Origin of the sequence: Bacillus infantis, assembly GCF_050107595.1 — a bacterium.
Lineage (GTDB): Bacteria > Bacillota > Bacilli > Bacillales > Cytobacillaceae > Bacillus_AB > Bacillus_AB infantis_C.
The window spans coordinates 112588-227930 of sequence record NZ_JBNILH010000005.1; the positions used below are offsets into that span (position 1 = coordinate 112588).

General features: G+C 46.0%; 105 protein-coding genes and 2 pseudogenes (2 of these 107 only partly in view). 38 read left to right on the forward strand and 69 right to left on the reverse strand.

Annotated features, from left to right (window positions below; all coding sequences use genetic code 11):
* From ACQCVH_RS12210 to ACQCVH_RS12225, 4 genes are all read left to right on the forward strand, one after another.
* A protein-coding gene (locus tag ACQCVH_RS12210; RefSeq protein WP_426835945.1) for a helicase-related protein crosses the window boundary here: on the forward strand, positions 1 to 1927 show its 3' portion. 656 nt of this gene lie to the left of the window's left edge; 1927 of the gene's 2583 nt are visible here — the last part of the coding sequence; its start codon lies beyond the left edge, outside the window; it ends in the stop codon at positions 1925 to 1927.
* 276 nt (positions 1928 to 2203) lie between these two features.
* Complete coding sequence (locus ACQCVH_RS12215) at positions 2204 to 2587, forward strand: IDEAL domain-containing protein (RefSeq protein ID WP_426835946.1); 384 nt, start codon at positions 2204 to 2206, stop codon at positions 2585 to 2587.
* A gap of 43 nt (positions 2588 to 2630) precedes the next feature.
* Positions 2631 to 3599: an LLM class flavin-dependent oxidoreductase gene (locus ACQCVH_RS12220; protein WP_426835947.1), complete on the forward strand. Its 969-nt coding sequence runs from the start codon at positions 2631 to 2633 to the stop codon at positions 3597 to 3599.
* 55 nt (positions 3600 to 3654) lie between these two features.
* Complete coding sequence (locus ACQCVH_RS12225) at positions 3655 to 4647, forward strand: LLM class flavin-dependent oxidoreductase (protein ID WP_426835948.1); 993 nt, start codon at positions 3655 to 3657, stop codon at positions 4645 to 4647.
* A 620-nt stretch (positions 4648 to 5267) separates the two neighbouring features.
* On the opposite strand, the gene ACQCVH_RS12230 is transcribed toward ACQCVH_RS12225, so the two are convergent.
* Entirely contained in the window at positions 5268 to 6668 is a 1401-nt protein-coding gene (locus ACQCVH_RS12230) for an aldehyde dehydrogenase (RefSeq protein ID WP_426835949.1), read from the reverse strand.
* Between the two features lie 165 nt (positions 6669 to 6833).
* Between ACQCVH_RS12230 and ACQCVH_RS12235 the strand changes: the two genes are divergently transcribed.
* From ACQCVH_RS12235 to ACQCVH_RS12285, 11 genes are all read left to right on the forward strand, one after another.
* Entirely contained in the window at positions 6834 to 8012 is a 1179-nt protein-coding gene (locus ACQCVH_RS12235; RefSeq protein ID WP_426835950.1) for a M20 family metallopeptidase, read from the forward strand.
* Positions 8013 to 8234: 222 nt separating this feature from the next.
* Positions 8235 to 9050: an adenosylmethionine decarboxylase gene (gene speD, locus ACQCVH_RS12240; RefSeq protein WP_426835951.1), complete on the forward strand. Its 816-nt coding sequence runs from the start codon at positions 8235 to 8237 to the stop codon at positions 9048 to 9050.
* A gap of 297 nt (positions 9051 to 9347) precedes the next feature.
* The gene (locus ACQCVH_RS12245; protein ID WP_426835952.1) at positions 9348 to 10238 is read left to right on the forward strand and encodes a nitrilase-related carbon-nitrogen hydrolase; all 891 of its coding nucleotides are present in this window, start codon (positions 9348 to 9350) and stop codon (positions 10236 to 10238) included.
* Between the two features lie 70 nt (positions 10239 to 10308).
* The gene (locus ACQCVH_RS12250; RefSeq protein WP_426835953.1) at positions 10309 to 11688 is read left to right on the forward strand and encodes an NAD(P)-dependent oxidoreductase; all 1380 of its coding nucleotides are present in this window, start codon (positions 10309 to 10311) and stop codon (positions 11686 to 11688) included.
* A complete protein-coding gene (preA, locus tag ACQCVH_RS12255) occupies positions 11681 to 12952 on the forward strand; it encodes an NAD-dependent dihydropyrimidine dehydrogenase subunit PreA (protein ID WP_426835954.1) in 1272 nt (423 codons plus the stop codon). Before ACQCVH_RS12250 ends, preA begins: the two co-directional genes overlap by 8 nt.
* Before the next feature lie 29 nt (positions 12953 to 12981).
* The gene (hydA, locus tag ACQCVH_RS12260) at positions 12982 to 14394 is read left to right on the forward strand and encodes a dihydropyrimidinase (protein ID WP_426835955.1); all 1413 of its coding nucleotides are present in this window, start codon (positions 12982 to 12984) and stop codon (positions 14392 to 14394) included.
* Between the two features lie 144 nt (positions 14395 to 14538).
* Positions 14539 to 15993, forward strand: coding sequence for an NCS1 family transporter (locus tag ACQCVH_RS12265; RefSeq protein ID WP_426835956.1), 1455 nt, complete (start codon positions 14539 to 14541; stop codon positions 15991 to 15993).
* Between the two features lie 24 nt (positions 15994 to 16017).
* Positions 16018 to 16245, forward strand: a complete 228-nt coding sequence (locus ACQCVH_RS12270) for a hypothetical protein (RefSeq protein WP_224896984.1) — start codon at positions 16018 to 16020, stop codon at positions 16243 to 16245.
* A gap of 128 nt (positions 16246 to 16373) precedes the next feature.
* Complete coding sequence (locus ACQCVH_RS12275) at positions 16374 to 17837, forward strand: CoA-acylating methylmalonate-semialdehyde dehydrogenase (RefSeq protein ID WP_426835957.1); 1464 nt, start codon at positions 16374 to 16376, stop codon at positions 17835 to 17837.
* Between the two features lie 31 nt (positions 17838 to 17868).
* A complete protein-coding gene (locus tag ACQCVH_RS12280; RefSeq protein WP_426835958.1) occupies positions 17869 to 19224 on the forward strand; it encodes an aspartate aminotransferase family protein in 1356 nt (451 codons plus the stop codon).
* A gap of 79 nt (positions 19225 to 19303) precedes the next feature.
* Positions 19304 to 19768 (forward strand): SRPBCC family protein, encoded by a 465-nt coding sequence (locus ACQCVH_RS12285; RefSeq protein ID WP_426835959.1) that lies wholly within the window; start codon positions 19304 to 19306, stop codon positions 19766 to 19768.
* A 5-nt stretch (positions 19769 to 19773) separates the two neighbouring features.
* Here ACQCVH_RS12285 and ACQCVH_RS12290 read toward each other — a convergent pair whose 3' ends face one another.
* Positions 19774 to 20310 (reverse strand): ribonuclease H-like YkuK family protein, encoded by a 537-nt coding sequence (locus ACQCVH_RS12290; protein ID WP_426835960.1) that lies wholly within the window; start codon positions 20308 to 20310, stop codon positions 19774 to 19776.
* Between the two features lie 239 nt (positions 20311 to 20549).
* Between ACQCVH_RS12290 and ACQCVH_RS12295 the strand changes: the two genes are divergently transcribed.
* The 7 genes from ACQCVH_RS12295 (at position 20550) to ACQCVH_RS12325 (ending at position 28364) form a co-directional block, all read left to right on the forward strand.
* Entirely contained in the window at positions 20550 to 21176 is a 627-nt protein-coding gene (locus ACQCVH_RS12295) for a flavodoxin family protein (protein WP_426835961.1), read from the forward strand.
* Between the two features lie 161 nt (positions 21177 to 21337).
* A complete protein-coding gene (locus tag ACQCVH_RS12300) occupies positions 21338 to 22732 on the forward strand; it encodes a flavin monoamine oxidase family protein (protein WP_426835962.1) in 1395 nt (464 codons plus the stop codon).
* 158 nt (positions 22733 to 22890) lie between these two features.
* The gene (locus tag ACQCVH_RS12305; RefSeq protein ID WP_426835963.1) at positions 22891 to 23487 is read left to right on the forward strand and encodes a branched-chain amino acid aminotransferase; all 597 of its coding nucleotides are present in this window, start codon (positions 22891 to 22893) and stop codon (positions 23485 to 23487) included.
* Between the two features lie 187 nt (positions 23488 to 23674).
* A complete protein-coding gene (locus tag ACQCVH_RS12310; RefSeq protein ID WP_426835964.1) occupies positions 23675 to 24769 on the forward strand; it encodes a branched-chain amino acid aminotransferase in 1095 nt (364 codons plus the stop codon).
* 293 nt (positions 24770 to 25062) lie between these two features.
* Complete coding sequence (locus ACQCVH_RS12315; RefSeq protein WP_426835965.1) at positions 25063 to 26487, forward strand: FAD-binding domain-containing protein; 1425 nt, start codon at positions 25063 to 25065, stop codon at positions 26485 to 26487.
* Between the two features lie 217 nt (positions 26488 to 26704).
* The gene (mnmH, locus tag ACQCVH_RS12320) at positions 26705 to 27751 is read left to right on the forward strand and encodes a tRNA 2-selenouridine(34) synthase MnmH (RefSeq protein ID WP_426835966.1); all 1047 of its coding nucleotides are present in this window, start codon (positions 26705 to 26707) and stop codon (positions 27749 to 27751) included.
* A 97-nt stretch (positions 27752 to 27848) separates the two neighbouring features.
* Entirely contained in the window at positions 27849 to 28364 is a 516-nt protein-coding gene (locus tag ACQCVH_RS12325; RefSeq protein WP_426835967.1) for an NUDIX hydrolase, read from the forward strand.
* A gap of 21 nt (positions 28365 to 28385) precedes the next feature.
* Here the strand turns inward: ACQCVH_RS12325 and ACQCVH_RS12330 are convergent, their stop codons facing one another.
* From ACQCVH_RS12330 to ACQCVH_RS12355, 6 genes are all read right to left on the reverse strand, one after another.
* Complete coding sequence (locus ACQCVH_RS12330; RefSeq protein WP_426835968.1) at positions 28386 to 28988, reverse strand: polysaccharide deacetylase family protein; 603 nt, start codon at positions 28986 to 28988, stop codon at positions 28386 to 28388.
* 83 nt (positions 28989 to 29071) lie between these two features.
* Positions 29072 to 29824: a phosphonate ABC transporter ATP-binding protein gene (gene phnC, locus ACQCVH_RS12335; RefSeq protein WP_426835969.1), complete on the reverse strand. Its 753-nt coding sequence runs from the start codon at positions 29822 to 29824 to the stop codon at positions 29072 to 29074.
* A 15-nt stretch (positions 29825 to 29839) separates the two neighbouring features.
* Positions 29840 to 30595 (reverse strand): phosphonate ABC transporter, permease protein PhnE, encoded by a 756-nt coding sequence (phnE, locus tag ACQCVH_RS12340; protein WP_426835970.1) that lies wholly within the window; start codon positions 30593 to 30595, stop codon positions 29840 to 29842.
* Positions 30596 to 30606: 11 nt separating this feature from the next.
* Positions 30607 to 31509: a phosphate/phosphite/phosphonate ABC transporter substrate-binding protein gene (phnD, locus tag ACQCVH_RS12345; RefSeq protein WP_426835971.1), complete on the reverse strand. Its 903-nt coding sequence runs from the start codon at positions 31507 to 31509 to the stop codon at positions 30607 to 30609.
* A 120-nt stretch (positions 31510 to 31629) separates the two neighbouring features.
* A complete protein-coding gene (gene selD / locus ACQCVH_RS12350) occupies positions 31630 to 32679 on the reverse strand; it encodes a selenide, water dikinase SelD (RefSeq protein WP_426835972.1) in 1050 nt (349 codons plus the stop codon).
* 44 nt (positions 32680 to 32723) lie between these two features.
* Positions 32724 to 33719 (reverse strand): glycosyltransferase, encoded by a 996-nt coding sequence (locus ACQCVH_RS12355; RefSeq protein ID WP_426835973.1) that lies wholly within the window; start codon positions 33717 to 33719, stop codon positions 32724 to 32726.
* A 245-nt stretch (positions 33720 to 33964) separates the two neighbouring features.
* Between ACQCVH_RS12355 and htpG the strand changes: the two genes are divergently transcribed.
* The gene (gene htpG, locus ACQCVH_RS12360) at positions 33965 to 35836 is read left to right on the forward strand and encodes a molecular chaperone HtpG (RefSeq protein WP_426835974.1); all 1872 of its coding nucleotides are present in this window, start codon (positions 33965 to 33967) and stop codon (positions 35834 to 35836) included.
* Positions 35837 to 35983: 147 nt separating this feature from the next.
* Here htpG and ade read toward each other — a convergent pair whose 3' ends face one another.
* Positions 35984 to 37726 carry an adenine deaminase gene (gene ade, locus ACQCVH_RS12365; RefSeq protein ID WP_426835975.1) on the reverse strand — a complete coding sequence of 581 codons (1743 nt, stop codon included), beginning with the start codon at positions 37724 to 37726 and terminating at the stop codon, positions 35984 to 35986.
* A 33-nt stretch (positions 37727 to 37759) separates the two neighbouring features.
* Positions 37760 to 38212, reverse strand: a complete 453-nt coding sequence (locus ACQCVH_RS12370; protein WP_426836158.1) for a nucleoside deaminase — start codon at positions 38210 to 38212, stop codon at positions 37760 to 37762.
* A 244-nt stretch (positions 38213 to 38456) separates the two neighbouring features.
* Here ACQCVH_RS12370 and ACQCVH_RS12375 point away from each other — a divergent pair, with 244 nt between their 5' ends.
* The gene (locus ACQCVH_RS12375; RefSeq protein ID WP_426835976.1) at positions 38457 to 38828 is read left to right on the forward strand and encodes an rRNA methyltransferase; all 372 of its coding nucleotides are present in this window, start codon (positions 38457 to 38459) and stop codon (positions 38826 to 38828) included.
* Positions 38829 to 39323: 495 nt separating this feature from the next.
* Here ACQCVH_RS12375 and ACQCVH_RS12380 read toward each other — a convergent pair whose 3' ends face one another.
* From ACQCVH_RS12380 to ACQCVH_RS12430, 11 genes are all read right to left on the reverse strand, one after another.
* The gene (locus ACQCVH_RS12380; RefSeq protein ID WP_426835977.1) at positions 39324 to 39800 is read right to left on the reverse strand and encodes a staygreen family protein; all 477 of its coding nucleotides are present in this window, start codon (positions 39798 to 39800) and stop codon (positions 39324 to 39326) included.
* A 77-nt stretch (positions 39801 to 39877) separates the two neighbouring features.
* A complete protein-coding gene (locus ACQCVH_RS12385) occupies positions 39878 to 40648 on the reverse strand; it encodes a hypothetical protein (RefSeq protein WP_426835978.1) in 771 nt (256 codons plus the stop codon).
* Positions 40649 to 41076: 428 nt separating this feature from the next.
* Complete coding sequence (locus ACQCVH_RS12390) at positions 41077 to 42522, reverse strand: alanine/glycine:cation symporter family protein (protein WP_426835979.1); 1446 nt, start codon at positions 42520 to 42522, stop codon at positions 41077 to 41079.
* Positions 42523 to 42760: 238 nt separating this feature from the next.
* The gene (gene parC, locus ACQCVH_RS12395) at positions 42761 to 45196 is read right to left on the reverse strand and encodes a DNA topoisomerase IV subunit A (RefSeq protein ID WP_426835980.1); all 2436 of its coding nucleotides are present in this window, start codon (positions 45194 to 45196) and stop codon (positions 42761 to 42763) included.
* Positions 45193 to 47172 (reverse strand): DNA topoisomerase IV subunit B, encoded by a 1980-nt coding sequence (gene parE, locus ACQCVH_RS12400; RefSeq protein ID WP_426835981.1) that lies wholly within the window; start codon positions 47170 to 47172, stop codon positions 45193 to 45195. Before parE ends, parC begins: the two co-directional genes overlap by 4 nt.
* A 350-nt stretch (positions 47173 to 47522) precedes the next feature.
* Positions 47523 to 47936, reverse strand: a complete 414-nt coding sequence (locus tag ACQCVH_RS12405) for a CoA-binding protein (RefSeq protein ID WP_426835982.1) — start codon at positions 47934 to 47936, stop codon at positions 47523 to 47525.
* A 209-nt stretch (positions 47937 to 48145) separates the two neighbouring features.
* Positions 48146 to 49009 carry a GNAT family N-acetyltransferase gene (locus ACQCVH_RS12410; protein WP_426835983.1) on the reverse strand — a complete coding sequence of 288 codons (864 nt, stop codon included), beginning with the start codon at positions 49007 to 49009 and terminating at the stop codon, positions 48146 to 48148.
* A gap of 113 nt (positions 49010 to 49122) precedes the next feature.
* Positions 49123 to 50424, reverse strand: coding sequence for a purine/pyrimidine permease (locus ACQCVH_RS12415; RefSeq protein ID WP_426835984.1), 1302 nt, complete (start codon positions 50422 to 50424; stop codon positions 49123 to 49125).
* Positions 50425 to 50520: 96 nt separating this feature from the next.
* Entirely contained in the window at positions 50521 to 52236 is a 1716-nt protein-coding gene (locus tag ACQCVH_RS12420; RefSeq protein ID WP_426835985.1) for a glycosyl hydrolase family 18 protein, read from the reverse strand.
* A 213-nt stretch (positions 52237 to 52449) separates the two neighbouring features.
* The gene (locus ACQCVH_RS12425; protein WP_426835986.1) at positions 52450 to 53883 is read right to left on the reverse strand and encodes a phospholipase D family protein; all 1434 of its coding nucleotides are present in this window, start codon (positions 53881 to 53883) and stop codon (positions 52450 to 52452) included.
* 134 nt (positions 53884 to 54017) lie between these two features.
* Entirely contained in the window at positions 54018 to 54338 is a 321-nt protein-coding gene (locus ACQCVH_RS12430; protein ID WP_148975269.1) for a DUF3243 domain-containing protein, read from the reverse strand.
* A gap of 195 nt (positions 54339 to 54533) precedes the next feature.
* Here ACQCVH_RS12430 and ACQCVH_RS12435 point away from each other — a divergent pair, with 195 nt between their 5' ends.
* Positions 54534 to 55013, forward strand: a complete 480-nt coding sequence (locus ACQCVH_RS12435; protein ID WP_426835987.1) for a DinB family protein — start codon at positions 54534 to 54536, stop codon at positions 55011 to 55013.
* 58 nt (positions 55014 to 55071) lie between these two features.
* Here the strand turns inward: ACQCVH_RS12435 and ACQCVH_RS12440 are convergent, their stop codons facing one another.
* A complete protein-coding gene (locus ACQCVH_RS12440; RefSeq protein WP_101547710.1) occupies positions 55072 to 55329 on the reverse strand; it encodes a type B 50S ribosomal protein L31 in 258 nt (85 codons plus the stop codon).
* Positions 55330 to 55589: 260 nt separating this feature from the next.
* Between ACQCVH_RS12440 and plsY the strand changes: the two genes are divergently transcribed.
* Together plsY and ACQCVH_RS12450 are read left to right on the forward strand one after the other, a co-directional pair.
* A complete protein-coding gene (gene plsY / locus ACQCVH_RS12445) occupies positions 55590 to 56177 on the forward strand; it encodes a glycerol-3-phosphate 1-O-acyltransferase PlsY (protein WP_426835988.1) in 588 nt (195 codons plus the stop codon).
* Positions 56178 to 56494: 317 nt separating this feature from the next.
* Positions 56495 to 57640, forward strand: a complete 1146-nt coding sequence (locus ACQCVH_RS12450) for a two-component system sensor histidine kinase NtrB (RefSeq protein WP_426835989.1) — start codon at positions 56495 to 56497, stop codon at positions 57638 to 57640.
* A gap of 236 nt (positions 57641 to 57876) precedes the next feature.
* On the opposite strand, the gene ACQCVH_RS12455 is transcribed toward ACQCVH_RS12450, so the two are convergent.
* The gene (locus ACQCVH_RS12455; protein ID WP_426835990.1) at positions 57877 to 58467 is read right to left on the reverse strand and encodes a GNAT family N-acetyltransferase; all 591 of its coding nucleotides are present in this window, start codon (positions 58465 to 58467) and stop codon (positions 57877 to 57879) included.
* 743 nt (positions 58468 to 59210) lie between these two features.
* Complete coding sequence (locus ACQCVH_RS12460; protein ID WP_426835991.1) at positions 59211 to 59471, reverse strand: hypothetical protein; 261 nt, start codon at positions 59469 to 59471, stop codon at positions 59211 to 59213.
* A 236-nt stretch (positions 59472 to 59707) separates the two neighbouring features.
* Between ACQCVH_RS12460 and ACQCVH_RS12465 the strand changes: the two genes are divergently transcribed.
* Complete coding sequence (locus ACQCVH_RS12465; RefSeq protein WP_022543829.1) at positions 59708 to 59998, forward strand: HesB/YadR/YfhF family protein; 291 nt, start codon at positions 59708 to 59710, stop codon at positions 59996 to 59998.
* 40 nt (positions 59999 to 60038) lie between these two features.
* On the opposite strand, the gene ACQCVH_RS12470 is transcribed toward ACQCVH_RS12465, so the two are convergent.
* The 10 genes from ACQCVH_RS12470 to acnA all read right to left on the reverse strand — a co-directional run bounded on the left by ACQCVH_RS12470 (position 60039) and on the right by acnA (position 69955).
* Positions 60039 to 60329: a hypothetical protein gene (locus ACQCVH_RS12470; RefSeq protein ID WP_426835992.1), complete on the reverse strand. Its 291-nt coding sequence runs from the start codon at positions 60327 to 60329 to the stop codon at positions 60039 to 60041.
* Positions 60330 to 60337: 8 nt separating this feature from the next.
* Entirely contained in the window at positions 60338 to 60772 is a 435-nt protein-coding gene (locus ACQCVH_RS12475; protein WP_426835993.1) for an acyl-CoA thioesterase, read from the reverse strand.
* Positions 60747 to 63110: an AAA family ATPase gene (locus ACQCVH_RS12480; RefSeq protein ID WP_426835994.1), complete on the reverse strand. Its 2364-nt coding sequence runs from the start codon at positions 63108 to 63110 to the stop codon at positions 60747 to 60749. Before ACQCVH_RS12480 ends, ACQCVH_RS12475 begins: the two co-directional genes overlap by 26 nt.
* Positions 63111 to 63267: 157 nt before the next feature.
* Complete coding sequence (gene tlp, locus ACQCVH_RS12485) at positions 63268 to 63504, reverse strand: small acid-soluble spore protein Tlp (RefSeq protein ID WP_101547701.1); 237 nt, start codon at positions 63502 to 63504, stop codon at positions 63268 to 63270.
* A 173-nt stretch (positions 63505 to 63677) separates the two neighbouring features.
* Positions 63678 to 63821 carry an acid-soluble spore protein N gene (locus ACQCVH_RS12490; protein WP_009790921.1) on the reverse strand — a complete coding sequence of 48 codons (144 nt, stop codon included), beginning with the start codon at positions 63819 to 63821 and terminating at the stop codon, positions 63678 to 63680.
* 56 nt (positions 63822 to 63877) lie between these two features.
* On the reverse strand, positions 63878 to 64009 hold the full coding sequence (locus tag ACQCVH_RS12495; protein ID WP_022543828.1) for an FbpB family small basic protein: 132 nt from the start codon (positions 64007 to 64009) through the stop codon (positions 63878 to 63880).
* 1018 nt (positions 64010 to 65027) lie between these two features.
* Positions 65028 to 65534, reverse strand: a complete 507-nt coding sequence (locus tag ACQCVH_RS12500) for a peroxiredoxin family protein (protein ID WP_426835995.1) — start codon at positions 65532 to 65534, stop codon at positions 65028 to 65030.
* Between the two features lie 24 nt (positions 65535 to 65558).
* Positions 65559 to 65975: a hypothetical protein gene (locus ACQCVH_RS12505; protein WP_426835996.1), complete on the reverse strand. Its 417-nt coding sequence runs from the start codon at positions 65973 to 65975 to the stop codon at positions 65559 to 65561.
* Between the two features lie 84 nt (positions 65976 to 66059).
* Entirely contained in the window at positions 66060 to 67109 is a 1050-nt protein-coding gene (gene mtnA, locus ACQCVH_RS12510) for an S-methyl-5-thioribose-1-phosphate isomerase (RefSeq protein ID WP_426835997.1), read from the reverse strand.
* A 137-nt stretch (positions 67110 to 67246) separates the two neighbouring features.
* Positions 67247 to 69955, reverse strand: coding sequence for an aconitate hydratase AcnA (gene acnA / locus ACQCVH_RS12515; RefSeq protein ID WP_426835998.1), 2709 nt, complete (start codon positions 69953 to 69955; stop codon positions 67247 to 67249).
* Positions 69956 to 70286: 331 nt separating this feature from the next.
* Here acnA and sspO point away from each other — a divergent pair, with 331 nt between their 5' ends.
* The gene (sspO, locus tag ACQCVH_RS12520) at positions 70287 to 70436 is read left to right on the forward strand and encodes a small acid-soluble spore protein O (protein WP_101547696.1); all 150 of its coding nucleotides are present in this window, start codon (positions 70287 to 70289) and stop codon (positions 70434 to 70436) included.
* A gap of 73 nt (positions 70437 to 70509) precedes the next feature.
* On the opposite strand, the gene ACQCVH_RS12525 is transcribed toward sspO, so the two are convergent.
* Positions 70510 to 70770 carry a hypothetical protein gene (locus ACQCVH_RS12525; protein WP_426835999.1) on the reverse strand — a complete coding sequence of 87 codons (261 nt, stop codon included), beginning with the start codon at positions 70768 to 70770 and terminating at the stop codon, positions 70510 to 70512.
* 110 nt (positions 70771 to 70880) lie between these two features.
* On the opposite strand from ACQCVH_RS12525, the gene ACQCVH_RS12530 reads away from it, so the two are divergent.
* On the forward strand, positions 70881 to 71024 hold the full coding sequence (locus ACQCVH_RS12530) for a small acid-soluble spore protein P (RefSeq protein WP_101547694.1): 144 nt from the start codon (positions 70881 to 70883) through the stop codon (positions 71022 to 71024).
* A gap of 22 nt (positions 71025 to 71046) precedes the next feature.
* On the opposite strand, the gene selA is transcribed toward ACQCVH_RS12530, so the two are convergent.
* Positions 71047 to 72471, reverse strand: coding sequence for an L-seryl-tRNA(Sec) selenium transferase (gene selA, locus ACQCVH_RS12535; RefSeq protein ID WP_426836000.1), 1425 nt, complete (start codon positions 72469 to 72471; stop codon positions 71047 to 71049).
* A 96-nt stretch (positions 72472 to 72567) separates the two neighbouring features.
* Between selA and ACQCVH_RS12540 the strand changes: the two genes are divergently transcribed.
* Complete coding sequence (locus ACQCVH_RS12540; protein WP_426836001.1) at positions 72568 to 72939, forward strand: Hsp20/alpha crystallin family protein; 372 nt, start codon at positions 72568 to 72570, stop codon at positions 72937 to 72939.
* Positions 72940 to 73002: 63 nt separating this feature from the next.
* On the opposite strand, the pseudogene ACQCVH_RS12545 reads toward ACQCVH_RS12540, so the two are convergent.
* A pseudogene (locus tag ACQCVH_RS12545) lies at positions 73003 to 73182 on the reverse strand (Rdx family protein); the annotation flags it as partial.
* A gap of 351 nt (positions 73183 to 73533) precedes the next feature.
* On the opposite strand from ACQCVH_RS12545, the gene ACQCVH_RS12550 reads away from it, so the two are divergent.
* Positions 73534 to 74274, forward strand: a complete 741-nt coding sequence (locus ACQCVH_RS12550) for an arylamine N-acetyltransferase family protein (protein WP_426836002.1) — start codon at positions 73534 to 73536, stop codon at positions 74272 to 74274.
* Positions 74275 to 74327: 53 nt separating this feature from the next.
* Here the strand turns inward: ACQCVH_RS12550 and ACQCVH_RS12555 are convergent, their stop codons facing one another.
* The 4 genes from ACQCVH_RS12555 to ACQCVH_RS12570 all read right to left on the reverse strand — a co-directional run bounded on the left by ACQCVH_RS12555 (position 74328) and on the right by ACQCVH_RS12570 (position 78354).
* Positions 74328 to 75278 (reverse strand): L-threonine 3-dehydrogenase, encoded by a 951-nt coding sequence (locus ACQCVH_RS12555; protein WP_426836003.1) that lies wholly within the window; start codon positions 75276 to 75278, stop codon positions 74328 to 74330.
* Between the two features lie 46 nt (positions 75279 to 75324).
* Complete coding sequence (locus tag ACQCVH_RS12560; protein WP_426836004.1) at positions 75325 to 76515, reverse strand: glycine C-acetyltransferase; 1191 nt, start codon at positions 76513 to 76515, stop codon at positions 75325 to 75327.
* A 606-nt stretch (positions 76516 to 77121) separates the two neighbouring features.
* Entirely contained in the window at positions 77122 to 77442 is a 321-nt protein-coding gene (locus ACQCVH_RS12565; protein ID WP_426836005.1) for an 8-amino-7-oxononanoate synthase, read from the reverse strand.
* A gap of 15 nt (positions 77443 to 77457) precedes the next feature.
* The gene (locus ACQCVH_RS12570; RefSeq protein ID WP_426836006.1) at positions 77458 to 78354 is read right to left on the reverse strand and encodes an HD domain-containing phosphohydrolase; all 897 of its coding nucleotides are present in this window, start codon (positions 78352 to 78354) and stop codon (positions 77458 to 77460) included.
* Between the two features lie 389 nt (positions 78355 to 78743).
* Between ACQCVH_RS12570 and arcA the strand changes: the two genes are divergently transcribed.
* Complete coding sequence (arcA, locus tag ACQCVH_RS12575) at positions 78744 to 79973, forward strand: arginine deiminase (RefSeq protein ID WP_426836007.1); 1230 nt, start codon at positions 78744 to 78746, stop codon at positions 79971 to 79973.
* A gap of 31 nt (positions 79974 to 80004) precedes the next feature.
* Here the strand turns inward: arcA and pdxR are convergent, their stop codons facing one another.
* Positions 80005 to 81381, reverse strand: a complete 1377-nt coding sequence (gene pdxR / locus ACQCVH_RS12580) for a MocR-like pyridoxine biosynthesis transcription factor PdxR (protein ID WP_426836008.1) — start codon at positions 81379 to 81381, stop codon at positions 80005 to 80007.
* Positions 81382 to 81487: 106 nt separating this feature from the next.
* On the opposite strand from pdxR, the gene ACQCVH_RS12585 reads away from it, so the two are divergent.
* A complete protein-coding gene (locus ACQCVH_RS12585; protein WP_426836009.1) occupies positions 81488 to 82036 on the forward strand; it encodes a pyridoxamine 5'-phosphate oxidase family protein in 549 nt (182 codons plus the stop codon).
* Positions 82037 to 82114: 78 nt separating this feature from the next.
* On the opposite strand, the gene trhO is transcribed toward ACQCVH_RS12585, so the two are convergent.
* Entirely contained in the window at positions 82115 to 83080 is a 966-nt protein-coding gene (gene trhO / locus ACQCVH_RS12590; protein WP_426836010.1) for an oxygen-dependent tRNA uridine(34) hydroxylase TrhO, read from the reverse strand.
* A 245-nt stretch (positions 83081 to 83325) separates the two neighbouring features.
* Between trhO and ACQCVH_RS12595 the strand changes: the two are divergent.
* Positions 83326 to 84877: pseudogene (locus tag ACQCVH_RS12595) on the forward strand (ABC-F family ATP-binding cassette domain-containing protein).
* A gap of 562 nt (positions 84878 to 85439) precedes the next feature.
* Here the strand turns inward: ACQCVH_RS12595 and ACQCVH_RS12600 are convergent.
* From ACQCVH_RS12600 to ACQCVH_RS12615, 4 genes are read right to left on the reverse strand one after another with little or no spacing between them, the layout of a single operon-like run.
* Positions 85440 to 86999: a fatty acid--CoA ligase gene (locus tag ACQCVH_RS12600; RefSeq protein ID WP_426836011.1), complete on the reverse strand. Its 1560-nt coding sequence runs from the start codon at positions 86997 to 86999 to the stop codon at positions 85440 to 85442.
* A 42-nt stretch (positions 87000 to 87041) separates the two neighbouring features.
* Positions 87042 to 88190, reverse strand: a complete 1149-nt coding sequence (locus ACQCVH_RS12605) for a thiolase family protein (RefSeq protein WP_426836012.1) — start codon at positions 88188 to 88190, stop codon at positions 87042 to 87044.
* 28 nt (positions 88191 to 88218) lie between these two features.
* Positions 88219 to 89370 carry an acyl-CoA dehydrogenase family protein gene (locus tag ACQCVH_RS12610; protein ID WP_426836013.1) on the reverse strand — a complete coding sequence of 384 codons (1152 nt, stop codon included), beginning with the start codon at positions 89368 to 89370 and terminating at the stop codon, positions 88219 to 88221.
* Positions 89371 to 89413: 43 nt separating this feature from the next.
* Positions 89414 to 90175 (reverse strand): 3-hydroxyacyl-CoA dehydrogenase, encoded by a 762-nt coding sequence (locus ACQCVH_RS12615; RefSeq protein ID WP_426836014.1) that lies wholly within the window; start codon positions 90173 to 90175, stop codon positions 89414 to 89416.
* Between the two features lie 214 nt (positions 90176 to 90389).
* On the opposite strand from ACQCVH_RS12615, the gene ACQCVH_RS12620 reads away from it, so the two are divergent.
* Both ACQCVH_RS12620 and ACQCVH_RS12625 read left to right on the forward strand, forming a co-directional pair.
* On the forward strand, positions 90390 to 91241 hold the full coding sequence (locus ACQCVH_RS12620; RefSeq protein WP_426836015.1) for a DegV family protein: 852 nt from the start codon (positions 90390 to 90392) through the stop codon (positions 91239 to 91241).
* Between the two features lie 102 nt (positions 91242 to 91343).
* On the forward strand, positions 91344 to 92090 hold the full coding sequence (locus ACQCVH_RS12625) for a metallophosphoesterase family protein (RefSeq protein ID WP_426836016.1): 747 nt from the start codon (positions 91344 to 91346) through the stop codon (positions 92088 to 92090).
* A gap of 422 nt (positions 92091 to 92512) precedes the next feature.
* On the opposite strand, the gene ACQCVH_RS12630 is transcribed toward ACQCVH_RS12625, so the two are convergent.
* From ACQCVH_RS12630 to ACQCVH_RS12700, 15 genes are all read right to left on the reverse strand, one after another.
* Positions 92513 to 93649, reverse strand: coding sequence for a homogentisate 1,2-dioxygenase (locus ACQCVH_RS12630; RefSeq protein ID WP_426836159.1), 1137 nt, complete (start codon positions 93647 to 93649; stop codon positions 92513 to 92515).
* A 29-nt stretch (positions 93650 to 93678) separates the two neighbouring features.
* Positions 93679 to 94596, reverse strand: a complete 918-nt coding sequence (locus ACQCVH_RS12635; protein WP_426836017.1) for a fumarylacetoacetate hydrolase family protein — start codon at positions 94594 to 94596, stop codon at positions 93679 to 93681.
* A 4-nt stretch (positions 94597 to 94600) separates the two neighbouring features.
* Positions 94601 to 95221, reverse strand: a complete 621-nt coding sequence (locus tag ACQCVH_RS12640; protein ID WP_426836018.1) for a flavin reductase family protein — start codon at positions 95219 to 95221, stop codon at positions 94601 to 94603.
* Positions 95222 to 95223: 2 nt separating this feature from the next.
* Complete coding sequence (gene hisC, locus ACQCVH_RS12645; protein WP_426836019.1) at positions 95224 to 96315, reverse strand: histidinol-phosphate transaminase; 1092 nt, start codon at positions 96313 to 96315, stop codon at positions 95224 to 95226.
* Positions 96316 to 96343: 28 nt separating this feature from the next.
* On the reverse strand, positions 96344 to 97459 hold the full coding sequence (gene hppD, locus ACQCVH_RS12650) for a 4-hydroxyphenylpyruvate dioxygenase (protein ID WP_426836020.1): 1116 nt from the start codon (positions 97457 to 97459) through the stop codon (positions 96344 to 96346).
* A gap of 101 nt (positions 97460 to 97560) precedes the next feature.
* The gene (lpdA, locus tag ACQCVH_RS12655; RefSeq protein ID WP_426836021.1) at positions 97561 to 98991 is read right to left on the reverse strand and encodes a dihydrolipoyl dehydrogenase; all 1431 of its coding nucleotides are present in this window, start codon (positions 98989 to 98991) and stop codon (positions 97561 to 97563) included.
* Positions 98991 to 100175, reverse strand: coding sequence for a dihydrolipoamide acetyltransferase family protein (locus ACQCVH_RS12660; RefSeq protein WP_426836022.1), 1185 nt, complete (start codon positions 100173 to 100175; stop codon positions 98991 to 98993). Before ACQCVH_RS12660 ends, lpdA begins: the two co-directional genes overlap by 1 nt.
* 39 nt (positions 100176 to 100214) lie before the next feature.
* Entirely contained in the window at positions 100215 to 101210 is a 996-nt protein-coding gene (locus tag ACQCVH_RS12665) for an alpha-ketoacid dehydrogenase subunit beta (RefSeq protein ID WP_426836023.1), read from the reverse strand.
* A 2-nt stretch (positions 101211 to 101212) separates the two neighbouring features.
* Entirely contained in the window at positions 101213 to 102277 is a 1065-nt protein-coding gene (gene pdhA / locus ACQCVH_RS12670) for a pyruvate dehydrogenase (acetyl-transferring) E1 component subunit alpha (protein WP_426836024.1), read from the reverse strand.
* Positions 102278 to 102313: 36 nt separating this feature from the next.
* The gene (locus ACQCVH_RS12675) at positions 102314 to 103420 is read right to left on the reverse strand and encodes a Leu/Phe/Val dehydrogenase (protein ID WP_426836025.1); all 1107 of its coding nucleotides are present in this window, start codon (positions 103418 to 103420) and stop codon (positions 102314 to 102316) included.
* A 56-nt stretch (positions 103421 to 103476) separates the two neighbouring features.
* Positions 103477 to 103875, reverse strand: coding sequence for a thioesterase family protein (locus ACQCVH_RS12680; protein WP_426836026.1), 399 nt, complete (start codon positions 103873 to 103875; stop codon positions 103477 to 103479).
* A 160-nt stretch (positions 103876 to 104035) separates the two neighbouring features.
* On the reverse strand, positions 104036 to 104830 hold the full coding sequence (locus ACQCVH_RS12685) for an ABC transporter ATP-binding protein (RefSeq protein ID WP_426836027.1): 795 nt from the start codon (positions 104828 to 104830) through the stop codon (positions 104036 to 104038).
* On the reverse strand, positions 104814 to 105836 hold the full coding sequence (locus ACQCVH_RS12690; RefSeq protein WP_426836028.1) for an ABC transporter permease: 1023 nt from the start codon (positions 105834 to 105836) through the stop codon (positions 104814 to 104816). The genes ACQCVH_RS12685 and ACQCVH_RS12690 overlap by 17 nt, the downstream gene beginning before the upstream one ends.
* A 19-nt stretch (positions 105837 to 105855) precedes the next feature.
* Positions 105856 to 106863, reverse strand: coding sequence for an ABC transporter substrate-binding protein (locus tag ACQCVH_RS12695; RefSeq protein ID WP_426836029.1), 1008 nt, complete (start codon positions 106861 to 106863; stop codon positions 105856 to 105858).
* A 208-nt stretch (positions 106864 to 107071) separates the two neighbouring features.
* On the reverse strand, positions 107072 to 108028 hold the full coding sequence (locus ACQCVH_RS12700; RefSeq protein ID WP_426836030.1) for an NAD(P)H-dependent flavin oxidoreductase: 957 nt from the start codon (positions 108026 to 108028) through the stop codon (positions 107072 to 107074).
* 481 nt (positions 108029 to 108509) lie between these two features.
* On the opposite strand from ACQCVH_RS12700, the gene ACQCVH_RS12705 reads away from it, so the two are divergent.
* Positions 108510 to 110021: a glycine betaine uptake BCCT transporter gene (locus ACQCVH_RS12705; protein ID WP_426836031.1), complete on the forward strand. Its 1512-nt coding sequence runs from the start codon at positions 108510 to 108512 to the stop codon at positions 110019 to 110021.
* Positions 110022 to 110260: 239 nt separating this feature from the next.
* Here ACQCVH_RS12705 and paaX read toward each other — a convergent pair whose 3' ends face one another.
* From paaX to paaC, 7 genes are all read right to left on the reverse strand, one after another.
* Complete coding sequence (gene paaX / locus ACQCVH_RS12710) at positions 110261 to 111136, reverse strand: phenylacetic acid degradation operon negative regulatory protein PaaX (protein WP_426836032.1); 876 nt, start codon at positions 111134 to 111136, stop codon at positions 110261 to 110263.
* Between the two features lie 127 nt (positions 111137 to 111263).
* Positions 111264 to 112463, reverse strand: coding sequence for an acetyl-CoA C-acyltransferase (locus ACQCVH_RS12715; RefSeq protein ID WP_426836033.1), 1200 nt, complete (start codon positions 112461 to 112463; stop codon positions 111264 to 111266).
* Positions 112460 to 113323: a 3-hydroxyacyl-CoA dehydrogenase gene (locus ACQCVH_RS12720; protein ID WP_426836034.1), complete on the reverse strand. Its 864-nt coding sequence runs from the start codon at positions 113321 to 113323 to the stop codon at positions 112460 to 112462. Before ACQCVH_RS12720 ends, ACQCVH_RS12715 begins: the two co-directional genes overlap by 4 nt.
* 71 nt (positions 113324 to 113394) lie before the next feature.
* Positions 113395 to 114168 carry an enoyl-CoA hydratase/isomerase family protein gene (locus tag ACQCVH_RS12725; protein WP_426836035.1) on the reverse strand — a complete coding sequence of 258 codons (774 nt, stop codon included), beginning with the start codon at positions 114166 to 114168 and terminating at the stop codon, positions 113395 to 113397.
* Between the two features lie 13 nt (positions 114169 to 114181).
* Entirely contained in the window at positions 114182 to 114490 is a 309-nt protein-coding gene (locus tag ACQCVH_RS12730; protein ID WP_426836036.1) for an EthD family reductase, read from the reverse strand.
* A 36-nt stretch (positions 114491 to 114526) separates the two neighbouring features.
* Positions 114527 to 115027 (reverse strand): 1,2-phenylacetyl-CoA epoxidase subunit PaaD, encoded by a 501-nt coding sequence (paaD, locus tag ACQCVH_RS12735; protein ID WP_426836037.1) that lies wholly within the window; start codon positions 115025 to 115027, stop codon positions 114527 to 114529.
* 16 nt (positions 115028 to 115043) lie between these two features.
* Positions 115044 to 115343: the end of a 1,2-phenylacetyl-CoA epoxidase subunit PaaC gene (paaC, locus tag ACQCVH_RS12740; RefSeq protein ID WP_426836038.1), read on the reverse strand. 528 nt of this gene lie beyond the right edge of the window; only the last 300 of its 828 coding nucleotides appear in the window; its start codon lies off the right edge, out of view — the gene reads right to left on this strand; it ends in the stop codon at positions 115044 to 115046.

Below are 115343 nucleotides of genomic sequence, written 5' to 3' on the forward strand. Positions count from 1 at the left end.
TACAGGCGGCATCCATTCAACAAACCATTGGGGCAGGCAGTATTTTGAATACGAGACCTATTATTTTAAATATGAAAAGCTTTTAATGGAATGCATGAAGGATATCGTCCCTGAGACTGTAATCGAATTAATGGATCCTGCCATGCTGGAACAATATAAATCGCTCCATCCGGAAAATGACCCGGAAGCAGCCATTCATTCCATGACTGAATGGCCGTCAGAGGAACTCGCAAAAGAATTCCTGGAGGAAATTGAAAATGAATTCCTGGAAGACATGCTCCGCCTCAGTTCATTTCCTTGGGAACCAGCCGTTCATCTTGAAATATTCCGGGCTGATCTCGAGGACCGGGAGAGGAAAGAGGCAGAAGCAAGAGAAGAAGAGGAGCGGAAAAAGCAGGAGGAAGCCAGGATCCTCGATGAGATCTTTGGCCGGGAATACAGCCCTTCTGTCGACAGGAGCGTCAAATATGTCCTTCATATCGGCGATACAAATACGGGCAAGACCTTTCATGCACTTGAAAGCATGAAAAAAGCGGACTCTGGAATATACCTGGCCCCTTTAAGACTTTTGGCACTCGAGGTATACGATAAACTGAACGGTGAAAACATCCCCTGTACACTCAAGACTGGAGAGGAAGAAAAAGTGACTCCCGGGGCAAGCCATATTGCTTCCACTGTCGAAATGTTCAATGAGAAGGAGCGTTTTGATATAGCAGTCATTGATGAAGCGCAGATGATCACTGACAAAGACCGCGGATTCTCATGGTATAAGGCCATAACGAAGGCTAATGCAGGCGAAGTCCATATCATTGGCAGCAAAAGCTCCCAGTCGATCCTCCTTCAGCTTTTGGACGGGACTGATCTGGAGATCCATGAATACCATAGAGATACACCGCTTATCGTCGAACAAAACGAATTCAGGCTGAAGCATAGCAGAAAAGGTGATGCCCTGATCTGCTTTTCAAGGAAAAGAGTACTGGAGACAGCTTCCCGGCTTCAGAATGACGGACGCACAGTAAGCATGATATATGGAAGCATGCCGCCTGAAACAAGGAAAAAACAGGTGCAGCGCTTCATTGACGGCGAGACCAATATGATAGTAAGTACTGATGCAATCGGCATGGGGCTGAACCTTCCTATCCGCAGGGTCGTTTTTCTTGAAAATGAAAAATTCGACGGAGTCAGCAGAAGGCAGCTTACCTCCCAGGAGGTCAAACAGATTGCCGGAAGGGCGGGCAGAAAAGGCCTCTACAATACAGGCCGGGTCGCATTCATGGAAAACATCAAGGAAATGGGTTCACTGCTGGAACAGGAAGACGATCCGGTCCATACCTTCTCAATCGCGCCAACAAGCGGAGTGTTTGACCGCTTTCAAAAATATTATCATGATCTGGGAACTTTCTTTGAACTTTGGGACAAATTCGAAAGTCCCCCTGGAACAGTGAAAGCATCCCTTGCCGAAGAGAAGGAGCTTTATGAGCTCGTACAGGGAACAGAAATGGAAGCCAGGCTCAGCCTTGGGGACCTGTATGGATTCCTGCACCTTCCTTTTTCAGCCAGGGAGCCGGAACTGGTCAGGCAATGGAGAATGTCGGTGATGGCATCGGTGCATAATGAAGACCTTCCTGAGCCTTCAATCCGAAAAAGGACACTTGAGGACCTGGAGCTTACGTATAAATCTGTCGGGCTCCATCTGCTGTTCCTTTACCGGCTTGACCAGAGGACAGAAGCATTATACTGGGAGCGGGTCCGCGATGAACTGGGGACAATGGTCCATGAAAAGCTGAAAACAGATGTACAGAAAATGAGCAAAAAATGCCGCAGGTGCGGCAAGAAGCTTTCATGGGAGCATCCTTATCCCATTTGTGATGAATGCCATGAGGGAGGGTTCAGGACCAGGAGGAAACCTTCTTATTTCAGGAGGTGATTAAAAGGGCAGGCAGCCCGGAGCTGCCTGCCCCTTTCATTGACATATTAAACTGTATCTTTTATTATTACAGTATGAACAGGCAACAGCTTCTTTGTTCAGGCGCATGATGCAATACCTTACTGAGCATCCATGGAGTATGCGTTATCGCACGGGAATTACGGGTATTGATTAAATATACGGCCAGACAAATGGTATGAAAACAAAAATGATATTAGATCTGAATTGAATTGGTTTATTTCCAAATAAATATTCTACCGAAGGCGGTGCTATGAAATGAACAATCAAGACATTATAATGGGCGGATGGATCACAGGGAAATCACGAAATGGGGAGCTTGTTCAGGGCTTCGTGGAAGCCGCAGTGCCTGAGCGGGATTTTGTGACAGTTTTTGTTGTTGACAGCGATAATCCGGACGTTATCGGCAGAAAGGTCCATATTGAAAAGAAGAAGGCCGAGAAGATGAAGAGCCATTATACTCCTTCAGCCGATGGTATTCGCTCCCTTATCGACACAGCTTTGCTTACCAGGGATAAGGAATGGTTTATGGAGCTTTCAGAGGCATTGAAACGTCTTGAACAGGCCGGCATTGGAAATAAAGAAAAAGCAGCCGGCAGCGGATCAATTTCTGTCAGCGAAGGCAGAATGAATAATAGATAATGAAACTAATCCAATATCAAAACAAAAGAAAGAAGGCAGGAAGATGAAGCTCGGTATACTTGATCAATCTCCTGTTCTGGAAGGGAGAACCGCTCAGGAGGCGCTTACAGCCTCACTGGAGCTTGCGCAGGAAGCAGAAAGTCTCGGTTATAGCCGCTATTGGATTGCAGAACACCATAATATGCCGGGGCTTGCCTGCTCTGCCCCTGAAGTGATGCTCCCCTATATCGGTGCCCAGACTGCACATATAAGGATTGGCAGCGGCGCCGTTCTACTTCCTTATTACAAGCCCTACAAAGTGGCTGAAATTTATAATATGCTTGCCACACTTTTTCCCGGAAGAATTGATTTAGGGATCGGAAGGGCTCCAGGCGGATCTGCGGAAACGTCCATGGCTTTATCCGACAATTTCTTGAAGGGTGTCGCTGAAATGCCTGACAAGATTTCCGAGCTATTGAACTTCCTGCACCAAAGCCATCCTCAAAATGAAATGTTTTCAAAAGTAGCACCGGCGCCTGTGCCTAATGCAGCCCCGCTGCCCTGGATATTGGGAACAAGCCGCAAAAGCGCCCTGCAGGCTGCAGAGAAGGGAATAGTCTATTGCTTCGGACATTTTATGAGCGATCAGGAGCCGGAAGAAATTATTTCACTTTATAAGGATTCTTTCATTCCTTCGAAAAATGCGTCTTCCCCATACTGCATAGCCGCTGTCAATGCTATTTGTGCAGAAACGGAAGAACAGGCAGATGAGCTGGCCTTAAAAAGCCGTACATGGAGGAATCGGCTGAGCGGGGAAGAAGGTCTGCAGGAAACGCTAAATTCCTCTAATAAAGAAGAACTCTTAATGGACATGAAGAAAAAAATGATCATTGGGAATCCTGTTCAGGCTGCCGAACAGCTTGAGGGCCTGGCCGGCAGGATAGGGGCAGATGAGCTTATGATCATTACTCTGACAACGGACTATGAAGACAGGCTGCTGTCTTACAGACTAATCGCTGAACAGATGTTATAAAAATCCGCTGTGTATGGCTGCAGCGGATTTTTCTTATAGAAGGGGGTAATTGAATATGAAACTAAGTGTGCTGGATCAAGCTGTCATTCGAAAAGGAGATTCACCCGGAAATGCACTCAAGCAAACCGCCCAATTGGCCCAGATTGCCGATGACTTGGGATATACCCGCTTTTGGACCGCTGAGCATCATAATTCCAATGGTATGGCAGGTTCTTCACCAGATGTCCTGATTTCGCATATTGCGGCAGTCACCAACAGGATACGGGTCGGCTCAGGCGGTGTCCTCCTTCCCCAATACAGCCCGTATAAAGTAGCGGAAAACTTTAAAGTCATGGAAGCTCTGTATCCGGGCAGAATTGACCTCGGTGTCGGCAGGTCACCTGGCGGCGATGCTGACACAAGACTGGCTCTGACAGACGGCATCAGGAGGAGCATGAACGAATTCCCCGGCCAGCTGAGGGACCTCCAGGGTTTTTTAACTAACTCACTGCCGGACAACCATCCTTTTAAGGAGGTAAAAGCGTACCCGGATTTACGTACTCTGCCGGAATTATGGCTATTGGGGATTACCGAACGAGGAGCAAGAATGGCAGCTGAAAACGGCATGCGCTTCACATATGGCCACTTCATTACACCGGCAAACGGTGAAAAAGCATTCCAATACTATTACCGTCACTTCCAGCCCTCTGCCATGCTGAAAGAGCCTTCGACAAATGTCTGTGTATTCGTCGTCTGCGCCCCAACTAACGAAGAAGCCGAATACCTCACAGCCAGCCAGGACCACTGGCTCCTGGACATTGAAAAAGGATCCGACACAAGAATCATCTCACCGGAAGAAGCCCAGCAAAGGACCTTAACAGCTGCACAAAAAGGAAAGATCAAACACAACCGAAGCCGAATGGTCATAGGCAACCCTCAAGAAGTGAGAAATCAGCTCCTCAAGATTAGTGAAAAATACGGCACCGACGAAATCATGGTCATCAATAATACCTTTAGTTTCAAAGACAGAGCAAGGAATCTGGAATTATTGGCTGAATTGTTTTTATAAAGCTTTTTTCGTAAAGATTATTGTTTTTGATTATAATAAGGGACATTTTACATTTAGGTTATGATATATGAGGGGCTTATTCTGTTAACGGGGCACTTTAGTGATGGAAGGCTTTTTGGAGAAAGAAAGTATTTTTCTTATCCGATTGAGGAGCACGCCTCAAAATAAGCGGAGATTCTCCTCTTAGACGGCTGAATATGGCACGGGTGGGTGTAAATAAGCGGAGAATTTCCTGTTATGCGAAGCGAAGTTGGCTATTTTCCTGTTTTTTAAGTTTATAGTAGGAATTTCTCCGTCTATTTGAGCTATTGTTAGAGCATTATTGAAATTAGAGGGAATTTCTCCGCTTATTTTTCAGCCTGTCACTGATTGCATATTAACTTCCTGGATTACTCCTTTTAAGTTAAAACTGGCAAGTAAATTTAAAGCCCGCTGATGGTTAGAGCGGAAGACACGCAGACTCCTGCGGGATTGCAGCGGAAAGCGAAGTGTCTGGAGCGGAAAAAGAAGTGCCTGCAGTGCAGATCATCAGCCTACATTATGACGCTCGACTAATTTAGTAAAATATTGAGATTTACCAACAACAAAAGCCTGAACCAAAACCGGCTCAGGCCTCCCCATCACTTCATCAGCTTCCTAATCAGCTTCAACCCATTCTCAGCAGAAGGATAACGAAACGAAAAATCAAACAGTGTAGTCTGCTTCAGCACACTTTTATAGTGCGAAAACGTACCAAAGCTGCTCATCCCGTGATAACTCCCTATCCCGCTCTCCCCGACACCTCCGAATGGAAGATAAGGCGTCGCAATATGCATCAAAGTATCATTAATGCAACCGCCTCCAAACGAAACCGTACCATTAACCTTATTTTCTATTTCCTGGCTTCCCGTAAACAAATACAAAGCAAGCGGCTTCGGGCGCGACTGAATAAAGGAGATGGCTTCATCGAGATTGGCATACCCGTAAAACGGCAAAATCGGGCCGAATATTTCATCCTGCATGACAGGCGAATCAAAAGAGGGCGCATCAATCAGTGTCGGCTCCATTTTTCTTAGCTCTCCATTCACCCTTCCGCCAAAGAGGACTTCTCCGTCACTCAAATACGCTTCAAGCCTGCTGAAATGGCGGCTGTTGACGATCTTCGAATAATCCTCATTATCTAGAGGACTATCACTATAAAATTCCTTAATATACTTCATCATTTCCTCCAGCAGCGGCTGTTTTACTTTTTCATGGACAAACATATAATCAGGGGCAATGCACGTCTGTCCGGCATTTGTAAATTTGCCGAAAACAATCCGCTTTGCAGCAAGGCTGATATTTGCATCCTCATGGACGATGACTGGGCTTTTTCCGCCAAGCTCGAGGGTAACCGGAATCAAGCTCTTTGATGCTGCCTCCATCACAAGCTTGCCTACAGGGACGCTTCCTGTAAAGAAGATATAATCAAAAGGCTGCCCAAGCAGCTGCTGGCTGGTCTCCACACCGCCTTCAACTGTTGAAATATATTCTTCCGGATAAGCATCCTTAATCAGCGATGACAGCACACGGGATACATTCGGAGTCAGCTCAGACGGCTTAATCACAGCCGTATTTCCGGCAGCAATCGCCCCGATGAGCGGGGAAAGGGCCAGCTGAACCGGGTAATTCCAGGGCGCGATAATGAGCGCCGATCCATATGGCTCCGGAATAATATAACCCTTTGAGCCGATATGGGTCATTGCCGTCTTCACCTTCTTTGCTTTTATCCACTTTTTTAGATGCTTCAATGTATAGCCAATTTCCTCATATAAAATCCCGATTTCGGTGGAATAAGCTTCAAGCTCAGATTTTCCAAGATCTTCTCTTAATGCTGAAATCAGCTGCTGTTCATTTTTTTTGATGCTATTTTTGAGCTCCTGCAGCTGAGCGAGCCTGAATCCGGCCGGCTTTGTCTCCTGGCTCTCAAAAAAATCCTTCTGTGCGGCAAGCAGCCTTTTAATTTCGTCTGCTGATGCCTCTTTTACGATGTTACTCTGCAATCCAATCACCTGCTTTCAGCTGGATACTATAAATTAAATTGAGCATACCTTTTCCCACTGTAATAGGCAATCAGCAAGAACTAAAAAATAATTATTTTCGAATACCGAATTATTTGTTATTCTAGAAAAAAGGAATAAAAATTCACTTTTAAGGATGGTTATACAATGAAGCGGGTAATTCAGAACGAAATAGAGAAGAACAAGCAGGAATTCATCAATATCAGTATGTACATAGGCGAAAATCCTGAGCTCGGGCATGAGGAGTTCAAGTCTTCGGCTATTTTAATTGAAACCTTGGAAAAGCACGGATTTTCTGTAGAAAAGGGAACCTGCGGACTTCCGACTGCTTTTCGTGCTGTTTATGACAGCGGCATAGCGGGAGCAGCAATCGGGCTGATGGCTGAGTATGATGCCCTTCCGGAGGTTGGACATGCATGCGGGCACAACCTCATCGGCACTATGGCCATTGCAGCCGGGATCGGCCTGAGCAAGGCTGTTGGAGAAACTGGCGGAAAAGTGATTGTGTACGGAACTCCAGCTGAAGAAACAAAGGGCGGAAAGGTAACCATGGCGGAGAATGGGATTTTCGACGAGCTGGATGTTGCCATGATGGTCCATCCTTTGTCCAAATATTTGAAGAGCGGCAGATCACTTGCCATGGATGCGATACAGTTTGAATTCTTCGGGAAAAGTGCCCATGCGGCAGCTAGTCCAGAAAAAGGGATCAATGCCCTTGACGCCGTGCTTCAGACTTTTAACAGCATCAATGCCCTTAGACAGCATATTAATTCTGATGCAAGGATCCATGGCATCATCCCTGAAGGGGGAAAAGCGGCCAATGTGGTGCCTGACTATGCTTCTGCCCAGTTCTATGTAAGGGCATCAAGCCGCTCCTATGTGAATGAACTTGTTGAAAAAGTTAAAGCATGCGCCCAGGGTGCCGCGCTTCAGACGGGTGCAGAAATGAAAGCTTCTTTTTATGAATTTTCGTATGACGATATGCAGACAAACCAGCAATTATCAGATGCATTCACTAAAGAGCTGATCGGGTTAGGCATCGATCCCGGCGAAATTCATGAAGACCGTGATGGATCAGGATCGCTCGATATGGGAAATGTCAGCCAGGCTGTCCCTTCCATTCATCCTTATATCAAGATCTGCAATGAAGATTTCGCCTGCCATACCCATGAGTTCCGCGAAGCGGCCATGAGCAGCCAGGCACAGGAGGCAATGATCTTAGGGGCAAAGGCAATGGCTTTGACGGGTTATGAAATACTCGCAAGCGAAGAGCTGCTTCAATCCATCAAGGAAGAATTCAAAAAGAAAAAACTCGTTAATGCTTAATGAATTATACTCAAAAAAGCTTATCCAAAGAGGATAGGCTTTTTTAGATTCACCCATAACAGGACACATTTAGGAAAAATCCGTTTTTTTGCCTTTTATAAAGGGTACTCTAGATAGTAATCAGCCTTAACAGCATGGATTGCTCTCTATGGAGCACGCAAATAGAAGTGGCCCTGTCTTGTAAAAGGCAACAGACTAACAGAGTTAAAGGGGATCTTGCAAATGAAACTGACACCAGAGCAACGGATTGAGCTGCACGGCTTTAATAATCTGACTAAAACTTTAAGCTTTAATATGTATGATATCTGCTATACAAAAACAAAAGAAGAACGGGAAGCTTATATTGATTATATCGATGAACAGTATAGTGCTGAAAGACTCACAAAAATCCTGACTAATGTGTCCGATATTATCGGGGCACATGTACTGAATGTCGCCCAGCAGGACTATGTACCGCAGGGGGCCAGTGTCACGATGCTCGTATCAGAAGGCCCTGTAGTGGAGGTGCCTGAGGAATCACTGGAGGAATCCCCAGGACCGCTGCCTGACAATGTCGTCCTGCAGCTGGATAAAAGCCATATTACAGTCCATACCTACCCTGAGTTCCATCCGACAGAAGGAATCAGCACCTTCAGGGCAGATATCGATGTTTCCACATGCGGGGAAATTTCCCCTCTAAAAGCCCTGAATTATTTGATTCACTCCTTTGAAACGGATGTAATGACCATCGATTACCGTGTCAGAGGGTTTACACGGGACATCAACGGTGAAAAGCTATATATCGACCATGATATAAACTCTATACAGAACTATATACCTGATGAAGCAAAAGGCCTGTATGATATGATTGATGTGAATATCTATCAGGAGAAAATTTTCCACACAAAATGCAAACTGAAGGAATTCGACCTGAATAATTATCTGTTTGGCTATACAAAGGAGAAGCTGGATCCAGAAGAAGCGGAAGAGATTACTGACCGCCTGAAGACAGAGATGGATGAAATCTTCTATGGCACCAATATTTCTTCGCAAAACTGATATTTATACCTATCTATAAAACAGCAGACTGCAGTTATCCGCTAAGAATGGAGGATAACTGCAGTCTTTTTTATATGCTGGCTCCCTTTGATCTGTGCATTTGGTAGAAGAAAACACTGTTTTCATTGTTTTCTTTCTACCCTTTTTAATGTGCTCTCTTTAAATTAAGTTTTACAACTTGCCCTTTCTGCGTATGTTAGATTAACGGAACATTCTGAACCATGGTGCTGGATGCCCTGGTGCTAACAGCCCGGTTCTGCAAAGGATGATTCTTTTTATTTCAGAGGGGGAGTAGAAATGGCAGACAATGTGAAAATCGGCTTGATACAGGCATCTCATGATGTGGACGGCAGCGAGCCGGTTGCGGTTCATAAGGAGAAGGCGATCGAAAAGCATATAAAGCTTGTAAGGGAAGCGGCAGAAAAAGGGGCACAGATTGTGTGCCTGCAGGAAATCTTCTACGGTCCCTATTTTTGTACTGAGCAAAACACTAAATGGTATGACGCTGCAGAGGAAATACCGGACGGCCCTACAACAAAGCTTTTTCAGGCGCTTGCCAGGGAGCTGGGGATCGTTATTGTTCTTCCTATTTATGAACGGGAAGGAATAGCCACCTATTATAATACAGCCGCTGTCCTGGACGCAGACGGAACCTATCTGGGAAAGTACCGGAAGCAGCATATCCCGCATGTCGCAGCAGGAGGAAACGGCTGCGGATTCTGGGAAAAATATTATTTTAAGCCGGGAAATCTGGGCTATCCGGTTTTTGATACCGCTTTTGCCAAAATCGGCGTGTATATCTGTTATGACCGGCATTTCCCTGAAGGGGCAAGACTTTTGGGGCTGAATGGCGCAGAAATCGTCTTCAATCCCTCGGCGACAGTCGCCGGCCTGTCAGAATACTTATGGAAGCTTGAACAGCCTGCCCATGCAGTGGCTAATGGTTATTATGTGGGCGCCATCAACAGGGTTGGATATGAGGGGCCATGGAATATGGGAGAGTTCTATGGACAGTCCTATCTGGTGGATCCTAAAGGAAGCTTTGTTGCAGCTGCCAGCCGGGATAGGGATGAAGTGATCATTGGCGAAATGAACAAGAAGCTGATCAGGGAGGTCAGGGATACCTGGCAGTTCTACCGCGACCGCCGGCCTGAGACGTATAGTGAAATGACAGCCCTTCTTCCATAAGAATCTTCTCAATGCAAAAGATTAACTCTACAATTGCCTGCCTGGGAAAGGCAGGAAAGGAGGGAACACTGTGATAGATATAAAGCAAAAGCGGATTTCGCGCACTGACCTGGAACAGAATTTCAGGGAAGTGGAGCCTGCACTTTCAGACAGGGATGCCGTCCAGGAAGCTAACCGCTGCCTTTATTGCTATGATGCCCCATGTATTAAGGCCTGTCCAACCGGGATCAATATTCCTTCTTTCATAAAGAAAATCAGCACCGGCAATATGCTGGGATCGGCCACAACCATAATGGATGCCAATCCTGCCGGCGCCAGCTGCTCAAGAGTCTGCCCGACTGAAGAGCTTTGTGAAGGTGCCTGTGTATTGAATTCATCAGGAAGTCCTATTCTGATTGGCAAACTTCAGAGGCATGCGACAGACTGGGCTATAAAAAGCGGGAAAGACTTATTTTCCCCTGGCACCGCCAACGGCAAAAAAACAGCAATCATCGGAAGCGGCCCAGCAGGACTATCGGCTGCAAGGGAGCTTGCCCGTCTTGGCTATGAGGCTGTCATCTATGAAGCAGAGGCAGAAGCAGGGGGCCTGAATACTTACGGAATTGTTTCATTTCGCCTCCCGAAGGCGATTGCCCATTGGGAAGCAGAGCAAATCAGGCGGATGAATGTAGACATCAGAACGAATACGAAGGTTGGCCGGGATGTGACAGCTGAAGAGCTGCTGGCCGAATATGACTGCATCGTCCTTGCTGCAGGCATGTCCAAAGTGCCTGACCTTGGGATAGAGGGGGAAGAGCTTGAAGGGGTTTTGGATGCAATTGAATTTGTAAAGCAGACAAAGACCGGAGGCCTGAGAAGTGATATAGCCGGCAAAAGGGCAGTTGTAATCGGCGCCGGCAATACGGCGATTGATGCTGCCACCTGTGCGGCAAGGCTAGCTGCGGAGAATGTGAAGATCCTTTACAGGCGGACACAGGAGGAAATGACTGCCTACGATTTTGAGTATGAATTTGCCAAACAGGATGGAGTGGAGTTTCGGTGGCTGACAGCACCTAAAAAGATCATCAGCAATGACCGGGGTGAAGCTGCAGGGATTGAATGCATCCAGATGATGCTGGGCGAGCCGGATCAGGACGGCCGTAGGAGGCCTGTTCCCATTGAAGGGTCTGAGCACGTTCTCCCGGCTGACATCATCGTTAAAGCAATCGGGCAGCAGAGGCATGGAAGCCTGATTGCACAATTCGGCCTTGGACACGAAAATGGGGTTGTTCTGATTGATTCGGAGACGTTCCAGACCTCGAACCCTAAAGTATTTGCCTGCGGGGATATTGTCTTCGGGAAAGGAAAAGGGGAAGCCATGGTGGTGACCGCTGCCCAGCAGGGTAAACAAGCTGCCCATTCGATCCATAAGCTGATGCAGAAGGAAGAAAGGAGAGAAGCAAATGGCTGATTTAAGCATAGAATTGGCAGGCATCCAGTCACCCAACCCTTTCTGGCTTGCGTCTGCACCGCCAACCAATTCCGGCTATCAGGTTCAGCGGGCATTCGAGGCAGGATGGGGAGGAGCGGTTTGGAAAACACTGGGAGAGCCGATTTTAAATGTTTCTTCTCGTTTTGCTGCTGTCAGCTTCAATGGCCAGCGGGTTGCAGGCTTCAATAATATTGAGCTGATTACTGACAGACCGCTGGAAGTCAACCTGAAGGAAATCTATGAAACCAAAAAGAAGTTTCCCAACAATACAATCATTGCGTCGCTGATGGTGGAACCTAAGCAAGAAAAGTGGCATGAGATCGTCAAGCGAGTCGAAGCCATTGGAGTTGACGGGCTTGAGCTCAACTTCGGATGCCCGCACGGCATGGCGGAAAGGGGCATGGGCTCTGCCTCCGGGCAGGTGCCGGAGCTGGTCGAGAAACAGACGTACTGGGTAAAGGAAGCAGCAAGGACTCCGGTCATTGTAAAACTCACCCCAAATATAACTGATATTACAGCAACAGCAGAAGCAGCGGTAAAAGGCGGAGCCGATGCTGTCAGTATGATCAATACCATCAACAGCCTCGCCGGGGTGGACCTTGATACCTGGAATACCATTCCGCATGTCGGAGGCAAGGGGGCACATGGAGGCTATTGCGGCCCGGCAGTCAAACCGATTGCACTGAACATGGTCGCAGAATGTGCCAGGAATCCGGCCATATCTGTCCCGATTTCCGGGATGGGCGGAATATCAAACTGGCAGAATGCTGTTGAATTCATGCTGATGGGGGCTTCCGGCGTACAGATCTGTACTGCTGCCATGCACCATGGCTTCCGGATCATTGAAGACCTGCTGGATGGCCTGAATAATTATCTGGACGAAAGGGGCATCCAATCAGTCAGGGAGATCATCGGGAAATCTGTACCAAGATATTCTGATTGGGGCAATCTTGACCTTAACTACAATATTGCAGCAAGGATCGATCCCGATATCTGCATCAACTGCAATAAATGCCATATAGCATGTGAGGACACTTCGCATCAATGCATCGATATGCTGATTGATGAAAATGGAAAAGAATATCTGAAAGTCCGTGAAGAAGACTGTGTCGGCTGCAATCTTTGCTCCATTGTCTGTCCGGAGGAGGGTGCGATTTCTATGGTAGAGCTTCCGCACATACAGCCGCCCATGACCTGGAACGAACGGCAGGCTGTGTTAGCCGGGGGCAAGGCTGCGAAATAATTTATCTAAACGTTAAAGGAGTGCTGAATATGAAGAAAATAATAAAGAACGGCACTGTAGTGACAGCTTCTGATACATTTCAGGCTGATATTTTAATAGAAGATGGGAAAATCGCCTTGATTGGCAGGGACCTTCAAGATTCAGGAGCAGAGATTATCAATGCTGAGGGCCAATATGTCTTTCCAGGCGGCATTGATCCCCATACTCACCTCGATATGCCGTTCGGCGGGACTGTGACAAAGGATGACTTCGAGTCAGGGACCATTGCAGCAGCCTTTGGCGGAACCACGACCATCATAGACTTTTGCCTGACCTCTAAAGGAAGGCCTCTCCAGGAAAGCATTGATGAATGGCATCAGAAATCAAAAGACAAGGCTGCCATCGATTACAGCTTCCATCTGATGATCGGGGAAATCAATGATAAAGTACTGGCGGAGCTGCCAAACGTGATAGATTCCGAGGGAATTACTTCATTCAAAGTCTTCATGGCCTATAAAAATGTCTTTCAGGCTGATGATGAAACGCTATTTAAGACACTGATTGCCGCAAGGGATCTGGGAGCACTAGTCATGGTGCATGCTGAAAATGGAGATGTGATAGATTATCTAACGAAACAGGCGCTGGAGGAAGGACATACAGAACCGATCTACCATGCCCTGACCAGGCCTCCTGAGCTGGAAGGGGAAGCAACAGGGCGTGCTGCTGAACTTACAGGACTCGCAGGCTCACAGCTGTATGTTGTCCATGTATCCTGTGCAGAAGCTGCAGGAAAGATTGCTGCAGCCCGTTCAAGGGGCATTGATGTCTGGGGTGAAACCTGCCCGCAGTATCTCGTACTTGACCAGACCAGCCTTGAAAAGCCAAATTTTGAAGGCGCCAAATATGTGTGGTCCCCGCCGCTGCGTGAAAAATGGAACCAGGATGTATTATGGAATGCCCTCAAAAGCGGACAGCTTCAGACAATAGGTTCTGACCAATGTTCCTTTGATTTTAAGGGGCAGAAAGATCTCGGCCGGGAGGATTTCACCAAAATTCCTAATGGAGGCCCGATCATTGAAGACCGGTTCACGCTCCTTTATTCAGAAGGTGCGGCAAAAGGAAGAATCACACTCAACCAATTTGTCGATATCACCTCAACGCGGGCAGCAAAGCTATTTGGCCTATATCCGCAGAAAGGGACGATTGCTGTAGGTTCAGATGCCGACATTGTCCTTTTTGACCCTGAGAAGGAACGGACACTTTCTGCCGCTGCCCATCATTTGGCTGTTGATTACAGCGCATTTGAAGGGATGGCTGTAAAAGGCGAACCAGTCACCGTACTGGTAAGAGGGGAATATGTGATCAAAGACCGTCAATTCGCAGGAAAAGCGGGCAGTGGAAAATATTTAAAAAGAGCAAGATATCATAAGCACAAAACTGCGGATAGCGGGCTGCCTGTTTAGCAGTCTAATAGGTTTTCAGGGTATGTACGATGTTCCCGGCTCTGGATACCCTGAATATGGATGATGGCATACATCAAGCCAGCTTTTCGGTTTTAAACAGCTTCTGGGCGTGACAAAAATTAACCGGACAGGATGTGTACGCGTATGAAAAAAAGCCATCTGAAATCACCTGATCTTTATCCTATCCAGCAAAAGGACAGGAATATAACCTCGCTCGGCTATTCATTCATGTGGGTGGGCATGGTGGTCGTACTCGCCACCTTTGCCATCGGAGGCTCCGGGGTCATGAGTCTCCCATTGCCGCTGGTCATTATTGCAACGGTGATCGGCTGCCTTGGTATCGGCTTGTTCATCAGTTTGATTGCAGACATCGGAATTGAACACGGCCTTTCCTTCCCGGTCTATATGCGCGCCCCTTTCGGTACAATCGGTACTCATATCCCCTCAGTCACAAGGGGCATCACCGCCTCTATGTGGTTTGGGATCAATACCTATTTCGGCTCCACTGCGATGAATGGCATCATGGATATTTTATTCGGTTTCGATAACTGGTTTATCTGCTTTATTATTTTTGCAGCTGTACAGCTGGTCAATACCTGCCTTGGGATAAAAGCGATAGAGCGCTTTGCCGACATAGCAGCTCCGGTCATAATCCTGATTTCCATTTGGATGTATCTATCTCTATCGCAAACGGCTGAAGAAGCTGGACGGAATATATGGACCTGGGCGGAAAATCCGGCAGCAGGGGTAGACGCATTCACTAGTTTCCTCGTCGTAATTTTCAGCAATATGGGTTTTTGGGCGACCTTGAGTGCTGATATTCCTTCCATTTCCCGGTTCATCAAAGCGCCGGTGAACGAAAAAAACTGGTTCAAGCGCAATAAAGGGGCACTGATCGGCAATATGGTCGCCATGCCGCTGACCCAGACATTTATGATCATCATTGGCGGGATCGCTTATATTGCCGTCCTGAATTACGATCCCGTCATTGCCCTTCAGAAAGCGGCGGGCGGATTGGTCTTGTGCATCCTCCTTGTGATGATCATCCTGGCGCAATGGTCCACCAACACAGCGGCAAATGTTGTCCCGGCAGCAACGATTTTTTCAAACGCAGGGGGCCCTAAGTTCCCTTTCTGGGCAGGAGTCATTACAGCCGGGATTGTCGGAACAGTGGTACAGCCATGGAATCTCTTTGGAGTGATCATCCCTGTACTCCTTTTTGTAGGAGGGATCCTGTCTGCGATTGTCGGCATCCTTTTCGCTGATTATTATCTGCTGCGAAAAAGGCGTGTGAATGTACCTGCATTATATGAAGACAAGGGACAGTTCAGGTATTGGGGCGGGTTCAATCTGGCAGGATTCATCAGCTGGGTCATAGGTGCAGCTGTTGCATACTGGCTTCCCAACTACAGCTTTCTCGCCGGATTCCTTTCAGGGGCAGGCTGCTACTATCTCCTTGCCCGATACTGGTGGTTCCGCAAATATCAGCAGGCTGAGATCATTGACCCGGATGACAGCAAATATCTCGGGATCAGTGTCGGCAGGGACTGGATTCTGGAAGATGATCAGGAGAATGCCGCCCGTTCTGCTAAATCTTAATTCATTAACAGGAGGCTGGAATGTATGTCAGACTACCAATTCTTTTTGCATGAAAAAGACAAAATTGATTTTTATATTGAAAAAGGGTTTCGCATTCTGCAGGTGAAGGAAGATTTGGATGGAGCTGTCATCCTGTTTGACAATCCGGTCAGCGGCATCCAGGAGTCAATCCAGATCGGTACTGCAGATGCACGAAAATACTTCAGCGGGCTTTTGATCCGGCAGAAAGAGCAATCTGCCGGGCAAGTATAGCAGCGGCTGAGCGAAGGATTCTGCATTTAGTACATTGCGGCCAATCTTCGCCTTTCATGCGGAGCTCTTTTATTGAGTCATGAAATAGGCCTGAAATGGATAATTATCATATGAAGGAGATGTAGCAGATGGCTGTCCAGAATGATACAGAGGTTTTGAAAAACTTTATTGATGGTAAATGGGTTGAAGCTTCCTCTGCAGATACTTTTGATGTCATTAACCCTGCCACTGATGAAGTGCTCGTGAAAGTGCCCGCTTCAGGGGCTGAAGATGTCATTCTTGCTGTCCAGGCGGCAGGCAAGGCCTTTGTTTCGTGGAGGAAAGTGCCTGTTCCAAAGAGAGCACGATTGCTGTTCAAATACCACAACCTGCTGTCACAGCACCATGAACAGCTTGCCGAACTGATTGTAAAGGAGAATGGAAAGTCCTTTAAAGAAGCCTTCGGTGAAGTTCAAAGAGGCATCGAGTGTGTGGAATTTGCGGCTGGCGCACCGACCTTGATGATGGGGGAGTCGCTGTCAGGCATCGCTGAGGATATTGATTCCGAGATGTTCAGGTACCCGCTTGGCGTGGTTGCAGGGATCACTCCTTTTAATTTCCCGATGATGGTGCCTTTATGGATGTTTCCTCTTGCAGTTGCCTGCGGCAATACATTTGTTCTGAAGCCGTCTGAAAGGACGCCGATTCTGGCAGCGCGCCTGGCAGAACTTTTCTCTGAGGCAGGAGCCCCTCCCGGTGTCTTGAACATCGTGCATGGTGCACATGATGTTGTCAATGCACTTCTGGAGGATAAAGAGGTTGCCGCCATCTCATTTGTCGGCTCTCAGCGGGTTGCAAAATATATCTATGAACGTGCAGCCGCAGAAGGCAAGCGGGTACAGGCGCTTTCTGGTGCTAAAAATCACCATATCGTCATGCCTGATGCTGATGTGGAGAAGGCGGCCCAGCATATCATCAGCTCCTCATTCGGCAGTGCCGGCCAGAGGTGCATGGCCTGCAGCGCAGTTGTCGTGGTCGGAGAAAACGACATCTTCATAAAAGAACTTAAGAAAAAAGCAGATGATCTGAAGGTTGGCAGCGGCATGGAAGAAGATGCCCTCCTGACGCCCGTCATCCGGAGGGAGCACCTTGAAAAGGTTCTAGGGCTTATTGAAAAAGGTGAAGAAGAAGGAGCTGAGCTGATCCGGGACGGACGTCCTGAAATGGAGCTGCATCCAGCCGGGAACTTCCTTGGTGCCACGATCTTTGATAAAGTGACAGGCGATATGACCATCGCAAAGGAAGAACTATTCGCCCCTGTACTGAGCCTTCTCCGTGCAGGCGGTCTCGACGAAGCATTGGATTTTATACGCCGGTCGAGATACGGGAATGGAGCAACCATCTATACAAACGATGCCAGGAGCATCAGGCAATTCCGTGAAGAGGCGGATGCAGGGATGCTCGGCATCAATGTGGGCGTTCCGGCTACTATGGCATTTTTCCCTTTTTCAGGCTGGAAGGATTCCTTCTATGGAGACCTTCATGTCAACGGCAAAGATGGCTTGAATTTTTATACCAAGAAGAAAATGATCACATCTCGGTTTGAACTCTGAAAATACTCAATTGCAATGAGGAGGAGATCGGGTGGCACAATCAGTGAATGGAAATAAAACATTGCTTGAACAGGATGATCAATATGTTTGGCATTCAATGAAGCCTTACAGCCCGCAGTCGACCATTGTCGCGGAAAAGGCTGAGGGCTCGTGGATTACTGCCAGTGACGGGAAACGCTATTTGGATGCGATGGCGGGTCTTTGGTGCGTTAATGCCGGTTATGGCAGGAAGGAACTTGCGGAGGCGGCATATGAACAGCTGAAGGAAATGCCTTATTTCCCGCTGACCCAAAGCCATGGCCCAGCTATCAGACTTGCTGAAAAGCTGAATGATCTGCTTGGCGGGGATTATGTTATTTTCTTTTCTAACAGCGGCTCGGAAGCAAATGAAACTGCCTTTAAAATCGCCAGGCAATATCATCAGCAGCGCGGAGAATCGGGACGCTATAAAATTGTGTCACGCTACCGCTCATATCATGGCAATACCATGGGATCACTCGCTGCGACAGGGCAGGCACAAAGGAAATACAAATATGAACCGCTCTCTCCAGGCTTCATACATGTACAGCCCCCAGACTCTTACAGAGATGAAGTCCACAATGTCAGCCCTTCTGAACTGCCTGCAGTCAAAGCGCTTGACCAGGCAATGACATGGGAGCTGAGCGAGACCATTGCCGCGATGATCATGGAGCCGATCATCACCGGCGGCGGAATCATCACACCGCAGGAAGGATATATGAAGGCTGTCAAGGAGGTGTGCGAAAAGCATGGAGCCCTTTTGATCTCTGATGAGGTGATCTGCGGCTTCGGGCGGACAGGGAAGCCTTTTGGCTTTATGCATGACGGTGTCAGGCCGGACATGATCACAATGGCAAAGGGAATCACGAGCGCTTATCTCCCGCTGTCAGCCACTGCTGTGAAGAAAGAGATCTATGAAACGTTTAAGGGGAGCGGGGAATACGACTATTTCCGGCATATCAATACATTCGGCGGCAATCCGGCTGCCTGTGCACTGGCGCTCAAAAATCTTGAAATTCTTGAAGAGGAAAACCTGTATAAACGTTCCGCTGATCTTGGGGCGAAGATGAAAGAAGAGCTTGCCTCACGTCTTGCGGATCACCCTTTTGTTGGCGATGTCAGGGGGAAAGGGCTTTTGATCGGGATTGAGCTCGTCAGCAGCAAACAGACGAAAGAACCCCTCGACGCCAGCCTTGTCAATAAAGTCATAGCCTCCTGCCGGGAGAAGGGAGTGCTGATCGGGAAAAATGGAGCAACCGTGGCAGGCTTCAATAACGTCCTGGCACTGTCGCCGCCTCTCAACATCAAAGAAGAAGATGCCGGCCTGGTTATCAATACCCTTAAGGATAGCTTGGAAAGTATCTTATGAACTGCTGCATCCAAGCATAATGAAATATTTATCAGAATAAGATGTTGAATAAACCTATTTAGAAAAGGGAGTTTGATATATGGCCACCTGCAGCCACCAAGCGGAAGTAAATATACCGATTGAATCTTTGTGGGAGTTCGTCAGCAATATTGACCGCTGGGCCCCGCTTGTGCCCGGATATATTGACCATAAGATCATCAATGACCGCGAATCAACATGGAGCTTTTACACAGATGTAGGCATCATGAAGAAGAAAATTCAGCTGAAGGTGGAGATAGTCACCTGGCAGGAGCCGGAAAGAGTGACTTTCAATCTTGATGGGATCAACGAAAAGATTACTGGTGAAGGTTATTTTTGGGCAAAAAAAGAGAACCGGAGCAATATCATGACCGGCTGCCTGACCATTAGGGCCGAGGGTCTGATGGCAAAGATGGCCAACAGCATTTTGAGTTCATCCCTCCCCTCCATCACGGTGGAACTGACAGAGGCGGTTGCCCGGAAAGCTGAAGAGAATTATAACAAAAGGATCAAGACCCCTCTATAAATTGCTTATTTAGTAAAACGGTTTGCATAGCTGGATGCCACAAAGGCGTCCGGCTTTATTTTTGGCTCAAGACCCATAGACTCAAGCCTTGCAACCATTTCATTTACATATTCCCTTGTTTTGTTCCTCGGTCCCGCTCCGATATCGATATGTCCTTCTATCGCAAAAGTAGCTCCTTTGTAGACATGGGGCAGAACCAAATCAATCATCCTGTTCTTTTTCCCGTCATCAAAGAGGGCCACAACTTCCTCGGTCAGGGAGGTTTCAAACGAAATCCGTTCGTGGAGCTGCTGCATCCTCCTGGGGACAGTCGTTTTCCTGATACAGGCCCAGGCCCCTTTTCCTTCATTCTGGATAACAATCCCTGTTATAAAACGGGTCGATTCTGGATGAACCTGTGAATCTGTACCAACCATCAGCCTGTAGTTGCCTGAAGGCTGCCGGGACATAAAGCGCAGGATGCGTTCAAAAACCTGTTCAAAGGTAAGATTGCTCTCCTGCAGATTCTGAAAGCTGAAAGAAGAAAGCGAATCGGTTCTCACTCTTTATCACCGCTTTTCAGTTGGTTTATGGAAAGAACCCGCATATGGAGCATACCGGGTCTTTTGATGCTGCAAAGGGACGAATGAAAATGTCTAAAAATAATCGGTGCTGCAATACATTATATTAATGAAATCAGGGGAAGTTGTTCTTTTTTTCAAAAGGCCTTTTGTGGACACCTCCATGTTTGCGGGTTTTCTCTGAGGATATATAACAGGAGAGAACGTAAGGAGGCTATCGTATGAAAATCAAGAGTTTATTCCTGAATTGCAGTTTAAAAGCAGGGGCAGAGCCCTCTAATACCCAGCGGCTAATGGATGAGGTAATCGGTCATTTTGACACCCTTGGAGTAGAATCAGAAACCATCAGGCTTGCTGATTTCAACATTTCCTACGGAATTTCCGCTGATGAAGGCGAAGGAGATGAGTGGCCTGAAATCTTTAAGAAGGTTAAAGAAGCGGATATCCTGGTCATTGGGACACCAATCTGGCTCGGAGAAAAGAGCAGCATTGCCACTCTGGCAATCGAGAGGCTCTACGGTGCGAGCAGCATGACAAATGATAAGGGGCAATATCTTTATTATAATAAAGTAGGCGGAGCTGTTGTAACAGGCAATGAGGATGGAGCCAAGGACGCTTCCAAATCCATCATTTACGGCTTATCACATATCGGCTTTACCATCCCGCCGAATGTGGATGCCTATTGGGTCGGGGAAGCAGGCCCGGGACCCTCATTCATCGAGGCGGAAGGCTATAAAAACAGCTTCACCAAGCAGCATGCAAAAATTCTGGCTTATAATTTATACCATTTTGCCAGTATGCTGAAAAACCATCCCATCCCTGCAGAAGGCAATGTGATTGAAGAATAACTGTAAGGACGAAACAGAGCAGAGCGCCCCTCAGGCTGCTCTGTTTCTTTTTATTTCAAAGAAGGGTTTTACACTTAATCCCTTATGTAACAAGGAGTCAAGAACAGTCATTGAGGGAATGCTATATTTTGCAATTTCAAGTTGGCAGCAGGAGTGACATTATGGACAGGGATGAAATAAAACAGCAGGCTATCGCAATCATTGGTGCGGGACTCGCAGGACTGACCTGCGCTTACCGGCTGAAGCAGGCAGGAATCGAAGCTGTGGTTTTTGAAGCACAGGCAGACGCAGGCGGCAGATGCCGTACAAACCGGACTTTTTTTGCAGAAGGGCAGTTTGCTGAATGCGGAGGAGAGTTCATTGATTCTAACCATAAAGAAATACTTGGACTGATCTCTGAACTCGGTTTGCAGACAGATGACCTGACCAGCTTCGAAAAAGAAGGGGGGAAGCCGCTTTATCTTATTAATGGAAAAAGCATCCCTGGGGAGAAGATCGAGGATCTATACAGCCGGATAGCTGACTCTGTCACAGAAGAATACAGACTTTGTGAATTTCCTCCATTGTACAGCCGGCATTCAAAGCGGGCGAAAGAGCTTGATAGCATGTCAATCGTGGACTGGATAGACCAAAATATAGAGGGAGGGACAGACTCTGAGTTCGGCCAGCTTTTATGCGATGCATATACAATTGAATATGGGGCAGATTGCGCAGAACAAAGCGCCCTTAACCTCATCAGCCTTGTAGGGGGGCTGAATGGCTCACATTTCAATGTGTTCGGCACCTCTGATGAAAGATACAGGGTGAGGGGCGGTAACGACCTTATTATTGAAAAATTAAAGGAGAAACTTAACGGCTCTATCTTTTATGACCACCAGCTTACAAGCATCAAAGCCTGCGGACAGGGCGGGTATTTCCTCGTGTTTCAATCAGCAGGAAAAAGAAAGGAAATTTATGCGGGCAAAGTCGTGATAGCCATTCCTTTTACTGTTTTAAGACATACCGTCGATTACACAGAGAGCGGATTCAGTCCTCTAAAAACAAAAGCAATAGAAGAGCTTGGCATGGGCCATAATTTTAAAGCACATTTTCAATTCAGCAGCAGATTATGGGAGAATTTTTCCAGCACCGGCACAATCTATACCAATGATATGTTTCAATCTGCCTTTGAAGCTACCCGGGCACAAAAGGGGGATACCGGCATCCTTGTACATTATGCAGGCGGAAAGGAAGCCGTCCGCTTAATGAAAGAAGGCAAAGAAAAGCATAAGGAGAAATTCCTGCATGACTTATCAAGGCTGTTCCCAGGTGCAGCAGATCAATATAATGGCAGGGATCTGGTTTCCTACTGGATTGCCGGCAGCTGGACCGGGGGGTCGTATTCATTCAGGAAGGTTGGCCAGCATACAGGCTTTGCAGGAGTGGAGATGGAGAGGGAAGGAAGCTGCTATTTTGCCGGGGAGCATACCTCCATCCTTTATCAGGGCTATATGAATGGAGCAGTGGAAAGCGGGGGCAGGGCCGCACTTGAAGTGCAGGTGGACCTATTGGAATAACCGCAAACTGGCCCTTCATAAAGCAATATTCCCAGGGGTCTCTGCCCTGCCCCGGATTCTAGTGTTATGTGAAGCCTGAGAGGAATGGTATACTGCTTATAAGCCGGTGAAATATCCCGGGAATGAAATCTGCAAACCGCTGAAAAAGGAGAAGACTTATGCTAAAAGAAAATCTTGCTTCATACATAGAAAAAGAACAAAAAGAGAAAGGGACGGCCCTGATATTCGGAAAAGAAAAAGAATATCTCGGAATGACAGACGCTGATTCAGCTGAAGCTATTGCATTCGGCAATGAGGGAGACCGCTTCCGTGAGGCTTATTTGGAAAGAGGCGATAAGGAAACGGAAGAAATTCTTGCTGTAGAATCTCCAGAATTTCTGAAAAAGCCAATTTCCTATTTCCGTGATCATAAACGCGAGTTTGTTTACATGGAGTCCAAATGGTTTGATGTCATCGGTGCAGATGCTGTCTCTCTTGAGGTGGATGATGTGTTTGGCAACTATGATATTATGCTTGGATTGAAGCTGCAGAAGAAATTTCAGAAATACTTGAAAGACAGCCTGGATACGAGGCTTGATGGGGACGGGGACGCTTATGATCTGATGTTTGATTCTGGTGAAGGCATCTGGAATTTGAATTTTTCCCTTGATGCACTTCCTGGTTTTCATGGTGATTTGTCAGTCGGTGAAGCATACAGTCTTGTTTATGGATTCCTTTTCGATCTTGCTGAAGGTGCACAAAGTCAGCAAGGATAAAGTTCTTGACATTCAATTAAAGGATTGCCATAATATTAAGAATATTATTAATGGTTGATTACTGGAAAAATAAGCAAGGGAGGGTGCAAATGATCAGGTGCGGTATCGCGTTCACATCATTTGCCTCTTTTTCACCCATTCCCTTCAACACTTCAAAGCATAATAGCAGAAAAGGAGTTTTTCAAACATGACAGATTGCCAGATCAGCGTAACTTTAAGGGAAGAGAAAAAGGTCAAGCCGGAAGCAGCTGCGCTGGAATTCGGCAGAAATTTCACTGACCATATGTTTGTGATGGATTATAAGGAAGGGTTCGGCTGGAATGATCCCCGCATCATTCCATACCAGCCGATCACATTGGATCCAGCAGCCATGATTTTCCATTACGGCCAAAGCGTGTTTGAAGGGCTGAAAGCATACCGGACAAAGGATCAGGATATCCTTTTATTCAGGCCTGAACAAAACCTGCAGAGGCTTAACAGATCCAACAGCAGGCTTTGCATTCCGCCCATCGACGAGGACCTGGCGCTTGAAGCCCTCAAAAAACTGCTGGTGGTCGAAGAAGAGTGGGTTCCTTCTGCTGAAGGCACTTCCCTTTATATACGGCCGTTTGTCATCTCAACAGAACCATATTTGGGAGTGGCTCCATCTGCAAGCTACCAGTTCATCATCATCCTTTCCCCTGTGGGTGCCTATTACAAGGAAGGGATCAATCCCGTAAAGATTGCTGTAGAACGGGAATTCGTCAGGGCCGTGCCAGGCGGCACCGGCAATGCCAAGACAGGAGGCAATTATGCCGGAAGCCTGAAAGCCCAGCAGGGTGCCGGCAAAGGCGGCTATGCCCAGGTATTATGGCTGGATGGAAAAGAGAAAAAGTATATTGAAGAAGTAGGAAGCATGAATGTATTTTTCAAAGTGAACGGAGAAATCATCACGCCATCTTTGAATGGAAGTATACTAGAAGGTGTTACAAGAAATTCAATCATTGCACTGCTTGAAAAATGGGGGCACCCAGTTACGGAAAAAAGGATCTCCATCGAGGAGCTGGTGCAGGCTTACAGGAATGGTGAGCTGGAGGAAGCATTTGGCACAGGGACTGCAGCTGTCATTTCCCCAATCGGCGAATTTCTGTGGCAGGATGAAAAACTTGTCATCAACAATGGAGAAACCGGGGCGCTCAGCCGGAAACTGTATGATACATTGACTGGCATCCAGTATGGCAGAGTCGCTGATCCTTTTGGATGGACGGTAAAAGTGGAGAAACCTGCCCCTGCTAAGGTATGAAATTGAATTTTAGATCCTGCTGCTTAAAAGGCCCGGCATTTGCCGGGCTTATTTTTGTTGGCTGATTGAAATTAAAGGAAAGCAGCTTCCGCTTTTCTTTGTCCAGCTCCAGCGGCTAGAGCCTCGAGTCATAAGCCGCACAAGAATTAAAGGCAAAAAATGCCTTTTATTCTTGCGCGTCTTATGCTTGTCGGCTCTGAGCAAGCCGCTTCCGCTTTTCTTTTACCCAGCTTTTTCCCTCTTATTTCAGTATAATAGAAAGAGACGCTATACTAGTTTCGGAGTGATTTGTTATGAATATTGTATGGTTCAGGAAAGATTTAAGGATTCATGACCATCGTCCGCTTGCGGAGGCATGTGCTTCAGCGGAAGAGGTTATCCCTTTATATATAGCAGAGCCCCATTTAAGCCGGAAGGACGTCTCACAGCGCCATATCCTGTTTGCCGCCGAAGGGCTGGAGCAGCTTGATGAAGGTCTCAGGGATCTTGGAGGAAGATTATTTGCTGCTCAAGGGACCATCATCGATATTCTTGAAGATCTACAGAACACACACGGTGAATTCTCCCTGTTTTTTCACAGGGTGTACGATTCGGAAACTGACAGACTGGCCGCAGAGTGGATGGAATCTAAAGGACTGCCATTTTATCCTTTCCATCCTCCCGGCCAGCTGGAGAAACCAAAAAGCAAGGGAGCCTTCAGAAAGCTTTGGCAGGAATCAATGCTCGAAGAACTGACAAGTCCCCCGGCTGCTGTCAGGGTGCCGGATAAGGTGCCGGATTTTCTGAATCTTTCTATCCAAAAGGCACTTAGCATGAAAGTTAAGGGAGATGCCATCCGGTTTGGACAGAACGGCGGGGAAAAAAGGGCAATCGAAACGCTCGAATTTTTCCTCGGGGAGCAGCTCGCCAATTATGAAAAAAATTATCAAAAGCCGCTCGCTTCTTCTTTCTCTTCCAGCAGGCTTTCCCCGTACCTGGCTTTTGGGAATATATCAGTCAGGATGGCCTATCAGGAAGCTGCAAAGAAAGCTGAAGAATCTACTGAAGCCGAGAAGCAGCAGCTCAGCCTTTTTCAATCCAAACTGCTTGAACGGTGCGAAACCATACAATGGTATGAAAGTGAATCACAAGCAGAGGTAATTGAAAATGAACTTGTCCGGACTCATGATAAATATCATTTTGAATCCTGGCGGACAGGACATACAGGTATCCCTTCAATCGATGCCAGTATGCGCTGCCTGCACAAAACCGGATGGCTCAATTACAGCAGCAGGAGAATGGTGGCAAGCTTTGCCTGCAATATACTGCTATTGGATTGGGAGAAGGCTGCAAGGGAGCTTGCCCTTTTGTTCCTTGACCACGAGCCTGCTGTTCATATGAAGCAGATGGGCATACTTGCGGGGGCGGGCGGCTCGAAAACCGTCAAGATCATTGACCCGGTAAAATGGGGAAAAGAGCTTGATAATGATGGAAGCTTTATCCGCCGCTATGTTCCGGAGCTGAAGGATGTGGATGTGGCATATATACACGAACCTTGGCTTTACCCTGGATTCTTTCAGCTTGGATACCCTGCTCCCATCTGTGATGTAAGGAAAGCAATTAAGCAAGCAAAAAGACAGATAGCCACCCAAAAGAAAGACCAAAAACCTAAAGACATAAAGAAAAGTAAAACCGCAGCTCAGGGAAGTGAAGAACAGCTTACCTGGGATTTCGATTAAAGCCGACAACCTGACAATGGCCAGAGAGAAATCTGAAAATATGCTTTTACCCTTGAAATGTTTTATAATGGGTAAAGGGCAGGATGTTCATCCGCTGAAGTCCCTCAGTTGAAGAAGATGTTCTTCCAGCTGATCCTCCCCGCGAGTGATCAGCTTTTCTATGTGATAGCAGAGAAGATAAGCTTAGAATGCAACAGCAGGAAAGGCGGAATAAAAATTGTTCCAGGATGTAGGAATCGAGAAACTATTAGAACTGAAGGATAAACGAAAGCTTGTGCTGGTGGATGTAAGATCTCCTTCTGAATATAAGGATAGCACGATACCGGGAAGCCTCAATATACCCTTGTTCAATGATGAAGAGCGGGCTGAAATCGGCACAATTTACAAACAGGTGAGCGTTGAAGCTGCCAAAGAACGCGGCCTGGAAATCGTATCGGCCAAGCTTCCGGAATTTATCCGGGAATTCAATGCTGTCGAAGGCGACAAAGCCGTATTCTGCTGGAGAGGCGGAATGCGGAGCAGAACCTCTGCCACCCTCCTTGACCTGATGGGCATACGCACATACCGGCTTGAGGGCGGTGTAAGGGCGCATCGCAGATGGGTCGTCGAAACGCTTGAAAATCTCAAGCTGAAACCGAAAGCATTCGTTTTGAACGGCTATACCGGCTCAGGAAAAACGGCCATTCTTGAGAAGCTGGCAGAAAAGGACTATAGCGTAATCGACCTCGAGGGCCTTGCAAGGCACCGAGGCTCCATCTTTGGCCATATCGGCCTTCAGCCGAGCAATCAGAAAATGTTCGACGCCAGGCTGCTTAGAAAGGTGCTTGAGGTGCAGGATGCCCCTTTTGTCTTTTTTGAAGCAGAAAGCAAAAGAGTCGGGAAGGTTGTGCTCCCTGAATCAATCATTGAAAAGAAAGAACAGGGGTTCCAGCTGTTCATAGAAATGCCAATGGAAGAGAGGGTGCGCCATATCCTGGAGGATTATAAGCCATGGGATCATCCCGAGGCATGCTTTAATGCTTTCAGCCATATCAAAAACAGGATCCACACACCGATTGCTGCCGAAATAGAGCAGAATCTCATTGACGAAGAGTATGGGTCAGCTGTTGCGCTGCTACTTGAATATTATTATGATCCCCGTTATACGCATACAGCTAAAATGTATCCGGAAGACAGGATCGTCACCATTCAAGCCGCAAATATCGAGGATGCTGCCCAAAAGATAGAAGAGTACGTCCTATCACAATCGCCGGTTGCGCAATAAATCTTGTATAAATAGGACTGCATGCTGCCATGCAGCCCTATTTATTTTTGCTTTTATGGTAAAATCAACCTAATAAGATGATAAGGTGGGGGTTTGATTGGCTTTTCACAAGCTTTTGGGCTTATCCTATACAAACATAGACAGGGAAATTAAAATACGGGAAGCAGTCAGGGCAATCATTATACAAAACGATCTGATCCTTCTTCTGCAGACAATTACAGGAGGCTATAAATTTCCCGGAGGAGGGGTAGAGGAAGGAGAAACCTGCACGGAAGCGCTGATCAGGGAAGTTGCAGAGGAGACAGGCTACACAAGCTGCAGGGTTAAAGAAAAGGCTGGGGAAGTCGTCGAAAGGCGTATCGACGACTATGATGACCGCTTCATTTTTCAAATGAATTCACATTTTTATATCTGTGAATTAAATGATTTAGCTATGGCAGCGCAGCAATTGGATACATATGAAGCCGAGCTGGGATTCTCGCCCAAATGGGTGGCCATTGATGAAGCAATAGAAGCAAATAAGGAAGCCATCGGTAAAATAGAAAATCACACTTGGCTAAAAAGGGAAAATATAGTACTCGAAGAGCTTAAGGTTATGCTAATCAACCACTAAAAGCAAAAAGGACCCGGAGGTTTATGCTCCGGGTCCTTTCCGTCCAATCTTTCCTGGCTGGAGTGAGGCAAAGCTGTATCCTTTCAGCCTGATTTCCTTTAAAAGCTCAGGCAGGATATCAGCAGTCTGCTTTAGTTCATGCAGGAGGATAATGGCTCCATCTTCCAGATGATCAGTAACATTGCAAATGATTTTCTCCGGGTTTCCTTTAAGCTCCCAATCGAGGGATGCAATGCGCCACATTACAGGAATCAGTTCGAGTTCATTGGCCGCCTTAAGGGTAGCTTCATTATACTGGCCAAAAGGCGGACGGAAGAATTCAGGCGCCTTTCCGGTAACCTGGCGGATCTTCTCTTTGCTGGTTTCCAGGTCCTTATATTGTTCCTTACGCGAAAGAGCAGCTAAATTCTTATGGCGGGAGGAATGGGTTCCAATGGTATGCCCTTCATCGAGCACTCTCTGCCATGGCCTATCAGGATACAGAAGCCGTGTCTGCCAGAAAAAAGCGGCTTTTGCATTTTCCTTTGCCAGGCTGTCCAAAATGGAATGCAAGTGCCTGCCCGGTCCATCATCAAAGGTTAAAACAACTGACGGCTTTTCACCGGGCTGTAATTTTGATATCACTTCATTGTCTGCTGAGTCGTACACGACTCTTGTCTCATCAACCACTCAAGGACTTTTTGTCATAAGTATTCTCCTTCCCCAGATCAGACTGGAATAAATTCAGCCCCATAGGTCTGTTTATACAATTCATCTGTGAATTCATCTGGTTTCCCGTCAAAGATGAGGCTGCCATCTTTTAAGGCAAGAATGCGAGTTGCATAGCGCTTTGCGAGGGAAACATCGTGAACATTAATGATGGTCAGAAGGCCATGCTCTCTGTGAAGGGACTGAAGAAGCGAGAAGATCCTCTCTGATGTCCCGGGATCAAGGCTTGCCACAGGTTCATCACCAAGAAACACCTTGGGAGATTGGAGCAGGGCCCTTGCTATGCCGACGCGCTGCTTCTGTCCGCCGCTCAATTGTTCAACTTTCCTTCCGGCAAACTCACTCAGGCCGACATCTTCCATCACACTGCGGGCAAGTCCAATTTCTTTTCTGGAAAAAGCGCCAATCAGATTTTTGAAAGTGCTTCGGTAGCCAAACATTCCTGTCAGGACATTTTGAAGAACTGTCAGACGGGGGATGAGATTATAATGCTGAAAAATCATGCCCATTTCCCTCCGCACAAGCCGTTCTTCCTCGGCCGATTTGCCGGATACCGGCTTGCCCTTGAAGTACACTTCGCCGGCTGACGGCTTCTGCAGTCCATTCATGCAGCGGATAAGTGTAGACTTCCCGGCACCGCTTTTTCCGAGTACACAGATGAATTCGCCTTGATTCAGCTCAAGGCTTATATTATGCAGGGCAGGGAAGTCAGCCTTCGGATAACGTACGGTAACATTCTCCAGCTTGATCAAAAGCCCAGCCTCCTTTTATATCACTTTATTTCTGACAAAGCTTCCAAACAAATCGACGATTACTACAATGATCATAATGATCAGCACATCCAGTGAAACAGCCGAATAGTGGAAGGTTTTGAAATCATTGAACAATCTCTGTCCTATTCCGCCTCCGCCGATAAAGCCAAGAATCAGAGAGGTCCGGATCGCCACCTCGAACCGATAGAAAAACTGGGACAGCACATTAGGCCAGATTTGCGGCAGGATGCTGAACAGGGAAGCAAACCAGCTTTTGGCGCCGACTGCCCGCATGGCTTCCTGGGGTCCGCGCTCTGAAGACTCTATCAATTCTGATACCAGCTTTCCAAGCACACCTGCATTATGGAACAGAATGGCCAATACAGCAGGGAAAGGACCAAGACCCAAGGCTGTAAGAAGGATCAGTCCAAATACGATTTCCGGCACTGAGCGGACGAAACTCAGGCCAAGCCTTGTCACATGATAGACTGCTTTAGATGGAGAAGTATTCCTTGCGGCCAGGAAACTGAGCGGCAATGCCACCAGCAGGCCAAGGAAGCTTCCCAGAAAAGCCATTGCCAATGTTTCCATGCTGTCCTGGAGCATTCGGGGCAGGAGAGAGAAATCCATTGGAAACCACTGCGATAAAAAATCGATCATATTCCGGAAGTCCCGGAATTTCGAAAGATCGAACTCAGTAAGACGGGCACTGGCTAATACAGCCAGTGCCAAAAGAATAACAGTAAAAATACTACGGCGTTTAAACCACACAATAATCAGCTCTATTCGTTAATGATTCCCTGTTTGACTGCCGCTTCCCTGATGCTTTCGTAATCCTCGTTGGCAGCCTTTGTGAAGCCGGTGGCACCAAACGCACCAAGCACATCTTCGTCTTCGATCGCCAGGAATGTTTCCTGGAGCTTCTCTATTGTTTCTTTATCTGTATCTTTATGGACTGCCCAAGGGTATTGGAAAAGTTTCTCAGATTCCCAAATTGTCTTGAACTGTTCTCCATCGATTTTCCCGGACTCTACAAGCTGATTATAGATGGCGCTGTCAATCGCGCCAGCATCCACCTGCTTGTTTTGGACAGCCAGGGCTGTTGCATCATGGGACCCTGTGAATCTGACTGATTTGAACTTATTGTCATCCTCGGATGTATATACACCCTGATCCTGCAGTTCGATGGAAGGGATAAGTGAGCCGGAAGTCGAATTGATATCACCGAAGGCAAAATCAATGTCTCCTGCTGCAGCTACAAGGTCTTCCATGTTATTGTACGGGCTGTCTTTATGGGTGATGATATAAGAATGATAGAAAGGCTCTCCATCTATCAGCTGGGTGATGATCGCTTCAGCGCCGCTTTTTTCGTGTGCAACCACATAAGTAAGCGGTCCAAAATAGGCCATATCGATTTTATCGTAGTTCATCGCTTCGACTACGCCGTTATAATCGGGGTAAACCTCGACATCCACTTTCCGGTCCAATTCTTTTTCAAGAATCGACTGAAGCTTATCCATAGCCGTTTCCATTGCACCTTCCGTTTGTACCGGTATGACGCCAATCGTAAAAGCTTCCTCATTATTAGTGCTGTTTTCTTTTTGTTCTGTGCCTTCCTCTGAACCGCAAGCGGCAAGAATCATGATCAGCGTAAAGGCAGCTGCAGTCATTAGCCATTTTTTCATCCAAAAAACACCTCTTTAATATAATTGACTGGAATGGGAGAGAGGCAGCAGCGGCCAGAGCCGCCTCAGCAGCTGCCTGACATCCCATACCCCTTAAAAAAGGACTCTAATCGAGTCCTTTTACAATACTTTAATCTTCCCAGGAGATTGGTCTGTTACTTCCCCAATGATAGCTGAAGTGACATTTCTCTCTTCAAGAGCCTTTTGCAGTGCTTCAGCTTCCGCCTCAGGCACTGAGATCAGGAGACCTCCTGATGTGATGGCATCACACAGGATCAGCTGGGTTGTTTCATCAATATCAGGGCTGTACTCAATCCGCCCTGACAGCCATTTGTGGTTTTTCCTTGAACCGCCGGGAATGATATTCTGTTCGGCAAGCTCGAGTGTCCTAGGGAGGACAGGTACACTTCCGCTGTTAATGATGACACCGGCATTGCTGCCTTCAGCAAGCTCGATCGCATGGCCGAGAAGGCCGAAGCCGGTCACATCGGTACAGGCGTTCACCTGGAAGCTTTCCATAGCTTCTGCGGCATCTTTATTAAGTGCAGCCATCACGTTCATGACATTATCAATATCTTCCTTATCGAGAAGGTCCCGCTTGATCGCTGTCGTAAGGATGCCGACACCGATCGGTTTGGTCAAAATCAAACGGTCGCCAGGCTTAGCGCCGGCATTCGCCCTGATTTTATCGGGATGGACCACACCTGTGACAGAGAGTCCGAATTTAGGCTCCTGGTCATCGATCGAGTGTCCTCCGACAAGGGCGGCCCCTGATTCCTTGACTTTGTCTGAAGCTCCTGCCAGGATGTCAGCAAGGATGCTCTTATCAAGAGTGCTGATAGGGAATCCGACGATATTCATAACTGTGATCGGTTTTCCGCCCATTGCATAGACATCGCTTAATGAGTTGGCAGCCGCTATCTGGCCGAACATATAAGGGTCATCCACAATCGGTGTGAAAAAGTCGAGCGTCTGCACTAAAGCAACATCATCGCTTATTTTATATACTCCTGCATCATCGGAAGTATCAAGCCCGACAAGCAGATTTGGATCAGGTACAGCTTTGGGCAAATGACGCAGAACCTGCGCCAGGTCCTCAGGACCAATTTTGCATCCTCAGCCGCCTTTAGTTGATAGTGAAGTCAATTTGATGATTTCTTCTCTGGACATGATTTCCTCTCCTTTCATTAAACAAGGGCTGTCCCAAACAATGTTCAGGAAGGGGCAAGCACCCTGCTGTATATCTTCAGCAGATTTTCGGCCTCAGATACATTAGAGTGGTGTTCTGCTATGTAATTTTTAGCAGCAGCGCCAAGTTTTTTTCTTATCTCGTAATTATTGATCAACCGCTCGGCATAAGCAAGAAATTCGACTTCATTATGGTAAACAAAGCCAGTGATCCCGTCCTTTACAATACTTATATTTCCTTCATTGGCCGAAACTAATACAGGCAATCCGTAATCCATCGCTTCAATAATGGCTGCCGGCTGTCCCTCGGAAATAGAAGTGTTCAGGAGGGCATCCGCCCATTCGTAAAAGCTTCCCATCTCGCTGTGGGGAATCTGGCCAGTATAGCTGACCCATTCTTCCTGTTCCGCCAGCTTTTTCACGTATGATCCTTCTTCTTCTTCTATGACCGGCCCTGAAATCACTAAACGGATGCGCGGGTATCTGTCATGGAGTTTCTTTAAGGATCTGATTGCGAACGGGATATTTTTGATTTTCCTGATCCCTGCTGGAAGCAGGAAAACAAATGTATCTTCCTCTTTCTTAAAAACAGGCTCCATTGGTTCAAACAGACTTCTTCCCTGTGGAATGACATAGACCTTTGCTGCTGCATCAGGAACTTCACGAATGAGAAGCTGCTTTGCCTGTTCGTTAAAGACCGTAACGGCTTTTGCTTCGCGAAGCGTCCTGATCACAGCCTGCCGCCTCTCGTGATCAAAAAGATCCTGATTTAGATCTGTGCCAGTCATCGTGATAATATAGCAATCTATCGGGACACCCAGCTTTTCCTTATAAAGAAAAAAGCGGTAGGCATGAAAACCATGGACGATATCTCCTTCGGGAAGGGGTGAAGCCGGAATTTCAGTTGAAGAAACGATTACCGTATCTGTGCCTAACCTGCGCAGGCCTTCTGAGATCCTTTTTACGGTGATTGTATTTCCACGTTCCTGATGGAAATTGGGAGAAGCCAATATAACCTTCATCCATTCACTCCTTTATGTTTAATCTCAGCTGTGGGAACTATTAACTTATAATCCGGAAAATCATATTTCCAGCCAGTATAGTCATACCCTCAAAATTATACCGGAATACCTCTTGAAATCAAGAGAACTGCCCTCTTTTTTGAAAGTGAGTTGACAGAACAAAAGAAGTTGTGATATTTAACAATTAGCACTCTTTATCAGAGAGTGCTAATAACACTTCAACTTTTCAGGAGGGAGAAATAAAGATGGTAAAGCAGCAATTCAAAGCAGAGTCTAAAAGACTGCTGGAGATGATGATCCATTCCATTTATTCCAAGAAGGAAGTATTTTTGAGAGAGCTGATCTCAAACAGCAGCGATGCCATTGACAAGCTGTACTACAAAGCGCTGACAGATGATTCCATCAGCTTCAATAAAGAAAACTATTACATAAAAATCACCCCTGACAAAGAATCGCGTACCCTTCGGATCAAAGATACCGGGATCGGGATGACCAGGGAAGAACTTGAAGATAATTTAGGCGTCATCGCCAAGAGCGGCTCATTGAATTTCAAAACTAAAACAGAGCTGAAAGACGGCTATGATATCATAGGCCAATTCGGCGTCGGCTTTTATGCGGCCTTCATGGCTGCCGACTCCGTAACTGTCATCAGCAGGGCCCAGGGAAGCACAGAAGCATACAAATGGGAATCAGAGGGGGCTGAAGGCTTTTCTATTGAGCCTGCCGTCAAGGAAGAGACAGGTACAGAGATCATCTTGAAAATAAAAGAAAATACCGAAGAAGAAAATTATGATGAATTTCTTGAAGAGTATTCATTAAAGAATATCATCAAGAAATATTCCGACTTTATCCGCTATCCGATTCTAATGGATGTGTCCGGCAGGCGCCCGAAGGAAGGCGAAGAAGGTGAGTTTGAAGAATACACGGAAGAACAGACCATCAACAGCATGGTGCCGATCTGGCGTAAAAATAAAAGCGAGCTCACGGAAGAAGACTACGAAAAGTTTTATGCAGAAAAGCACTTTGGTTTTGATAAGCCGCTGAAATCAATCCATATCAATGTTGACGGTACCATCCGCTATAATGCTGTGCTCTTTATTCCAGAGAAGATTCCGTTCGATTATTATTCTAAAGAATACGAAAAGGGGCTCGAGTTATATTCAAACGGAGTCCTTATCATGAATAAGTGCGGTGAGCTCCTGCCTGATTATTTCAGCTTCGTGAAAGGGATTGTCGACTCAGAAGACCTGTCCCTGAATATCTCGCGCGAAATCCTGCAGCAGGACCGCCAGCTGAAGCTGATTGCAAAGAATCTCGGCAAAAAAATTAAAAGCGAATTGCAGTCTATGCTGAAGAACGAGAGAGATAAGTATGAATCATTCTATGATTCCTTTGGCAGACAGCTGAAATACGGAGTGTACAGCGACTTTGGCAGCAACAAGGAAATGCTCCAGGATCTGCTGATGTTCCATTCTTCAAAAGAAAACAAGCTAGTCACACTGGATGAATATATTTCTAGAATGCCTGAGGACCAGAAGTATATTTATTATGCTGCCGGGGAATCCATCAGCCGGATTGAAAAGCTCCCGCAGACAGAGCTTGTCGCCGACAAAGGTTATGAAATATTGTACTTTACCGAAGATATAGATGAATTTGCCATCAAGATGCTGTTGAACTACAAAGAGAAGGAATTCAAGTCTGTATCCAGCTCAGATTTGGGGATTGAAGCTGAGGAAAATGATAAGAGCGAAGAAAAAGCCTATCAGGAAATGTTCACAAGCATGAAGGATCTGCTGGCAGGCAAGGTGAAGGAAGTCCGTGCTTCCAAGAGGCTAAAAAGCCATCCGGTCTGCCTGGCAGCAGAAGGGGATCTGACAATCGAAATGGAGAAGATTCTCAACAGCATGCCGGACAGCCAAAATGTAAAAGCGGAGAAAATCCTGGAGATCAATCCTAATCATGAGGTCTTTGCTTCACTGCAGAATGCGTTCGCAAATGACAAAGAGAAGCTGGCTTTATACACCAATCTACTATACAACCAGGCTTTGCTGATCGAAGGATTGCCGATCAGCGATCCTCTGGAGTTTACAAATGATATATGCAAAGTTATGAATTGATCTTCAATCCTGCTCAATAGTAACAAAAAAGACGAACTTTCATAGACCATGAGAGTCCGTCTTTTTTGTTATTTTTCTTAATTTAACTATTAAGGCTGGAATATTTTTAGAATAAAGCTCTTCATTTTTATATTGCTGCGTTCGGAGTTAGTCGTCGGCATCAATTAAAATAAAAGCTGATTGAGTAACACTGAATAATCCGGAGGCAGTCAGCTTAATTTCCGGGATAACAGGAAGAGCCAGGAAGGATAATGCCAGAAAAGGGTTAACATCTTTTGTTGCACCTAGATGTTTCAGGGCATTATTGACGTCTGCCAGCATAGTTGCGGCTTCTTCATAAGACTGATCGGACATTAGTCCCGAAACAGGCAGCTTCAGCAAGGCAAGCATCTCGCCATCCTTAATGACAGCAAGGCCGCCCTGCATGTCTTCTACAGCCCTTAGAGCAGCTAACATATCTTTATCATTTGTGCCTGCAATGATGAGGTTGTGTGAATCATGGGCTACCGTAGAGGCAATCGCTCCGGATTGAAGGCCGAGCCCTTTAACAATTCCCAATCCGATATGCCCAGCTGCACGGTGGCGCTCAATGACGGCCAGATTCAAAAGATCCCTTGATGTGGAGGGCTGAAAGCTGTTTTGGCTGTCCAGATCAATTTCCTCAATTATATGCCTGGTAACCAGGCTTCCAGGGATAATCTCTATGACGTTGGCTTTATTTCCTGTCATTCTGATTTTTAAATCTTCCTTGCGGGTAATGCTTATTTTTACCGTATTTTTGAACATGGCTGCAGGAGGCACGCCTCTAAAACAGCCTTTTGGCAAAAGTTTACCAGCAGAAACGACTTCAACGCCTTCTTTAAATACCCGCTCAATGATCAGCTCCTCAAGCGATTCAAGGAAAACCATATCAGCTTTATACCCAGGGGCCAGTGCTCCCTGATTCTTCAAACCAAAACACTCTGCTGCATTCAGGGTCGCCATTTGAATGGCAGTTATAGGAGGGAGGCCTGACTTCACTGCCAGCCTAATATGGTGGTCAATGCTTCCTTCCTCAAGCAGGTCATCCAAATGCTTGTCATCTGTGACGAACAGACATCTGCGGCTGTTCTGCTGATTGACTGCAGGCAGCAGTTTCTCAAGATCCTTTGCTGCAGTTCCTTCGCGGATCATCAAATACATCCCTTTACGCAATCTTTCCTTTGCTTCTTCAGCGGTTATTGCTTCATGATCGGTGCGGATGCCCGCAGCACTATACACATTTAACCCGGATGCGCCTAAGCCTGCAGCATGGCCATCGATTTTTTTCCCGGCAGATTCTGCTGCAATGATTTTCTCGATCATGTCAGTTTGTGCATTCAATACAGCAGGGTAGTTCATGACTTCTCCAAGCCCAAGAACTCTGGGGTGGCTAAAGAATGGCTTTAGATCAAGAGAATCCAGCCTTGCACCGGCATATTCAAAATCAGCAGCAGGAACTGAGGAAGGCAGCATAAAATAAAAATCAAAAGGCAGTCCTTCAGAAGCATCCAGCATGTACTGCAGACCGGAAATGCCTGATACATTCGCAATTTCATGCGGGTCTGCAACAGCAGCAGTCACACCATGAGTCAGCAGCACCCTGGCAAATTCCCCGGGGGTCAGAAGGGAGGATTCAATATGGACATGGCCGTCAATGAATCCAGGAGAAATATAGCTTCCTTTTGCATCGGCAATCTTATGGCCCTCATACTCGCCAATGCCCGCGATATACCCGTCTGCGATGGCGATATCCCCATATAAGATCTCACCGTTAAAAACATCTATGATCTTTCCATTCTTAATGACCAGGTCAGCAGGCTCTCTGCCGGCAGCTACTGCGATCCGGCGTACCAATCGTTCTTTTATCATTTTTATCCTCCTAAAAAGGAAGTACTTTATATTTCAATAATCAATCTTAGAAAAAGATTTCTCCCATAATTTAAACGGCATTAAAGCTTCATCCATTTTAACCTGCCGCATTTCTATGCTGCGCTTTTCAAGCGGGAGGGAGAGCTGTTCATAAATAAACTGATCATCAAATCCTGCAGCGGCTGCATCTTCTTTTGTACAGGCAAAATACACTGCCTTTGGGCGAGCCCAGTAGATAGCGCCAAAACACATTGGGCATGGCTCACAGCTGGTATAGATTTCACAGCCGCTCAGCTGGAAATCCTGCAGATGCAGGCAGGCAGCACGAATCGCCTGTATTTCTGCATGTGCTGTAGGATCATTAAGCGAAGTGACCCGGTTTGTGCCTGTGCCGATCACCGTGCCATCCTTTACAACAACCGCTCCAAAAGGACCTCCCAGATGGGCAGCAGCATTCTCCAAAGCAGCCTCGACTGCATTTCCCATAAAATACAGGTTTGTCAAAAGGATCACTCCAATGTGGGGTTTTTATATATTATTAAGGAGATTGTGACAAATAGCATTTGATATGGAAGTAAATCTGACAGATATTTTTAAAAAATGGATGCAAAAATGTAATCTAAGCTGCCAAAGTGTCCATTTTGCCTCAAAAGAACATACGTTCCTATTATAAGAATCATTAAATGATATAATGTTTTATACAGGAAAACTCCTTAGAAAGGTGATTATAATGTGGAAAAACGTAAACGGAAAATTAGTTCAATTAACAGATGAATCAAGGGTTAAGTTCAGGACAAATATCAGCAAAGCATTGATTGAACGGCTGAATGATCTGGCATATGAACATGATACACATGTTAATTATTTACTGGAAACAGGGCTCAAAAAAGTCCTTGAGCAGAATTTTATAGAATTCAATAAGAAAAATCGGCCCAAAGACAGAATCCAGTATAAAACGACTTATGACAGGGGTCTGATTGAACAAGTTAAAGCATTCGCAAAAAAGCATGATGTATTTATAAATGACGTAATAGAATATAGTGCAGGCTACATAGATATAGATTCAGTAAAAGACAGCGGACATAAACACCGGATAGAGTAGGCAGCTGGCGCTGTCTAGTTTTTTTAAAACAACGCCCCGAACATAATATATATTATAGGAAGTCATATAAATGAATGAATATCCAGTCTCAATAGTTAAGTATACTTAAGATAGTGAGACGAATTAAAAATTTTACGGGATTTTACTATTAATGTGTTTATGGACCAATTTGCTGGGATTTTTATAATGATTATCTATTATTCAATATCCTAATTTTTTGCTGCTGGCTTCCAGTATACCTACATACCTACAATCATACATATCGGCATCTATATACTTAATGCAGCTTTATATTTGTCGGTTATTTTTCTCATTATTAATTTCTCTTGATTTATAAACTTATTTAAGTGGTTCTTTTGCACAGCTGTACCTTTGCTTTAAAAAAACTCATTTTAATTTACATAATATTTTTATATTCCATTTCCTCCCCTGCATCTGTCTCAGCTTATGTAAAACAAGCCCCGGTCATTGCCTGGAGCTTGTGTTCTGTCATTTTTAGATAACCGGCTGCTGTAAGCTATTTAAATACTGTCTTGGTGTCCCATAGTAAATGATCTTGCTGAACTGCGGATATACGGAATCAAACTGCACGTATATCGGTGAATCCAGCAGCCACGGATAGCTTGAGAAAAAGCTTCTGTCTCCGTAAATGATCGCTTTCAGCGCTAAATCGATTTCACGCTGAAAGATTATAAAACGCACCTTTGAGAATTTTTCGTCAAACTCTCCCCCGCTCACATATACCGCTGCTTTAAGAACATATTGCCCCATCTGAGGCAGCCACTCAGCCAGAACTTCATCCCTGAATTTATTATTGACGGTGCTGTAATCATAATCACAACCAACGCTAAGAAACACGTTACCGGTCTCATCTGAATGTGTAAGCGTATATTTCCTGGCATCGACAGGCTTTTGCTCTGTTGCCGGAGCCAGGTACCGGACGCTTAGTTTCTGAGGATCAAATTGACTCATAGCAAGCCGCTCTCCCTTCGGAAAGAAGTTATTCCTGCTATAACATATGAAGTTAGTCTCATAAGGGTGACAAAGGCCTATTTCTTTTTATGCCCCCTCCCTGTCTCATACAGCTTGGTTTCAAGCAATTTCCAGCTGCCATTTTCATATATCCATGAAGATTCAGCAAATGCTATCGAATCAGCATGATAAGCCCCGCTGATCTGCTGTACACCCTTTAAGCCGATTTTTCCTTCCCCAAGCATGATGGGGATGAGTGTCCCAAAAGGATCGACCATCAGTTCAGCCGGCTCATTCAGTTTGCCTTTATTATAGAGTCCCAGGCGTTCGTAGTCTTCTTTTCTCTCTGCCAAGTCAAAAGTATAAGATTGGCCTGTCGCAGGAATGGAAACAGAGGCTTTATAGCCATCCAGAAATTCACTGTCGATGACTAAAGGTTCCGGAACAGTCAAATTTTCAAGTTTGAAGTCTTTTAAGGTATACAAGTAGTAGTTGGAGAGGCCGCCGCTGCCACCAGTGGGAACCGTTGCGAATAGATCCTTTACTCCATCATGGTTCAAATCGCTGAACCTGACCGAAGGCTCATATCCCCCGTCTAAATCCATCCTGTAAGTCTGGCCATTCGAAGCTTCAATGATCACGTAAACTTCCTTTAAAAAGGCGGCCCCTTCTTCATATGGAATTCCTTTTATATAAATGGTTTCTTTTTCTCCATCTCCTGTTATATCTTCTTTCTTCTTTTCGACCGTTTCTGCCTTGTCAGCTTGTTCAACTGCATAGGCACCAGTTATGGCTGACACTGACATAAAGAAAAATGCCGCAAATGCGAACAATAGTTCCCTTCTCATAAAAACCGCCCTTTCCGAACAATTTTATTCGTATTATGTCCAGATATGGGAAATCTATGTACCTGTTCAAAGACTATATTTTTATGCTTTTTGACTGAGGCTGTTGATATGCACTCCAGGCACTTCGCTTTCCACTGGTCGTCGCTGTGCATCCTCGAGCTAGCACGCTATGGGGTCTCAGCTTTGCCGCTGCGTTCCCGCAGGACTTTGAATCAGCTTCCACGAATCTGCATCGCACGAAGAAAATGCGCATGCATTTTATGAGGAGTCTCAGTGCCATCCATTCCGATCAACAGGGCTTTGAGAATCTTGCTGGGTCTCTTATGAAGAGGGTTCAGACGCTGGTTTTTTCCTCAATACTGCAAAATGATTCTCCTGCTATATAAATAAAAATGGCTTCCCTGCTAAGGGAAGCCATTTTCTTTAGTTCAATTCAATTTTTTCTTCTTTAAAGCCTGCTCTTTCGTTTCCCAGAATTCAATGTTTTTTAATCCCGGGATGCTGTCAGAATAAAAGACAGGATCTTTTCCTTCTCTGCGCTGATTTTTGTAGTCCTTCAGCGCTGCAAATGCTATTTTGCCCAGCATGGTGATGGCAATCAGGTTGATGATGGCCATGATGCCCATGAACAGGTCGGCAAGTCCCCATACAACTTCAAGATCGACTGCTGCACCGAAAATGACCATTCCTATCACTGCCAGCCGGTAAATAAAGAGAGCGGTCTTGCTTTCTTTAATAAATTCCATATTTGTTTCACCGTAATAATAGTTGCCAATAACAGAGCTGAATGCGAACAAAAGGATTGCGATTGCTACAAAGTAGCTTGCCCATGAGCCTATATGCGTTGCAAGGGCAGACTGTGTAAGCTCGATCCCTGTCAAATTTGTTCCCGCATAATCACCTGATAAAAGGATGATAAAGGCTGTAGCTGAACAAATCAGGATCGTATCCACGAATACCCCTAGAGTCTGGATTAGACCCTGTTTCGCCGGATGTGTAACGGCAGCTGTAGCAGCAGCATTCGGCGCGCTCCCCATACCCGCTTCATTGGAGAAGAGCCCCCGCTTGATCCCCATCATGACGGCAGCGCCCATGGCACCCCCGGCTGCTTCCCTGAAGCCGAATGCACTCTCAATGATCAAACCGAACATAGCGGGAATTTCAGTAACATTCATAATCAGGATAACAATAGCGAGAATCAGGTAGAGAACAGCCATGACAGGCACAAGCACCTGTGATACATGGGCAATACGCTTGACCCCTCCAAAGATAATGACAGCCGTAAAAATTGCCAGCGCGATGCCGATCCACAATCTGCTGATCCCGAAGGACTGATTAAATGCCAGTGAGATGGTATTGGACTGGACAGAGTTGAATACCAGCCCGAAACAGAAGGTAATGATAATCGCGAACAATATCCCCATCCAGCGCTTGTTTAAGCCTCTTTCCATATAGTAGGCAGGACCACCGCGGAATCCGTCTTTATCTTTTACTTTATAAATCTGGGCAAGCGTGCTTTCAACAAAGCTGGAAGCCGCTCCAAGAAAGGCGATGAGCCACATCCAGAATACTGCTCCCGGTCCTCCACCTGCAATGGCTGTAGCGACACCCGCCATATTTCCTGTACCAATGCGAGAAGCAGCACTGATGCTGAACGCCTGGAATGAAGAGATTCCCCTCTTGCCTTCAGCAGAAACCATCGACTTATCGCCGAGGATCCTGAACATTTCCTTAAAGTATCTCAGCTGGACAAATTTAGTCTTGAAGCTGAAATACAATCCCAGCAGAATCAATCCTGCTATTAAAATATATGTCCATACAAAATCATTTACCAGGCCAACATATTCCTGGAATTCGTTCACAAAAGTCTCCATTCGTTTCCCCCTTGGCTGTCTGTCAGCAACTTGTTATCTTGAAATAGTAACTCTCTTAAATCTATCAGAAGTTTCGCTGGCGGACAAGATGAAAATGCTTTCATGCCCTTGCTGACAGATTAATTAATGTAAACGTAATCTTTATACCCTTATAGTAAAATAGCAAAACAGGCCTTTTTGCCCGCTTTTATTTTTCTTCTCAGCAAAAAGCCCCTGTCTGTTCAACAGGGGCTTATCATTAATCAGCCGTTATCTCAGCTGCTTCTTGCCACATCTTTTTCGCTTTTCCGCTGTCAGATTCGTCAAGGATGAACGATCCGTTTGAATAGCGGTCATTAAAGCGGAGGTCAGAGGCTGTCACTTGCTCGATAACGCCTTTTTCTGATTCGATAAAAATCTTGTCCTGACTTTTTGCCAGCACCATACCGACCACTCTGTGCGGGTTGGCTTTAAGTTCCCGCAGCATAACCAGTCCGCGTTTGGCTCTGGAAGTCTTTTCAAACTCAGCGAGCTTCATCTTTTTGATGGCCCCGCGCTGGGTTGCAATGACAACAGCTTCCTCTTTGACATTGCTGACAAGCTTTCCGCTTACCACATAATCCCCGTCCTTCAGATTAATGCCCTTCACACCGGCGGCACGCGCTCCAACAACGCTGACTTCTTCTTCCGGGAACCACAGGGCATATCCCATAGAAGTTGCGATTATTAGATCCTGCTTGCCATCAGTCAGGAAAACATCTGTTACGATATCGTCATTTTTAAGATTAACGGCCACAAGCGGCTTTGAATATCGCTGTGCTTTATAATTTTTCAGCTCTGATTTCTTCACCATGCCATTCTTTGTGACAAACATTAAATAAGCATCAGTCTCAAAATCTTTAACCGGAATTGCGCCAATGATAGACTCAGTACGGTCTATCGGCACTAGATTGGCGACATGCTGCCCGAGATCTTTCCAGCGAATATCCGGAAGTTCATGGACAGGAAGATACATATAGCTTCCTTTGTCCGTAAAGACTAGCAGGACATCTGTTGTGTTCATATCAAGTTTTGACATAAGCCTGTCAGAATCCTTCATGCCGAAATCCTGTCCGTTTGATGCCGCATAGGAACGCTGGCTTGTCCTTTTGACATAGCCTTCATTTGTAACGGTAACGATCACATCTTCACTGGCAATCAATACTTCAAGATTGATTTTAATCTCTTCGATTTCGGCTTCGATAACAGAACGGCGCGCGTCCGCAAATCTCTTCTTCACATCTTTAAGATCCTTTTTAATCACGCTCAGAAGTTTTTTCTCGCTCTGAAGGATGCTAAGCAGCTCTGCTACCTTTTGGGCAAGCTCTTCCGCTTCTGCCCGCAGCGCCGTAATATCTGTATTGGTCAACCGGTACAGCTGGAGGGATACAATTGCTTCTGCCTGAGGCTCTGTGAAACCGAACTGGCTGATCAGATTATCTTTAGCATCACGTTTATCCTTTGAAGCACGGATTGAGGCGATGACTTCATCAAGTATAGACAGTGCCTTCATAAGGCCTTCCACGATATGCTGGCGGTCCTGCGCCTTTTTCAGCTCATACTGGGACCTCCGTGTAACCACTTCTTTCTGATGTCCGATATAGGCATCAAGCATTTCACGCAGCCCGAGCAGCTTTGGATGGCGGTTTGAAATTGCGACCATATTGAAGTTGTATGGAATTTGAAGATCTGTGTTTTTATAAAGATAGTTTAAGACACCTTCAGCGTCTGCATCCTTCTTGAGCTCAATGACGATCCTCAGGCCTGTCCGGTCGGTTTCATCCCTGACTTCGCTGATGCCTTCAACTTTCCTGTCCATCTTAAGCTCGTCAATCTTCTTGACCAGATTCGCCTTGTTTACTTCAAACGGAATTTCTGTGATGACGATCTGCTGCCTGCCCCCGCGGATGTCTTCAACCTCTGATTTGCCGCGGATGATGATCTTGCCTTTCCCTGTCTCATAGGCCTTCTTGATCCCTTCGGCCCCCTGGATGGTTCCGCCGGTCGGGAAATCCGGCCCTTTGATAACCTCCATAAGCTCATCTACCGTGCAATCCGGCTTGTCCATGCGCATGATGACGCCGTCTATGATCTCCCCAAGATGATGCGGGGGGATTTCAGTAGCATAACCTGCTGAAATCCCTGTCGATCCATTGACCAGCAGGTTCGGGAACATGGCTGGAAGTACAGTCGGTTCACTGGAAGTATCATCAAAGTTCGGGATGAAGTCGACTGTTTGCTTTTCAATATCCCGCAGAAGCTCTGATGAAATTGCCGACAGCCTTGCTTCTGTATAACGCATGGCTGCAGGAGGGTCTCCGTCAATGCTTCCGTTATTTCCGTGCATTTCAACAAGGAAATTTCGTACCTTCCAGTCCTGGCTCATCCGCACCATTGCATCGTATACAGAAGAATCTCCGTGCGGATGATAATTGCCGATAACATTCCCTACCGTCTTGGCAGATTTCCTGAAGCCCTTTTCATTTGTATTGCCTTCTACATGCATCGCATACAGAATACGCCGCTGTACAGGCTTCAGACCATCCCTGACATCCGGGAGGGCCCTGTCCTGGATAATATACTTGCTGTAACGCCCAAACCGGTCGCCGAGAACATCCTCTAGCGGAAGATCCCTGAATTTTTCAGAAGAACTCATAGATCAGACGCCTCCTCTGCAACCGAGATGTTCTCATTTTCAAGGATGCTCCCATCCTCTTCAAGGCCGAAGGCAACATTTGTTTCAATCCACTTTCTTCTTGGTTCAACCTTATCACCCATCAAGGTCGTAACCCTTCTTTCCGCTCTTGCGGCGTCATCGATCCTGACCCTGATCAGCGTCCTTGATTCCGGATCCATGGTTGTTTCCCACAGCTGGTCTGCATTCATTTCACCAAGTCCTTTGTAGCGCTGAATCATATAGCCTTTGCCGATCTTTTGCATGGCACCCTGCAGCTCATCATCACTCCATGCGTACTCGATCTTTTCTTTTTTCCCTATCCCTTTGCTCACTTTGTACAATGGGGGCAGGGCAATGAAAACCTTGCCTGCTTCAATGAGAGGTTTCATATACCGATAGAAGAACGTAAGCAGCAGCACCTGGATATGTGCGCCATCTGTATCGGCATCAGTCATGATCACAACCTTCTCATAGTTGACATCTTCCACATTGAAATCCGCTCCTACCCCGGCGCCGATGGCATGGATGATCGTGTTGATTTCCTCATTCTTAAAAATGTCCTGAAGCTTTGCCTTTTCGGTATTGATGACTTTACCCCTCAGCGGCAGGACTGCCTGGAACCGCCTGTCACGGCCTTGCTTTGCCGAGCCGCCGGCAGAGTCTCCCTCAACAAGGTACAGTTCATTCTTCTGCGGGTTGCGTGACTGCGCAGGCGTCAGCTTTCCGGAAAGGACCGCTTCCGAACGCTTCCTTTTCTTGCCGCCCCGCGCTTCTTCTCTTGCCTTCCGCGCCGCTTCTCTTGCCTGGTAGGCTTTAATGGCTTTTTTAATGAGCAGGGAGCTTATATTAGGATTTTCTTCAAGGAAATACGACAGATGCTCACTCACGACTGCATCAACGGCTGAACGTGCTTCACTGGTGCCCAGCTTCCCTTTTGTCTGTCCTTCAAACTGCAGGAGCTCTTCAGGCACCCTTACGGAAATGATCGCAGAAAAGCCTTCCCTGATATCGGAGCCGTCCAGATTCTTATCTTTTTCCTTCAGCAGTCCGACTTTGCGTGCGTATTCATTGAAGACCCTTGTCATGGCAGTTTTGCTTCCGGCTTCGTGTGTTCCGCCGTCCTTTGTACGGACATTGTTGACGAAGGAAAGGACATTCTCGGAATATCCGTCATTAAATTGGAAGGCAAAGTCAACTTCTATCTGATTATGCTCTCCTTCGAAGCTGACAACAGGGTGCAGAACGTCTTTTTCCTCATTCAGATACTCTACAAAAGCTTCGATGCCTGTTTCGAAATGGAACAGGTCACGGGCATCGTGCCTTTCATCAATCAGTTCGATTTTCATGCCTTTCATCAGGAATGCGGACTCCCGAAGGCGTTCGCAAAGCGTCTCGTAGTTATAGACAGTCGTTGAAAAAATCGCCGGATCAGGCTTAAAATGGATCACTGTTCCCGACTGGTTCGTTTTTCCGACCTTCTCGAGCGTAGTTGCGGGCTTGCCGCCATTCTCGAACCGCTGCTCATAAACGAACCCGTTTCTCCGGATTTTTACTACGAGCCACTCTGATAGCGCGTTCACGACTGAGGCGCCGACTCCGTGGAGCCCGCCGCTCGTCTTATATCCTCCCTGTCCGAACTTGCCTCCTGCATGGAGCACAGTCAAAATGATTTCAGGAGTCGGTTTGCCGAGCTTATGCATTCCTGTTGGCATGCCCCGGCCTTTATCCTGCACGCTGATGGAGTTATCTTTATGTATTTTGACGATAATATGGTCTCCATAGCCTGCAAGTGCTTCATCCACTGAGTTATCTACTATTTCATATACGAGATGGTGCAAACCTCTCGCATCGGTGCTTCCAATGTACATCCCAGGGCGTTTTCTAACTGCTTCAAGCCCTTCTAGTACCTGTATGGCATCATCATTATAATCAAATGCCTGCTGATTTGTTGCCACAAACATACCCCTTTCATTGCTGCACACAACCGTCTTGCCTTTGTATCTATGTTGTCGAACATCACTATAAGTATTCGCCTTTTCACATGATAATCCTTGTCCCCGGTACAGAAATACCCATATAAGAACAAGTGTTCTATGTTTAAGTTTACCATATTTTTAAAAGACGTCTATGCTTAATTGTATCTATTTATTTGGTTTTGGCAAATGAGTTCTGAATTTTTTAGATTAAGAATTGATGTCAAGGGTGCTGTCAAAGGAGCAGCCGAATCCTTTTTAAGCCTTCTTTCCCGGCAAATGAAAGCACACTAATAGCATATGTATTAGTGTGCTTTAGGTACTTTTTTTCGTCATTTTGTCATTGCATGCTCTACTTTGATACAGCGATCCATAATGACTGTATAGCCTTTTTCCTTCAAAAAGTCATAGGCTTCCTGATTAGCAACACCCAGCTGGGCCCAAAAAACATCGGCATCTATTTCATCAAATTCCCTTGCAAGATCAGGCAGATATTCAGAACGCCTGAAAATATTTACAATATCTATAGGTCCCTCTATTTCCTTCAGTGACCCAACAGCCTTTTCACCAAGGATCTCTTCCTCGCCAGGGTTTACCGGGATGATGGTATAACCTGCATCCTGCATGGCTTTTGATACCATATAAGAGGTCCTGTCCGGATTCCCGCTCAGGCCGACAACAGCAACCTTTTTCGCTTTTTTCAGTATTTTGCCGATTTCTTCCCGGCTCGGATTTTCAATTGACATGATTTCACCACTCCTTATTATTTCATATTCTTTTTATATACGCCAGTATTCCTATAACCTGAAGGGATGAGTCTGAAACCTTTCAGCGGCTTTACGGCATGAATCTGCAATATATGCAGCCGGCTTTATTTCATCATGGATTTACTGCTTTTTATAAGTCTGCTGTTAAACAAGAGTTACACATAAATGAGCTGAATCGGCATGGAACACTAACAGAGCCTTTTATAAAACAGAAGGGTGTTTATTTCTTTAAAATCCATTTTCCTGTAGAGCGAAATGGCATTTTCATTTGCGCTGTCAACGCATAGTTTTATCCTCTCCATCCCGCTTTCCCTCAGCTTCTTGGCCGCCATAAGGATAAGCGTGGCTCCCGTGCCTTTTCTTCTCTCAATAGGGGAAACACCCATAAATTCTATGCTCGCAGCCTTCTCTTCTGAGTCCAGTTCTGCATAGAGATAGCCTGACAATTTGTTATCTTTTATTATGGCAAAAATAAGATGTTCAACATCGAGTTTTTCGAGCATCTCGCTGCCGGAATAATAGGTAGCTGGAAACAGTGAATCATGAAGATGGGTAAAATCGGCAAAGAACTCCTTTGTTAAAAGAGATGGCGCTTCCCCGCCCACTGTATTTTCAAGGGTAAGCTCCATGAACATCTGAGATGAAGCAAGCTTGTAGCCCTTCTTCTCAGCAAGCAATTTGCATCGTTCATTTTTCCGGCCGATAAAGAGATGCCATTGGTTCAGCCTGTCCCCAAAATATTCTTCCGCTAAGGACAGCAGATATGCAGCAGAGTCATCCCAGCTGCCGGGATCTGCAAATGGCCCCCACAATTCTCCGACTCCTCTTTCCAAATCGGCATCCACTCCGAGGAAACCGGTGATTTTTGAGGAGTCCTCTCTAAGAATAAAACAGGCGGAATCTTCATCTTTAGAAAGGTCTGCCAGATCTTCAGCAATATCCGGCGCCTCTGTACCCAAATAGCCAATAAATGAATCCGGCTGGCTGTTCTTTGCCGCCGCGTAATCAGCAAGCTCAAGTATATCCTCTTTCGTCAGCATCGTTTTTAGCATAGAATCAATTCCTTATGTATTTTTGCTATAATTTTATCATTATTCAAAAAATAAAGTCCATAATAGGAAGAAAAAAATGGCAGGTGCCGGATAAGCACCCGCCATCAGGGCTATCAGCGGCTTTCCCCAGTCTGCCGGCCATAAACCTTTTTTGTAATCTGATCGGCTGTTATTGCTATGACAGAACCGAATATTAGTCCATTATTTAAAAATGACGTAATCAGCGGGGAAACCCCTTCAAATGCCTCAGGCGGAACGAACATAGCGCCTACACCTGCAAGGAGGGAAATGCCCGCCACAAGGCGTATCCGGCCCGTATCCTTTTCTTTGTCAAGCTCTCCGAATGCAATGCCTGCCATATTGGCAAACACCACAAAAGTGACAGAATATCCTACAGGAGCCGGCAGTGATGCAAAGAAAGACATCAGGGCAGGGAAAAAGCTTGCTGCCGTGATGATTGCAGCCCCAATTATGAATGGGAGGAGCTTAGTGATCTTTGTCGTAGCAATGAACCCGGCTGAGCCTGAAATCGGCACAGGTCCGATTGCTGAGAAAATACCGCCAAGAAGCTGGTTGACTCCTGACACAAAGCCGGAAGCCTTGAATCGGGGAGAAGGTGTTTTTTCGCCTTCTTTCTTCAGCACCTCGTCTGCTACCCGGATGCTTGCGATCATATTTGTCAGCAAAAGCAGTGTCACAAAGACGGCAGTCACTGTCATTCCTGCATCAAATTTCGGCGGCCCGAAAGCAAACAGCTCCGGCATGGAGATTACCCTGCCTCCCGATATAGACACTTCCTTTGACAGGCCGAAAAGAAAAAACAGCAGCCAGCCGCCAGCAAGGCTGATCAGAATGGAATATTGGCTGACCGTCCTGATCCTGTGTTTGGACAAGTAAAACGCAGCAATGACAAGCGCCAGACAGAAAAAGAACACAGGCATGTCGACGCCATCCTTGCGATAGCCGATTCCGAGCATACCATTAAAAAAGGAACCGCTGAGCTGAAGGATCAGCAGCAGCAGATAGACTCCCGATACAACCGGTGTAAACAGCAGGGCAAGCCGGTCGATGAGCTTAAAGATGCTTAGGAGTATGAAGACAGCGCCTGAGACAAGCATTGTTCCCTCCAATGCCTGGAGAGTTTCACCTGCTGAAGAAAACAATGAGGTGCTGAGCCCTGCGTATATGGCAAACACACCCCACCAAAGACCAGCTGGCCCTTCGTTTATGGGCAGCCTGTGCCCGAAGAAACCCTGAAGGAGGCTGGATATACCCAGTACAAAAATAGTGCGCTGGCCGAGGCCCGCTGCCTCGGCCGGATTCAACCCGAATAGATCGGCAATGGCGATGGGGGCGACAATCGTCCCTGCAACCATGAATGCCATCCACTGCAGCGCTGAAAAACCAACTTTCATGAAAAAGACTCCAATCGTAATGAAATTAAAAAAGAAAATGGCCCTTTTTCGGCCATTTCCTATTATAAAGTATTGAATGCTGTTTTTGGAGACATCTTACTTTTTGGCAGCCTGGCCCTTACCTGGTGAAAGGGCCAGCCATGCTGACTGATCCGCAAAATATCTGGACCAGCTGCCGACACCGGCCAGTCCATGACGATCCGCTATCTCTGCTCTTTTCCTCAAGGACATTTCATCCTCAAGCCAGATTCTATAGGTTGCCTTATCTTTCTCAGAATAATATTCTGCATAGTTTTGCCCGGATGCCTCATCATAAGCCGGCACAGCTCCTGTTTCTTGAAGCCACTCTTTCACTTCCCTCATAGACAGGGCCTTTGAGGAGATGCCGCCTTCATCCTTTTCCTCCCATAGCCTGGCATACAGGGGAACGCCGAGTATAAGCTTTTCTTTCGGCACCACTTCAAGCAATGCCTGAAGATTGCTTTCCACCCAGGGAAGGCTTGCAACACTTCCGGCAACCGGCGAGGTAGCCCAGTGCTCATCGTATGCCATTACTGCTAAATAATCGACCATTCCGGCAAGCTTATCCCTTTCATAAAATGCCGACCAATTCCCGCTTGAAATAAATGTAATATCCATTGAAACCGTCAGTCCTGCTTGATGGAAATAAGGCGTCGCTTCACGTACAAACTGAGTCACAAGCGGTCCATCCTCCTGATTCACATTCTCAATGTCGAGATTGATGCCATCCAGCTTATAAATTTGGCTGTAATGCAGGAGGGAGCGGATAATCTTTTGCCTAGTTTCAAAATCTTTAAATGTCTGATGCGTCAATTCCGGGTCGAATGCATTGGAAAACAGGCCCCATACCTGATAACCCCTTCCATGCGCCCATTTTACATAATCCGCCGAACCGAGGTTTTTTACTGAGCCGTCTGCACCTGCAAGCTCAAACCATGTAGGGGAGACGACATTGACGCCCGGCATCGATGGGATTGCAGCATGATCCGGATTTTTCGAATAAACCGCTTCCCATGTCAGATGGATCGGACCGTCGATCTTCTTCAAATCTGGCTTGTATCCCTCTACTTTGGCAGACACTACTGTTTGGTCTCCTTTAATGACATACTCTTTTTTTATATATCCTGCAGTTCCGTCACTTTTCCTTGCAAAATAGTATTCTCCTTTTTCCTCTTCGATATACAGTTCCTCATTCGCTTCGGCATCAGCTGTATAAGGTGACTGGAGATCAGGATCAGTCCTTAACCGCAGCCTTTCCTTGCTGATGTCCTGATCACGGATGATTGCCTCCAGCACCGTCTCGCCGTCCTTTTGAATCCATATTGCACCTGTGTCTTCAAGCACTGTATAAGCGAGAGGATAATAACGCCTGATTTCATCGAGCGAAATAAAGAGGACGCCTGACTGATTCCTTGCGGCAGGCAGCTGCAGCTCGACAGGCTTGCTGTTCACATAATATGACAAAGCATCCGTCGGCATTTGGACGACCTTGTTTTTGGTAGTCAGAATAATAGACTGAGAACTCTCATCAAACACGATGGAATCGTCCAGCTTTTCCTGGAGCAAAGACAGCGGCAGATAGATGTTTCCGTTATCAGTCCAGGCATTTCCTTCCTGTCTTCCTTCAAAGATGATCGGGTTCTCCCCTGAGAAATACTCTTCTTTAACGGGTGATGCAAAGGGGTAAAGCCAAAACAGGATGCCGGAAATAACAGCCAGCAGCAGGAGAACAACTCCTGCAGCGAGGCCCCTTTTCTTTGCCGGCTTTTGATTAATTTGTATATTGGCCATAAATTGAATTCCTCCCGGATACTATCGTAACGAATCTATGCAGCAAAGGGAAGGACGAATCTTCTAGAATATCCTGCCTGTTTTTTCTTGCAGCACTCTCTAATATTAACGATTGGGAAACGTAAAAAGTTTCAAAGCATTCCACTTGAGGCCACCGCAAAAAACCTTCCGGGCCAAGGCCTGCGGAAGGTTTTTTGCGGTGGCTGGCTGTTACTAATAAGTGGTAAAGCCAAGCATCTTTTGAAGGCTGTATACAATATATCTGAACACAGGAAGCTCTTCCTGGGTACCATAGTCTAGAGTATAGATGCCATCTTCATTCTGCCATATCCTTTTAAAATAGGCATCAGCATCCTTCATGACCTCTGTGTCATTGGGGGCTGCTATCTTAACATCTGTTTCGAGATTCAAATCATCCAGATTCCTTTTTGTAAAATTGGCTGAACCGCCAATCAAAATACTGTCAGTTTTCTTTTGGATGAACATCAGCTTCGGATGGTACTGCTCTTCATCTGTATTGTACCAGCGGATGGAGATATTTTCTTTACCGAGTTTTTCAAGCTCAGAAGCAACCGGAATATTCGGGAGACCGGTCTTTTCCGAGCCAAAGGCATTCTGGTTCGGGTCGAATATGAGATTGACCTGCACTCCGCGGTCTGCCGCTTCCTCCAGGCCGCCGATGACATCCCGCTCGGCAAGATAGAACATGCCAAGCCATATGATGTCTCCTTTCCGGCTTTCATCTATTTCTTGAAGTATATGTTTGAGAATCTTCCCTTCTGTCAAAACCTGCAGGCTGATTGGTCCGCCTTCCTTTGCGTCTTGCTGGTACTTTGGCAGCTGAATATCATAGCCGGAATAATCAATGACAGCCTGTTCTGTTTTAAGCAAATCCACTATGAGACCGCCGCTTCCTTCAAAAGCAATATTCGAATGATAGCCGCTTGCATCATGGGGGTTCCCTGAAGAAACGATGGCTGTTTTCTCAGACACGAAGACCTTGCGGTGATTGGCCTTGATGTTAAGCAGATCAAGATAGGACCGCGCTGTCACATCAGGTGCAGTATTGGCAAGCGGATTGGGCAGCCACCCTTTGCCATCCTGGCCGAACCACTGCAAAAACATCCGCCAGAAACCAGAATAGAGCGGGTTTGAATCACGCAGCGGCTCTAATTTCGTCATGACCACCTCTATGCCGTTCTTCTTCAGCTCCTCCAGTTCAGGTGCTTCATGGGAGCCATATGTAGTATTGATTTTATCTGTAATCACAATAACGGGCATTTCGGGTCTCTGCTTCTTCTTCCTGATCAGCCTGTCAGTTATATTCTGGCTGAGCGGAGGGAACTTCTCCTCCTTGTCGTAATAACCGCTATATAGGAACATATCCATAACGATAAACTCCTCTGCTTCTTCGATCGCCTCCTGCATCCTTTCAAAAATTTCCTGATCATGCTGCCTTTTTCCTTTTTTGTCTTCATACGATAAATCCGTCAGCAGCTGCAAATCCTCAGCCTGATGGACTTTACCTTCATAAGACAACCCCTCGGGCAGCTTTTTATTTGTATGGTAAATGACTGTAATGCTGTATATGATCAAAAGCAGCAGCACAGCCGGAACCCATACTTTTTTCTTTTTTAATGGCCCCATATTTGTTCCTCCCATTTTTCCTGCCAAGCGGATGAATGCCTATATAATAACCGTTTTTCTAAAAATAGAAACCATGCGGCCATCCATAAAAAAGGAACAAAGCATAAATTGCTTTGCTCCTGATTATTTTGAGATTAGCCTACCAGCTTAACCAGCAGATGGGAAAGAGCATGCTGCTCTTCTTCGTTACCGGACTTCCACAGCTCCTGAAGCAGCTTTTCCTCCCTGTTGCGAGGCTCTTCCTTCTTCGCCAGATAGTCGCCTACCTTCTGCGCGGCATTTGCCAGCTGCTCTTCATTCAATCCCATTTTCTTGCCGAGTGAGACCTTGCCTCCTAAATAATCCTTGAAGCCTTCAAAGCTTGATAGAATTTCGTCTTTTTTCTCAGATCCCATGTTATCCAGTTTGTTTTCTACTTTGCTGTTTGTTTCTGCTGAACCATTAGTATGTTCCATTGATAATCTCTCCTTTAAAATAAAGTGATTGCTGCTTCTGTTCTATAGATACCCGGTTTGGTCCAGGCGAAACACTGAAAAGCATATTGAAAGATTCTTGAAATATATTTACAACAAAGCGTATATTTATTGATAGTACGGTCTGGCCGGCATCAGCTTCCGGCTCAGCCTGAAAAAACATAGGGGGGTCCTTATATGGAGCATCTGATTTTCAAGCATATGGAGACGGTAAAGGATATTACAGAAAAATCGCTCAAGCGCATACCAGAGGAAGCAGCTGATTTTATTCCAGACGGCTTCAATAACAGCATCCGCTGGAATTTCGGGCATATTGTCTACATACAGGAAAAAATAGCATTCTTGCTGCTGAAGGAAAAATCAGGACTGCCGGCAACTTATGAAGAGCTTTTCAGTGCTGGCACCAGTCCGCGAACATGGAAGCAGGAGCCGCCGAGCCTGAGGGAAATTGCCGGCATCATGGCTGACCAAAAGGACAGGATCCTCCAATTGATGCCTGGCCGCCTGGAAGAAACGCTGCCAGAGCCTTTCACCAATAAAGCCGGCATAACCTTCCATACAACAGGGGAAGCCTTTCTTTTCAGTTTTTATCATGAAGCTCTCCATATGGAAGCAATTAAAAAGATTTACCAGATCTATAAGAAAGAAAAAGTCTGAGGACTGTGCTTTTATAAGAAAAGCCCGCCAGGCTGGGAAGCCGGCGGGCTGCTGCTTTTTATTTTTCTTTGTTTTCCATATTGTACTTCTTCATGAAACGGTCGACACGGCCGCCTTTATCGGCGAATTTCTGTTTCCCGGTATAAAAGGGATGTGTGTCAGAGCTAACTTCCACCTTTAACAGCGGATAAGTATTGCCGTCTTCCCATTCTATCGTTTCATTCGTCTTTTTCGTAGAGCCGCTTAAAAATTTGTAGCCGCTGTTTACGTCCATAAATACTACCTGCCTGTAATCCGGATGAATATCCTGTCTCATTGCAGTCACCTCTTTTATAAGATAATCTGATTGTAATCGAAACGATTCCGATTATCAATAATAATGCTCAACTCTTATCTATAGATCATTTTCCCGGGTAAAGCATCTATAAACATGGATTAGTACCTGGTGCTAAGTTGTCCTCACATGGTACAATATAAAGACCTGGCTAATCCTCTTTGAATTGATACCAGAACAGACAATCAGATTCCAGTCAAATTACATGGGGAATCGCGGATTTTGAATAAAGGAGAGAAGTTATGACAGCAGGCATTATCATTGTACTGGCTTATTTGCTCGGATCCATTCCTTCAGGGCTCTGGATCGGAAAGGCATTTTACGGGACAGACATCCGCCAGCATGGCAGCGGCAATCTGGGCGGAACTAATACATTCAGGACGCTTGGCGTTAAGGCAGGCATCATCGTTACAAGTGCAGACATATTAAAAGGGACCCTTGCAGCCCTCCTTCCCTATTTCCTTGGATCGGATTTCAATTGGCTCGTGGCAGGCATATTTGCTGTAATTGGCCATATGTATCCAATTTTTGCCGGCTTCCGAGGAGGAAAGGCAGTCGCAACATCCGGAGGAGTACTGCTGGCATGTGCACCGCTTATGTTTGCAGTGATCGTGGTGATTTTCTTCCTCAGTTTATACATAACCAAGTATGTATCCCTTTCATCTATGCTGGCAGCCATTTCGGCGGTGATTTATTCCCTTTTTGTAGGTGAATGGGATCCGCTGCTCACTATAGTTGTGTCCATCCTTGCCTTCTTCGTTATTTACAGGCACAGGGCCAATATTAAACGCATAAAAGATAAAACAGAGCCAAAGATCTCCTGGCTTTAGAACAAAAAATAAACGGCTGTAAAGCCGTTTATTTTTTTCCTCCAGCTCCTTCAGCAAATGCTATACACGCAAATAACATCCCAAAAGATCTGTTCTGCAAAAGAAAAATATTGTGCGTTATTGTAGTGGGCATACCAGTTTTGTATAATAGTATAAAAGTCATAATTATCCATCTTTTCGACTTAAAACTTTCTTTTTTATCAAATTCCGCACATAATACGGAAAAAGATTCATATATTACGGTGTGGCCCCTGACTGCCGGGCGGCTTTAAAAAGACAAAATACGCACACATTACTCGTTTTAAGGAGGGTATATTGTGATACCCGTAAACTCTTTATCTCAAGAATCGTTTCCTTTTCCTTATTTTATTTTAACCCATGATTTATACATCATCTCGGCCTCAGGTAACCAGCAGCATCATTGCCAAAAGCATATTTCGGAACTTCTTGCCGACGGCCGGAATGCGCAGGAGCTCCAGGCATTCCTTTTTGGAAGGAATGCAGAATATCTTGATTTTCATTTTAAAGAAGGCTGGTTCCGCATTTACCGGGCTGATGGACCCGAAAACGAAACGATCCATATATTCTGCTTTCCAATTGAACCATTGGCAGCGGAAATTGAACAAGTGCTGGCAGAATTCGAGGAAAAAGCGGCTGTTTTTTCCAAAGCACTGCAGAAAAAAAAGGAAAAGCTTGTACAGACTGCAGAACAGGTGCAGGAAATGGCAGTCGCCTATGAATTCCAGGCGAATCTCGGAAAGCTGGCTGCCGGCATCGCTCACGAAATCCGCAATCCGCTCACTACAGTCAAGGGCTTCCTCCAGCTGCTTAAGCCGCAGCTCAGGGAGATCGGGAAAGAGGAGTATGCCAGTATTGCATTAGGGGAAATCACCCGGGCAAATGAAATTATCGGCAGTTTCCTGAATGCCAACAAACCTTCCGAGAACAAAATAAAAAAAGTGCATATCAATCAGATTGTCAGAGAAATTGTAATGCTTTACGAAAGCGAAGCTGCTTTAAGGGGAAGCCTGCTTTTATTCGAACCTTCCCCCGATGATCCCACATTGGCGGCTGTTCCCGGTGAGCTGAAGCAGGTGCTTTCCAATCTGTTCAAAAATGCAATGGAAGCTATGACAATAGAGAGCACAGCCGGCTCTGTCCAGGCAAAGGTCGAATGCTGCAGCCAGCATGCTGTTATCACGATTCAGGATAATGGATGCGGCATGCCGGAAGAAACACTGCAAAGGATTTATGAGCCGTTTTATACGACAAAAGAAACCGGCACAGGCATCGGCATGTCGGTCTGCAAGAAAATTGTCGAGGAACTGGGCGGAAGGATTGAAATATCAAGCAGTCCGGGAGAAGGAACAATGGTGAAGCTTATTCTTCCTGCAGATACTGCAGATACTGCAGATACGGATAAAGAGGTGAAGCCGGAAGCTGATTTGGAGAATCTCAAATAAACCCAGCCGCAAATCAAACCGTGAGAATTGCCGGATCAAAATTAAGACTAAATAAAGCGGATGCCTTATGGAGAGAGCAGTTCAGTTGTTGTAAGGAAAATAAAGATAACAAGCTGCAGGTTAAATTATTCAATAGATAGCAAGGAAAAAAGCTCAGAGCATACTGCTCCGAGCTAGTCTTTTTTTATGAACATGTTTCGATTAAAGCTCTCTATAAAAATAATAACAGCAAACACTTATTTAATGTTTTTCCTCCACACTGACTTACTCAATATATAGTGATTATAACGTTCATTTCCTATCGTCAGTTGTCCTTGATAGGTAAATTTACATTTTTCAATTACTTTATTTGATGAGACGTTGTTAATTAAAGCTACTGCGTTAAGGTTCTCTGCATTCGTATTTGTAAACAAATAATCAATCAAACCCGAAGACGCTTTAGTTGCGTAACCTTTACCTTGATATTCATTTGAAATGGCGTACATAATTTCTCTATTTGGTTTAGGAAGCCCATCTTTAATACCCGTACAGCACCATCCAATCAGTTCATTCGTTTCCTTAATAAATACCCCCAGTTTTAAAAAATGGCCTTCAATGCTGCTAGTTTTTTTAAGTGCATCAAGGAATGCTTTATTTGCTGGTATTTCGTAATTGGTGACCCAATCTATCCTTTGTTCCTTGGTTGATTTCCAGTCAGGCAGGAACTTAAATATTTCTGGCTGATTTGATATTCTGTATATATTAATTGCATCATCAATTGAAAACTCTTGAAGATAAATATCTTCACAATCTATTCTAAATAATTCTTCTGACGCCTTTTGCTTCATAACTTTTCCCCTTATAATTCCTATTTTTATTAATCCTTTTAAAAGCAGCCTTAATTCAATAACCTGCTCTTTAATGAAACTTGACCTACTTTTTTGCTGGAAAATATTTTAACATTAAGTTTTTAATCCTCTAGGTCTTTAATAGTAAAAATAACAATGTTACTGAAACCCTAATCAACAGAATGAATATAGCTATTGTCATGCTGATTAGTATGCTATTTCACTTGTTAATCTGGTAATGAAAACAGGAATAACACTTACCTTTCATTAAAAAATCGAGCATAAAACCTTTGCGATTTTATGCTCGATTTCTAATGCTATTTTTTGTTTCTCCAAATGATCTGGACTGTTTACTGGGTGGAGACACGCGCTTTTTTCCCTTATAGAGCTATAACTTAATCATTAGAGCTATAACTTAATCAATTGAAACTTCGCATTTCCAAATACATCTTTTACATAATCAAGCTTAGTATGATCAAAATAGACAAAATCCTTATCATGGATTAAAACAGAAAGACCGCCGAATTCAAAGGATTTATCATTGGTAATAGGCTGCTCTTCCAGAGACAGCTTTAGCTGAGGGCCGCCTCAGCCGATCCCCATTGAAAGTCGTACATACAGCTTCTCATCCTCAGACTTTCTTTCCTTTTCAACTGCATCAAGCAGTTTATCGGCTGCAGCTCCAGTCATTTTAAACATCGGGCCACCCCCTTTTACAGTAATCTGAATTTATCGGTTTTTTTCTAGTGATGTGATCCGAAGAAGAATCCCTGGAGAAAAATCATGCTGACCGCCAAGACTGCCAGCACACCGATAACTGGTATAAAAATGCTGCGGTTTTTCTCGCGGATTGCAGCAAGAACAAAATAAATTACAGCCATGACCGTGGCAAAAGCGCCTGCTTCAATGGCCTTCTCTGCTTTATCTGTCTGCAGGACGACCAGAAGCGCTATTCCGCCGAAAATAAAGATGCCGATCATATTCATTAATCGATATTGAGACAAACTGACACATCCTTCGTTTTATTTTTTCTGTACCCTGACCGTCCATCCTGTCAAACGGCCTGGAAGGGATCGAAGTGCTTATGCAAATTACCCTGATAAGGGGTATTTTTTGCAATTAAAACATAAAGTATAAATAGGCTTGCTTCACTTGTGCAGCCTGATTCAATTATTCGCTTTACACCGCATACTCCTTTATAATGATTATGGAAAACAGATTGCGGGAAAGGAGACTTCTCATGAACATACATATAAATGACGATGCCGCACAATGGTACAAAGATGAACTTTCACTGGAAAAAGGTGACCATCTCCGTTTTTTTGCCCGCTACGGCGGATGCAGCACCGTTCAGCAGGGTTTCTCTCTCGGAGTTGCCAATGAAGAGCCTGTTAATACAGGTGCAGTAACGGAGAAAGGCGGCATTACATTTTTTATTGAAGAAAAAGATCTTTGGTTTTTTAATGATCAAGATTTGTATGTAGAAATGAATCACAAGGCAAATGAGCCTGTATTCAAATATGAAGAGTAAGCAGCTGCCTTTCTAAGCAGCTGCTTTCTTCTTTTTCAATTCAGTCCAGGGTATTGCGGATTCCTTCTTTGGCAAGAATCTGTTTCTGCCTGTCACCCAGCAAATCAAAATGTGAATAGCCGTCCTTTCTAATATCAATCCATTCCGGCTTAAGGCCATGGGAAATCCCCCATCTTTTCAGCTTTTCCAAATCATTGCAGCCTACCTTTGTCACTGTTTTGCAGCCGGGGAAGCGGTCATCCAGCCAGTAATGAGTCAGGAAAGCAATTTCCCCTTTATCAATTTTATCTTTCCATTCTTTCAATTCTTTTTTTCCAATCCCAAATGCCACTGGATCACCTACTCAGCAGCTTCAGGAGCTTTTTTCGCTTTTTCATAGGCTTCGTGCCAATCATGATATTTCCGCTTGATTGAAATGGGGCGGAAGTTTTCCTTTTTCACACATACATGCTTAGATATGCCTTCTACTGATAATTCGCCGTCCTCTGTCAATATTTCATAGCCATATGTGACACGGAATCCGTCATATTCTTCGATCCAAGTCTTGATGACAGCTTTTTCGCCATATCTGACTGGCTTTTTATAGGAAGCGGCAATATCGATTACAGGAGAAATGATTCCGTCTTTTTCAAGCTCTGCATAATTGAAGCCAAGCTCCTCGATCAGCCTGGTGCGGCCAAGCTCCATCCAGACCAGATAATTGGCATGGTATACCACACCCATTTGATCGGTTTCCGCATATCGGACTTCAATTTCTTTCGTTGATATCAGCATCTTTATTCCCCTTTGTGATTTTCTTTACCGCCTTCTCAAAATCCTCTTTCTCCAGAAGGGATGCATTCTCCTTCAATTGATTCTCATCGCCTTCCATGAGCCTGAAGGCCTGGAACTGGATGGATTCATCAGCCAGATTGGCTGCAAGGCGCCCGTTGCCTCCGGCCTTTATGCCGGGCAATGCTTCATCCAAATAAGCTATTGCTCCTGCAGTCAAATCATACTTATATTGAGCGGCGTAATTCCTGATGATCTGGATAAGTTCTTCTGTATTATAGTCTTTAAAATGAAAGAACTTCTTAAAGCGGGATTTCAGGCCAGGGTTGCTCTGCAGCAGCCTTTCCATTTCATTGGAATAGCCGGCAAGGACGACAACCAGATTTTCGTTATGCTTTGTCATTTCATCAACCAGTGTGTCGATGGCTTCTTTGCCAAAATCCCCAGGCGATTCACTTAAAAGGGAGTAAGCTTCGTCTATAAAAAGAACGCCGCCCAATGCTTCCCTGATGATTTTCTTCGTCTTGATCGCTGTTTGGCCTACATAGCCTGCAACAAGATCTGAACGGCCGGCAATAATGAGATGTCCCCTTTTCAGCATCCCGCATTTATGAAGCAGCTCTGCATAAATCTTCGCCACTGTCGTCTTCCCTGTGCCGGGATTGCCGGTAAATACGGAATGAAGCTGTACAGGCACTGATGGGAGATCCTGTTCGCGGCGGTACTGCTGCATTTTTACAAACGATATCAGCGACTCTACTTCTTCTTTGATGTTTTCAAGTCCGACAAGCCTTTCCAGCTGCTTCTCAGGGTTACTACGTTTCCCATCATCCTGGTGAAGGATGAAGTCCTCTTTTTCGAGCAGTGTATAAGGAAGCAGGTGATCAGTGGCTTCGGTTTGCGCCCCTTTTTCAAAAATGGCGTCGAGAACGATATTTTTGGCTGTCCGCGCGTTTCCGAAAGTGTCATCCACTTTTTCCTTCTCAAGCCTGCCTTTAAGCTCTGATTTTGCTTCATCAGTAAGGATATAATCATTGTCCTTCGCTATTCTATCAGCAATTTCCACAAGTTCATCTTCTGTATAATCCGGAAGATGGAGCTGGTTGGATTGAGGGAAGCGGCTCCTGAGGCCTGGATTGGCGTCAAGGAACTGCCGCATTTCTTCCGGATAGCCTGCCAGAATCACTGCAAACTTGCCGCCATATTCCGATCCGGTCATCATTGATACTAAAGTATCAATTGCTGTCTGGCCATAATCATTCCCTGTCTGGCCTTCCCGTTTCAGACTGTATGCTTCGTCAATGAAAAGAACGCCGCCGAGAGCTCTCTCAACAGCCGAGCGGACGTTTTCCTCTGTCTGGCCGACATATGCTCCTACAAGCTGGGAGCGGTCTGCTTCCACCACTTCTTCCCGCGGCAGGACACCAAGTTCATGATAAATTTTTGCAAGCAGCCTTGCGAGTGTCGTTTTTCCTGTTCCCGGGTTGCCCGTCAAAATCATATGCAGGCTCATTTCATCTTTGATCTGGAACCCCAGCTGCTTTCTTTTTTTCTGGTACTTCAGGAATTTATAGAAATCATTGACCCGGCTTTTTACTTTTTCCATGCCGATCATACTGTTAAGACTATCAAGTGCACTAATTTCTTCAGTTTCTTCTTCTTCAGTCTGGAATAAAGCATGCCACTCTTCTTTCAGTACGGCAATTCGGTCAATATGCTTTTTCATGTCACTGACATGAGTTGCTGTATGGAAAACCCCTGAAATCGACTCTTCATATTCTTCAGCAGCCTTCAGCAGCAAAGCTGTTTCATCAACAGCCGAATCGAGCAGGCTGATCAGGCTGGAGTATATATCTTCAAACTTTTTGTCTGTCAGTTCCTCTGACACTTCCCTTTTGCCTGATAGCCTTTCCTTCTCTTCTTCAGATGCATCCAGGAAGCTGCGGCAAATGCTGATATACTGCTCGGCGATTTTACGCTTTGCTGTCCGGTTGTCTGTTTCCCTGATAGAGGGAAAGACAAGCATGTCAAGAAGCTCACGATGTTTCTTCCAATCTCTCTGGGCCATAAATCTCCGTGCCTGACCATTTTGCGGATCCAGCTCTAAAGCTTTGTCCATCCAGGCGGCAGCAAGGCTGTCGTCTTTATTCCTGCCAAGCCTTGAAAGAGCGGCAAGCGTAAGAATTGATGAAACAGATCCAGGATCTTCATCGCTGTTCATTTCCTTCAGCAGGCTCAATAGTCTGCCTTCATTGGATATATATCCGTTCTCGCTGTACTCTTTTTCCCATTCCGCAATACGGGCGGAGTTTGGGGAAGCGTTTTGTTTCCTTTGGTTCATCACTATCACATCTTCTTTTACAAAAATTATTTACTCTCCGCTTTCGCGTCCGCTATTATTTTACCATATATTCTTGTATGTACTAAGCATTCTGCCGCGCTGGTCCGGATAAGGAAATGGCCCGGGTTCTGATGAATATCCCGGGCCAATGGCTTCACTATTCTATTCCGTTTTCCTGCTGTGCCCGATATTCGTCCTTTACCTCTGAACGGAAAGCGTCCAGGCTGTCCCGGCGGCGCTCGTTCTTAGCTTCGATCCGCTTTTTGTCTTCTTCGTTTGCAAACTCCATCGAAGCCTCTGCTTCCTGCATATTCTCAATTGTATGGACTATCATCGATTGAAGCTTCTCAACGTTATCGCTTCTGTCATCGGGATTTGGCCTGTTATGTGCCATAACGGAACCCTCCTTGGCGGTAGTGGATTGTTGCCTGATTAGTTTGCGGAATAGGTTGTTTTTTCATGTTGGAAATGAGTGGTTAAAAGGGGGAGGCCTGACATATGCACAGAAGGAAAAATAGCTGGTCATACAAACAGCCGGCCCGATAAGGGACGGCTGTGATTTATCAATTATTCGCCTTTTGTTTGAATAACCTGAGCATGCTTGCCTGATGTATCCTGCATCTTCTTGCCTTTGTTGCCGCCGAATCCTCTTGATTTAGTTCCAATGTGGTTCGGCACAAACTGGCTGCTGTCTTTTTTCGGATTGCCCATGCTTATCCCTCCTCCCTTTTAATATCTCCTTAAGAGAGGGAGTTACGAATGGGAATTTATTCAGCTTTGCCCATGCGTTTTTCTTCAAGCCTTACTTCAATGCGATCTATAGCAGCCTGATCTTTCAGAAGCTGACGCTTGTTTTCAAGGACAAGCTCTGCAAATGTCTGTTTTCTCGGTTTTCTCATTTCTTTCACCTTCCTTATTTCCTATTCTAACAGTTAATATGCCCAAAAATTCCTGTAATTATTACAACTTTTTGAAAATTTAAAGTAAGAGGGGGCAGTTGAAGGATATTTGCTTCAGACTTGTGGTTTTTAAAGTTTTGAGTAGTGGGATTCATGACAAGTTTCTCGTGGAAATGCCTTGTATCCCTGGGATTGATGAGATACTTGACTGGCCTCTTCGTAGCCATACCATGTATTCCGGAAACCTCTTGGCATACATGACTGGCCTTTTCGCAGCCATACCATGTATTCCGGAAATCTGTTGGCATACATGACTAGCCTTCCTACAGTCATATCATGTATCCCGGAGACTTGTTGGGATACATGACTGGCCTTCCTACAGTCATACCATGTATTCCGGAAACCTCTTGGCATACATGACTAGCCTTCCTACAGTCATATCATGTATTCCGGAAATCTGTTGGCATACATGACTAGCCTTCCTACAGTCATATCATGTATTCCGGAAATCTGTTGGAATACATGACTAGCCTTCCTACAGTCATATCATGTATCCCGGAAATCTGTTGGAATACATGACTAGCCTTCCTACAGTCATATCATGTATCCCGGAAATCTGTTGGAATACATGACTAGCCTTCCTACAGCCATACCATGTATTCCGGAAACCTCTTGGCATACATGACTAGCCTTCCTACAGTCATATCATGTATCCCGGAGACCTGTTGGGATACATGACTGGCCTTCCTACAGTCATGTCATGTCTCCCGGAAACCTCTTGGCATACATGACAAGCCTTCCTACAGTCATATCATGTCTCCCGGAGACCTGTTGGGATACATGACAAGCCTTCCTACAGTCATATCATGTCTCCCGGAAACCTCTTGGCATACATGACAAGCCTTCTTGCAGTCATACCATGTATCCCGGAGGCCTGAAAAGATGCATTACCCTCCCTTATCGCAGCAGCATGACCTCTGCAAAAAATAAAAAAAGCACCCAACAGGATGCTCACACTTCACTTCATTTTTTCAGTCATTTCCCACATGGTTTCTGCTTCCATCGCTGATAAGTATTTATCCCGGATTATACCTTTTTCATCAATGAAATAAGTAGCGGGAACTGTCATGACTTTATACTGGGTATTAACCTCATCCTTTTCATCCAGCAGGATTGGAAAGGTGATTCCCATCTTCTCAATAAATTTCGCCGAGTTATATTGCGGATCGATATTGACAGCCAGGATGCTGATCTCATTCCCAGCTGCTTCATGGAATTTTTGCATCTCAGGCATTTCCTGTTTGCAGGGAGGGCACCATGGAGCCCAAAAATTCAGCATAACCTTTTTTCCGCGAAAATCGGAGAGCTTAACAGTATGTCCCTGAAGATCCTTCAGCTGAAAATCAGGTGCCTCAGTACCAGCGGCAAGGCCAGGCAAGTCCGCTTTAGGAGCGTCATGCGGCAATATGCCTGATATATTCAACAAAACTAAGAAGGCCATCAGCAGCATTAGTTTTCTGGCCATAGCTAATATTCCTCCTTGAAAAGCTTATTTGATAAAAAAGTAAAAAATGCTTAACAGCCAAAATCCGCATAAAAAAGTGATGAGCGCATAGATAATCAAATAGACCGCTTCCCTGGCAGCCCAGCCATGCTTCCTGCACTGACCTGCAAAATAAAGAGCGGCACCGAGTAAACCGAGAACAGCTTCTTTTATCCCTCCATTGAAGTAAAGCAAGCTAAGGGGATTAGTCCATAATAGTGACGGCTGGAAAAGCAGCTGGCCAAACTTATATATAAGAAACCAAATCAGCACTGCTGTAAAAAGCTTGTTCTCGAAGGTTTTTCGAAACTCTTGTCTATTTTTAAGATGAAAGAGGAAAAACAGATGGACAATCAGCAGTGAAAGAAGGGAAACCAGCAAGTCAATTTTGAGGTTGAAGGACCCTATTTCAATTGTCTCCATTATTAAGTTGCCCCCGTTAGAAAAATATATGAGCAGAAAGAGCTTACAGACAAAAAGCAAGCATCGCTGCTTGCTTTCTTGAAATTATGAATGAAACAGCTTCTTTAACTCTTCAGGATAATTCCCTTGGATGATCCCTTTTTCGGTGATGATGGCTGTTATCAGCTCAGCAGGCGTTACATCAAATGCCGGATTGAAAACCTTGACTCCTCCCGGTGCAGTGGGTCTGCCAAACCCATGCGTAATTTCTTCGGAGCCTCTCATTTCAATCGGGATAGCTTCTCCTGATTCTGTCTTCATGTCAATGGTAGATGTAGGCGCTGCTACGTAAAACGGAATATTATGTGCCCTGGCAAGCAGGGCAAGCCCGTATGTCCCAATCTTATTGGCAGTGTCCCCATTGGCGGCCACCCGGTCACAGCCGACAAAAACAGCTTCAGCCATGCCTTGCTGCATGACCATGGCAGCCATGCTGTCTGTGATAAGAGTCACATCAATTCCTGCCTGCTGAAGTTCCCATGCTGTCAGCCTTGCACCTTGAAGAAGCGGCCGTGTTTCATCTGCATATACCTTAAGGTCCCAGCCTTTTTCCTTTGCGAGATAGAAAGGCGCCAGCGCCGTACCATACCTTGCAGTGGCAATGCCGCCTGCATTGCAATGTGTCAGCACACCCATCCCGTCTTTCAAAAGGGCAAGCCCGTGGATTCCGATCTTGCGGCATACTTCCTCATCCTCTTTTCTGATCAGGTGTGCCTCTTCCTCAAGCTTTTTCTTTATCCTGGCAACTGGCTGGTCTTTTTCCGCCAGGGCACGCTCATCCATTCTCTGTAACGCCCAGAAAAGATTAACAGCAGTAGGACGGGAGCTTGCCAGGTACTCAAGATTTTCTTTGAATTCTTTGTAAAATGATGAGAAATCTCCCTCAGGAGCCTTGTTGGCGGCCAGTACAAGTCCGTAAGCAGCGGCAATCCCTATGGCCGGAGCCCCTCTGACTTTCAGCTGCTTGATTGCATCCCAGGCATCCTCCACCTTTGTGATTTCAAGAAATTCTGTGACAGATGGCAGCAGGGTCTGATCCAATATATATAATGTGCCGTTATCATAGGTAACGGATTGAAGGAATGTCTGTTCCACTTTTTGTTCCCCTCTCGAAGACTATTCAAATTTTTCTGATGCTACAAGCTATTGTAGCAAGAATTATGTATCACGCCTATATTTTTTATTTTTTACACAAAAAGCGCCGCAGCAATGCCGCGGCGCCCATACATCTATTAGTTTTTAAGTCTTTCGCGCAGAACCATCTGCAGGATTCCGCCATGGCGGTAGTAGTCGATTTCAACTTCAGAGTCGAAACGGACAAGCACTTCAAAAGTAAGCTTGTTGCCATCTTCGTCTGTTGCTGTAACCTTTACGAAATCGCGAGGCCTTACATTTTCATCGATTTGGACATCGAAAGTTTCCTTGCCTGTCAGGCCAAGAACCTCAGCGTTTTCTCCTGCTTTAAATTGAAGCGGAAGAACACCCATGAGAACAAGGTTGGAACGGTGGATACGCTCATAGCTCTCAGCAATGACTGTCTTGATGCCAAGAAGGTTTGTTCCTTTGGCAGCCCAGTCACGGGAAGAGCCCATACCATAATCCTTGCCTGCAAGAACTGCAAGGCCGGTTCCATCTTCCTTGTACTTCATGCAAGCATCATAGATGCTTGTTACTTCGCCAGTAGGCCAGTAAGTCGTGAAGCCGCCTTCAGTGCCAGGGGCAATCTGGTTGCGGATGCGGATGTTCGCAAATGTTCCGCGCATCATAACTTCATGGTTACCGCGGCGTGAGCCATAAGAGTTGAAATCACGCGGCTCAACGCCATTTTCGCGCAGATATCTGCCTGCTGGAGTATCCTTGCCGATCGCACCTGCAGGTGAGATATGGTCAGTTGTAACAGAGTCGCCGAATTTGCCGACTACACGCAGTCCGTTAAGCGGCTTGACTTCATCCGCATTTGGCGTAAGCCCTTCAAAGAACGGCGGGTTTTGGATGTAAGTTGAGTTCTCATCGAAAGAATATAATGGTTCATTGCTGGTCTGAATTTCATTCCAGCGCTCGTTGTCGCTGAATACATGCTCATATTCTTTCTTGAACAGCTCAGGTGTTACAGTCCTGCTGACAACCTCGTTCACTTCAGCAGTAGATGGCCAGATATCCTTGAAGAATACATCGTTTCCATCTTTATCTTTTCCGAGCGATTCATTTTGAAGATCGATGTCGACAGTTCCAGCCAGTGCATAAGCGACTACAAGCGGCGGTGAAGCCAGATAGTTTCCTTTTACAAGCGGATGGATACGGCCTTCAAAGTTCCTGTTTCCTGAAAGCACGGAAGTGACAAGAAGATCGCTGTCAGCTACTGCCTTCTCGATTTCCTCTCTCAGCGGTCCGGAGTTCCCGATACAGGTTGTGCAGCCGTAACCGACGAGGTTGAAGCCGATCTGCTCAAGGTATGGAAGCAATCCGGAATCACGCAGATAGCCGGTAACTACCTTAGATCCAGGCGCAAGTGAAGTTTTTACATATTTAGGCACTTCAAGGCCAAGCTCGACCGCTTTCTTTGCCACAAGGCCGGCGCCGACAAGCACGTATGGATTTGAGGTGTTTGTACAGCTGGTGATCGCAGCAATGGCGATAGCCCCTGTTTTCATTTTTGTTGAGTCTCCGTTTTGGAAATCAACGGTCACTTCTTTATTGATCTCTTTCTTGCTTAAGCCGAAGCCCTGGTTCCCTTGAGGAGCTGTAAGCGCCTGGTTGAACTCTTCTTTCATAGCAGAAAGAGGGATCAAATCCTGCGGGCGTTTAGGACCGGAAAGGTTTGCTTCAATTTCAGCAAGGTTGATTTCAACTACTTCAGTGTATACCGGTTCAAGGGAAGGATCGAAGAACAGTCCATTCTCTCTGCAGTACTTTTCAACAAGCTTGATCTGCTCTTCAGATCTGCCTGTCAGGCGCATATAGTTAAGTGATTCTGAATCAACCGGGAAGAATCCGCAGGTTGCACCATATTCAGGAGCCATATTGGCAATAGTCGCACGGTCAGCAAGCGGCAGTGCCGTTACACCTGAACCGAAGAACTCGACAAATTTCCCGACAACGCCCTGCTGGCGGAGAACCTGTGTTACCTTAAGCGCAAGGTCTGTTGCTGTAGCCCCGTTAGGAAGCTCTCCAGTCAGCTTGACACCTACTACTTCTGGCACAGGGAAATATGAAGGCTGGCCAAGCATTCCTGCTTCAGCTTCAATTCCGCCTACACCCCAGCCAAGTACGCCGATTCCGTTGATCATCGTTGTATGGGAATCTGTACCTACAAGTGAATCAGGGAAAGCTTCGAAATCGCCATCCGGCGTTTCAACTGCCTGAACCACGTTTGCAAGGAATTCCAGGTTAACCTGGTGAACAATCCCGGTTGCCGGCGGAACAGCACGGTAGTTGTCAAATGCTTTCTGAGCCCAGCTAAGGAACTGGTAACGCTCGGCATTGCGTTCAAATTCAAGAACCATATTTGCTTCCAGGGAATCAGGAGTACCATACTTATCAACCTGTACTGAGTGGTCGATAACCAGGTCAACTGGCTTCTCAGGATTGATTTTGTCAGGATCTCCGCCCATGTCAGCCATTGCTTTCCTTAATGAAGCAAGGTCAACAACCGCAGGAACGCCTGTAAAATCCTGAAGGATGACGCGTGAAGGCTTGAAAGGAACATCTACTTCCTTCACTTGGTCAGATCCCCATTTTGCCAGATTCTCTACATGCTCCTGTGTAATAACGCGTCCGTCAAACTGTCGCAGGACAGACTCAAGCAATACTTTAATGGAATAAGGCAACCTTGATACGCTGCCGATTCCTGCTTCTTCCAAAGCTGCTAATTGATAGTAATGATAGCGTTTACCGTCTAGTTCAAATGATTTCCTTGAATTAAAAACATCATTTTTAGACATATGTATTACCCCCTCTAATGATAATCATATACCAAAATTATAATAATTGTCGAAAAGTTTGAATTGTCATTTTCATCGCCACTTTTCTCACAATTCTTATCTTAATACAACCTTTTATATAAGTAAATAACAAGAAAGTTATTGTTTTTGATAAGTTTTACTTATTATATTTTTGATTGCAATTAATTTTGGCGGGATTGTACAGCTAACAGAGTCAATTTCTATATACCTTTTTGGGGATTTTTAAAACAAATATTATTGCAAAAAAGCATTTTTTTACCGAATGAGGGCTGGTTTACAGGCAAAAGATATGAATGCGGAGGTGAGAATTTTGGCGAAACGAAAAGCAAATCATGTACGTCCAGGGATGAACGCAGCTAAAAGCCAGGGGCAGGGAGCCGGCTTTAACGAGGAATATTCAAATGAGCCATTGACAGAAGCCCAGAAACAAAACAATAAAAAACGCAAGAAAAACCAGTGATATTATCTTGTGGATTGTTCCCCAAAATATAACAACCAAAAAAACCCCTTGAAAAGGGGTTTTTGCGTGATAATTAGTCAACAGCATTGACTTCCTGGATAATCCTCGACAAATCGCGCTGAAATTGCTCAAGCTGGCCGCGTTGATGTTCACTGGCTGTTTCAAGGGCATTTTCAATTTGTGCAAATGCTTCATTAACCTCATTTTCAAGATGCTTCAGCTGGTGGCCGTAGCTTGCGCTGTCACGCACGATTTCATTATATAAGCCGCTGGCTTCGGCGAACCCTTGCTCTGCCGCCTGGAAAGCCTGCTGTTTGTCTTTATGGTATGGCATGTTTTCACTCCTGTTAATCAAGATGTAGTGTTAAATTGTGCAGTCAGCCGGGAAAATATTCGGTATAAAAACAACTGCAAAAAACATCCTAAAGTTAGGAGGGATGGCAAATGAACAAAAACGACAGCAAAGATATGCACAAAAACGCCCCAAAAGGGGATAATACAGGTCAGCCTGAACCGTTAAGCGGCTCTAAGAAAGTGAAAAACCGCAACCATACAAGACAAAAGCATAATTCCGGGCACGATATGTAGAACATGGAAAAGAGGCTTGTCCCTACTCTGGTGACAAGCCTTTTTCAATTTTGCTCAGGCAGGCAGCAATGATACCTGCCTCTTCTTCAGAAACGGTCCTGAGATCAAATATCGTTTCTTCCTGGCGTATCCTTGCTATGATTGGCGCCCCATCGTGCTCCCTTAGTTTTACGGCAAGCTCATCTGCAGTAACGCCTGGCATCCTGACCGCCGCTGCAAAGGTCGGCAGCTCAACATCCGGCATCGTCCCCCCTCCGACCATGCTGGTGCTTTCCATCACCCTCACCTCGGATTCAGGGCAACCTAAACGTACTTGAGCAGCAAATGCTTCTGCCCTCTTCTTAAGTTCATCCTTGCCGGCTAGCATATCGCGGATGACAGGAATCTCCATTAATGCTTTTTCGTCTTTTAAATAAGCCGAAAGCGTCGCTTCCAAAGCCGCCAAGGTCATCTTATCCACTCTTAGCACCCTTGCCAGCTGATGCTTTTTGAGCTTATCTATTAAATCTTTCCGACCTGCGATGATTCCTGCCTGGGGGCCCCCCAGCAGCTTATCACCGCTGAAAGACACAATGCTCGCGCCGGCTTTCAGCACTTCGCTTACCACAGGCTCTTCCCCAATGCCATGCTTGCTGTAATCATACAGCACCCCGCTTCCGAGATCTTCGTAATAGATCAGACCGCTCTTTGAAGCTTCTACCGCCAATTCACTCGCAGGAACACTTTTGGTAAAGCCGACGATCTTGAAGTTGCTCGTATGTACCTTCATCAGCATCGCCGTATCCTCTGTTACTGCTTCCTGATAATCCCGGAGATGGGTTTTATTCGTCGTTCCCACTTCTACCAGCCTGGCCCCTGACTCCTCCATAATGGAAGAAATCCGAAAAGAACCGCCAATTTCAACAAGCTCTCCCCGGGAAACAATGACCTCTCTGCCAGAAGCCAGCGCCCTCAGAACGAGGAATACGGCAGCCGCATTGTTATTGACGATCATTGCCGCTTCTGCACCCGTGATCTCCTTAACCAATCCTTCAACGAGATCATGGCGGGACCCCCTGCTGCCTTTTTCCAAATTGTATTCAAGGTTAGAGTAACTCCTGGCAATGCTGGACATATGTTCAACAGCAGCCTCTGAAAGCCTTGCCCTTCCCAGATTGGTGTGAAGAATGGTGCCTGTTGCATTGATCACTTTTTGTAAGACAAAGCTGTATTTTTGCTCAGCGGCAGCTTCGATATTATCAAATAAACGGATCAGAAATTCCTTGCTTCCCGGCTCAGGACCGCTGTACCTCCCTGCCAGAATCGCCTGTCTTACTGAGTCAAGTGCCTCCTTGATCAGCTCCGCAAAACGGCCGTGCTCAAGCCCCAGCCTTTCCTGCAGGCTGAGCGCCCTTTCATCCCTCTGCATCTCGTGTACAGGGGGGATCTGTCTGAGAATATTGTTCACTTTTTTAATCCTCCAGCATATTAATTAGAAGTATTATACCATTTTCACCCTGTGCGGTTCTAATGAATATAATGGTCGCAACAAGGGGGCATTATTATGGGAAAGAACAGCGAAGATAATCCATTCAAGGAAATGGAAAAATGGCTGGAGCATTTCTTTCTTGATCCGCTGACTTCTTATCTTGATCAATCGGCTTTCCGGATCGACATTTATGAGACGGATGCGGAATATATTGTGGAAGCCTTGCTCACAGATTACACAGCTGCGATGCTTTCCGTCATATTAAACGGCCATAAGCTGAACATCAGGGCAGAAAAGGATAAAGAAACAGTCAGCCGGGAAGTCGATTTTCCATTTCTTATAACAGAAAAACAGGTTACCTCCAGATTTTCCTGCGGCATACTGGAAGTATTCATTTCCAAAACCAGTAAAGGCTCCGGCAAAGATCGCGAGGTGCCTTTACAATAACCGGCAAATTAGAGGTTAAATATAAAGGAAGCCCCGCTCCATAAAGAAGGCGGGGCTGTTCCATCATTTCATTTTATCAATAATATCCTGGCTTTTAGGAAAGACGCCTGTCTCAAGCTTTGAATAGATTTTGCTTCCATTCACTGTCACTTCAAAGGCGCCGCCTGAACTGGGGACCAGCTCCATTTTTCCTACTTCAGACCGGAAATGATTAAATAGGTCCTCCGCGAAACTCGCGGCTTTTGGTGCGTAGTTTCACATCATGCAGAATTCTACCTTCACTTCATACTTTGCCATCAATTACCCCCCTCTCCTGCTTAGTTTGTATTTATTGTAGTACAAGCATCCCGGGGCCTGCAACCGTGCTGTCTTTCTCTCATTTTCATTTTTAAGGAATATTGGGTTCGCACATTCGAATTACAGCATACTTTATTAAGAACCTGCAGCTGTTAGATTAAATTCACCATGGTTTATAAAGGCTAAACAGACAGCAGGCAGTATACAATCCTTATATCGGACAGCATGTTAGAATAGTAAAAGGGACAAGTCCGATACCATATAAATCTAATTTTTTTAACATAGAAGGTGAAAATAATGAATATTGACCGCTATCTAGCCAGGATTCAGGCAGATAAAAAGGAGCCGGGACTTGAAGCGCTGGCACATCTGCAAAAAAGGCATATGCTAAGCATACCTTTTGAAAATCTGGATGTTATCAGGAAGGTCCCGATCAGTTTGGACAGGGATCAGTTTTACAAAAAAGCAGTGGAAAACAGAAGAGGCGGTTTCTGCTATGAGCTGAACGGCCTCTTCCAAACCCTTCTTTCCAGGATGGGCTACAGCTCAGCCCTCATCTCCGGTACAGTCAAAACACCGGGCGGATGGGCCAGGGAAAACAGCCATGCTGCCATACTGGTCTATCTAGACCAGCCTTATTTGACGGATGTAGGCTTCGGGGACTCTGCAAGGCAGCCTATACCGCTTGATGGCACTGAGAAGGAGGATGCGAGCGGTAAATATAAAGTCAGGGATCTGGGAGGCGGCTGCTACAATTTGATGCATTATGCCAGCGGGGATTGGGTCATTAAGTACCGGTTTACTGATGAAAAAAGAGACTTGGATTTTTTCCAGGAATCCTGCGGCTTTAATCAAACGTCAGCAGAATCGCCATTCACCAAAGATGATATTATTACGATTGCAACAGTAAACGGAAGAATCACGCTATCAGGGCACACACTGGTAAAAACAGAGAACGGGGAAAAATCTAAAACAGATTTAGACAAGACATCAAAACTGGTGGCGCTAAAAGAGTTCTTTGGCATAGCAGCGGAATAATGGCTTCATATAGAAAAAGCTGGCGGAGATGGTCTCCTGCCAGCTTTTTCACTTTATTTGACTGTTGTAACTTTCAGCTTTTCCAGCATATCTGCCGTCATTTTAGCAAGATCGTATTCAGCCTTAAAGCCCCATTCTTCTTTTGCTGCTGTGCAATCGATTGAATTCGGCCAGCTGTCAGCAATCGCCTGGCGGACAGGATCCACTTCATAGCTGAGTTCAAATGAAGGAATATGCTGGCGGATGGCTTCAGCAATCTCTTCAGGCTCAAAACTCATTGCCGCAACATTGAATGAGTTGCGGTGCTTGAGCCGGCCTGCATCAGCTTCCATCAAATTGACAATAGCATCAAGGGCATCCGGCATATACATCATATCCATATATGTCCCTTTATCGATATAAGAGGTGTACTTGCCTTCTTCGATCGCTTTATAATAAATTTCCACAGCATAATCGGTAGTCCCGCCGCCTGGAGGGGTCACATAAGAGATCAGACCCGGGAAGCGAAGACCTCGCGTATCCAGTCCGAATTTATGAAAATAATAATCGCAAAGGAGCTCGCCGGCTACTTTATTAACCCCGTACATTGTCGTTGGACGCTGAATGGTATCCTGCGGTGTGGAATCCTTTGGCGTAGATGGACCGAAAGCGCCGATTGAGCTTGGCGTAAAGAACTGGCTGTTCAGTTCCCGTGCAGCTTCCAGTGCATTCATCAGGCCGCCCATATTAAGGTTCCATGCAAAAACCGGGTTTGCCTCAGCCGTCGCAGACAGCAATGCTGCCATATGAATGACTGTATCAGCATTATGCTTCTTTGCTGTATCAAACATAGATTTAGCATCCGTAACATCCACGATTTCAAAAGGGCCTGACTGTGCCGCCTCAGAATCATTCCTGCGGATATCAGTTGCAATGACATTATCGGTACCATAAATGTTTCTAAGCTTGACAGTCAGCTCTGAACCGATCTGGCCAAGAGCACCTGTAATAAAGATCTTTTTCATCGTTTTCCTCCACCTAAATCCGTCGTTTCATATCTATATTTGAATTTTAAATGATACCCATTTCCTTGCCGACCTTTTTGTAGATCGAAAGTGCCTGGTCCAGCATATCCTTCGTATGTGCAGCTGTCGGCATATTGCGGACACGCCCGGTGCCCCGCGGAACAGTTGGGAACACGATTGATTTAGCATAGACGCCTTCATCATTCAATCGTTTGCTGAATTCCTGGGTAGCCACTTCATCCCCGATAATGCAAGGAGTGATAGGCGTTTCACTGTCTCCAATATTGAAGCCGAGCTCCTTAAGCCCTTTTTTCAGATAATCGGCATTTTCCCAAAGCTTCTCATTCAGCTCAGTGCTTTCCATAAGGATGCTGATAGATTCGATGCACGCAGCTACATCTGCAGGTGTAAGTGACGTTGAAAATAAAAATGGGCGGCTTCTGACTTTCAGCCAGTCTATCAGCTGTTTCTTCCCGGCTACATATCCGCCGACAACACCAATGGCCTTGGAGAGCGTACCGATTTGGAAGTCCACTTTATCGGATAATCCAAAATGCTTAACTGTACCTGCGCCTTTGCCGAGTACACCAGATCCATGTGCATCGTCAACATATGTAATCAGGTCGAACTCTTCAGCTATTTCCACGATCTCAGGGAGCTTCGCAATATCTCCATCCATGGAGAATACACCATCAGTGATGACCATAACTTTATTATATTGTCCGGACTCTGTCGCTTCCTTTGCTTTCGCGCGCAGATCTTCCATATCAGAGTGGTTGAAGCGGATGATTTTCGCACGGGACAGCCTGCAGCCGTCTATGATGGAAGCATGGTTCAGTTCATCGGAAAGAATAGCATCATTTTTGTCCATGACTGCAGAGATGGCAGCCATATTACAGTTAAAGCCTGATTGATAAGCAATGGCTGCTTCTGTATGCTTAAATTCTGCCAGTTTTTCTTCCAATTTGATATGGATATCCATTGTGCCGTTGATTGTCCTGACAGCACCTGCTCCTACACCGTATGTATCAATTGCCTTTTTGGCACTATTTTTGAGCCTGTCGCTTGTAGCAAGGCCCAGGTAATTATTTGAGGATAAATTAATTAATTCTCTATTATTGATTTTGATCATTGGACCATTAGGGCTTTCCAGCGGGTCGATTACATTATAAAGGCCCCTGCTTTTCAGATCCTCGAGATTTTCATTTAAAAAGCTATCCAAGGTTTTGCTGGACATAATAATCCCTCTCTTTATATAGAATTTAATGTCATCTGTAAATATACAACTGTACTCCTGATAAAGACATTTCGACAATCAAAAAAGACTTGTGTATCAAGGAGTTCCCTACTAATTACTTTAACATATTTGATTGAATTGTACACTTGAAAAGGACAACATTCAAGTTGCTTTTATTTTTCCCAATAGGAATTATCTTAGTTGTAAATTAAAGAGCTGTTTAGGTTATTCAGGGATTGAAGTCACTAAACTTGGATGCCAGTGGTTTAGCTTATGATTGAATATGGTGATTTTCGTTCCAGTGACTCCGCTTTCCGCGGAGCGGCGCTGAGCCTCCTCTTCGATTTGCTCATGCGAGGTCTCAGCTTTGCCGCTATTTCCCCAGGAGTCTGCGTGCCTTCCACTTCAATCAACAAGGTTTAATTAAATTTGTTTTACGTAAAACCAAGCCTTTTGATTAGAGAACTGTCCTTTGAATGAATAGTTCTACCTGACCTAATTGATAATTTTAGTATTGTATATGTCTTTCAACTGTTAGTTTTAATGTCTCTTAAAATGGTTATTTTTAAAATAAAAAAACTTGCCTGAAATCAGGCAAGTTTCTTCTTAGTATTGTGGTACTGGAGGATCAAATCCTAAAACTTTTTCACCATCAACTGTCAGCCATACATAATAATGGTCAATTTCAGTTTTAAGTAATTTTTCAAGCTTCTTGATAATTTTCTCTTGAGCTTCAAAAGTAATTTGGGCTGTTTCTTCTCCAAGCTCGATACCTTCTAATCCAAGCATATCAGCAATAGCTCTTGCTTCATCATAAGATACCTCTACATATTTGTCGTACTCAGGCAGATAAGCTGCTTCTGCAGGCTTAATGCTGAAAACTGCACCAATTAATAGTGCCATGACCAAAACGCTGATCTTTTTCATTATTTTTCCCCCTGTTTAAATTTTGTCTTTCATTTTAAGGAAAATATCAACAATGTACGGATTGTACATGGTTCCTTTGCATCTGAGTATTTCTTGAAATGCCTCATCTTTTGTTTTTCCTTTTCGATAGACTCTATCGCTTATGATGGCATCATAGGAATCTACAACTGCTATAATAGAAGCCTCGATGGAAATCTCGTCGCCTTTCAGTCCGTATGGATAGCCCTTGCCATCATATCGTTCATGATGCTGCTCTACTATCTTTCCTGCCTGGACTAAGATTGGCAGGCCAGTCTGCTCAAGGATTTCCCTCCCGAACTCGGAATGCTTTTTCATGATTTCCCATTCCTCGTTTGTCAACTTCCCTGGCTTTCTCAAAATCGCGAGAGGTATTTTCAACTTGCCAACATCATGCAGAAAGGAAGCTATATTTAGACTCATCAGCTGTTTGGAATTAAACCCCAAATATTCCCCAAACAACATAGACAGCTTATTAATCCTGCTGCAGTGGTCAACGGTGTATCCATCTTTTTCTTCTATTGATACAGCCAGATCCATTAGGTTTTTGGTTATTTTGCTGTAATGGTGGAAAACCGGCTGGGATGTAACATATAAAAATTCTGTCGTTTCTTCAGCCTGAAAGTAATAATGCTCCTTGACAGGAGTTTTATAAAAGGAATCTCCAGCTTTATACGATTTCTTGGGATTGTCTGATTGGAGAACCAGCTCCCCTGAAAGGATATGTATAAATTCCATAGCATTCCAGTCTTCCTGTGGTTCAAGGCCCCATCTCGTATCGGCATGCAGCTTATGATAAATAACCTCCGTACCATCGCCAGATGCGAGGAGGGAGATCTGCAAGCCTTTCATGTGGACTGTTTCAATGAAACGATCTTCATTTATAATGCCCACTGTGTTACCCTCATTTCTATTTCTAAGATTGCTGTCGAAACAAGAAGAAAAGAATGTCAAATCTTCTTCTATTCTCCAACATTATAATACATAAAGTTAAATAGTAATATAGAGAATTAGAAAAATAAACAAGAATTTACATCATTTTTTTGGTAAATAATGAGAAAGTCCTAGAAATAGCGCAACAGCAGATATTAGACTGCCAATCTTTGCTGCAGTGGATACCAAAAGAAGCAGTATTTTGGTTGTTATCTTGGCCTTTCGCTTAACACCCTTTGAATAAACATACAAAAAATTGATTAGTTTACTCACATTGCTTTAAAGGAAAATAAACAGTAAACATGAAACCAGATAAAACTGGCTCGTATACATATTTGGAGGTTATATAAATGAAGCATCCGTTAAATGTTACTTCAGAGATAGAAGAATTAAAGTCGGTCCTTCTGCACAGGCCCGGCAAGGAGGTAGAAAACCTTACCCCTCAATACTTAAAGAGGCTGTTATTTGATGATATTCCTTATTTGCCGGCAATTCAAAAGGAACATGATTATTTTGCAGGAGTGCTGAGCAATCGGGGCATTGAAGTGCTTTATCTTGATAAGCTGATGACAGAGACGCTTGCACAGCCTGAAATCCGCAGCCGGTTCACGGAACAGATCCTGATGGAAAGCCAGTCCAATGTGAATGGCTCTTTCGAGGCAGTCTCTGAGTATTTGAATTCTTTGCCGGCAGATGACCTGGTGAGGAAAGTGATGGCCGGGGTACGGAAGAATGAAATCGATTTAAAGGAAAAAGTGCACCTTCATGAAATCATGGCGGATTCTTATCCTTTCTTCCTTGATCCGATGCCAAATTTATATTTTACAAGGGATCCTGCAGCAGTCATCGGCAAAGGCATAACCATCAACAATATGAATGAACCGGCCAGGAGGCGGGAATCTATTTTCATGGATTATATCATTAAGCATCATCCCCGCTTTAAAGAGCATGATATTCCTGTCTTCTTTAATCGGGATGAACATTATACACTTGAAGGCGGAGATGAGCTGGTGCTGAGCAGAGAAGTTGCTGCTATAGGTGTCAGTGCCAGGACATCTGCACAGGGAATTGAAAAGCTGGCAAGGGAGTTGTTTGCCCGCCAGAAAGATATTAAGAAAGTAGTAGCTGTCGAGATTCCTAAATCACGGGCATTCATGCATCTGGATACTGTGTTTACAATGATTGATCATGATAAATTCACCTACCATCCTGCAATAGAAAACAGCGACGGGAAAATGAAAATTTATATTCTCGAGCAGGGGAATTCTGGTGATCTGAAAATCACAGAAAAGGACAGCCTTGTGGAAACCCTGAAGGAAGTCCTGAATCTACCTGAACTGGTCCTCCTGCCATGCGGCGGCGGAGATGTCATTGCAGCAGCAAGGGAGCAATGGAATGACGGCTCCAATACCCTGGCAATCGCCCCTGGAGTAGTAGTTACCTATGACCGCAACTATGTTTCCAATGATATGATGAGGCAAAATGGGATCGAGGTGCTCGAGATCATGAGCTCCGAACTTTCACGCGGCAGAGGCGGCCCGCGCTGTATGAGTATGCCGATTGTCAGAGGAGAACTGTAAAAGGGCCTGGATGGCCCTTTTCTTTTGCTCTTTATTCAAACCACGCCTCGGTAAGAATCTTTATCCCGTCTGCAATTTCTTCGGCAGAAAGTCCTCCAAATCCCAGCATGATCGAATCATCACCATCTCCATTTGCCCAATACTGGTTCGCAGAATACACTTTCACACCTTTTTGGTCAGCCTTGGCTGTAAGCTCTTCACTTTTCCTCCCTTTCAGCTTTATGAGGATATGAAGCCCTGCCTTTTGCCCAATCACAGCTGCTTTATTTCCCATCATAGAACTTACCGACTCCAGCAGCACTTTATGCTTTTCCTGATAAAGGACACGCATTTTCCGGATATGCTGGTCAAAGTCTCCTTCATTCAAGAAACGTGCTGCAGCTTCTTGAATTATGGGAGAGACTGGCTGGCTGTACAGGCTGAAGTCCCTTTTATAGACAGCTATAAGGGCCGGCGGCAAAACAATGAAGCTCATTCTGGCTGCAGGAAGAAAGGATTTTGAAAAAGTCCCAAGGTAAATGACGCGATCATTTTGATCAAGACTTTTAAGCGGCGGAATCGGCTGCCCCTGATATCTGAACTCGCTGTCATAATCATCCTCCAAAATATAACCGCCAGTTTCCGCAGCCCATTTCAGCAGCTTCAGCCGTTTATTGATTGATAGGACCATACCAAGCGGAAATTGATGGGAGGGTGTGACATAAACTGCTTTTGCCCTCTTTTCTGCAAGCTCTTCAACACTGATTCCATCTTCCTCCACAGAGACGGGTTCTACTTTTCCTCCCTGATGCATCAGCACTTTCCTCACCCCATCATAGCCTGGGTTTTCCATCGCTATCACTTCTCCGCGAAGCTCGAGTATACTCATAATCACTGAAATGCTGTTTTGCGTTCCTGAAGTGATGATGATTTGTTCCGGAGTACACTCTATCCCCCTTGATCTGTACAAATACCTTGTCAGCTCGGTCCTCAAGGACAATTGGCCCTGCTTGTCTCCATATTGCAGATTAGAGAGATCGAATGCTGCTTCAGACAGGGCATTTTTCCATCTCCTTGCAGGGAAAGCAATAGCATCAATATGGCCGTATTGAAAATCAATTTTCGGTTTTTCCTGCTCTTCTTTTAAAATAACACGCAATTGTTCTTTAACCTGTTTCAAGGGAAATTCATCTATTTTGTTTACAACTATTCCGCTCTTCGGCCTGCTGTCGGCATACCCTTCTGCAATCAGCTGGTGATACGCCTCTTCTACTGTATTTTTGCTTACGTCCAGAAATCGGGAAAACTTGCGGATGGAAGGAAGCTTTTCCCCCGGCTTCATTTTTCCTGACTCGATTTCCGACTTGATATACTGATATAGCTGCACATATAAAGGCAGCTGGCTTTCCCTATCTAAAAACGGCGTCATAGGCCACTCCCATCTGACCCTTTAAGATTATACGAAACTGTCACTTTAAAGATGGTCACATTGATATTAATCTGAATATACCATAAATATCTAAGGAGTGGAGTATATGTTTCCAATGCGCCAATCAATGCTGGAAGTCAAAGAACCGGAGAAAATCAGCACCTTCCTTAAGCAGGCCAGAACAGGATACCTTGGACTCAATGACAGTTCTTACCCTTATGTGGTGCCTCTAAATTATATTTGGCAGGATGATTGTATCTATTTTCATGGAGCCTCAGAAGGAAGGAAAATGGAGCTGCTGAATAATAGTCCGCATGTCTGCTTTACAGTAAGCGAAGATTTTGGCACACTGACCGACCCCGTCCCCGCAAAAACAGATACAGCTTATATGAGTGTTATGGTTTTTGGGAAAGCATTTGTGCTAGCCAATATAGATGAAGCAACTATGGTTATGCAGAAAATGCTGGACAAGTATGTACCCGGCTACTTCCAGTCACCTCTGCCAAAAGCCCATGTAGATAAATACCGCTCCTCTCTTGGAAGCAGGACGGCCGTCATTAAAATCATTCCTGACGCTATAACTGCGAAAGAGAATACAGCTGAAAATGAAAAAAAGTACTATCCAGGCAAAACAGCGGCTGTCGACCTTAAGTGAAGAATATTAAAACCTTCGAGAGATTTCAGTCTTGACTTCCATATAAAAAAGACGTGCAGCCTCCTGCACGTCTTTTTATCAAGATTGAACAGCTTCTTCTTCAAGCTTCTTCATTCTCTCAGCCACTTCCTCTTCTGAAAGGCCGTGTTCACTGATATAACGGTTGCGAGGGTGCACCCGGCATTCATGGCTGCAGCTCCGCAGATATTTATGCTCATTTTCCTCAGAGCTCAAGATCTGTTTGTTGCATTCAGGATTGGCGCATCTTACATACCTCTCGCAAGGCTCGTTTGTGTAATAGTCGCGGCCGACGATGACATGCTCCTCCTGATTGACAGGAACGCTGATCCGGTCATCGAATACATAGCATTGGCCGTCCCACAGCTTGCCGCGCACCTCAGGATCTTTACCGTATGTCACGATTCCTCCGTGCAGCTGGCCGACGTCCTCAAAACCTTCTTTTAGAAGCCATCCTGAGAACTTTTCGCAGCGGACGCCTCCAGTACAATAAGTCAGGATCTTCTTGCCTTCAAACTTATCTTTGTTTTCCTTGATCCATTCAGGAAGCTCGCGGAAATTTTGGATATCCGGCTTAATCGCCCCCTTGAAATGTCCGAGGTCGTATTCATAGTCATTTCGAGCATCGAGGACGACAGTATCAGGGTCCTGCATCTTTTCAAAAAACTCTTTTGGCTCTAAGTGTGTCCCTGTCAGCTTTAATGGATCGACATCATCTTCAAGGCTCAGGTTCACTAGTTCTTTTCTCACTCTGACGCGCATTTTTCTGAATGCATGCCCTTCTGCTTCATCAATCTTGAAAACTGTGCCTTCGAATAGAGGATGATTGTCCATCATGTCGATATAGGCCTGTGTCTGCTCCACTGTGCCTGACACGGTGCCGTTGATGCCCTCTTCAGAAATTAGCACTCGCCCCTTTAGGCCGATAGCGTTACAGAAATTCAAGTGCTCTTCCCTTTGTGCCGCAGGATCTTCTATATGAACATATTTGTAATAAAGCAAAATTCTATATGATTGTGTATCCATGATTTTTTCTTTCCTTTCCAGACCAAATGCAAGATTCTGTTCCGGCAGGCAGCCCTATACCGGATTTTTCAACACATTCTATTATAACAGCCATATAAGGGGTGTCAAAAACATTGTTTCCCCTTACCCGGGAAAATGGACAGCCTCTAATAATAATTGGCATCTAAAACACCAGGTTTACTCTATTGTTTTTTAGTATGATGTAATGATGGATTATTATACATGCAAAGCGAGGAATATAAACGGTGAGTTTATTAACTGTAGATCATTTAAGTCATACTTTTGGCGATAGAACTTTATTCAAAGATGTGTCTTTCCGCCTTCTGCAGGAAGACCATGTCGGACTTGTAGGCGCAAACGGAGCCGGAAAATCGACTCTTATGAATATCATAACCAGTCAGCTGATCCACGACAGCGGTAAAGTGGAATGGACTCCAAATGTGCATTACGGCTATTTGGACCAGCATACAATCCTTACTCCGGGCAGGACCATGCGCGATGTGCTGAAGAATGCATTTCTTCCATTATTCGAGCAGGAAAAAGCCCTAAATGAAGTGACAGCCAAGATGGCTGACGCTGCACCTGAAGAGCTTGAAGAGCTTCTTGAGCAGATGGGGGAAATCCAGGACAGGCTGGATGCCGGCGGGTTCTACTCTCTTGACATCAAGATTGAGGAAGCTGCGAGGGGTCTGGGCCTTGACGCGATCGGCCTTGACCGCGATGTAGCTGCACTGAGCGGCGGACAGCGTACAAAGGTCCTTCTGGCCAAGCTTCTTCTCGAGCAGCCGCAGGTCCTTTTGCTTGATGAGCCTACCAACTATATGGATGTAGAGCTGGCTCGCCGGCTACCTGAAGGAATATCCTTATGCATTCATGCTGATTTCCCATGATACAGAATTCATGAATTCTGTATCAAATGTCATTTTTCATCTGGAATTTTCGAAGCTCAGCAGATATACCGCTAGCTATGATAAATTCCTCGTGCTTGCTGAAATCAATAAAAATCAGCATATCCATGCATATGAAAAACAGCAGGAATTCATCAAAAAGCAAGAAGATTTCATCTCTAAAAATAAAGCCCGCTATTCAACAACAGGCCGGGCAAAAAGCCGCCAGAAGCAGCTTGACCGGATGGAAAGGATCGACCGCCCGGAAACTGCCGTTAAGCCTGCCTTCGAATTCAAGGAATCCCGCAGCAGCAGCCGGTATGTATTTGAAGGCAAAGATTTTGAAATCGGCTATTCGGATCCGCTCCTTCCAAAAATGAATATGACAGTTGAGCGAGGCGAAAAGATCGCAATCGTTGGCTGCAACGGAGTGGGAAAATCCACGCTCCTGAAAACTATGCTCGGCAAAATTTCCCCTCTCAGCGGAAAAATTGAGCGCGGGGATTTCTTATTCCCTTCCTATTTTGAACAGGAAGTAAAAGCTGGCAACATTACACCGATCGACGATGTATGGAGCGAGTTCCCAAGCCTTGACCAGCACCAGGTCCGTGCAGCATTGTCGAAATGCGGGCTGAAAAATGAACATATCTCACGCCCGCTGAATCAATTGAGCGGCGGCGAGCAGGCGAAGGTCCGCCTTTGCAAGCTCCTAATGAATGAAAGCAACTGGCTATTATTCGACGAGCCGACAAACCACCTGGATATCACAGCAAAAGAAGAGCTGAAGCGTGCGCTGAAAGCTTATAAAGGCACTGTTGTGCTTGTATGCCATGAGCCTGACTTTTATGAAGACTGGGTAACTAAGACTTGGAACGTTGAAGAATGGTCCCAAAAGATGAAACAGGTATAAAGATCAAAGCCCCTTTGCTTTTTAAGGAAACAGCTCTGATAGTATGAAGATAAAATTTATGCCCCCATAATATACGTTTTCGTAACCTGAGTAACTCGGGAATTAACTAACCAGAAAAGCTTGGGGCATCCCAAGCTTTTACTTTTAAATATGTTGTTCTAAAATTAATCATTAAATAGTTGAACAGCAGATTACCCGTTAAACATGTGCATTCATTAAACACTGAAACCAGGTTCCCTGCTGATTGAGAATAATAGAGGGAAAGGTTTCACTTATTGTGAAAATAGTACTGAAAACGGCTAAAATAGAGGGAGGAATTCCTCTTATTAGACTAAAAGACATTAAAATAGGCAGCTTTGCTTTGCATAGAAGGAAAAACTTCCCTTATTTCCTCAAAAACTACATCTAATCTGCATATAACAGTAAAATCTCCCCTTATTTTTCTATCACTGGTTACTCACTTTTCATCTTCCCATCTCATTAATAAAACAACAGAAACAACCGGCTTTTCAGGTTTGTGCAGGAATATCTCTTTCTGCCACAATACCCAAGAAGCTCTTTTTTATGTTTGTGCTGATTGGGACAGTTCACTCCTCAACACAAATTTCTGCAGCTTTCCGCTTGCATTACGCGGCAGGCTTTCACAGAAGATGTATTTTCTCGGCCGCTTATAATTGGCCAGCCTGCTGCTTTCCTTGCACCAGCTGTCCAATTCTTCCTCTGTTACTGAAGGATCTTTTTTAACAACGAATGCCGTCACAGTCTCTCCCCACCTGTCATCCGGCTGGCCGATGACTGCTGCATCCAGGACTCCGCTATGTTCAAACAGCACATCCTCAATTTCCCTCGGATAGATATTTTCACCGCCGCTGATGATCATATCATCCACCCTGTCCCTTACCCATAGATAGCCTTCTTCATCCAGGGCACCGATGTCGCCTGAATGGTACCATCCTTTATATAAAGCTTTTTCTGTTGCTTCTTCCATATTGTAATAGCCTTTCATCATGCTTGGGCCCCTCACGATGATTTCCCCGGACTCCCCAGCCGGGAGGATATCTTCAGGATCTGATGGCCCATTATCCTTCGGCCTGACGATCCTGATTTCATGATTCAGGCATGCCTGGCCGGCAGAGCCTGCTTTAGAAAGCTGATCATGCTCTGAAAGGAATGTGATGGCCGGCCCCATCTCTGTCATTCCGTAAGCCTGGACCAATAAGATCCCAAGCTTCTCCCTGCACAGCTTAACAAGTGCCGGGGCCATCGGGGCCGCCCCGTAAAGGCCAAGCTTCAGGCTGTCCAGGCAATAAGCCAGCAGATCTTCCTGCAATAGCATATTCCACATTGCAGGGGCGGCAAAAAATTTAGTGACCCTCTCCTCCTCTATCAGCTGAAGCACCTTTTTCGGATTAAACTGATGAAGGATGACATTTCCAGCACCAACATGGATGCGGGGAAGAAAGGCGCAATGCAGCTCTGCACAATGAAACATCGGTGCTGTGACCAGCCCTTTATCGGATGGTTCAAGCTTTGTTGCTGCAATTACCGTCAAGCTCTGTTCAGCCATATGCCTGTGTGTATGAATGACTCCTTTAGGCCGGCCGGTCGTTCCGCTTGTATACATGATCGCATAATCATCATCTTCGCTGACATCAGCAAAAACAGGGCTGTCAGAGGCTTGAGAGACTTTTTTATCAAAGGAGGCCGCATAGGAAGGCGGGTCGTCATCAATATACCAGTAAGCTGTTTCAGGAAATTGTTCTGCAATAGTAGAAACCACGCTTTCAAGAGTCTTCTCAAAAACAAGAACCTTCGGGCGTGCATCTCTTAGGATATATGCAGTTTCTTCAGCCTGGAGGCGGAAATTGATTGGATTAAAAACGGCTCCGATTTTAGCACAGGCGAAAAAGACTGCCGCCAGTTCCTCTGTGTTATATAAAAAAACAGAAACCCTGTCTCCCTTGATGACACCTTCAGCAGCGAGCGCATGTGCGACCCGGTTGATGCGCATATTCCATTCACTATAAGTGTAACGCCTGTTACTCCTGACATCGTATACGGCCTCTTTTGACGGAAATTTCATTACAGCAAGATCTAAAATCCTTCCTATCGTCACTGTCATGGCGTACCTCCTGAACTTATTTTTCAGAACCTTTCCGATCTGTCACAATCGTTCTATGATGGTCGCATTTGCCATTCCATAGCCTTCGCACATCGTCTGAAGCCCGTACCTTCCTTCTGTCCTTTCCAGTTCAAAGATCAGTCCTGCCATGATCCGGGCGCCGCTTGCGCCGAGCGGATGGCCGAGTGCAATGGCCCCGCCATTTGGATTCAGCTTAGCAGGATCGGCTCCAGTCTCCTTCAGCCACGCAAGAGGCACTGAAGCAAAGGCTTCATTCACTTCGAAAATATCAATATCCCGGATCGAGAGCCCTGCTTTTTGCAAAGCCTTTTCCGTTGCAGGAATCGGGCCTGTCAGCATGAGTGTCGGATCTGATCCTACAACTGTTCTTGTCAGGATGCGGAACCTGGGACGAAGCCCCAGGCTTTCTGCCCTCTCCCTTGACATGATCAAAAGGGCGGCTGCCCCGTCGCTTATCTGGCTGGAATTGCCTGCATGGATCCTGCCGTTTTCCATGAATGCCGGCTTCAAGGTTCCCAGCAGCTCAAGCGATGTGTCTTTCCGCGGGCCGGAATCCTCTGATGCAACAAGCATCGTACCATCATCCTGCACAGCCTCGATTGATGCAATCTCACTTTCAAATTTTCCCTCTGCCTGTGCTTTCAGCGCTTTCTCGTGGCTTTTGAGAGAATATTCATCAAGCTGCTGCCGGGAGAATCCGTATTTTTCTGCGATTCTCTCTGCTGAAAGGCCCTGGTGGATCATCTCATGCTTCCTTTTAAGATTTTCATTTAATTTGGCTCCCTGAAAGCTTGAGCCAATCGGAACACGGGACATGCTCTCCACTCCGCCGGCTATGACGATATCCATATCTCCCGCTAATATGGCCTGTGCTGCAAAATGGACCGCCTGCTGGCTTGAACCGCACTGCCTGTCAATGGAAACACCGGGTACTTCAACAGGGAATCCGGCAATCAAAGAGGCAATCCTCGCTATATCACCGGCCTGCTCCCCGGTTTGGCTGACACAGCCCATAATAACATCATCAACTAAAGAAGGATCGAGGCCCGCCCTCTCAGTCAGCTTATTTAATATGAAAGCAGCCAGCTCATCTGGCCTGATATTCTTCAATATGCCATTTTTCTTTCCTATCGGCGTCCGCACTGCCTCTGCGATAACAGCTTCCCTCATCCGCCTATCCCCCTTCTTTCTCGTGTTTCTAGAGGCCAAGCCCTTTGGCTATGATTGACTTCATGATTTCATTGGTACCGGCATAAATGCTCGCAACCGGGATATCTCTGTACCTTCTCGCAATCTCATATTCTTCCATATACCCATAGCCGCCATGAAGCTGAAGGCATTCAGAAGCTATCCTTCTTGCATTATCGGTCAGCTTCCATTTAGCCATAGAAACTTTTTGCGTGATATCCTTGCCTTCCATATGCTCCTGATTCAAGGTGTTCAGAAAGCTTTTGCCCATTTCGATATCGGTGGCCATTTCTGCCATTTTAAATTGGGTGTTTTGAAAATTTCCGACCGGCCTGCCGAAGGCCTCCCTGCTTTTCACATAAGATAAAGTAAGCTCCAGCATAACTTCAGAGGCTGCTTGTGCGGCAATGGCAACTACAAGCCTTTCCTGCTGCAGTTTCTTCATCATATATTGAAACCCTTGTCCCTCTTCTCCAATCAGATTTTCTTTAGGAACAAGACAGTCTTCAAAAATGAGCTCAGCAGTATCCTGGCAGTGAAGGCCAATTTTATCCAGCTTTCTGCCCCTGAAAAAACCCTCGCATCCCCTTTCAACTGCAAGCAGGCTGATTCCCTTATGTTTGGGGACCGCTTGAGTATCCGTCTTGCAGGCAACAATGACCAGATCGGAGTGCATCCCGTTCGTAATAAATGTTTTTTGCCCGTTGAGACGATAATGATCTCCTTCATCCACCGCTGTTGTACTAATACCTGCAAGGTCGGAACCTGCTCCAGGCTCAGTCATAGCAATCGCTGTAATGATATCTCCGGCAGCACACTTGGGGAGCCACCTGCTTTTCTGTTCTTCAGAACCAAATTCTGAAAGATATGGCACGGCTATGTCATTATGCAGCCCGATGCCAACCAGCCCTGAACCTACTCTTTCCAATTCTTCATTTATAATGACGGAGAAGCCCCAGTCAGTACCGCTGCCTCCGTATACCTCATCTACATCAGGGCACAGAAACCCCTGCTCCCCCATCTTCCTCCAAAAATCCCTTGGTATAAACCGTGCTTGCTCCCATTGACTGTAAAAGGGATAGGCCTCCTTCTCCAGAAATTTCTTTAGCGCCTTTCGAAAAATGTGATGTTCCTCTTTAAGAAATCCTGTTGTCTTTTCCATGCCCTTCCCCCTTTCGGAAAACGCTTACAAAAATAATTTTATTTCACTTTGGCTGCATGCGGATTGCTCCGTCAAGCCTGATGGTCTCTCCATTGAGCATCGGGTTCTCTATTATACTTTGTGCCAGCATGGCAAATTCTTCTGGAAAGCCAAGACGGCTGGGAAACGGGACCGTTTTGCCAAGTGCAGCTTTTGCACCCTCTGGCAAAGAATCAAACATAGGGGTATGAAACAGACCAGGAGCAATCGCCATCACCCTGACACCGTATTCAGCCAGTTCCCTGGCAATCGGAAGGGTCATGCTTGCCACGCCTCCTTTGGAAGCACTGTAGGCTGCCTGGCCGATCTGCCCTTCAAAGGCAGCAACTGATGAGGTACTGATGATAACTCCTCTTCCCCCTTGTTCATTTGGTTCATTATCCTTCATTTTCTCTGCCGCCAGCCGGATCATATTGAAGGTGCCTGTCAAGTTAACTGATATGACTTTAGAAAATAAATCGAGTTCGTGCACCCCTTTTTTGCCAAGCACCTTTTGAGCAGCGGCAATTCCCGCACAATTGATGCTCACATTTATGTAGCCCAGTTTCTCAATAGCCAAATTGACTGCGTCGGATGCCTGCCGGGCATCAGTTACATCTGCTTTCACAAACAGGGCGCTGCTGCCGAGCTCTTTTTGAATATTAGTTCCCTTTTCCTCATCCATGTCAATGATGCAGACCAGGCCGCCCCTATCCAGAATTCTTCTTGCAGCCGCCTCTCCAAGGCCCGATGCTCCGCCAGTCACAAGGGCACAAATATTTTCCATTGCATACGACTCCTCCTTCTTCGAAAGAATATTCTGAATATATAATTCTAGCTCCCTGCTGATTTCTCCTTTTTCTTCATATAAAATATTGCCGTTTCCTCTGTTTAAAGTTACCAAAGGCCGTTCACAAAACTTTTGAAACATTCATAGAGAAGTTCGTGTATAATGAAATGGCTTACACAGCATTACAAACTTTCTGAAAAGGATAGGCTAAATGACCAATAAACGAATAGCTTGGATTACAGACAGCACAGCATTTATCACCAAGGAGCTTGAGCAGAATAAGGATGTTTATGTAATGCCTCTGACCATTGCATTTTCATCGGGCACCTATGAGGATGGGATCGATTTATCCTCTGATGATTTATATATGAAACTAAAAGCTGAAAAAGAAGTTCCGAAAACCTCACAGCCTTCTGTCGGCAAATTCGCCGAGCTGTTTGAAAAATTAAAAGCTGATTATGACTGCGCAATCGCTGTCCACATCTCTTCCAAATTGAGCGGAACCCTGAACAGCTGCATGCAGGGCGCAGAGATTGCAGGCTTTCCAGTCGAAACAGTAGACTCAAAAATGATGTCTTACATCATTACCGGACTGCTGAATAAGGGGATCGAGCTCCAATCCAATGATATGGACTGGAAAGAAATCGCCCGTACACTGAGGCTCGAAGCCAATCAGTATGAGAATTATATCCTGCTGGGCAATCTTGACCAATTCTATAAGGGCGGAAGAATGTCCGGAACTCAGTATCTCCTGGGAAGCATATTAAAGGTAAAGCCGATCATCCACGTTGACCGGAATGGAGAATTCCAGCTTTTTGATAAGGTGCGTTCGGAGAAAAAAGCCATAAGGCGGATGATGGAGCTACTTGAAGAATCTGCAAAGAAATACAGGATAGAGCAAGTACAGGTCATGCATGGAAATGTCCTAGAAAAGGCAAAGGACATTGAAAAAGAAATTTTATCCAGGTTTCCTCAAATGGGCACCTTCATCGGCGAAATCAGCTCAACAATTGCTGTGCATGCCGGGGAAGGCACGGTCGCAGTCGTCTGGCATTTTGAATAAACACAAAAACCTTCCGAACGGGAATCTACTTGTTTCGGAAGGTTTTTTTTATAGAAGAAGCGAAACTATTAGTATGATATGCAGCAAAGGGAGATGAACGAGATGAGCATAGCAGTAATTTCAGACATTCACGGAAATATCACTGCACTTGATCGGGTGCTTGATTATTTAGAGGAGCGGCAAATTGACAGGATCTTCTGTCTCGGCGATCTCGTCGGCAAAGGGCCGAATTCAAAGAAAGCGATAGAGCGGGTGAAAGAAAGTTGTGAGGTAGTTGTACGCGGAAATTGGGATGACTTTATCCAGAAGCCGGCCGACTTCCCTGATCTGCAGTGGCATCAGGAGCAGATTCGCAAGGAAGGAATGGACTATTTAGGTACCCTTCCCTTTCATCATGACTTTGTAATGAGCGGAAAGTATGTCAGGCTTTTTCACGCTTCTGCAAAAAGCATCTACCACCGGGTGGTGCCGATGCGGCATCCGATTGAAGAACGGGAGGCTATGTTCGGGACCAGTGATTTCATTGACGAAGATAAAAGGGGATTGATTCCGGATGTTGTCGGTTATGGAGATATCCATGCTGCCATGCTGGAGCCGATTGATCCTAAAAAGGTTCTATTCAATACAGGCAGCGTCGGGAACCCACTCGACGTGCCCGAAGCCTCTTTTGTTATCCTGCATGGTACATATCTTTCAGAAGACCCTGCACCTTTTTCAATCGAGATGGTCCGCCTTCCTTATGATATTGAAAAAGAAATCGCAATGGCCCGTGACATGGGCATGCCAAACCTCGAACCCTATGCGCTGGAACTGAGGGAGGCTATTTATAGAGGCAGGCAGAAGGCTTAGGCTGGATCAAGAAATGTCTGCTGGAGCTAAGGGAAGTTTATATTTGTTGGGATGTAGATATTGAACTTCTTGGCAACAGTCGGGAAAACTATCAAGTATGAATGTTGGACTTAACGATGTTATTAAAGAATATGAAAAGAGAAAAAGGATTGCGAAAAATTATAGAAACCCTTATCTTAAAAGGTATTACTGCACAAAAACTTTAAGAACCCTGTTGCTTGGAGTGGAAGGCACGTAGACTCCTGCGGGATTGCAGCGGCAAAGCTGAGATCCCGCAGGAGCGGCAGCGACGAGGAAGCTCAGCGCCGCCCCGCGGAAAGCGAAGTGCCTGGAACGCAAAGCAACAGCCCCATCCTCAAACAAAACAGACTGTACACATATAGCATACAGTCCGTACATTTTTTAAAAAATCACCACTTCCCTCACTTCTCCAGCCAGGAATACATATAATTTTCATCTTCATATTTCCTTGCCTTCTTCACAACCTTCAATGGCTTAAAAGTATCTATCATAACAGCCAGCTCCAGTGTTTCTTTTTTTCCGATGCTTGCCTCTGTCTTTCCCGGGTGCGGCCCATGCGGGATTCCTCCGGGATGAAGGGTGATGGATCCTTCTTTGATTCCTTTACGGCTCATAAAATTCCCTTCGACATAATATAAAAGCTCATCACTGTTTACATTGCTGTGATAATAGGGCGCCGGGATGCTTTCCGGATGATAATCATATAACCGCGGGACAAATGAGCAGACAACAAAGTTATGCCCTTCAAATGTCTGATGGACTGGCGGCGGCTGGTGGACTCGGCCGGTGATCGGTTCAAAATCGGAAATATTGAAGGCCCAGGGGTATAGATACCCGTCCCACCCTTCAACATCAAGCGGATGATGGGCAAGAATATGATTATGAAGATGGCCCCTCGTTTTTGTGACTACCTTATGAGGCCCTCTTTCTGTATAAGTCTCCAGTTTTTCAGGGCCGCGGATATCCCGCTCACAGAACGGGCTGTGCTCAAGCAGCTGTCCATACTCATTTCTGTACCTTTTTGGAGTTGTAATCTGGCTGAATGACTCAACAATAAGAGCCTTAGTTTCTTTTTCCGGAAGAATCCTGAAAATCGTGCCGATCGGAATGACGATGTAGTCCCCAGGGCCATAGCTGACTGTGCCGAACATTGTTTCAAACCGGCCGTTTCCGTAATGGATGTAGTACATCTCATCACCATCGCTGTTCCGGTAATAATCCGGCATGTTTTCTGAAATATTGGCCGAGGCAATCAGCAGATCATCATTTCCAAGCAGATATACCCTGGCTTGAAGGGCATCTCCTCTGTGTATAATGTTCTCTGTAAGCAGATGCCGGTGTTTAAGCGCAGCCATCTCCTCATATTCAGGCAGATAGCTTCCTGAGAAGGAAACCTCTTCTGTCTCTGTCGGCATATAATGATGATATAAAATCGACTGTGTCCCTGAAAAGCCCTTTGTTCCCATGACTTGCTCCCTGAACAGGGACCCGTCTTCTTTTTTGAACATTGTGTGGCGTTTGTGCGGGATCCTCCCCATTTGCCTGTAGTACAAGCCTGCTCCCCCTTTCAGTCTGTAATCGTATTGAACAGCTTTCCAAGACCTGTTATTTCCAGCTCTACCGTGTCGCCGGGCTTCAGCCAGCGGTGGACATCTTCCCCGAGCTCAAGGATACAGCCGGTCCCCACTGTACCTGAACCGATCAGCTCTCCCGGGTAAATTGTGGTATTCTCTGAAGCTTTCTCTATCATTTCATTGAATGAATAATAGATATCCTTAAGATTTCCGTCTGACAGCAGGACGCCGTTCACTTTTGCTGTCATATCCAAATCATAGCCATTATCCACCCGATAGCTCTCCAGCTCATCCTTTGTCACAATATAAGGGCCGATCGAGGTGGCAAAATCCTTTCCTTTTGCCGGTCCAAGACCAACCTTCATTTCTTTTCTTTGAATATCCCTGGCACTCCAGTCATTTAAGATGCAGTACCCAAAAATATATCCGTCCGCCTCTTTGGCAGAAATATTTTGGCCTTCTTTGCCGATGATACAGGCAATTTCGAGTTCATAATCCAGCTTGCTGCAGCCGGCAGGCAAATGAATGGGCTCACCTGTCCCTTTTATGGCAAGGTGATTGGAAAAATAAAAGACCGGCAGCTCATACCATTCTTTTATCATTTCCAGGCCCCTGTTTTCCCGGGCTGTTTTGACATGCTCCTCAAAAGCATAAAAATCGCGAAAACTTTTTGGGCATGGAAGCGGAGCCTTCAGGGTTACTTCTTCCAAAGGGTAAGCACCGCTGCCCGATTTCTTCCATTCAGGATGTGACTCAATCTGCTCCATGAAAAATGGATGATTTTCTAAAAATGCCAATAAAGTTTTTGGGAGGACTCCCTTCGAAGCTTCATGCATATCGATAGCAGCATTGCCCTCCAGCCAGCCGGACCGGACCGATCCATCCTGCTTTTGAAAGGTTATGAACTTCATTCCATCACCCCGGATCTGATTTTCTGATAATCTCGAAAACATCTGCAAGCGGGCCAGTATACATATGCCCCGCCAGCCTTCCAACCGGATCCAGCTTTACAGTGTCGATTTTCCCATTATGATACAAATCATCATTCACCTGCACATGCTCAACCCTGCCAATCACCAGGCTTCCAGACCCCGGACCGTCTCCGAAGTGCAGGAGCTGATAGAGTGTACATTCAAGATGGACTTGGGAAAGCTTGATTCTCGGCGGCTGCACATAAGCGCTTCTTTCCTGCTCCAGCCCCGCCTGTTCCAGTTCATTTACTTCACGGGCATAATCGGCTGCACATATATTCATTTTCTCTGCCATGTTCCTGCTGACGATATTGATGACAAACTCCCCGGTTTCTTCAATGTTAAGAAGTGTATCTTTCTTTTTTCCGTCAGTCCCCTTTCGCATAGGTGAAAAGCAAATGAGAAGCGGATCCGCACATATGGCTGTAAAAAAGCTGAAGGGTGCTGCATTGACGGTGCCGCTATGATCCATGGTGGTCACAAAGGCAATGGGACGGGGAAGTATGGAGCCTGACAGAATTTTATATCCTTCCTGCCAGGAAAAGGAAGCCACAGGGATTTCCATTTTTACACCTTCTTCCCGCTCACGGCCTTGCCGATAGCTTCCAGGACTGCATCATTATCTTCCTCTGTACCGATTGTTAGTCTTATAGCCTCTCCTGGAAAGCTTTTATGAGAAAATCTCCTGACGATGATGCCTGACTCCAGAAGCTTTTCAGCAAGCGGCCCTAGGATAAAAAGAAAATTGGATTCAGAGGCAAAACACTTGAATCCCAGCTCTTCAATCCGGGCGCGCATTCTTTCCCTTTCCGTTCTATTCTTTTCTGCACTCATCTGTACAAAATACTGGTCCTTCAGCGCTGCAATGGCTGCGGCCTGAGATAGGGCATTCACATTGAATACCTCCCGCACTTTATCCAGCTCTGCTATGATAGATGGATGCATCATCCCATATCCTGCCCGGAGCCCTGCAAGCCCGTATGCTTTTGAAAATGTCCTCAATATAGAGATGTTATCGTGGAAGGTCAGCAGCTTTTCTGCCTCAGTCCTTTTTCCATGGTTCATATATTCATAATAGGCTTCATCCAGAACGATAAGTATATGTGCCGGTACAGAAGCGATGAATTGCTGGATAGCCTCTTTGCTTACTGCTGTACCGGTCGGGTTGTTCGGATTACAGATAAAGATCATTTTGGTGCTGGGGCCGATGCGGCTTGCCATCTCCACAAGATCATGTACTCCATCCTTGAGCGGGACTTCAACAGCCTTTCCGCCTTCAATCACTACATTTGCCTTGTACCTCGGAAAGGTAAGGTCTGCCATGATTGCCTCATCCCCTGCACTGATATAGGCTCTTGCCAAAAGTCTGATGAGTTCCTCAGAACCGTTTCCTATTGCAATATACTCAGGAGGAAGCTTAAGGAAATCGCCCAATGTTCGCTTCAGTGCTGTACATGTACCATCAGGATAGCGGGAGAGGTTACCGGACTGTTCGATTAAAGCGCGGCCGACAAGCTTTGAGCATCCATAGGCATTTTCATTGTCTGCGAGACCTCTGACGAAGGAGAGGTTATACTTTTCTTTTACCTGATCTGCAGTCATCCCTAAAGGATAAGGAGTAATCCCCCTGATGCTTTCCTTCGTTAAGATCCGATCCACAGGAAAGCCCCCTTTCTGTGTATGCGGATTATAGGTTTCCGCGTCTTTCCTGCTCTCTTTCAATCGACTCGAACAGCGCCTTGAAATTGCCTTCTCCAAACCCTCTTGCTCCTTTGCGCTGGATGATTTCGATGAATAGCGTCGGCCTGTCGACGATCGGCTTTGTAAAAATCTGCAGCAGATAGCCTTCATCATCCCTGTCTACAAGAATGCTGAGCTCTTTCAGCTTATCAATCTCTTCGTCTATTTTGCCGACCCTCTCAGACAGCATTTCATAATAGGAAGAAGGAGTATCAAGGAACTCAACCCCATTTTTTCTTAGGATGGAAACTGTCTGGACAATATCCTCTGTTAGAATAGCGAGATGCTGCACGCCTGCTCCGTTATAGAATTCCAGGAACTCCTGGATCTGCGATTTCCGTTTCCCTTCAGCCGGTTCATTGATCGGGAACTTGATTCTTCCGCCGTTATGCATCACTTTGGACATGAGCGCAGAGTATTCTGTGCTGATATCAGAATCGGTGAAATGCTTCATTTCCTTGAATCCCATGACATTTGCGTAATAGTTCACCCATTCTTCCATTTCTTCCACATTTCCGACTACATGATCGATGCCAATGAATCCGGCATCCCCGAATGGTGCCTTTGTTTCGTAGGGCTCATATCCCGGCATAAAGGCACCCTTATAATCATTCCGTTCCACCAGTGTGTGTATGGTATCTCCATATGTACCGATTACCGCCTTCTTCAGCTTGCCGTGTTCATCCTCCAGCTCAAATGGCGGAATCAGTTCAATTGCCCCTCGCTCTACTGCACCTTTGTAAGCACTTTCCACATCATCAACCGCAAGGGCGATATCCTTGACACCGTCACCGTGCTTCTTCACAAATGCAGCCACCTTTGTTTCCTCTGTGAGCGCGCCTGTCACTACCAGCCTGATTTTTCGCTGCTGCAGTACATATGACACTGTTTCCCTGTTTCCTGTCTCAAGTCCCGAATAAGCGACAGGCTTGAACCCAAAGCATGTGCAGAGATAATGGCAGGCCTGTTTGGCATTCCCAGTATAGATTTCAAGATAATCGACTTCCTTGACAGGAAAAATTTCCTCCGCCTTTTGTGATGGCGAAACAGTTCTTTGTTCCATATTAATCCCTCCAACTGTTTTAATTTTCAGATTTATCTTAAAATATTTCATTTGCTTCAAGCAAGAGCGCAGTGTGAAGCTCTGCTGCTGTAAAGCAGCTCTTATGTTTTCGCTTTTTCCCTCGCAGGCAGATGGATGCTTCTAGCTTTTACTGACTCCACCGCTTCCAGCAGGGCTTCGGCTGAGCTTGGATGGGCATACACGGGGAACAGCATATCTTCTTCCCTTGCAGCCATTTCAAGCAGCGAGACACCGGCATGTATCAGTTCCTGTGCACCTTCCCCTATCATATGGATCCCTAAAAGAAAGCCGGTTTCCTTTTCAAAAATTACTTTGGCCATTCCTTCCCTGCTCCCCTTCACACTTGCATAGCCCAGAAAAGAAAAAGGAAAGGTTCCTGTTTCTATTTTATAACCCGCTTCCAGTGCCTCTCGCTCAGTAAGGCCTGCATAAGCAATAGGAGGCTGGGTATGGACGACAGCCGGGGCGAAGCGCAAATCAGCTTCCGTTTTCAGGCCGGCAATTGTTTCTGCTGCTGCCTTTCCCTGTCTGATCGCCTTTGAAGCGAGAGGCGGCCCATCTACCACGTCCCCGGCTGCAAAAATATGGCTGACAGAGGTTTTCCCTTGCTGGTCTGCCTTAATAAATCCGGCTGTGTCTATCTCTACTCCCGCTCTATCAAGCCCCAAATTGGCAGTATTGGGCCGGAAGCCGGCAGCGGTTAAGAAACAGCTTCCTTTTAGCTGCTTAATTTCTCCAGCCTGCTCATAGATAATCTCCACACCAGACCCGTTCTCTTCAGCTGACAGCAGCTTTGCCCCGCGGTAAACTTTGATTCTATTTTTCTTTAGGATCCTGCCAAGCTCCCTATTCACAGCCGCATCAAATCCAAAATCCTCTTTTTCCTGATCCAGCATAATCGATGCCCTGGCACCGAAAGCCTGGAAGCTCATAGCCAGCTCCAAGGCTATATAGCCGCTACCATAAATGATGAACTCATCTGGAAGCTTCTCCATTGAAAATACAGACCAGCAGTCCAAAAGCTTTTCTGAACGCGGTGAGACCCCGGATGGCCATACTGGTGTGCTTCCTGTTGCTATAAGGCAGTGTTTGAAACGGAATACCTGATATGATTCTCCATTTTCAATGCCCACCCGGTCAGCTGAAAGAAAAAAGGCATTCCCTCTCACAAGCTCTATCTCATTGCTTTTGCACAGCTCTTCAACTCCTTTTTTCAGCTGCACTGTTTTCCGGTTTTTTTCATCAATGAGCTTTTCCAGCTGAAAAGCTGAAAAAGACAGTTCTATCCCGTATTCACCCGCAGCCTTTATCTTCCTGACCCGTTCAGCCGCTTCGGTAAATAGCTTGGAAGGAATGCATCCCTTATGGAGGCAAACACCGCCAAGGTCGGCTTTTTCAATCAGTGTCACCTTTCTGCCAAGCTGTGCCGCCCTGATAGCCGCCTGATAGCCGCCAGGCCCCCCTCCAATGATAACAACGTCCTTTTCATAAGCCAGTTCGCCTACAACCATTAGACCAGCTCCAATAACATCAGTTTGGGATTTTCAATCAGTTCTGAAAAACGGTTCGTAAAACCGACAGCAGCAGCACCATCTGCTATCCTGTGGTCAAATGACATGGAAAGCTTCATGATGGAGCGGATGACAATCTGATCGTCCTTATCGACCACCGGCATTTTCTTCGTCTTATGCAAAGATATAATGCTTGTCTGCGGGTGGAGGATGATCGGGGTAGCGCCGGTGCTGCCGTTCAGCGGCCCGACATTGCTTACTGTGAAAGTGCCACCGGCCGTTTCCTTGGGCAACAGCCTGCCATCCAGCGCCTTCCTGGTCAAATTCTGCAGATTCAAAGCAATTTCTGCAATCGTCTTTTCCTCCACATTCCTTATGACCGGCACGACAAGCCCATCCTCAGCATTGACGGCCACACCAATATGGTGCTCAGGCAGCAAATGGATCAGTCCAGCCTTCTCATCAAGCCTGCTGTTAAAAACAGGGAAGCGTTTAAGAGCCATTGATAAAGCTTTTACAAAAAAGGCTGTCGTTGTCACTTGCTTTTCCTTCTTTTTGAGCTCTTCCCGGAAAACGGAAAGCTCTGTTACATCCACGTCCTCAAAATGGGTGCAGTGGGGAATAAGGGAAAGCGACTGAACCATTTTCTCGGCGGTCTTTTTCCGCCTTCCGGAGTAAGAGATGCTAGTATTGCTGGCAGCTGTATGGTTCTCTGTTTCTTTTTTACTTTCTTGAGGAGATGCTTCTTCTCTGAAATATTTATTTCCCTGCCCTGCCATCCTGAAAATATCCTCGTCAACCACTCTTCCCCCAGGACCTGATCCCTCTATACCTTCTATATTTATATCATTCTCCCTTGCCAGCTTCCTTGTGTAAGGGGAGGCAAGAATTCTTTTCGGCATATTCCTGCTATTCTTTCTTCCTTCCTCCAACCCTGCGTCTCCCGGGCGGTTTTCAGGCTCCAGCAGAAGCAGGACAGCTCCAACCGTTACCGTTTCCCCTGGTTTTACGATGAACTCACGTACAATGCCGGCTCTTGGCGCAGGTATTTCTGCTGTCATTTTATCGGTCTGAACCTCGACCAGGGGATCATCCTCCCGCACAAAATCACCCTGTTTTACAAGGAAACAATTGATTTCTGCTTCAGACATCCCTTCCCCGATATCATGTAGCTTCACTTCCATCTTATAAAAACACCTCCTCATAAAATTTCAGTTGATTGCTTAGAAGGTCCAGACTTTTTCAATCGCCCTGCAGACCCGGTCAGAGGTAGGCAGGTAATGGTCTTCGAAACCGAAATATGGAACAGGGGCATCAAACCCGGCAACCAATTCGGCAGGTGCTTTTTGGTATAAAAAGGAGGTATCATTGATAATCGCCAGAACATCATTGCCGACTGAGGTTGAAGCGTGAGCCTCCTGGACGATGACCGTGCGTCCTGTTTTTTGCACCGATTCAGCAATAATATCCTTATCCAGCGGATACAAGGTGCGGAGGTCAAGGACGTCACATGAAATCCCTTTTTCCTTCATAGCCTCAGCTGCCTTCAAGGCAATCGGCACCATGGCTCCCCAAGCAATGACAGTCACATCATCTCCGTCCATCATTTTTTTGCCTTTGCCGATTTCGGTGGTATACCTTCCCTCCGGCACCTCAGCACGCAGTGACCGATAGCTTTTCATTGGCTCTAAATAAAGGACAGGGTCAGGATCCTCGATCGCGGCAATCAAAAGCCCTTTTGCATCAGCCGGGTTGGACGGACAGACGACTTTGATGCCAGGCATATGGGTGAAAAGTGCCTCTGTGCTGTCGCAGTGGATTTCCGGGGCCCTGACTCCTGCACCATATGGAGCCCTAATTACGATAGGGACGGTATAATGCCCCATCGTTCTCATGCGGAGCCGGGATGCATGTGTCATGATCTGCTCAAAGGCCGGATAGATAAAGCCCAGAAACTGAATTTCTGCCACCGGCCTGAATCCGTTGACGGCCATTCCGATGCTTGCTCCGATGAATCCTGCTTCACTCAGCGGGGTATCCATAACCCTCTCTTCCCCATACTTTTCCTGAAGGCCTTCCGTTGCCCGGAACACCCCTCCATTTTTCCCGATATCCTCTCCAAGCACCAGAACGTCATCATTTTCTGCCAGCATGATGTCAAGAGCTTCATTGACCGCCTGTATAAGTGTCTTGGTACTGGTCTTGACTGCAGTTTCCATGATTAAACACCCCCAAGCTGAGATAGATATTTTTCCTTCTGTTCCTTAAGCGGCCATATCAGCTCAGCAAACACATGGTCAAAAATATCAGCGGGATTTGCAGGCGGGAACGCCTCCATTTCTGTAATGGCCTCATCAATTTCAGCGGCAGCTTCCTCTTCTATTCCCTTTGACCGGCGTTCCTCATACAGCCCCTGATTTTTCATCCACCGTTCAAGTCTCAGGATAGGATCGATTTTTTCTCTCAAAGAGCTGCTTTCCTGCTGGTCCCTGTATTTGGCGGGATCATCTGCTGTAGTATGGGCCCCGTATCTCCATGTTACCGCCTCTATCAGAGTGGGCCCTCCGCCTTTCCTGGCCCTCTCAAGTGCTTTTTTTGTCTCATTATAGACAGCAAATACATCATTTCCATCAACCCGGACGCCTGGGATATCATATGCCAGGCTTTTCTGGGCAATTGTCTTGGTATTCATCTGCTTTGAGAGCGGAACGGAAATCGCATATTGATTGTTTTGATTGAAAAAGACGACAGGTGCTTTAACGATGCTGGCAAAATTTAGGCCCTCATGAAAATCCCCTTCAGACGTCGCCCCATCTCCAAAATAGACAATGGCAGCTTTGTTTGTTCCTTTGCGTTTTTCCGCATATGCCGCCCCGGCTGCATGGGGAATCTGGGTGGCGATCGGAATTGCAGGAGGGAAGATATTCTTTCCTTCAGGAGGGATGCACCCTTCATTGCGGCCGTTCCAAAACAGCAGAATATTTCTCATTGAATGCCCGAAAGCCAGTGCTGCGCCATGGTCCCGATAGGTAGGGAACATCCAATCCGATTCTTCGAGCGCCATCGCGCTCCCTATCTGGGCAGCTTCCTGGCCTTCAAACGGGGCATATGTCCCTATCCTTCCCTGCCGCTGCAGGCTGACCGCTTTCCGGTCAAAGATCCTGATCCGGACAAGCTGCCTGTAGAACTCCAGAGCAAGCTTGTGGTCTGGGGTGAACCCTGTAGTACCGGATATTTCGTTTCCGTTTTCATCAATAATCCTATTAATAGGAAATCGGCTTTCCATCCTCTCACCCTTTGCAATAAAGTCATTGATAGACAGTTATGTCCTGACTGCCCATTTAGGCCGCTTCATATGGGAAAAAAAGCTGTTCCTCCTTGTTCTCGCTTCAATCCGCTGCTCGCAGAACTGGTTGGCGGCCTCAATGGTTGTAATTCCTTCGGCTGCAGCATAATCATACACATTAAGCAGCGCGCTGTAGATTGCTTTCGTTTTACGGAGGACCCTTTCTTTATTAGGGGAATACAGTTCATCTGCCACCTGGATAAGCCCGCCTGCATTCACAATATAGTCTGGTGCATACAGGATGCCTTTTTGCTGCAGCATGCTGCCATGCCTTAATTCAAGGAGCTGATTATTGGCCGATCCTGCAACCGCTCTGACCCGGAGCTGTTCAATACTTTCATCGTTCAGGATGCCTCCGAGAGCACAGGGGACAAAGACATCCGCATTAGCCCTATAAATTTCATTACTGCTGACAGCTTTAACTCCCGCGCCAATTTTACCAGCTTTAAAAACCAGCTCATTTATGGCTTTCTCGTTGATATCAGCAACATAAAGATCGGCGCCTTCCTCCAGCAGCATTTCAGCCACTTTGAACCCCACCTTGCCGAGCCCCTGGATGCTGTAAGACCGCCCTCCGAGGCCAGCTGTTCCGTAGAGCACCTGGTTTGTGGCTTTAAGTCCATAGATCACTCCCTGGGCAGTCGGAACAGAGGAGTCCCCGCTTCCCCCATATTCTTCGTCTGCACCAACAATGCAATTGGTTTCCTTCATTGCGTGGACAAAGTCTTCCGGAGTGGTTCCCATATCTGTACCTGTGTAAAATCTTCCATTCAATGATTCCACGAACTGGCCGAATGCCCTGAAAAGCTCAGGCGTCTTATCTTTTGAAGGATCGCCGATGATGACAGCTTTCCCTCCGCCAAAATCAACATCTGCTGCCGCGCACTTATAAGTCATCCCCTTGGACAGCCGCAGTACATCTTCCAGTGCTGCGTCTGCAGAAGGATAGGGAAACATTCTGCAGCCGCCAAGTGCCGGGCCAAGCCTTGTGCTGTGGATCGCAATGATTGCCTTAAGGCCTGTTGCTTCGTCGTTGCAGAACACTACCTGTTCATGCTCCCGGATCGTATTAAACATATCCATCGTCTCTCAATCCCCCTCTATATGTTAGCGCTTTCATTTATTGATGCATAAAAGCTTTAGTCCAACCGGATCTTCTCTGTAAATCTATTAATCTTTGTTCGCGGAAGGATGGCTTGTGTAACTTCCCCTTCGCCAATCACTGCATTGCCATGGAAAGCCTTAACGGAAGTATGAATTAAATTATCTTCTAACCCGATGACCTCCGCTGCGATATTCAACAGACTTCCCTCTGCAGCAGGAGCAAGATGCCTGACTGAGACTGCTTTCCCCATCCCTTCTTCACTCTCTTCTAAAAACGGGAGGATTACTTTTCTTGATGCCCACTCCATATAATAGACCATGCTGGCTGTGGAAAAGAGCCGGTGAACAACCTCACCGCCAAACTGGGCAAACATCTCCTGTCCGACTGTAATCTGAATGGATGCAGCCGCTCCTTCAGTTAAACCTGGCTTCATTAAACAACACCCTTAAATATGTATGACGTATTTTTAACGTTATAATAACATTTTGACAAATAAATAGTCAATTAATTGTAAATAATCTAAAATTTTACTGCAAAAGAAAAAGGATTAACCTAAGGCATATAGCCGCCTCCTTAATCCTTTACTTTTTAAGCTACGAGAGAAGAGACCTGTCGCTTGCCAGCTGCCGGCCGCGAATCCGCTGAAACTCGCTGAGCAAATCTTCAATCCCCAATTTTTTCTTTTTGTCTTCCTCAATTTCCAGGATGATCTGTCCTTTGTCCATCATGATAAGCCGGTTCCCGAGATCCAGGGCCTGCTGCATGTTATGGGTGACCATGATGGTGGTGAGCTTATAATTGCTGACAATCTCCTTTGTGAGGCGGGTGATCAGTTCTGCCCTGGCAGGATCAAGGGCCGCAGTGTGTTCATCAAGCAACAGGATGGAAGGCTCCGTAAAGGTTGCCATAAGCAGGGATAAAGCCTGTCTTTCTCCCCCTGATAAGAGACCAACCTTTGCATTCAGCCTATTTTCCAGCCCCAGATGAAGGGTCTCAAGCACCTCCCTGAAATTGTCCCGGCGCTTTCTGGTGACTCCCCGTTTAAGAGTCCTGCTTTTATTCCTTGAATAAGCCATGGCCAGATTTTCTTCTATCGTCATACTTGGTGCTGTTCCTGCCATTGGGTCCTGAAAAACCCTCCCAATCAAAAATGACCTTTTATGCTCCGGCATCATGGCCACGTTTTTTCCATTGATCTTCACGCTTCCGGCGTCCGGAATCATGACGCCGGAAATAATATTCATCAGTGTAGACTTTCCCGCACCATTTGAACCGATAACAGTGACAAAATCGCCTGCAGTTAAAGAAAGGCTCACACTGTCAAGGGCATTTTTTTCATCAGGCGTCCCTTCATTAAATATTTTGCTGATATTATTTAACTGCAGCACGCTGATCCTCCTCCCCTTCTCCGGAAAGATAGCTTTCACCAGGCTGAGCGCGCAGCCTCTTGGCTTTTCTTCTCCCTTCTCTTACCCGATCGAGTGTTTTAGGCATGATCAGGGCAATGATGACAATAACTGCTGTAATAAGCTTCATGTCCCCCGGTTCAAGGAAATCGACACGCAGGGCAAGGGTGACAACGATCCTGTAGATGATGGCGCCGCCAATTACGGCGAGAGTTGTCCTCGCAATGGTTTTTGTGCCAAATATGGCTTCCCCGATGATGACTGATGCCAGTCCGATTATGATCATTCCGATACCCATTCCGACGTCTGCAAAGCCTCCCTGCTGGGCAATCAGGGCGCCGGAGAAAGCAACAAGGCTGTTAGACAGCCCGAGGCCGAGTATGACCATCAGATTGGTATCGGCGGACAGGCTTCTGATCATCCTTTTGTTGTCGCCGGTTGCCCTTAAAGCAAGGCCAATCTCCGTTTTCAGGAACTGATCCGCCAGAAGCTTAATCGCAAAAGCAGTGCAGAGCATCAACACAAGGATCCCCCATGTCCTTGGAAGGCTGTCCCCAAGCCCAATGGCGGCAAGGAGCCCATTCAGCAGCCCGTCGATTCCTGTTTTATCCCATGCATCCCTGATGCTTGTCATTGCTGTCTCTGTATTCAGAAGCGGTACATTCGACTTTCCCATAATCCTCAGATTGATAGAATACAAAGCAATCATCATAAGGATGCCGGACAGCAGGCTGTTTATTTTTCCATACGCATGCAGGATTCCGGTAAGGCAGCCGGCGGCAAAGCCTGCGATAAGGGCAGCAGCTGTAGCGAGGAAAGGATTGGTGCCGCTTACGATCAGGGTCGCTGCAACTGCAGCACCTGTCACAAAGCTTCCGTCTACAGTAAGATCCGGAAAATCCAGCACCCTAAAAGAAAGATAGACACCGAGCGCCATGATGCTATAGATGATGCCCGACTCAAAAGCTCCGAAGATTGCTGTAAACATCTAGACACCCCGCCCTTCGCTATTCTTCATAAAACTCGGCTATATCCTTCCATTCTTCCTTGGTCTCAAGTCCTTGTTCTTCTGCAGCTTTTGGATTGAAGACGAGTTTGATGTTCTCAGGCAGTCCTACCGGAATTTCACTCGGCTTTTTATCACCCTTAAGAATGTCTGCCGCCATTTTTCCAGTCTGATAGCCTATCTCAAAATAATCAAATCCGCTGGCGGCTATCCCGCCCCGCTTAAGGGAATCAAGCTCACCCACAAAAAGAGGAATCTTCTTGCTTTGTGCCACCCCAATGACTGATTCAAGTGCGGAAACGACCGTATTATCTGTCGGGACATATATGGCATCTGCCCTTCCTACTAAAGATTCGGCCGCCTGCTTTACTTCTGCTGAAGTGGATACGGACGCCTCTACCACCTCGGCCCCATTTTTTTCTGCCAGTTCTTTGACTTTCTCGACCTGAACTTCAGAGTTTTGCTCTCCAGCATTGAAAATGACGCCAATCATTTTGGCACCTGCTTCCTTTGTCATGAAATCAATCGTTTTGCCGGTAGCATCAGGATGATTATCTGTCGTTCCTGTGATATTATCGCCTGGCTCTTCAAATGACTTAACAAGTCCGGCACCGACAGGGTCTGTAACGGAAGTAAATACGATGGGAATATCCTTAGTCGCATTCAACGCACTGACCGCACTCGGCGTGGCATTGGCAAAAATAAGATCCACCTGGTCTCCCGCGAAATTGTTTGCGATCGTCTGTGTGTTGTTCATATCTGCCTGGGCATTCTGGAAGTCATATTCAACATTCTCGCCTTCTTTGAAGCCAGCTTCCTCAAGCGCCTCTTTGAAGCCTTCTGTTGCTGCATCCAGTGATGGATGCTCGGCAAATTGAGTCAATCCGACCTGATACACCTTCTTATCCGCATCTTTGCCATCACCGCCTGACGCCTCATCGTTTCCGCAGCCAGCCAGGAGCATACTTCCCGCCAGCAGTAAAGAAGCAGCTTTGATCGATTTTTTCATGACAATCCCCCTCGCAAGATTAGTTAGCTTTTTCACACTGACTACTCTTTTGCTGCCATTATGTAATCGCTTACATAAAATATGATATTTTATCTCATCAGCGTTTTTATAACGTTATATTATCACCAGCATTTAAAAAATGTCAATAATATTCTAAAGATTTAGTAAATTAAACCTGGTAATTTTTATCCTCTTTATCACAGCAGTGTTAGACTGAAAACTTTCTAAACTGGCATGCTGTTTTTTCAATCGCTTCTTCTGCATCTTCCATCATCCGCTTAAACAGATCGGCCACAGATGGAATATCTGCAATCAGCCCTGCCGTCTGCCCGGCATTCATGAAACCTCTAACCGCATCTCCTTCAAGAGCCCCTTTTTTATGATAGTCTTCATGAGTAAAACGGCTGAATTCAGAAGGATCTTCTGTTTCTTTCTGCAGAAGAAAATCGGCATATTCGGTATGCAGTATTCTTCTAATCTGCCCTGCATTTCTGCCGACTATGACCGTACTTGCATCATTGGCATCAAGCAGCGCATTTTTATAATTTTCGTGGAAAGGGGCCTCTTTAACTGCAATTAGGCGCGTACCGATCTGCACGCCGCTTGCACCGAGCATGAAAACCGACGCCATACCCCTTCCATCGCTTATCCCGCCTGCTGCTGCCACAGGAATCTTGACCCTGCTGCAGATCTGGGGTATAAGAGCAAGCGTTGTCGTCTCCAGCCTGGAATTGATCCCTGCTGCTTCATAGCCTTCAGCAGTAATAATGTCTGCTCCTGACGCTTCTGCCTTTACAGCCTGCTTGACCGATGCAGTGACAGCAATGGTTCTGATTCCTTTCGCTTTCAGCCGCCTTATATAGGGAGCAGGGTTCCCCGCAGACAGTGAAACCGCTGCTGCCCCAAATTTTTCAGCCAGCTCTATTGCCTCTTCCGCAAAAGGAGAAACACTGATAGGGATATTGACAGCAAAAGGCTTACTTGTAAGACCCCTTAATGCAATCAGCTTAGCCTCAATTTCTTTTGGAAGCATAGTACCTATCCCGATAGTGCCAAGCCCTCCGGCATTGGAGACCGCGGCTGCAAGCCGGCTGCTGCTGATATTTCCCATGCCTCCTTGAATGATTGGATACTGGATCTTTAAAATTTCGGTCAATTTATTCAATGGATTACCCCTTCCGTGAAAATATCGTTATACTATTTTGAAAATTATCACAATGGAAGAAAAACTGCAAGGTACTTTCCATAAACTCACCTAATCTGTATGTTCAATGGGCACCGGGGCAAAGTGAAAGATATTGGCACTGTAACATGAATTAAGACACGAAAAAGACATCTGGATTTTCCCTATCCAGGTGCCTTCCTTCTTATCCGGAAGGGGCAAAACCTCATGTTTAAAACCTGGCCCTCCAAATTCAGCCGTCCAAAGGTTTTTGCAGTTCTAATGGAGGGTATCAAGAAACGACGCTGATTAACATGCCTGCAGCTGAAAAGCCCCCTTCCTTTTATTTTTCAGGGGGCTTTGCTAAAATACTTTAGATGAGGGCCTTTCTTTATTACATAATCCATCAGCGTTCGAAAACAATATACATATGCTCGACTGATGAAGAAGGCCTGTTCATCTGTGAAAGAAGGGAGAATAAATTTTGAAGCAAAAACTCGCGGTATTCTACATATCCGTAATCTTATTACTTGTACTTGTACTGGTTGGAATTTTCGCACCAAATCAGCTAGAAAATGCGACTGCCGGACTCCAGGACTTCATCAGCAACGCTTTCGGATGGTATTATCTGATTCTGGTTACACTGCTGGTCATTGTCTGCCTCTATTTCCTGATCAGCCCGATCGGAAGGCTGAAGCTCGGGAAACCTGAGGACAAACCTGAGTTTTCAAGGGTTACCTGGCTTGCCATGCTGTTCAGCGCAGGGATGGGAATAGGATTGGTCTTCTGGGGAGCGGCCGAACCTCTTTCCCATTACGCAGTCAGTTCGCCAACCGGAGAAACCGGCACTGCAGAGGCACTTAAAGATTCTATGAGGTTTACGTATTTTCATTGGGGAATTCACGCCTGGGCTATTTATGGGATTGTCGCACTTGTACTTGCCTATTTTAATTTCAGGCATGGCGAGCCCGGATTGATCAGCGCAACTCTGAAGCCCATTTTCGGTGATGCTGTTAAAGGGCCGCTCGGCAAGGTAATAGATGTTGTCGCTGTCCTTGCTACCGTGATTGGTGTAGCCACCACCCTTGGCTTTGGAGCCGTCCAGATAAATGGAGGCTTGTCCTTCCTTTTTGACATTCCTTCCAATTTCGTTGTGCAGCTGATCATCATTTCCATCGTGACAGTACTTTTCATGATTTCCGCCTGGTCGGGACTTGGAAAAGGCATCAAGATTCTCAGTAACGCGAACATGGGTCTGGCGCTGGCGTTATTCGTTCTTATGTTTTTCATTGGTCCTACCCTGTTCATCCTCAACCTATTTACCAATACGATCGGGACCTATCTGCAGTCTCTCCTTCAGATGAGCTTCCGGATTGCGCCATTGGACCCTAACACACGTGAGTGGATCAATGGATGGACAATCTTTTATTGGGCCTGGTGGATTGCCTGGTCGCCTTTCGTCGGCATATTCATTGCCCGCGTCTCGAAGGGGCGCAGCATTAGGGAGTTTGTATTTGGCGTCCTGCTCGTGCCAACTGTTATCGGTTTTCTGTGGTTTTCCACGTTCGGCGGCTCGGCCATGTATCTTGAGCATGTGAAGAATATTTCAATTTCAGGACTGGCAACTGAGGAAACCCTATTCGCTGTTTTCTCAAACTTTCCGCTTGGAATGGTTCTTTCCATCATTGCCATCATTCTTGTCAGTACATTCTTCATTACGTCAGCTGACTCCGGCACCTATGTCCTTGGCATGATGACAACCAATGGGTCCCATACTCCAGGCAACAGAATAAAACTTACGTGGGGCATCCTGCTTGCCGTCATTTCTCTTGTACTCCTGTACAGCGGCGGGCTGCAGGCACTTCAGAATACCATGATTATCGCCGCCCTGCCGTTCTCGGTCATCATGGCCCTTATGACTATATCCCTTATCAAAGCATTGTATAAGGAATCCAAAGAACTGGGGATCGGTCAGATAAAAAGACGGAAACAGTAGAACAGCGGAGGCGACTGTTTAGAATTAAGGAACGCAGACTAAAGGCGCCACGTCCTGTGGCAACGCCTGCATAACCCGCGTCCTGCGGGCCCAGCATAAGACGCGCAAGAATAAAAGGTGTTCTTTGCCTTTAATTCTTGTGTGGCTTATGACTCGAGGCTCTAGCCGCTGGAGCTGGACAATGAAAGCGGAGGGCGCTTGCTCTCATAAAAAAAGAGACCTTTGCGGGTCTCTTTTTTTCATTCAAGGATATAGGGATGATCCAAAACATCATAATCATCTTCCCTGCTGCCGATTTCATTGCCATCTTTGAATACAGCTTCAAAAAAACGGGATGCGGGTTCTGCGAGTTCTTTATAATAGCCGCTAAACAGCGAAGCTGCATGGGCTCCGAGCCACTGATCGGGAAGAAGCTCCGCAGGCAGGCCTGGATCGACGAAAAGAAATTTCCTGTATTCGTGTACCAGCTTTGTCCTTTCCACGAAACAGTCTGCATCTGTCATAAGCCCTTTCTGGATCCTGCTCTTTGCGATAATGTATTTCTCGCTGTATTCACTGATGAACCTCTGGTATTTCCCATTGATTTCGTCCAGGTCCCAGCTTTTTTCGACAATCCTTCTATTCTCATGAGGACCTTCATATTCGGCGATGAAAAAGTCCACATATTCTTCAATTTTATATTTATCAATCAGATCGGAAACCTGCTTCTCCAGGTTATTCGCTGAAATCCAGCAGCTGCTGGAGAAAGAGCCGAATCCGCTCCAGACCAGTTCTTTTCTCAGTTCATCCCTGACAGATCTGATTTCCTCCGGTATTGTGTACATAAGCATGCGCCATTTGCCGTCCCATTCTTCCGGCTTCAGCTTGAAGATCCGTTTCCCGGCCTCTTCTATTCTTTTACGGCCCCGCTCAGTCAGAGAATAATAGCTCTTATTGCCTGCCTTTTCGGCTTGCACCCAGCCTTGCTTATTCATCCTGGAAATAGCTGCCCTCACCGACTGGTCATTATGCCCGAATTCACTTAAAAGCCTGATCAGGCTGCCTATCCAGATTTTGCTTCCGTAGTGGGAGATATAATCTCCATACAATGTAAATATCATTGATCTTGTATTCAAAGCTTCTTCATCCTTTTCTTTCCTTCTGCCATATGCTGTCCCATGCTGCAGAGACGGATGGCCCGGCCTCTTTTGTGGCAACATATATATATTACATGAAAATTCTTATTTTTGAAACAGAGGGATCTTATTGTTCCCACCGCTCCAGGATCGATGCGATTCCCTGCCCTACACCCACGCACATCGCCGCCATGGCATAGCGGCTTTTCCTTCTATTCATTTCATGGACAAGTGAAGTCAAAATCCTTGCCCCGCTTGCTCCAAGGGGATGGCCAAACGCGATGGCGCCTCCATTTACATTAACGCGGGCAGGATCAAGGCCAAGCTGTTCAATGCAGGCAATCGACTGGGCTGCAAAAGCCTCGTTCAACTCAATGAGGTCTATCTCATCGATTGAAATGCCTGCCCGTTCAATGGCCTTTCTGGCAGCCGGCACAGGGCCGATTCCCATGATTGAAGGTTCAACACCTGCAACAGCGGAAGCTGTGTATTTTGCCAGCGGCTTGAGCCCTAATGCCAGCGCTTTGTCCGCACTCATCAGCAAGAGGGCAGATGCCCCATCATTGATGCCGGATGAATTTCCTGCGGTTACTGTCCCTCCGGAAAACAGGGGCTTCAGCTGGCCCAGCTTCTCAAAGGTTGTATTTGGGCGGGGATGCTCATCAGCCGAGACGGTTTTTGCCTCACCTTTGTTTAAGCTTACCGGGATTATTTCATCTGTCAGCCTTCCCTCCGCTATCGCTGCCTTCGCTTTCATCTGGCTTTCAAAAGCGAAGAGATCCTGCTTTTCCCTGGATATCCCGAATTTCTTTGCTACATTTTCAGCAGTTTCCGGCATCGATTCCGCTCCATACATCTCCATTAATGAAGGGTTAGTAAAACGCCAGCCGATTGTGGTGTCATATAGTTGCATATTCCCCCTCTGGAACTCATTTTCATGCTTGGCCATGACAAAGGGAGCTCTTGTCATGCTTTCTGTCCCTCCTGCAATAAAAATATCACCTTCCCCAGCCAATATAGCCCTTGCCGCATAATTGACCGTATCAAGACCTGAACCGCAAAGCCGATTAACTGTCGTACCTGCTGTTTCGACCGGCAGCCCTGCCAGAAGCGCTGCCATCCTGGCCACATTCCGGTTATCTTCACCGGCCTGATTGGCATTTCCCAACACGACTTCCTCAATGTCCCCAGGCTGTACCTGTGGATTTCTTGCCAGCAATCCTTTTATGGCGGCAGCTGCAAGATCATCAGGGCGGACAGTTTTCAGGAGCCCTTTATACCTGCCGACCGGGGTGCGTACAGCATCGATGATGACAGCTTCCCTCATTGCTTCAGCTCCTTTATCCCGTATTCATAAACGCCGCGGCCTGACTTCCTTCCAAGCCGGCCTGCTTTAACGTACTGCTCAAGAAGAGGTGCCGGCCTGTATTTTTCACCAAGCTTTTCATGAAGATATTTGAGATTGTTCAGCCTTGTATCAAGACCTACCAAGTCCCCCAGTTCAAATGGGCCCATCGGGTAATTGAGCCCCAACTTTACCGCTTTGTCGATTTCCTCAGGAGACCCTACCCCTTCCTGAAGCATATAGAAAGCTTCGTTGCCAACAAGGGCGCTGATTCGGCTGGTAACAAACCCTGGGAATTCATTGATGATGACGGTTTCTTTGCCCATTTCTGCTGCAGTCTGCCGTATATATTCAACACACTCATCGCTCGTCTCAAGCCCTTTTACAATCTCCACAAGCGGCATCCTGTGAACCGGATTAAAAAAGTGCATGGCCAGCACCCTGTCCGGCCTGCCGGTAAAAGAACCGATTTCCGTTGGACTCATTGTGCTGGTATTGCTTGCAAAGATGCAGTGCGGCGGCGCATGTTGATCAATCACCTCGAATATATTCCTCTTAATCTCAAGCTTTTCAGGGACAGCCTCAATGATGAGGTCGGCCTCGGCAGCATTAGCTGCAAGGCTGACTGAAAAATGCAGCTTCTCCCAGATACCAGAAACCTCATTTTCTGTCAGCTTCCCTCTCTGCACACCCTTATGCACGATTGATGAAATTTCTTTTTCAGCATCCTTGAGCTGGGAATCGCTGATGTCAACCAGGACAGTCTGAAAACCGCTGGATGCACTGACATAAGCAATGCCCCTGCCCATGACCCCGGAGCCGATGACCACTATCTTTTTCATTCTTATCCCCCCGTACGCGAATTGAATAGAAAAAGCACCCAGGAGCGAGTGCCAAGATTTCAAGTGTGAAGCTACATGCCTATAAAAGCTGCCTTCCTTTTCTCGAGAAAAGCCTGAACACCTTCCTGATGGTCTCTCGTAAGCCCGGCCAACCGCTGTCCTTTTGCATCCTCTTCCAGGTAATCAGCGAGATTCAGTTCCCAGCAATCCTTCAGCTGCTTTTTAATCAAGCCTGCGGCTGCTGTCGGGAGGGCTGCTGCTCGATCAGCGAACAGTCTTACACCCTCCTCCCAGCTTTCGTGGGGAATCACCCTGGTCGCCAGTCCAAGCCGCAAAGCTTCTTCAGCAGTCACTTTTTCCCCCAGTAGGGCAAGCTCAAGCGCTTTTGCCTGGCCAATCAGCCTGGGCAGGAAGAACATATTGCCTGCATCAGGAATCAGGCCAACATGTATAAAAGATTGAATGAAGCTTGCCTTATCGGAGACAAGCCGGAAATCGCAGGCGAGCGCCAGGCTCATTCCTGCCCCTGCTGCAATACCATTTACTGCTGCAATGACAGGCTTTTCACAATGATACAGATCCATGACCATAGGATTGTACCTTTTCCGCAAAATTTCTCCATGATCTGTATTTTCGCTCACACTGCCAAGATCCTCGCCCGAACAGAAAGCCCTGCCTTCGCCGGTTATGACAATCGCTCTTATCTTAGGGTCAGATCCGGCCTCCCGCAAAGCCTGCCCAATTTCACTGTTGAGTTCAGCTGTAAAAGCGTTCAGCTTTTCCGGCCTGTTGAGCCTGATCCAGGCAATTTTTCCTTCAGCTTCATAAATAATTGTCTGATACATGGGCAACGCCCCCTTATTCTTTTGTTTCTTCGCCGATCATCAGGGTGATAATATCTCCGGCAAAAGACATGGCATCTTTTCCGGAGGCTTTCCCTTCATCAGTTTTCATGGCAGCTTTGAGTGCTTCATGGCTGTCATAAAACATTTCGCACATAAGATAATACTTGCCTTCTCCACCCATGGGACTGCCGGTTATTCTGGTAACCTTCATTTCCCGAAGCCCCGGGATCTTGGCTGTGAGGGGTACATGGGTTTGAAAATAATGTTCATCGAAGGCTTCCTTATTTTCCGGGTGCTTGTAAAGCGCGATCAATTTTACCATTTCTATCATCCTTTCAATCTATAAGTTTATTTATGCCTATAAAAGGCTGGATACCGGCTTCATTGCTTCAAAAGGATTCTTGCATGCACGGCAGTACAGGAGGCTCCTGCATGCAGTCGGTCCGAATATATTTTCAAGAGTGGTGTAAGGAGAGCCGCAGTAAGGGCAATCCACCTTCCATTCTCCTGTTTCTTCCATTCTTTCCGGAGCCGGCGCGATGCCGAATTCCTTCAGATGCGTTTTGCCTGTCTCGGAAATACGGTCAGAAGTCCAGGGAGGATCATAGATGAAACGCACTTCAAAGGACTGTTTGAGTTCCAAAGCCCGGAGTTTTTCTTCAACGCTCTTTTGAATCATTTCAAGGGCAGGACATCCCAGAAAAGTGGGCAAAAGCTCAATCACAATTCTTTCTTTCTCCGCCTGTACTTTTTCGACCATTCCAAGTTCAATAATGGAGACAGCCGGAATTTCCGGATCTTTGACTAGATCTAACGCTCCGAGAATCGATTGCTCGATCTCGCTTCTGGCTTTGTCCATATATGCACTTCCTTTTTCACCAGCCTGCTGCCGGGTCGCTTCGGTACACTTCAGAAAGTGTGTCCAAAGCTTCTGTTAAGTCTTTTGTATGCTTGCCTTCTCTCCCATTCCCAAGTTCGAGCCCATATTGGCGCGGAACAAGAGAGCCGGCTGCTTCAAATACAGATGACAGGTTTGCTTTCAGACTTTTTAATAACTGGTCTTCCCCGGCTATTAGACCCTCGGCCTGCATTTCTTCTGCGAGCGGACCCAGATTCAGGAGGTCCCCCATCATGGTATAGATGCTGGATGCCGCTTCCTCCATGCGCCTCCTGGC

Bases quoted from the DNA above. Each gene is read 5' to 3' on its own strand.
- pdhA (WP_426836024.1), bottom strand. From the start codon at position 102,277: ATGGAAAGCCGATTTCCTATTAATAGGATTATTGATGAAAACGGAAAC.
- ACQCVH_RS12550 (WP_426836002.1), top strand. From the start codon at position 73,534: ATGAATATTGACCGCTATCTAGCCAGGATTCAGGCAGATAAAAAGGAG.
- ACQCVH_RS12415 (WP_426835984.1), bottom strand. From the start codon at position 50,424: ATGAAAGTTGGTTTTTCAGCGCTGCAGTGGATGGCATTCATGGTTGCA.
- pdxR (WP_426836008.1), bottom strand. From the start codon at position 81,381: ATGACGCCGTTTTTAGATAGGGAAAGCCAGCTGCCTTTATATGTGCAG.
- ACQCVH_RS12440 (WP_101547710.1), bottom strand. From the start codon at position 55,329: ATGAGACAGGATATTCATCCGGATTACAGGCAGGTAGTATTTATGGAC.
- ACQCVH_RS12585 (WP_426836009.1), top strand. From the start codon at position 81,488: ATGTTTCCAATGCGCCAATCAATGCTGGAAGTCAAAGAACCGGAGAAA.
- ACQCVH_RS12475 (WP_426835993.1), bottom strand. From the start codon at position 60,772: ATGCTGATATCAACGAAAGAAATTGAAGTCCGATATGCGGAAACCGAT.
- ACQCVH_RS12715 (WP_426836033.1), bottom strand. From the start codon at position 112,463: ATGAGGGAAGCTGTCATCATCGATGCTGTACGCACCCCGGTCGGCAGG.
- ACQCVH_RS12385 (WP_426835978.1), bottom strand. From the start codon at position 40,648: ATGAGAAGGGAACTATTGTTCGCATTTGCGGCATTTTTCTTTATGTCA.
- ACQCVH_RS12540 (WP_426836001.1), top strand. From the start codon at position 72,568: ATGGGAAAGAACAGCGAAGATAATCCATTCAAGGAAATGGAAAAATGG.
- ACQCVH_RS12430 (WP_148975269.1), bottom strand. From the start codon at position 54,338: ATGGAACATACTAATGGTTCAGCAGAAACAAACAGCAAAGTAGAAAAC.
- tlp (WP_101547701.1), bottom strand. From the start codon at position 63,504: ATGGCACATAACAGGCCAAATCCCGATGACAGAAGCGATAACGTTGAG.
- ade (WP_426835975.1), bottom strand. From the start codon at position 37,726: ATGATAAAAGAACGATTGGTACGCCGGATCGCAGTAGCTGCCGGCAGA.
- ACQCVH_RS12405 (WP_426835982.1), bottom strand. From the start codon at position 47,936: ATGTCAATTGAAAATCCGAGCCGGGAAGAAATCGGCAAAATACTGAAA.
- ACQCVH_RS12275 (WP_426835957.1), top strand. From the start codon at position 16,374: ATGGCTGTCCAGAATGATACAGAGGTTTTGAAAAACTTTATTGATGGT.
- arcA (WP_426836007.1), top strand. From the start codon at position 78,744: ATGAAGCATCCGTTAAATGTTACTTCAGAGATAGAAGAATTAAAGTCG.
- paaD (WP_426836037.1), bottom strand. From the start codon at position 115,027: ATGGACAAAGCCAGAAGCGAGATCGAGCAATCGATTCTCGGAGCGTTA.
- ACQCVH_RS12565 (WP_426836005.1), bottom strand. From the start codon at position 77,442: ATGAAAAAGATCAGCGTTTTGGTCATGGCACTATTAATTGGTGCAGTT.
- ACQCVH_RS12310 (WP_426835964.1), top strand. From the start codon at position 23,675: ATGACAGATTGCCAGATCAGCGTAACTTTAAGGGAAGAGAAAAAGGTC.
- ACQCVH_RS12270 (WP_224896984.1), top strand. From the start codon at position 16,018: ATGTCAGACTACCAATTCTTTTTGCATGAAAAAGACAAAATTGATTTT.
- ACQCVH_RS12410 (WP_426835983.1), bottom strand. From the start codon at position 49,009: ATGCTAAAAACGATGCTGACGAAAGAGGATATACTTGAGCTTGCTGAT.
- phnD (WP_426835971.1), bottom strand. From the start codon at position 31,509: ATGAAAAAATGGCTAATGACTGCAGCTGCCTTTACGCTGATCATGATT.
- speD (WP_426835951.1), top strand. From the start codon at position 8,235: ATGAAACTGACACCAGAGCAACGGATTGAGCTGCACGGCTTTAATAAT.
- ACQCVH_RS12695 (WP_426836029.1), bottom strand. From the start codon at position 106,863: ATGAAAAAATCGATCAAAGCTGCTTCTTTACTGCTGGCGGGAAGTATG.
- ACQCVH_RS12490 (WP_009790921.1), bottom strand. From the start codon at position 63,821: ATGGGCAATCCGAAAAAAGACAGCAGCCAGTTTGTGCCGAACCACATT.
- ACQCVH_RS12215 (WP_426835946.1), top strand. From the start codon at position 2,204: ATGAACAATCAAGACATTATAATGGGCGGATGGATCACAGGGAAATCA.
- ACQCVH_RS12315 (WP_426835965.1), top strand. From the start codon at position 25,063: ATGAATATTGTATGGTTCAGGAAAGATTTAAGGATTCATGACCATCGT.
- parC (WP_426835980.1), bottom strand. From the start codon at position 45,196: ATGAGTTCTTCTGAAAAATTCAGGGATCTTCCGCTAGAGGATGTTCTC.
- ACQCVH_RS12725 (WP_426836035.1), bottom strand. From the start codon at position 114,168: ATGTATCAGACAATTATTTATGAAGCTGAAGGAAAAATTGCCTGGATC.
- ACQCVH_RS12560 (WP_426836004.1), bottom strand. From the start codon at position 76,515: ATGTCCAGCAAAACCTTGGATAGCTTTTTAAATGAAAATCTCGAGGAT.
- ACQCVH_RS12505 (WP_426835996.1), bottom strand. From the start codon at position 65,975: ATGGAGACAATTGAAATAGGGTCCTTCAACCTCAAAATTGACTTGCTG.
- ACQCVH_RS12730 (WP_426836036.1), bottom strand. From the start codon at position 114,490: ATGGTAAAATTGATCGCGCTTTACAAGCACCCGGAAAATAAGGAAGCC.
- ACQCVH_RS12665 (WP_426836023.1), bottom strand. From the start codon at position 101,210: ATGGAAACTGCAGTCAAGACCAGTACCAAGACACTTATACAGGCGGTC.
- ACQCVH_RS12495 (WP_022543828.1), bottom strand. From the start codon at position 64,009: ATGAGAAAACCGAGAAAACAGACATTTGCAGAGCTTGTCCTTGAAAAC.
- htpG (WP_426835974.1), top strand. From the start codon at position 33,965: ATGGTAAAGCAGCAATTCAAAGCAGAGTCTAAAAGACTGCTGGAGATG.
- ACQCVH_RS12610 (WP_426836013.1), bottom strand. From the start codon at position 89,370: ATGGAAAAGACAACAGGATTTCTTAAAGAGGAACATCACATTTTTCGA.
- ACQCVH_RS12680 (WP_426836026.1), bottom strand. From the start codon at position 103,875: ATGAAGCCAGGTTTAACTGAAGGAGCGGCTGCATCCATTCAGATTACA.
- ACQCVH_RS12295 (WP_426835961.1), top strand. From the start codon at position 20,550: ATGAAAATCAAGAGTTTATTCCTGAATTGCAGTTTAAAAGCAGGGGCA.
- ACQCVH_RS12605 (WP_426836012.1), bottom strand. From the start codon at position 88,190: ATGAGGGAAGCTGTTATCGCAGAGGCAGTGCGGACGCCGATAGGAAAG.
- acnA (WP_426835998.1), bottom strand. From the start codon at position 69,955: ATGTCTAAAAATGATGTTTTTAATTCAAGGAAATCATTTGAACTAGAC.
- ACQCVH_RS12420 (WP_426835985.1), bottom strand. From the start codon at position 52,236: ATGGCCAATATACAAATTAATCAAAAGCCGGCAAAGAAAAGGGGCCTC.
- ACQCVH_RS12305 (WP_426835963.1), top strand. From the start codon at position 22,891: ATGCTAAAAGAAAATCTTGCTTCATACATAGAAAAAGAACAAAAAGAG.
- ACQCVH_RS12630 (WP_426836159.1), bottom strand. From the start codon at position 93,649: ATGGGGAGGATCCCGCACAAACGCCACACAATGTTCAAAAAAGAAGAC.
- ACQCVH_RS12435 (WP_426835987.1), top strand. From the start codon at position 54,534: ATGGAGCATCTGATTTTCAAGCATATGGAGACGGTAAAGGATATTACA.
- ACQCVH_RS12530 (WP_101547694.1), top strand. From the start codon at position 70,881: ATGAACAAAAACGACAGCAAAGATATGCACAAAAACGCCCCAAAAGGG.
- ACQCVH_RS12220 (WP_426835947.1), top strand. From the start codon at position 2,631: ATGAAGCTCGGTATACTTGATCAATCTCCTGTTCTGGAAGGGAGAACC.
- ACQCVH_RS12285 (WP_426835959.1), top strand. From the start codon at position 19,304: ATGGCCACCTGCAGCCACCAAGCGGAAGTAAATATACCGATTGAATCT.
- ACQCVH_RS12390 (WP_426835979.1), bottom strand. From the start codon at position 42,522: ATGGAGACTTTTGTGAACGAATTCCAGGAATATGTTGGCCTGGTAAAT.
- preA (WP_426835954.1), top strand. From the start codon at position 11,681: ATGGCTGATTTAAGCATAGAATTGGCAGGCATCCAGTCACCCAACCCT.
- ACQCVH_RS12455 (WP_426835990.1), bottom strand. From the start codon at position 58,467: ATGAAGCAAAAGGCGTCAGAAGAATTATTTAGAATAGATTGTGAAGAT.
- ACQCVH_RS12500 (WP_426835995.1), bottom strand. From the start codon at position 65,534: ATGGCCAGAAAACTAATGCTGCTGATGGCCTTCTTAGTTTTGTTGAAT.
- ACQCVH_RS12235 (WP_426835950.1), top strand. From the start codon at position 6,834: ATGAAGCGGGTAATTCAGAACGAAATAGAGAAGAACAAGCAGGAATTC.
- ACQCVH_RS12370 (WP_426836158.1), bottom strand. From the start codon at position 38,212: ATGGGAAATGCAGTCGAGGCTGCTTTGGAGAATGCTGCTGCCCATCTG.
- lpdA (WP_426836021.1), bottom strand. From the start codon at position 98,991: ATGGTTGTAGGCGAACTGGCTTATGAAAAGGACGTTGTTATCATTGGA.
- plsY (WP_426835988.1), top strand. From the start codon at position 55,590: ATGACAGCAGGCATTATCATTGTACTGGCTTATTTGCTCGGATCCATT.
- ACQCVH_RS12660 (WP_426836022.1), bottom strand. From the start codon at position 100,175: ATGGAAGTGAAGCTACATGATATCGGGGAAGGGATGTCTGAAGCAGAA.
- ACQCVH_RS12675 (WP_426836025.1), bottom strand. From the start codon at position 103,420: ATGGATATGTTTAATACGATCCGGGAGCATGAACAGGTAGTGTTCTGC.
- ACQCVH_RS12635 (WP_426836017.1), bottom strand. From the start codon at position 94,596: ATGAAGTTCATAACCTTTCAAAAGCAGGATGGATCGGTCCGGTCCGGC.
- ACQCVH_RS12525 (WP_426835999.1), bottom strand. From the start codon at position 70,770: ATGCCATACCATAAAGACAAACAGCAGGCTTTCCAGGCGGCAGAGCAA.
- ACQCVH_RS12380 (WP_426835977.1), bottom strand. From the start codon at position 39,800: ATGAGTCAATTTGATCCTCAGAAACTAAGCGTCCGGTACCTGGCTCCG.
- ACQCVH_RS12425 (WP_426835986.1), bottom strand. From the start codon at position 53,883: ATGGGGCCATTAAAAAAGAAAAAAGTATGGGTTCCGGCTGTGCTGCTG.
- ACQCVH_RS12355 (WP_426835973.1), bottom strand. From the start codon at position 33,719: ATGAAGGTTATATTGGCTTCTCCCAATTTCCATCAGGAACGTGGAAAT.
- ACQCVH_RS12555 (WP_426836003.1), bottom strand. From the start codon at position 75,278: ATGAAAAAGATCTTTATTACAGGTGCTCTTGGCCAGATCGGTTCAGAG.
- hydA (WP_426835955.1), top strand. From the start codon at position 12,982: ATGAAGAAAATAATAAAGAACGGCACTGTAGTGACAGCTTCTGATACA.
- ACQCVH_RS12300 (WP_426835962.1), top strand. From the start codon at position 21,338: ATGGACAGGGATGAAATAAAACAGCAGGCTATCGCAATCATTGGTGCG.
- trhO (WP_426836010.1), bottom strand. From the start codon at position 83,080: ATGGATACACAATCATATAGAATTTTGCTTTATTACAAATATGTTCAT.
- ACQCVH_RS12600 (WP_426836011.1), bottom strand. From the start codon at position 86,999: ATGACAGTGACGATAGGAAGGATTTTAGATCTTGCTGTAATGAAATTT.
- ACQCVH_RS12690 (WP_426836028.1), bottom strand. From the start codon at position 105,836: ATGTTTACAGCAATCTTCGGAGCTTTTGAGTCGGGCATCATCTATAGC.
- ACQCVH_RS12640 (WP_426836018.1), bottom strand. From the start codon at position 95,221: ATGGAAATCCCTGTGGCTTCCTTTTCCTGGCAGGAAGGATATAAAATT.
- ACQCVH_RS12265 (WP_426835956.1), top strand. From the start codon at position 14,539: ATGAAAAAAAGCCATCTGAAATCACCTGATCTTTATCCTATCCAGCAA.
- ACQCVH_RS12625 (WP_426836016.1), top strand. From the start codon at position 91,344: ATGAGCATAGCAGTAATTTCAGACATTCACGGAAATATCACTGCACTT.
- ACQCVH_RS12245 (WP_426835952.1), top strand. From the start codon at position 9,348: ATGGCAGACAATGTGAAAATCGGCTTGATACAGGCATCTCATGATGTG.
- ACQCVH_RS12615 (WP_426836014.1), bottom strand. From the start codon at position 90,175: ATGGAAAATATTTGTGCCCTTGTGACTGGCGGAGCATCGGGCCTTGGA.
- hppD (WP_426836020.1), bottom strand. From the start codon at position 97,459: ATGGAACAAAGAACTGTTTCGCCATCACAAAAGGCGGAGGAAATTTTT.
- ACQCVH_RS12375 (WP_426835976.1), top strand. From the start codon at position 38,457: ATGTGGAAAAACGTAAACGGAAAATTAGTTCAATTAACAGATGAATCA.
- ACQCVH_RS12720 (WP_426836034.1), bottom strand. From the start codon at position 113,323: ATGAAAAAGATAGTGGTCATCGGCTCCGGGGTCATGGGCAGGGGCATT.
- ACQCVH_RS12225 (WP_426835948.1), top strand. From the start codon at position 3,655: ATGAAACTAAGTGTGCTGGATCAAGCTGTCATTCGAAAAGGAGATTCA.
- ACQCVH_RS12465 (WP_022543829.1), top strand. From the start codon at position 59,708: ATGAACATACATATAAATGACGATGCCGCACAATGGTACAAAGATGAA.
- ACQCVH_RS12480 (WP_426835994.1), bottom strand. From the start codon at position 63,110: ATGAACCAAAGGAAACAAAACGCTTCCCCAAACTCCGCCCGTATTGCG.
- ACQCVH_RS12620 (WP_426836015.1), top strand. From the start codon at position 90,390: ATGACCAATAAACGAATAGCTTGGATTACAGACAGCACAGCATTTATC.